Here is an 80894-nt window from a genome sequence, read left to right as displayed (position 1 = left end):
GATTTTTATTCCATTTTTTCATCCTTGACTTTTTCATAGATTTTTTGTGCAACGCTAGTGATATTTTATCGTTAATTTATGTGTGCCCATCTCCCTCTTAAATGATGAGTCAAAAAGAAAAAGCGGCAATCGCTTGTTCATTTTTCAAAATAATGGACAAGCGTTTCAACCGCCTTTTCTAATATAATTTCTTTCCCGTATTCCTGCAGTCTATGAATTGTCGTTAACGACGGATTCCCATACTCCGCGAGGATCGGAATGATTTGGTTTGCATCCGTGATCGAGCGTTCATCCATAAGTAAGTAATAATAATCATTAAAGGCGTATAAGCTTCCGCCGGTGATTTTCATGGCAGCAAGACGGCTTGCGAGCTGAATAACCACCTCTATACCCGCAAATTCAAAAAGAATATTGTCACTGTCTTCGGCCATGACTTGCATTTCAATAAAGCTGTCGCTAAGGGATTCTTCTTCCTCGCTTTGTTCCTCGACTGTTACAATCATGATCATTCCCTGGGCCTGTAGAGAAAAAATTTCTACTGCTACAGAGCCATGGAAATCAACTCCAAACTCTTCGCTTGCTTCCTCCAGCATATCATGAAAAAGCTGATGCCACTTCAAAGAGTCCAGCCAAATATCTTCCTTTGACAAACCTCGTTCAGTTAAATCGTCCGAGGTTAAAAATATTTTTATTTTGTTGCTTGTTAATCGTTCTAAGCGCATGACCATGCCCCCTGCTATGAACAAAGCTCTTAATTTTAGTTTATGAAATATTCAGAGGTTGGTGAGTTGTTTCTTATTGGCTCTTGCTGGATATGTTTCAACGTCATTCGCTTTTTAATGTTATTAGATGCGTTTCTGCTTTGGCACCAAGCCGGAGCGGTAAAGCAGTGGTTCCATATCCATTGCTGACAAATAACTTCGTCTGCGCCAAATCCCTGATTCCGCCTTTTTTATACGGACTGTAACCAAGGATGCGGATTTGGCCGCCATGAGTGTGCCCGCTAAGCACAAGGCGAATATTATGTTGAACGTCTATTTTCCTGCTAATGTTCGGGTTATGGCTTGCCAGAATTTTAAAGACATCCTTGCCTGCATCCTTGAGTGCAAGATCGAGACGGTCCCGTCCTATGCTTGGATCGTCGACGCCCAGCAACTGAATGGTTTCACCGTTTGCGGATTCAAACTGAACAGCTGTATTGTCTAAAATTTTTATGCCTGATTCAAGCAGCACAGCATCAAGCTGGTGATGATCCAGTTCGTAATCGTTATTTCCCCACACAAAGTAGACGGGCCCCAGCTTTTTTAATTTAGTCAGATTCTGCTTTATCCGGTCTATTGAAACGCCCTTTTCAGCAAGGTCGCCTCCAATAATGACAATATCAACGGATTCATCCACTTTCTCCATTAACGCATCTGTGATCAAACGGCGGTGGACATCCGATATAAAGAAGATTTTTACTGCACCAAAGCTTTTTGGAAAATCAACGAAAGATAATTCGTGTTTGATAACCCTGTCCGAAAAAGCTTCTTTCCACATATACAAAAGCAAGCCGACGCCGGCTGCGACAATGATCCAGATAAAATCCATAATTCCTCCTGAAATCCTGATCTTCCCTGAGTTTTATTTAAAATCATACCATAATAAGGCCTGCAAGCAGTAATCCATTTGATGATCCGATCAACAAAAATCCCTTCCATACTTTAGTATGAAAAGGGATTTTCTTTTGACACTGGAATTAAGCGACCTGGTCATTTGTTAGTCTTCGACAATATCTAAAATCCGGAATCCTGATGATTCCAGTTTTTTAACGAATTTGTCGATATTATCTTTCTTTTCCACTTTCATTACAATTCGACGGACAAGCTTATCGGTTTCATCAAAGGTCACCAGTGAAATGATATGTTCATGGAAATGATGGGCTATTTCAGCAAGCCGGGCAATCCTTCCTTCTGTTTCAACGGAAGTAAAGGCAATTCTCACGCCCGGTTTATGCATGCCAAATGCGCTTTGAAATTGTTCCATGACATCAAACCTCGTGACCGCTCCAAGAAATTCCCTCTTTTCATCGACCACAGCAAGAAGGGGAAAATTTTTTAATTGTAACAAAGTAGTTTCAAAAATTTCCTGGCCTTCTAAAAATTTTTCCTGGTGGGTTGCGATATCTTTCACAAATGTAGTTTCCAAAAAATCGTCTTTTGATTTTCCGGAAATAAAGAAATTTTGATAGATCGATGCTCTTGTGATAACCCCTGCGTAACTATCACCATTCAGGACAGGCAGGCCGTCAATTTGATGGGCTTCCAGCATATTCAGAGCATTTCTTACGCTTTCTTCGTGTTGAATCGAATAACATTTATACTTCGGAATCATGATGCTTTTTACAAACATGCTTATCACCTCTAATAATAAAATTCGACATAACTATATATTCTCTACGCGCAGAAAAATCCCTTTTTCTGTGCAGTTTATTTGTGACATGTTCAAGTTTTTTTACAAACTGTCCAAAAAAATGAGACATTGTTATTTGTTTTCGTGATACAAGTTAATATCATAATTTTTTTTCATCATTTCAAAAACAAGATGCCGCGATTTCCATTCTTGTTCTTTCTTCCATAAATCCTTGCTCTTATCGATAATTTCACATCTTAACGCATGGAATTCTTTTTCAGCCTTTTCACGCTTTTCTCTTAACAAATTCATTAACCCATATGTTCCGAACACAAACACTAAACAGTAAAAATTAACCGAGTTGCTGACAAACGCCGAAAACATTGAAGCAAACGAATATGAATACGGCTGGAGCACCGACTCATACAAATAGAGGAGATAAAGAAAAGCAAAACAAATGGTCAGCCACATGACAATTAAATGCCGAAATTTAAAGCGGTCGAATTTTCTTTTCCTTTTTACAACACTTTGAAGCATCTGCTTGGTAGTCTCATCTGTCTTGTCGTCGAGCATCTTGATCGGTGTTTCCAACACGTCCCCTCCTTTATGCCTTTTTATAAAAATGTATGAACTTGTCCAATAATATATGTTGCTTTGGACAACAAAAAATCCCGTCGAGATGACCGGAACTTCTCACTGTTCGATTGGAATTTTCAGCTTTTGACCCACTTGAATTTCGTTGTTTTTAATATTGTTTGCCTGCTTAATTTTATCAATGCCCGCTTGCGATTGGTAATACTTCATGGCAATTCTGTACATCGTTTCCCCGGGAGCGACCGTATGATAAATCACGGCCGCCTCATCTTCTTTCTGCGTAACAGCTGCACTGGATTCGGATTGGTTATCCTCAGCAGGGCTTGCAGCTTTTGCTTCTGCAACGGGTGCGGGTTTGGTACTCTCTTCTGGTGCAGTCTCACCGTCTTTATTGCCGCCAGTTGCAACCGTAGCTTCAGCTGAAGGGATAATGAGCGGCTGCTGGTTTGGATTTTCTTCTGCAACATGATCGTCCAAGTTGCTGGCAGGCTCTTTCTTGGTTGACGCGTCTTGCGACCTATCAATGTCGATCATGTCATAGCCGCTGCCTTTCTCGCTTGTATCTGTCCCTCCCGGCTTATCGTTTAAATACGAATAGACACTGAAAATACAGATTGGCAGCAAAATAAAAAAAAGAGCGAGAAGACGGATAATCGGGTATTTCAACTTCCAATTATTTTTCTTTTGCCTATCCCGGTGAATTTCGTTTCTTGGAGGCAATCCAGTGCTTGTATTATATTCTTCTCTATCGGGATGATTGATTTTTTTTCTCAAGCGTTCCGCCTGATCTCTATAAGGATTTTCTCTATTCATGAAACATCCCTTCCTGTCCAAGCTGGTTATCGTTTTTTCTATATTTGATCGTTAAACCCAGCAAAAAATCAATTAAAAAATGCATAAAAACTGTGACTAACAAGTTGTTTGTCCAATAAAAAACAAACCCGATCAAGAAGCTTAACAGCACAATATTGCTAAACAAAAACCAATTAAATAAATAACGGTAATGTACAAGAACAAAAATAATACTCGACACGATTATACCGAAGTTCGTTTGAATAACTCCCCGGAACAATATTTCCTCCCCTGTAGCCACCACCGCTGAAATGACGGCAATGTGGGCTATATTAACGTTACGGAAAATTTTTTCATTGAGTCCTCCATCGTCATAAAAAGAAGGAGGCAGGACTTTCATTAGCAGCATATCGACTAATACAACCCCAACCCCTGCGATTCCCCCTACAAAAAGGATATTAGGATCAGACCATTTAAATAAGTCGAAAAATGCTGAACGGCTGTCAAATAATATCATACCTAAAATCAGCGAAATCGTTAATAGTAAGATTTGCGTTCCATACAAATGAAACAGCAATTCTTTAGTCGATAACTGTTTTATTAGTTCTTTATACCTATTATTCATTTGCTTCCGCCCACTTTATTTTAATAACATTTCAGCCAAAAGCTTTCGCCATTCATCATTTCCACTTGTTTCTTTGTCTGGCTGAATGTCACTTTTAATGGTATTTTCAAAAAGATGCAAGTCGAAACCGCAGGCATCACAACAATTCGCTACAGATGAAGAGAGGGTTTCGGAAAAATAATCCAATATTGCTCTGCGGCGGCAGCTGTGCCCATCGACCCATTTTTTCATTTCTTCAATTTTCCTGCTTTTAAATCTAGCCCGGTCATTTGAAAAAGCGACGAGTCTGGCAATTGTCTCGTTCAGGGGCTGCCTGGCGTCAAAGCCTTCAAGCAGGTGTTTTCTGGTGATTCTCCATTGTATTTCACTAAATCCGCAGAAACTGATGATTTCTTCAGCGGCTAAATCGTACTCACGCACGGTCCTGTCGGTTTCAACTAGCCATGATTCCAGCCTGTGCAGCTGCGCCCCGGAAGGCAACTCCATTTCAGCCAACTGGGCGGAGAGCTGCTCATCTCCGGAAGAATATAATAAAATCGCGACACTTGGCTTTCCATCTCTTCCGGCCCGGCCTATTTCCTGCAAATATGATTCAAGCTGAATCGGCATGTGATAGTGAATAACAAAGCGGATATTATCTTTATTTATTCCCATCCCAAATGCACTTGTTGCACAAATGATATTAAGTTGTCCAAGCAGGAACTGCTGCTGGACAAGGATTCGATCCTCCTGTTCCATCCCACCATGGTACGGCATTACTTTGGCTATTCCTTTATCACGCAACAATTGAGCCATTTGCTCAGCCAGCCTTTTACTGGAAAAGTAGATAATTCCCGGCCCTCTTAAAAGGCTTGCATAATGAAACAGCCTCTCCTGCTTGGAGCGAAAGTCTTCTAGATGTTCAGCAACAAGTGTAATATTCGGTCTGTCAACCGAAAAGACGATTTCATTCATTTCCGCTAATTTCAGAGATTGAATGATGTCCGCTCTTACCTCTTTCGTTGCTGTAGCAGTGAGGGCCAATGTTAATGGTTCCCCAAGGCGGACGCGAATTTCACCAAGCCTTTGATAGTCGGGGCGGAAATCATATCCCCATTGCGAAATACAATGGGCCTCGTCAATGACAAAAAGGGAGACAGGTAAGCTGACTAGCCTTTTTATCACAAATTCGACCGTCAGCATCTCGGGTGAAATGAATATAAACTTGTAGCGATGAAGCCGATTTAAAACATGCCGCTTTTCTGCGGGCGATAAAAAAGAATTTAGAGCGACGGCTCTTTTTTCACCGCGCATCATCATTTGCTCAACTTGGTCCTGCATTAAAGAAAGGAGCGGCGACACAATTAATACAGCTCCTTCGGTTGCATAGCCGGCAAGCTGATAACACAACGATTTACCTGTTCCGGTCGGCAACATCGCCAGTGTATGCGTTCCTTGCAAAATCGATTCAACCGTTTCTTTTTGTCCCGGCCTAAATTCATCATGATCAAAAAATTGATTTAATAAAGCCTCTAAGTCCATATGTGGCCACCTAGTTTTGCCATTACTAAGCGAATTTCAAAATAATCCGCCGCAGAGGCATATTTCCTAATTTGTTTCAACTGTTTGGAAGATGTTAATTCCGCTGCTTTTTGAATCACCATTTGTTTATCGATATCAACGTATCGGGAAATATCAAATTCCTCTATATTTAATGCCATCTCGACAATATGGTCTTCTATCGTGCTTTGCTTTAACTTTCTGATTGCAGCAATTTCTAGAAGGGAACGGCCCTCATTGATCAATTCGAATGTTCGCGCAGTCGATTTCGTTAACGGCAGCTCTTTGTGGAGATCAGTAATTAACGGATATAGCAGCCTGTACTGGTCGGGTTCCCTTTTAATTAAATCTAATACATAATGAATGAAGCCAAGGAATTGCAGATGATAATAGCCCAAATCAGTCCCTAACTGCATCGCTGCCTGTACTCGTGTTAATCCGGCCCTGTTATGGCCTGAAAGGCGTAACACAATAACCGAGGGGTCGGACTCTTTGTTTAATTCAAGACAAGCTGTCAATTGAGCGTGAAGCTGCTCGGCCAGTTCCGCTCTGTTTTTTCCATAGGCAGATAAGTATCCCTTTAACCAAAACAGCGTTTCTTTCCTTTTTTGTACCGGTATGTACTTGGTTTCATGATGAAGCAGATTAGAACAAACTTGAATGAGAATCGACAACCGTTCCCAGAACAAATCTGTCAGGTGATGGTTTTTCCAGCCATTCAACGAGAGGGGTATCGGTTTTGCATCCAATTCTTGGGCCAGCCAATCTGAGCCTTTTTTCGTCAAAATATAGTGCTGAGAGACCGTCTCCTGGAGCATGCCCTGTTTCGCACAGTTCAGCACGGTCTGATCGAATTCTGTTCTGGTTATAAAAGAGAACGCCTGAAACAATACAGTTATATTAAAAAGGTAGGCATCCTGAATCGTCTGGGATGATTTTTTCCCTTTCAAGAGATGATAAACAGAGTAGATGGTTCTTTCGCCATTTATTTGCTTGAGACAATATAAAATGATCATTCCTAAATAGGCATTGAACATGTTTATCACCTGTTCCTTTTTCACTTGCTAAACAGTAGATCCGCAGGATATTGCGCAGTCAATAAAACTGGAGCCGTCCGGTCGAAGATAGTCTTCCCGGGCAGCTGCTTTTCCGAATCAAAAATAGCTAAAAATAAACTCATAATCATAGTAATAATATTGCGAGAAAATAATTGGAACCATATTCTCTACAGTCCATTTTAACATGAATCGACAATGCAATCCGTTTTAAATGGCGAAAGATAGGGAAAGTTTGTAGCAAACGTTGATATGATAAGCATTCTCATTACATTTTCTATTGAAATGTTGGTCATACAGTTTTACAATGGAATTAAGGAATCCGTTTTCTATTGTTTTTAAAGGAAAACGATCGAATAAAAACTGTTTATTTATTGGGAGGGTTTTTCATGGCAAAATATACTATCGTTGACAAAGACACATGCATTGCTTGCGGCGCATGTGGAGCGGCTGCACCAGACATTTACGATTATGACGATGAAGGCATCGCATTCGTGACACTTGATGATAATGAAGGGATTGTTGAAATTCCTGATGTTCTGATTGACGACATGATGGACGCGTTTGAAGGCTGCCCAACGGACTCGATTAAGGTTGCTGATGAGCCGTTTGATGGAGACGCGACTAAATTCGAATAATTATCACCAGATACAGTTTAAGCTACTCATCCCCTTTCTTTTTTAAGAGAGGGGATTTTTACATTTTTTCTAGCAAAAAAGCCGGACGATGCAGAACAATTCGTTCATTCCGCAAGATCCGGCTTTTCATTAATTTCAATTCATCAGGTTATATGCTTCGATAAGCGGTCTGTTTGCCAATCCATGTCTGCATCCTGGCAAACAGCAACATAAAGACAAGGGATATGAACAGACCCTTTACAATATTGAACGGCAGGATGGCGGTGACGATCAACTGCCGTGTCTCCACAGCAGACATTGCCGGTGCGTTCAAGAAAAAGGTGTAGGCAGGCAAGATAACAAAATAGTTAAGGACACTCATCAGAATCGCCATTACAACAGTTCCGTTAACAAGCGCGAAGGTCATGCCCTTTTTCGATTTTAATTTTTCATAAAAATAAACGGTCGGCAGTATAAAGGTAATTCCGGCAATAAAATTGGCAATATGACCAACAGGAACTCCGGTCGCGCTGCCTGTCAAAAAATAATCTAAAATATTTTTGAACAATTCTACCAGAATTCCGGCTGCCGGTCCAAAGATCAACGCAGCAATCAATGCAGGAATGTCGCTGAAGTCAATCATTAAAAAGCTCGGAAACGGTGGGATTGGAAAGTTCAGCAGCATTAAAACATAAGCGATGCTGCTTAGCATCCCAATCGATACTAACGCTTTAACCTTCAATTTTTTCATATTCCTCTCTCCTTTTTGAGACCCATCTCACATAGAAGAAAGGTTCAGCATTGGCATGCACTACGTAAAAAACCCCCAAACAATAGTTTGAGGGAGAAATTACAAAGGCACGCGTAATAAACATTTAAACCCTGCATGATTTAAATGTCTGCAGAACCTCCATCTTCTCCCATCCAGACTATACTGTCGGCTTTGGATTCACACCAAATCTGCCTAAATAACATTGTCGAGCTTTGGCTATTCACACAGGCGAACATTCATTTTCACTGGAGATTTCCCCCAGAGTTTGGATGACGTCAGCTTGTCGCGAATATGCGTCCGCTTTTCAATCAGGCTCGCGGGCTAAGAGCACTGGCTCCTCACCGCCGGTCGGGATTTTCACCCTGCCCCGAAGATAGATCGTATTTAGTTTTACGAGATAAGTATACTGAAAAAAAGCTAATTTGTGAAGAACTATGCATGCAAAAACTTTGAATATTGTCTTACGATTTTAATTGGTTATCGACATTATTAACTTTATCAAATTAAAGCGTTTACATTTTAAAGTGTAAAACAAAGCGCATTGACAGATAAAAGTTCGTCTTGTAAAATAATCAGAAAATTGTTTAATAATATTGGAAAAGCGGGTGGATATATGCACAAAATTTTAGTGGCAGATTCGATAAGTGAAGCCGGCCTTGAGCCGCTGCTCACAATGGAGAATGTCGAGATCATCCAGAAAAAAACGGATGATCCGGATGTAGTTCTTGATGAGGTGGATGCTCTGTTAGTAAGAAGTGCGACAACCGTTACTTCAGAACTGCTTGAGAAAATGCATTCATTAAAAATTATTGCTCGTGCTGGTGTAGGGGTTGACAATATTGACGTCGAAGCTGCAACCAAAAAAGGAATCGTCGTCGTTAATGCCCCTGATGGAAATACGATTTCCACTGCGGAACATACTTTTGCGATGATGGCTTCATTGATGCGAAACATTCCCCAGGCCCACGGTTCAATGAAAGATTACGAATGGAAACGCAATGCCTTTGTCGGTAAAGAGCTTTACGGGAAGACGCTCGGAATCATTGGAATGGGCAGAATCGGCTCCGAATTGGCAAAGCGGGCTAAAGCGTTCGGGATGGCGGTGCAGGTATACGATCCGTTTTTAACAAAAGAACGTGCTGTAAATCTCGGAGTTGAAGCGTGTTCGCTTGATGATGTGTTGACGAGAGCTGATATTATTACCGTTCATACCCCGCTTACAGCAGAAACGAAAGGCCTCATCAATGAACAAGCATTGGCAAAGACGAAACAAGGTGTTTTCTTTTTGAATTGTGCCCGCGGAGGGATTATTGATGAACAGGCTCTTGCTAAGTATATTGGAGCCGGACATGTGGCCGGGGCTGCCCTTGATGTATTTGAAACAGAGCCACCGGGAGAAAATCCGTTGTTGAAATTTGACAATGTTATCGCCACTCCCCACCTCGGTGCCTCGACAAAAGAAGCTCAATTAAATGTTGCCACCCAGGTTGCAGAAGAAGTCCGATTATTTCTAGAAGATAAGCCTGTTTCCAATTCTATCAATCTTCCTGCTATATCCAAGGAATTATACGAAAAGATCCGCCCCTATCATCACCTGGCCAAACAGATCGGAACCATTTTATCACAGTGCATAAAAGAAGGTGTCCAGGAAATATCGGTAACGTATTCCGGTTCTGTTGCTGATTTGGAAACATCATTTTTAACGAAGGCACTCCTATCAGGATTTTTCCGAAACAGAATCGACGTGAATGTGAACGAAGTAAATGCTTTACTGGCAGCAAAGGAACGCGGTATTACAGTTGGGGAAAAAATTTCAACCCATACATACGGTTATGCAAACAGCGTAACTGTGACAGCGAAAGGCGATGAAAGCCAGTTCACGATCCGCGGTACATATATCGACCATTACGGGCCGCGTATAGTCTTTTTAAACGACTTCAACATCGACTTCCTCCCTGAAGGAAATCTTTTATATATTCAGCATATGGATCGGCCGGGTGTCATCGGCCGGGTTGGAAAAATTCTTGGTGACCATTCCATCAACATTGCGACGATGCAAGTTGGGAGAAAGCAGGCAGGCGGAGAAGCAATCATGCTTTTATCGTTTGATAGACCCCTTCAGGAAGGAATGGTCGACCAATTACACGAATTGGACGACATCGTTTCGATTAACCCTATATTGTTATCTTAACAAAAACAGGACAGAGCTCGGCCTCTGTCCTGTTTTTGCGCATGATTGGCCGTGGCTGACCGGCCGGTTTTTTTATGTAACGTACGTGTGTGCAAACTCTGTTTTCTTTTACCCAAGCGGAAATTCTTTTCGTTCTCCTTTCGAGAAGGTCATGATCGACTGGTAGCCAACCTCCCGTGCCAGCTTCAGCGCCTGGTCAAAGTCAGCCCCGACATCTTCGGGGACATGGGCATCAGACGAGAGAACGATCGGAATTTTCTTGTTGCAGCACATTTCCAGCAGCCTTTTGTCCGGGTATAATTCGCCGACAGGCTTTCTTAAACCGGCTGTGCTTATTTCTACACATGTTTTTGACTCTGCAAGAGCGTTTACGGCCCGTTCGTATTGCGCCAATAAAAATTCTTCGTCCTTTGGTACATATTTGAAAATTTTCACAAGATCGAGATGCCCGACAATATCAAAAAGATTCGATTCAGCGAGGGTAACAACCTGATCAAAATAGGCAGTATACACTTCATGAATATCCCGTTTATCCCATTCATGTTTATATTCACTGAGATCGATGCCAAAATCACCGACCCAGTGGATTGAGCCAATCACATAATCAAAATCATATTGATTAATAAACTGGTCCATCTCTTTATGTTTTCCAGGCGTATAATCCATTTCGATCGACATCTTTACATCAATATTATGATCCCAGGCCGCGTGAAAAAGCTTTACATAATCCTTCATATCATAATATCTTCGTTCATTTACCCAATCGTTTTGCAAAATATTTGCAGTCTGATAGAAATGATAAGCATGTTCGGAAATCCCAAAATGGTCAATCCCTTTTTGGGCTGCCTGTTCAGTAAATTTCCGTAAATAGTCAAGTGTCAGCGTTCCCTTTTCCAGATGGTTATGATAATCCGTCAGCATATTCTCCGCCCTCTCCAATTTTTATCATTATACTTTTTAGAAAAGGACATCGGCAAGAAAAAAATCAATAATGGCATTCGGATTTATTCATCAATGCGAAGGGTCAGCAATTGCTGCGGCTGAATTAACGCTGATTCCAGATTATTTATTTCTATCAATTGTTTAACGGTCGTGTTTGCTGCGCGGGAAATACTTGTTAATGTATCGCCCGGTTGGACTATATACTGATTTTTACTGGACGATTTTATTGAAAGCTTTTGGTTTGGCTGAATCATCATATTTCCGTCAATTCCGTTTAAAGTTGTAATCGTGTTAATCGAGGTCTTGTAATGTTCAGCAATTGACCATAGGGTTTCGCCTGGCTGGACAGTGTGGATAATTTCCTGTTGGTGTTCTGGCTCTTTTTCAGACTTTACAGCTTCATTATCCAGGTCGTACGGGGGCTTGGCAGCAGCTTCAATTGCGGTATGACCAGGTTTATCATTTTTAAATACATGGACGGCTTCGCCCATTGCGATATTGCCTAACACGGCAACCGGGTTAACAGCATTTTTCTTTTCCGCTGTCCATTCTGCCTCATGAACTTCAAAGTGAAGATGTACTCCTGACGAATCGCCTGTATTGCCCATTCCCCCAATCAAATCACCCTGGCTGACCGTCTGGCCATCCTGTACATAGCGTTTATTTAAGTGCGCGTACACCGTCTCAAAATTATTTGGATGCCTTACAAACACGACATGTCCATACGAACCGGAGTAATATGATTTCACAACCGTTCCTCGATCGACAGCATAAATAGGCGCACCATTTTCCGCTGCGATATCTATTCCTTTGTGATGTCCATGTCTCGTGCCGTACAAATCTGTAATAACGCCATCAGCAGGCCAAATCCAATGGGCCGTTTGTTCGCTTATGTTCAGTGAGGCAGCCTGGGAGTGCTTTCCGCCAAGAAATAATAAACTAACACACAATGCCATAATACCGGCAATCAGAAATCTTTTTATGTAGTCTTTCATTCTTTTCCTCCTTAACTTGTACTCTCCCTTTCACCTTATGTATGTTTGTACTTTATTAGAACTTCATGTCAAAGTGTCAGCATATGAAAACAGTATTTGGTGTTTCCTGACATTTTATGCAAACTGATTTTTCTTAGGATTATTCGTTTCCTACGGCATACTCTTCTATATCTAGCCAACTTCATTCATTTTTCGGTTTAGCTTGTTACATTGTGAAATTGATTCAATTATTTAAAATTTTCAAATATAATAGAATCTTTTCTCATATTACTATAAAATGGAATCATCAGCCAATATTTTGCGTTCTTGAAGGAAGTGTGGGATCCGGTGAAAAAGAAAAAAGAAAAGCGCTATCTTCCGATCAGGTTAAACCTGTTATTTTTCGTTGTATTTATATTGTTTTCCTTATTGATATTAAGATTGGGAATCGTGCAAATTGTCTATGGAAATGATTTTAAACAGGAGGTCGACAGAACCGAAAACATTACTGTACAAAAACCCGTTCCGCGCGGAAAAATGTATGACCGGCATGGCAGAATCATCATCGATAATACGCCAATTAATGCGATAACGTATACTAAATTGCAGGGAACAACCCCGAAAGAAATGCTTGTGACGGCAGAAAATTTGGCTAAGCTGATCACCGTTGACACGGAAAAAATTCGGGAAAGGGATAAACAGGATTTCTGGATCCTGCGAAATCCGGAAAAAGCAGCCGGAAAAATTACAAAGGCTGAACTTCAGTTGTTTAAAAAGAAAAAATTGACCGATAAGCAGCTTTATCAGTTACAGCTTGATCGCATAACCGAAGAGGACTTAAAGGAGCTTTCGGAGGATGATTTAAAAGTTCTCGCGATTTACCGCGAACTAAATTCCGGCTACGCTTTGACACCGCAAATCGTGAAAAATGATCATGTCACAAAGGAAGAGTTTGCACTCGTCAGCGAAAATTTAAACGCGATGCCGGGAGTCGATACGACGGCTGACTGGCAAAGAAAATACTTATATGAACCTACATTGAAATCCGTGCTCGGAAACACTACTGAAACAGATGATGGCCTCCCTGAAGAGCGGATTGATTACTTTTTATCGCGAGGCTACAGCCGGAATGACCGGGTTGGCAAAAGTTATCTTGAGATGCAATATGAGGATGTATTACATGGCCATAAAGCAAAAATCAAAAACATCACCGATAAAGCCGGCAATGTCCTTGGCACTGAAGTCATTTCAGAAGGCCAGCGCGGCAAAGACCTTGTCTTAACGATCGATATGGACCTGCAGATTGCTGTTGAAAAAATCATTGAAGAACAGCTTTGGGCCACCAAGCAGCTACCACATACAAGCCTGCTTGACCGGGCATACGTCGTGTTAATCGAGCCTAAGACAGGAGAAATCTTAACGATGGCCGGAAAGAGAATCGTCAAAAACGAAGAGACCGGCCAGAACGAGATGATTGATGATGCACTTGGCAATATCACTACTACTTACAATGTCGGTTCCGCTGTTAAGGGGGCTACGGTTTTAACCGGTTTTAAAACGGGCGTGATCAAGCCTACTGACCGATTCGATGATACACCATTAAAATTTAAAGGCACTCCGCAGGAAAAAGGCTCGTACAAATATCTGGGCAAACCGGACGATGTTGAAGCTCTTAAACTGTCTTCCAATGTATATATGTTCCACACCGCAATCCGAATTGGAAAAGGGCACTACCGTCGAGACATGCCATTGCCTCTAGACATTCAGGGCTTCGGCACGATCAGGGATTCTTTTGCCCAGTTTGGATTAGGGGTAAGAACAGGAATCGACTTGCCAAATGAACAAAATGGCTTCAAAGGAATGAGTACCTTGCCAGGTCATATGCTTGATCTTGTCATCGGCCAGTATGACACGTACTCCACGATGCAGTTGGCCCAATACGTGTCAACGATCGCCAATGATGGATACCGGCTTAAACCGCATATTGTGAAAGAAATCCGCGAGCCCGCTTCCAATCAAAATGAGCTTGGTCCAGTTTTCAAGAAAATCCCGACTACGGTCTTAAATAAACTGGACGTTCAGGAGGAATGGCTTGATCGCGTCCAGCTCGGTTTTCAAAAGGTGATGCAGGAAAGCGGCGGAACGGGTTATCGGACCTTTGGTACTGCCACTTACCTGCCTGCCGGAAAAACAGGAACCGCCCAGGCATTCTACGACGGCCCACAGCGAAAAAAATCAGATGGGCCTCCTCCGGAAGTCATGAATCTGAGCTTAGTAGCATACGCTCCGTATAATAATCCGGAAGTAGCGATGGCCGTTATTGTTCCGTGGGTTTATCAGGCAGACAGCGGTCCCTCACCAAACATGGAGATTGGCCGGAAGGTCCTGGATACTTACTTCAGCTTAAAGCATCGCGCACAGCAATAGTAAAAAAGATCAGCCTTCTCTCGGCTGATCTTACTTTCTGATATTTTGCTTATTTGCTCCGAGCGGGACATTGATTACCTCGGCAACCGGAAAGCCGCCGATCGATTTCACCTCATCGTTTTTCAGGATGACAGCTTCGTAGCCGAAGTCTTTGGCTGTTAATAAAATCGCTTCGACCGTATAGACTAAATCCGCCGCATTTTCATTATTTTCAGAGCCCTTTAGCTCGACCGACAACAGCTTTGCATTTTTCTCGCCAGGTGTAATTTCGAAATGACTAGGTATCGATGGTATAAGGTTTCCCTCTGTTGATTGTTTCTGCATCGCGATAAACGCTTCATCGATCGTGTTATATTCCTTCGATGACGGAACTAAAAGCGGTTGTGCACGACCATCCTGGTTTAAGAAAAAGTAACCATGGTCACCGGTCGATTGAGCACTTGCCAAGTTGATCTCATTAAGCGGACCGTTATTCCCCAGCATCAACCCCGGTTCACCCGCTGTTTTCAGGATAACCGTATCAACTTTGCCGGCGAAATTTTGTTCCAGTACTTCTGGTATCGTGATCTCGCTGCGTGAGCCCTGGCCGTATTGCGAATCTGCCGCAAAATTAATGGTAAGTTCCCTCTTTGTTTCATCCATGCTTAACTCTGCCTTAAGAGGATAATACTCATCGAGACCCCAAGTCTCTTCCATAAGCTGGCCGGCTGTTTTCTTGTACAGGTCAAGCCATGGCTTTTTTTCCTCATTTGCAACAAGCACACTGATCGGGACAATATTGTTGCCACCATCTGCTGGCAAGGCGTATGTCAATAATTCCTGTCCGTTTAAATCGTCTTCATAAACGGCCGTCCTCTCAGGCAGCGGACTTAAAGCATCGGAGCCTTTTGCGGCAAATGTATTTTGGTTGTTTTCTTCCGGATTTGTCTGGATGTCCGCAGTTGATTCTTGCTGGCTATTCTTCTCCGCTTTGTCGGCACGACTATTGCTTTCCAGTGCGATCTTATTTTCTTGCCGCCCTTCATTTTGTCGCTCCGCCGATTCTAGATTCGTATCGCGAGCGGGGGAACTCCGCCAATCCAATAATTCGGGTGCCAAAATAAAGAAAAGGATTAAGGCGGCAGCCGTGGCCAAACCCGGCATGAGCCATGCCTGGCGCTTTCGTTTCCCGAGCTTTCCGGCAATATTTTGATGTATATCCTGAGGATTGCGATGATCTGTCAGCTTTGGCATTTGCCCGAGCAGCTTCTCAATGCGCTCATCGCTCCACTCTGATTTTTTCAATGCTCATACCCTCCTTTTCCATCGATTCTTCCATTCTCTTCTTTAACACCTTCAAGGCCCGGTGCTGGGTCGTTTTTACTTTACTTTCGGTCCAGTCCAGTGCTTGAGCCGTTTCGCTGATCGACAGCCCGTGGATATAACGCATAGTGACAACCATTCTTTGATCGACAGTACACTGTTTCAGACATCCGTACATCGCGCGAATTTCCTCATTCTGCATTGCTACCTCTTCCGGGATCGGCTGTTCATCCATGACTTGTTGGGTTGACCAGTCAAATCTGTCCAGCAGCCGCTGCTTCCATCCTTTTTGCTTGCGAAAGAAATCAATTGCAACATTCCTTGCAATCGAAAACAACCACGTTTTTTCGCTGCTCTTCCCCTCAAAACGCTCATAAGACTTCAGCACTCTAATATATACTTCCTGAACAAGATCCTCTGCCTGTTCTCTATTTCTCACCATATAAAATAAGAATTGAAATACATCCTGATGGTATTTTGTATACAATTCCTCAAAAACGGAGTCCATCGGTTCCCCTCCCCGTTCAAAATAATAGTCGTAATTTATGTATAAAAAGTTTCACCTTTGAGTCTCTCACATTGACATGGGCTTCTATTCGCTTTCCTTTTCCTAAATATAGACTCTTTCAAAGAAAAAAGGAAGGGCTTCAAGGAAATTCTTCCCTGTTCCTTCCTTCTTATATTTGCCTGCAAACAATGAATGTTTCCCGTGAATCAAGACTAATCGGCAAAACTGGCTAATTTATCCGATATTTCGAGGGACAAAAAACGAGAATATCGTGCCGAGGTTAAGCTTTGTTTGCACTGTAATATTTCCTTTATGGGCATCGATGATATTTTTGGCAATTGCAAGGCCAAGACCAGTACCGGAACGGCCCCGCGTTCTTGCCTTATCCGCTTTATAAAACCGTTCAAAAACAAACGGAATATCTTCTTCGGGAATTCCGGAGCCTGAGTCACTTACTTCCACAAACAAACCCCGTTCATTCGTTTTAATGATCACTTCAACCTTACCTGTATCCGGCGTATGCCTGATCGCATTATCAATTAAATTCGTTAGTACTTGTTCAATCCGGTCGGGATCAAATACGAAATATTCTTCATCACTTAAAATCGAAAAAGTGAGCTTGATTTCCTTGTCTTTTGCAAGCCCGTGAAACTTGCGGATAATCCTCTGGATATACGGACGAATTTCAACTGCTTCCGTATTTAGTTCGATATATCCCGCTTCCATCCGGGCCAGATCAAGGAGCTCGTTGACGAGGCGGCCCATCCGCAGCGATTCATCATAAATGACTTTAGCCATTTCCTGCTTTTCTTCAACCGTTCCGGCAATATCATCGACAATCGCCTCGCTATAGCCCTGCATCATCGAAATCGGCGTACGAAGCTCATGCGATACATTGGCAATAAAGTCTTTTCTGAGTTTATTCAGCTGGCGCTCCTCGGTCATATCCCGAATAACAGCGACAGCCCCGCGAATAAACTTGTTATTATATAAGGGACTGACAATGATCACCCAAAAACGGCCTTGAAAGGAGATCTCTCCTACCTGCTCCTTTTCGGTATCAACAGCAAGCTGGAATAATTCCATCACCTCGGAAGGAACTGCTTCCTGATTATTTGCTTCATGTTGTTCATAATACCAATTTTGCAGAAAACGTTCGGCCGGAGGGTTGGTGATCAAAATTGTCCCATCACGGTTAAACGTAATAACGCCATCGGCCATTCCGCTTAAAATGCTCGAAAGTTGCTCTTTCTCCTGGCTTAATGCGTTCATATTGAACTTCAATTGGCGGCCCATTTGGTTAAAAGCGGTAGCCAGTTCGCCTATTTCATCATTCGTTAAGATAGGAACCTTCGTGTCAAATTTTCCTCTCGCAACCTCAAAAGCAGCTTCGCGCATTTTCCGTAGCGGTGCCGTAATTCTCGTTGATAAGAAAAAAGCAAAAATCGTCGTTAAAATGATGGCAACTCCTGCGGCAAGCCAAATAAATTTGGTCGTCGAGCGGGTCGTTTCCTCCATCACTTCAAGTGATTGATAAATAAAAACAGCACCTGTTTCATTCAAAGGAACACCGACAATTAGTATTTGCGAATCACGGTTCATATTCGGGTTTTCTTCATTGACTGGAGAGATTTTTTTTACCGTATCCCTGTCGGTAAAAACCTTGGACAAATCTGGATCATCCCTTAATAAAGCAAGCGGTAAATCGTCGGTTCCCTGTGAATTTGGCGAAAGGTGATATTGGTTCTGGTCATCAAAGATTGCACCCTTCGTCACATCATCGAGCAATTCCCAGGATATCTCCAAACTTATTTGCAGATCGTTTTGCTCATGTTCCTCAATAATCCTGGCGATTTTACTTGCTGTTTTCGTTAATCCCTTTTCCGTTTCGTTTATATGGTAGTTTTCAAAAAATTCCATCATCATGATGGTGAGAATAAACAGCACGAACGAAACGAGAAAAAGAATCGTAATCCAAAGCTTACCGACTACACTTCGCCAAAACATCATTCGTTTCCAACTTCAAATTTATAGCCGACTCCCCATACAGTTACGATCATTTTCGCTGCCTGTTCCGAAACTTTATTCAGTTTCTCCCTGAGCCGCTTTACATGGGTATCTACGGTTCTTAGATCACCAAAAAATTCGTAATGCCAGACTTCCTTGAGCAGTTGTTCCCTATCAAACACCTTATCAGGTGAACGGGCAAGAAAATACAGCAATTCATATTCCTTCGGCGTCAAGCTCACTTCTTCGCCATCGGCCATGACACGGTGTGCATCATTATCGATTGTTAAATGCGGGAAAACAATCACATCTTTAGTCGTTGTCTCCGTTTGCAAATAAGTCGTTTTCGATGAGCGTCGCAACAGTGCTTTCACACGAAGCACCACTTCCCTTGGGCTGAAAGGCTTTACAATATAATCGTCTGTGCCGACCTCAAACCCCTGGACTCTGTTTACTTCTTCACCTTTCGCCGTCAACATTATGACCGGAGTTGCTTTTTTCTCACGGAGCTCACGGCAAACCTCTACTCCATCTTTGCCAGGCATCATCAAGTCGAGCAGAATCACATCATAGTCATTGGCCAGAGCCTTTGATAAAGCTTCGTTCCCATCCTCTGCTTCTTCAATTATGTAGCCTTCTCTTTCCAAATACATCCTCAACAAGCGGCGAATTCTTTCTTCATCATCTACTACTAACACTTTTACATCGTTTTCCACTGAACATTCCCCCTTGCAGATATTTTACAAAACAGCGGCCTTTAATGCCATATTTTTTCTAACATTGGGTTCTATGTATAATGTTGAGTTATACAAGATGTATTTAAAATAAAGCCTTCACTTTCTGATCAGTGAAGGCTCTATGAAAATGGACGGCGGTTAAGCGCCGGCATAAGAATGCAGGCCGGCAAGGACAAGATTTACGGCAATCAAGTTAAACATAATAATGATAAACCCGATTACAGCAAGCCAGGCCGATTTCTCACCATGCCATCCTTTAGACAAACGGAGATGAAGAAATGCAGCATAGAATAAAAACGTAATGAGTGCCCAAACTTCTTTCGGATCCCAACCCCAGAAACGTGTCCAGGCAATTTGCGCCCAGATCATCGCAAAAACGAGACCTCCGAGAGCGAATACGGGAAAACCAATCAAAACTGACCGATAGCTTATTTCATCGACAAGATCGAGTTTAATATTTTTCCCTAATGGTTGCAATGCTGCAGAAACACGCTTACGCAGAATTAAGCGCAGTAAACCGTATAGAATTAAACCAGCACCCATTGACCAGATAACTGTATTAAGTTTTTTTGCATTGATGAGAGCAGGCATTTCGACAAGAGGTTCCATTTTCCCTTTTGTCATCAGCTCACCTTCATGAGGTCCGGTAATCGCAGGTATAGTATAATCCTGGACTGCTTCCACGCCGTTTTTATCGATCCAGTTAAAAGACGCCTGATAGCCGCTTAAAGAAAATGCGCTCGCAACGATTACAAACCCTAACGTACTGATTAAGCCGTACATCACGACTTCGAGCCAAAAGGTCTTTTTGCTGCTTTTCGTCTGGTCTACAACCTTGACGAGATAAATCAATCCGGCAGCAAAGCTAACAGATAATATCGCTTCCCCGAGGGACACGGTGATGACATGAATGGTCAGCCAGTGACTCTGCAGGGCAGGGATCAATGGTGATATATCAGTCGGAAACATGCTTGCATAAGCAATGATCAATACAACAATTGGCAGGGTGAATAACCCTAACACAGGTGTTCGATACATAAAGAAGAACACAATAAAGGCACCGACCAGAGCCATACCGAAAAAGGTCGTGAATTCGAAGAGGTTGCTGACCGGCGTGTGTCCGGCCGCAATCCATCTAGTAATGAAATAACCGAGCTGGGCCGCAAAGCCGATAATCGTTAAAATGATTCCGATTTTCCCCCAGCCGTTAACTCCTGTTTTTTTCGAATCCTTCTCCTTTATCGCACCGCCGAAAAAAGCGATGGCAATTAAGTAAAGCAGAAAAGCTATATATAACAAGTTCGAGCTTAAAGCTGCCACTGTTTATCCCCCTTAAACTTCTTTTTCATTCTGCAGCTGATCTCCAGGTTCTTGAATACCGGTACCTTTTAACGCTGTTGTTATTTCTTTTTTCAAACCAAACCAGTTCTTATTCGTATGGGCAGCAACCCAAACCTTCCCATCCATTTGGCGAAACCAAATCCTGCGATGGTTCCAGTATGCCCCTTGAACGACACCAATCATAAAAATCGCGCCGCCAAGGCTGATAATCCAGAGCGTTAAATCCTTGCGAACCGTTAAAGCGGAAACATTTTTCGTTTCAACACCGTTAAAGGTCATTTTATATTGATTGTCATTTGAAGGCTCAATCGTTTTGCGAATCGCTACAAAACTGACTTCCCCCTCTGGCGTGTCAGGTGTGACCATTTTAAAGACGAAGGCCGGGTTGTTTGGTATCTTTGATTTTGTTATCGGCTCCCCATCGGAAATTTCATAATCTGGGTAATACTGGACAATTTCGACTGAGTAGCCGTTGCCCAAATCGTAGACATTTTCCGGATCATATAAATCGATCGTCAAATTCCCGAATGCTTCTTTCGATTCCTTGTTTTCAAGGATAAATGACATTTTATTCAGTTCATTGAGCTTATACTCTACCTGATACAAAGCAAAGTTTTCAAATTTCAGAGGGTCATTGACACGAATCTCGTAGTCTTTAACTTTTTTAAGCTCAGGTTCTTCACCGGCAACGGTGTCGCCTTGTTTTTTATAAAGGCTGACGTTCGATTGAAAGTTTTTCGCGACCATGCCGGAGCGTTCAATCGCTTCCTCAAATACTTCTTTATCTTTATCCTTATCATAGACTTCTAGAATAAATTGATCATTGGTTAAATAATATTGCCCGTCAGTTTCCGGGATTACCTTTGTCTCTCCCTCGCGGACCCAGAGGGTTTCATCGACGTACATGCCAGGCACGAATCTTAGCATCGCGCCAATTAAGAAGATGATCAAGCCGACATGGTTAACATACGGGCCCCACCTCGAAAAACGTCCCTTTTCAGCGAGGATATCGCCATTTTCTTCGCGAAGCTTGTACCTTCTCGCTTTAAGATTTTGTTTAATTCGATCAAAATCGTTTTCGCCTATCTCGTTGGTGTCGGTCATTCCAAAAATACGCTGCCTCTTCAGATAGCTTTCATGCCTTGAAACACGCTGTTTCTTTAAAGCGCGGTATAACGGGATAACCCGGTCAAGGCTGCAAATAACGAGCGACACACCAATTGATGCGATTAAAATTAGATACCACCATGAACTGTAGAGATTATGAAATCCAAGTTGATAATAGAGATTTCCCATCCATCCGTATTGGTCCTGATAATATTCAGACGCTGGCATGACCGGCGGGATATACATCTCCTGAGGAAAAATCGTCCCGAGCGAAGATGCTGATAAAGTAATGACAATCAGCCATACACCCACTTTTACGGACGAAAAAAAGTTCCAAATTTTATCAATTATCGTTTTATTGTAAGTTTGTGAACGCCTGGCACTGCCTTCATAGCGCATGTCAAGCAGCGCCTTGCCATTCTCCTGCTCCCCGAGCACCTTACCGCACGATTCACAAAGAACCGTTCCGTGCGGATTTACGTGCCCGCAATCACATTTTACATCATTCATATGAGAAAACTCCCTGTAACTTAAGGTTTGATCTGCTCCATAAAATTTTTAACCATGCTTTCAGTCAGCTCTCCGGTATGATATTTAATCACGGTGCCTTCTGCATCGATCAGAAACGTCGCAGGAAGAGGGTTGATTCCGTATGCTGATTGGACTTGCCCGTCCTCATCGATCACATTCGGAAAATCAAGGTTATATTTTTCAACAAATTTATTTACGGCCAGCTTTGACTCCCCAACATTTACTGCCAGCACTTGAACACCGTCATCTTTAAAATGATTGTATTGGTTGTTTATATATGGCATTTCTTTTTCACACGGTTTGCACCAAGTACCATAAAAATTTAAGAAAACTCCCTGTCCTTGATAATCTGAAAGGCGGTGTTTTTCCCCATTTATATCTGTTAACACAAAATCAGGCGCCTTTTCTCCTATTGCTACTTTCTGGATGTCGCCTTTTGTGAAGTTGGCGTATAAAGTATAGGCGACCGCTGTCCCTAGCAAAAGCAATATGACAGTCCTGATCATTAGGCGGTTTTTCTTCATAATCGCCCCTCCAAGCCTTTTTTTGCTAAAACAATTTGCTTTTTATTATACCATTTTTCAACATCTCGATATTGTTTATAAGAAGATCGATGTGTGAACGTTATATGAACTTTTTCATTTCTTGTTTTGTGCCAGTACTCTGAGCTGCTTTACCTCATGAGCCGTCAGCTCTCTTATTTCACCCGCCTTAAGCCCTTGTAACGTTAAAAATCCGTATCTTTCACGCTTAAGCTTTATGACTGGATGCCCGATTGCTTCAAACATTCTGCGCACCTGGCGATTGCGGCCTTCGTGAATGGAAATTTCAATGATGGCAGAATTTTTCCGTTTATCAAAAGACAGCAATTTCACTGTGGCAGGTGCTGTTTTGCCATCTTCGAGCCGGATCCCTCTTTCCAGGCTCCTCAGCTTTTCCTTTGCCGGCATCCCTTTGGTTTTCACTACATAGACTTTTTCTATTTCATTGCTTGGATGCATAAGCATGTTCGCAAATTCCCCGTCATTTGTCAGTAAAAGCAAACCTGAAGTGTCGTAGTCGAGCCTGCCGATTGGGTAAATTCTTTGTTCAATTCCTGAGAAATAATCAGTGACAACTTTTCTGTTTTTATCATCGCTTACGCTGGAAATAACACCGCGCGGCTTATAAAAAAGAAAATATACGGGTTCCTCTCGTTCAACCGGTATCCCATTTACTTCAACTTTATCATTGGGAGTAACTTTTACTCCTAATTCTTTGACGATTTTACCGTTTACTTTCACTTTGCCTTCGAGAATCAGTTCCTCCGCTTTGCGCCGCGATGCAAATCCGGCATGGGCAATAACCTTTTGGAGTCTTTCCATCTATGTCACCTCATCATTGATTGAATCGTTCTGCTCCAACTCCATTCGGGGTGAGATTCAGAAACCGACTTCACTTAATGAATTATGACATAAATCGTCCATTTTTCAAAGCTGCGCGGGTCTTGTTTCTTTTTTTGGAACATTGACTAAAAACTGCAATTAGGTAAAATAAGAAAAACCGCCGACTGGCGGGTGGCAAGTTGTATTGATATTAGTGATCTCCAATCATCAACCGGCTCCAAACAGGATGATTACTACAGCTATTGCCGCGATGATGCCGATTAAGTCGGCAAGCAGCCCCACTTTTACCGCGTCACCCATCTTTTTAATGCCGACGGCACCAAAATAAACTGTTAAAACATAGAAGGTTGTATCGGTGCTGCCCTGCAGGGTCGCAGCAAGCCGGCCGATGAACGAATCGGGGCCATAAACCGCAATTAAATCGCTCGTCATTCCAAGTGCAGCCGTTCCCGAAATCGGCCTGATAATCGCCAGGGGAACAATCTCGGCCGGGACACCGATCAAGGTTAACGCCGGCCTGATGATGTTCATGAAGTAGTCGAGTGCACCCGAAGCACGAAACACGGAAATCGCCACGAGCATCCCAACGAGAAAGGGAATGATTGACACGGCAATCTTGATGCCTTCCTTGCCTCCTTCTACGAAACTTTCATACGTCTCGACTCTTTTAAATGTTCCGTACAATAAAATGAATCCAATTAGAAACGGAATAAACCAGAGCGAAGCAACTGAAATGATCTCCATATCCATTCATCCTTTACGGCTTCTTCGGTAATAAAAGTAGCGGTCGATTAAGATTGCACCTATAGCAGAACATATGCTGGCGAGCAGAGTCGGGGCGACAATGTCCGTCGGGGACGCGGAATCATAGTTCATTCTTATCGCAATCACCGTCGTCGGGATCAACGTAATACTTGAAGTATTAATCGCAAGAAACGTAATCATCGACCGGCTTGCGGAATTTTTCCCTCCATTTAGTGCTTTCAACTGCTCCATCGCTTTTATTCCGAGTGGGGTAGCGGCATTTCCGAGCCCAAACATATTGGCCATCATGTTTGATAATATATAACCCATCGCTGGATGATCGGCAGGGATTTCGGGAAATAGCTTTTTCACAAACGGCCTGAACAAAAGGGACAATTTTGCTAGTAGTCCGGCGTCCTCGGCAATTTTCATCATGCCCAGCCAGAAGACAAGAATGCTGATCAGGCCAATACAGAGCGTGACCGCTTCCTTTGCTCCAATGAAAATCGCTTCGTTGACCTCATCCATCGTTCCATTGACCATCGCAAAAACAATTCCAATAATTGTCATAAACACCCAAATATAGTTAACCATGCTGCTTCAACCCAACTATCGCTTGAAATATATTTTTAAACAAATCAAAGAATCCTTTTTTCTTTTTCGTATTCTTTTCATAAAAGACAGGCTCGCTCCCGATGATTTTCCCATCTAAATAAATGACCGCTTTACCGACAATATCAGGTACTTCTTCATCATCCCAGTGTGGCTTTGCGATTTTATATTTCACTTTAAAAAGCTTTTTTTCCTCTTCTTTCACAGGATATTTAAAAGCGTGGTCGAGATAGGTTCTGCCCTTGTAAAAAGGCTCTGTTATTTGTTCGACATATCCTTCCGGTAAAATTTCAACGAGTGTATAGTCCGTAAATGCCATCTCAAATAATTGGATATGGTCATTCCAGTCATCCGAAGCATTCAAGGTGACCGCAATTAAATTCATGTCATTCTTTTCTGCCGTTGAGACAAGCGTTCGTTTAGCCCGCTTCGTGTAGCCTGTTTTGCCGCCGGTGCTATATTCGTACAATTGTGTCAGCATTCGGTTTTTATTTCGCCACACCCTGTCCCAGCGCTCATTCGGATTGGGTGCCCTGTAGACTTTGGTTGCGGAAATTTCTTTGTATGTATCATTCATCATTGCATATCGGGTCAGCAAGGCCATATCGTATGCAGTAGAATAGTGTTTTTCATGATCATCAAGCCCGTGCGGGTTTTCAAAATGAGTGTCGGTCATACCGATCTCTTTTGCTTTTTCGTTCATAAGGAATACAAACCCGTCAAGGCTCCCGCCTACATGCTCGGCAATCGCCACGGCTGCATCATTTCCTGACCTCAACATTAAACCATACACTAAATCTTCAAGTTTGATCTTTTCACCGGGCTGCAAATAAATAGCCGAGCCATCCGTGCGAACAGCTTTGTTGGAAACCTTCACTTTTTCATCCATTTTCCCGGATTCTATGGCGAGGATCGCCGTCATAATCTTTGTGATACTGGCAATTCTCCGAACGGTATGGGCATCCTTTTCATAAAGAACCCGCCCTGATTCCTGCTCGATTAAAATAGCGCTTCTTGCGCTAATAGAAACAGAAGCTTCAAGCTTCTGGGGTACGCTGAAAATCAATATTGAGATGATGATAGAAATGATCGTCAATTTCCCTTTCCTGTGCATTTTCGCGACCTCTTCTCCTTTGGTGATTTGTACAAGTTTATGCAGGACAAGGTCTGTTATGACTAGAAATGGGTAACTGGAGACGATTTAGAAGGGCTGTGTTATAGAAGACGACAAAAAAAAGAAAAACACGGGGTGTTTTCCGCAAATTTTAATAGGGGCGCCATTTCAGCTGGCTCGCTTTTTCGAATCGATCCTCCGCGTTCCGCCAGTTTACAATTTCCCACCAGTTATCAACATATTCAGCGCGGTTATTTTGATATTGTAAATAATAGGCGTGCTCCCAAACATCGAGAACGAGAATCGGAATCGTGTCCCATTGGGTTAACAGATTATGCCGCTCCGATTGAAGAATTTCAAGATGCCTTGAGCGGGGCGACCAGACAAGCAGCGCCCAGCCTACACCTTCGACCTGCTTGGCCGCCTCGCTAAAGTGTTTCTGAAAGGCTTCAAAGCTGCCAAAATATTTGTCTATCTCTTTAAGCAGTTTGCCTTGCGGGCGTCCGCCCCCGGCCGGGCTCATATTATTCCAAAAAATTGTATGAAGATAATGGCCCGAACCATGAAAGGCCAGTTCCCTTGACCAGTGTTTGACGAGAGAAAAATCACCTGACTCCCTTGCTTTTTTAAGCATGATTTCCGCTTTATTTAACCCGTCAACATAGGAGCGATGGTGCTTATCATGGTGAATCCGCATGATTTCTTCAGAAATAACCGGTTCGAGTGCATCATAACGATAAGGAAGCGGCGGTAATATATGTTTCCCCGCTTCTATGTCTGCCCCGGTCATCCATACTGTTCCAAGCTGCTGCCGCTCTGCAAAATAGGCTTCCATTTCCCGATGTAACAGATTGGTCTCTGTTTGCAGGTTTGCCAATTCCTCTGTAGAAAGAGTTTTTGCTGCCCCTTCAACAATTTCCGAGAACCGGTCTAGTTTGTTCCATATTTCTTCATGCTCCTGGACATTTTGTGATTTCAGGAAATCCTTTAGATCTTTATTCCAAACAAATACACTTTTTACATATTCCTCAAAACGACTCATACGCAACCCCGCTTTCACTGTATGTTCTTTCTTATCGTATGAGCCCATTTATTGAAAGTTTCACGTTTTTTTAACGATTAAGGTCCGCGCTAATTTTTGCAAAAAAAAAAGAATGCCGCAATCGTATCGGCATTCGCTTTATTAGTTTGATTGGATCATTTTGGTCCGGTAGTCTGTTTCATAATATTCAAGTTCTTCTCTGATCTTTTGAAAGTCTGCCTCGACACTCTTTAATAGCTGGTGAATGCTTTCTGGCACATCCAAACGGAATTTAATCGAATTCTTCCCCGTGTAGGCGGAACGGCTATCCTCAAACCAAGCATCATTTTTCGGTGAAAAGAATTCTTCGATGCATTGATGGTAAATGCGGTACAATACCTTTTCAGCTCCCCCTTTTGAAAATGGCTCGCTTTTTAAAATAACCGAACAAGCATCGAGGCCTTCCTCACAGTAAACCAGTAATTTCCTCATATTTGAAAGAATCGATCTATAATACATGCTGTCGCCTGCTAATTCCTGCTCAAGTGCGGTAAGCGTCGTTTCGTTTAAAAATCCTTCAAGAGTTGAAACCGTTTTTTCCAAAAAATTCTTTACTTCTTCTACCTGCAGCTTCACAATCGTATTTCCCAAAATCAAACACCTCCGATATTATTTGTGGTTAGTGCGGCTGAACGATGAACTCGAGCGGTGAACGAAGTTCGTATCCTTGCTTTCCGCCTATCGCCGCAAAGATCTCCGGCAATTTTTTGTAATCAAGATCTTGAAAATAAGCTGCAAACTCATTTCTATTATTTATGTATATTCTTTTGCGATGGCGAAAACCCGGATTTTTAAGCAAACAGGCTAGCGCAACGATATCCCGGAAATAAACGGGGCTGGAATCCGCTTGAAATATAGGATCCTGTTTGAACGGAGTAAATTCTTGCATCGATTCTTCAAAAAAACGAACATATAAGACGTGTACAGTTTTTTCGACGCCGCCCTCAATGAAAGTGATTTCACTTCTATTAAAATAGTCTTCAAAAGAATTGGATTGTTCTTTTTCCAACTCATACCCTTTGCACTGCTTGATAAGCAAAAATAACCCCTCCCATAATTGCTGCGGCACCATGTTTATAAATAATGGAGCTGTCAGAAAGTTAAATTTATTTTACCATACAATGATTGACCTTGTCAGGAATTGGCCTTCTCCTGGAATTTTTCAAAAAACAGATCCGCTTCGTCCTGAATGAATTCATCATCCGTGCTCTCCGGCAGAGGCGGAAGCTCCTCAATGCTTTTCAAACCAAAATAATCAAGAAACTCCTTTGTCGTCCCATATAAATACGCGCGGCCCGTTCCTTCCGCCCGGCCAACTTCTTTAATAAGGGCTTTAGCCGATAAAGTGTGCAGTGGCCGTTCGGTTTTAACACCGCGAATTTCTTCAATTTCAGCACGGGTGATCGGCTGTTTATAAGCAACAATCGCAAGCGTTTCAAGTGCTGCCTGGGAAAGATATGCGGCCCCGGGCGATTCGACAAGCTTTATTAAATAAGGGGCATTTTCTTTTTTGGTGACGAGCTGGTAAGTTCCAGCAAGCTGCACAATCATAATTCCCCGCCCCGCGTCTTGTTCATATTCCTGCTTTAAGTCTTGAATGGCCGCTTGTGCGGTATGTTCGTCGGTTTCCAAAGACTTAATGATTTGCTCCAGTGTAAGCCCTTCATCCCCTGCTGCAAACAAAAGGCTTTCCAGAATTCCTTTCCAATTAACGATCTCCAACAGATTGTGCTCCTTCCACTGCCGATAAATATATGTCTGCAAAATTGTGTTCTTGTTCGACACTGATTTCCTTTAGCTTCATTAGCTCAAGGATCGCTAAAAATGTAACGACGATATGCTCACGAACAGGGACGGAAAACAGCTCTGTAAAGCTTTTGCGGCCCTTAAAGTTTTTCAGTTCTGCGACGATCTCAGCCATTCGTTTTTCGATAGAAATTTCCTGTCGAGATATTTTTGTTGCCAGCGGTTTTTGCAGTTTTTTTCTTCTTAACAGTTTTTGAAAGGCACCCAGCATATCATACAATGATACATTCAGTTCGGCTGTTTTCGATTTCGTCTCGTCTGCATAGCCGGAAAGGTCAGCCGGTGCCTTTGTATACATGAGGCCCCGTTCCTGCTCCATAAACTTGAGATCATGGGCAGCTTCTTTGTATTTTCGATATTCAATCAACCGTTCAACAAGTTCATCTCTTGGATCTGCTTCAAAATCGACGGAGAATTCATCTTCGTCCAATTCCTCCTCATGTTTAGGAAGAAGCATCTTGCTTTTAATCGCCAGCAGCGTTGCCGCCATGACGAGATATTCACTGGCCACATCGAGCTGGAGCTCTTTCATTGCATGTATATATAATAAATATTGCTCTGTTATTTTTGAGACTGGAATATCGTATATGTCTATTTCAAGCCGATTAATGAGATGAAGCAGCAAATCGAGCGGCCCCTCAAATGCATCAATCTTAACGTTATATTGCATAGTACCCACCAATATTTTCTTTAAAATTGTTCGTTTGTTTTATTACTAGTATAGAGGATTCGCAATGGTTGTCCAATAGAAATTTAATCATCCCCATCTTTCACCCGAAAATATTGGATTCGCCCAAACCAAATAACCCAGACCCACATATGCTGTGATTGTTAACAGAAACGCATTTTATAGGAGGAATGTAACTATGTCCGATGGAAAAGGCTATGGATATGGAGCAGGCTTTGCGCTGATTGTTGTTTTGTTTATTTTACTCATCATCGTAGGCGCTTCTTGGCTTTGTTAAAACAGTAGCTCTGGCGAAAGCTGGATATTGGACTGTAACCGTACGATTCGCAATTAAACGAATCGTTTAGTGTGTTTGCCGGGGCATTGTCAGCTGAAAAGGGAGGCTGCTCCCATTTCAGCTGGCATTTTTCGCTTTTGACATTGTTCGGATTAAGGAATCAGAAGTCTTTTATGGTAAAATGTCTTTACATAATTGCGGGAGTGAACCTATGTATCCGAAAGCGTATATTTCATATCTTGCCCATTTTCATGGCGACCGTGACTATTTTGAATGCCATGAAATTTTAGAGGAATATTGGAAAAGCATTAATGGTGAAAAAGAGTCAGTATGGGTCGGCCTCATCTTAACAGCTGTATCTGCTTATCATCATCGGCGTGGAAATTTTTCGGGGGCGCACAAAACGTTAAAAAAAGCCATCTCGATATTTGAATCAAAACGCGGGGACCTTGCTGAACTCAGCTTGGATGAAGAGCTTCTGCTTGAAAACCTAAATGATTTATTGGCGGCGATCGAAAATAAAAAGCCTTATACAAGCTTTGCATTTCCGATCACTGATAAGATGCTTATTGCCTCTTGTATCCAGGAATGCGAGTTTACTGGTATGAATTGGGAAAGCCCAAGTGATTTAAATAATGAAAATCTGTTACACCGCCATTTGCTGCGTGATCGTACAGATGTTATCGAAGAACGGGAACAAGCAAGAAGGGAAAAAAATAGAGGCTGACCCGCTATTTCTGGATCAGCCTTCCTACTTATTTATAAAGGGGCCTCATCGGTCCTGTCATCATCCAAATCACATTTATTGATAAATGCGGCAGTGTATTCATTGGCGATAAATTGGTGTTCTGGATATAATTCCTTAAGCGATTTAACCATTGCTTTTCCGATCCCCTGCTGCCTGTGGGAAGGATTAACTGAAATATGCTGGATCTCGCCAGACCTATCCGCAAATTTCACACCAAGCAAGCCGATAATATCCTCTTCTTGCCTCCATAAGAACAATTTCTGGTCTTCTTCGGATTCATACTGCTTGATCGTTTGTTGGAGTTTTTTCAAATCCTTTTCGGTCGGCATAAATGATAAAAGGCCCATTGCGATTTTTTCAAATGATTTTTTATACCTGATTAACATATTTATCCCTCTTTAACGAATTAGACACGTTTTCGTATATTTTGCTTAGCAACCTATTTTTCCCTATTCGCGGAAACTTTAAACTTTTTTTATTATATGTATTAAAAATATGCCTGTTCGTGTAATCGTCCTGATCATACAAAATCTAGCTTTATTCAACAAGTAAATACTATTGTGTAGGTGGAAAGGCGAGCCAGTAGTAGACTCCCCAGCCCAACGATATAACGAGAATCAGAATAAACAAAATCCAATTGCTTTTTTTCATAATCGCATCCGCAACCTCCCGGGTTCTAAAGTAATCAGTGCGCTGTTTTCTGACTTCAGGCAACCTTTGCTGGATGGCTGACTTTTTATTCGATGCACTTTATTCTACACCAAACTTTTAATTTAAGCCAATTTCGCTCAGGATAGGATGCAGCTTCGTTTGCTTGAATAAGTTAAAGATGAAAAAAACTAAGCTGCGATAGCGGGCAGCTTAGTTTTTTACTTTTTCCGTTAAGGGTAAGTCAAAGCGGATTAAATCTGCAAACGTCTCCCGCTTTACGACGACTCTTGCTTCGCCATTTTCGACAAAGACTACCGGTGGCCTCGGGATGCGGTTGTAATTATTGGCCATCGAGTAACCATATGCTCCGGTACAAAAAACAGCAAGCAGATCACTCGTCTCAGCCTTAGGCAAAGGAAGATCCCAAATGAGCATGTCTCCAGATTCACAGCATTTTCCTGCAATCGAGACGGTTTCCTCCGCTTTTGCCAGTGGACGGCTTGCCAGCACCGCCTCATATTTTGCCTGATAGAGGGCAGGCCTGATATTGTCACTCATGCCACCATCAACCGCCAGATATTGGCGGACATTCGGAACTTCCTTTCGGGAGCCGACTTTATATAAAGTTGTCCCGGCATCACCGACAAGGGAACGGCCAGGTTCGATCCAGATTTCCGGCATCTTCATTAAAAAACGCCCGGCCTGGGTCTTCACTTCTTCAATAATTTCCTCAACATATTGGAATGCCGGAATCGGATCGTCTTCGCTTGTATAGCGAATCCCAAAACCGCCACCGAGGTTGAGGACCTGCGGTTCATAGGAAAAATTGTTTTTCCATTCATTTAGTTTCTCAAAAATCTTTCTAGCCGCTAACACAAATCCAGTTGTATCAAAGATTTGGGAACCAATATGACAGTGAATCCCGAGCAGATGAAGACTGTGTGAATCGAGAGCAGTCCGCAAAGCTGTTTCCGCCTGCCCGTTTTGCAGATCAAAGCCGAACTTTGAATCTTCCTGGCCTGTTAAGATGTAATCATGCGTATGGGCTTCAATTCCCGGCGTCACCCTGATGAGAATATTCGCCTGCATTCCTTTTTCAGCACAAATGGTGGAAAGAAGCTCAAGCTCATAAAAATTATCAACAACAATGCAGCCGATTTGGTGCTCCATGGCCATTTCCAATTCTTCTCTGCTTTTATTGTTGCCATGAAAATGAATCTTTTCGACGGGAAATTGAGCAGCCAATGCCGTATAAAGCTCCCCACCGGACACAACATCAAGGGAAAGCCCCTCCTCTTTTGCGAGCTGGAACATCGCAATCGATGAAAACGCCTTGCTCGCGTATGCGACTTGTGCGGTTATGCCCAATTTTTCAAATGTATTTTTAAAGCTTCTTGCCCGTTCACGGATTAAAGCAACATCATACACATATAAGGGTGTGCCAAACTTTTCAGCCAATTCTATCGTATCAAGGCCGCCGATTTCCAGATGGCCTTTATCGTTCACTTTTGTTGTTCCATGAAAATACATGTTTCTCCCTCATTCCCTATGAAAACAGTCCATTAGTATACTCAAAGAGTTTACGCCTTTTTTAATTAAAAACTACTGTATCATAATGAATGGCAATCCGCAATTGGATTGTCACCTTCCTTTATGCTATGCCAGGTTCACATTTATGAATTGGACGGCTGCTTATAACGGTTTTTAGTATGGACGATGCTGGGCCGGATTTTAGAACCGGGAACGGACTGGCGAATCAAAATCTGGATAAACGCCCTCGGGTTGAATGGCAGAAACGGCCATAGATATGGTGTATTCAATGAACGTATTGCGGTCAGAAATAAAATATACAGCGTGGTGCCGACCAATAATCCCGGCACGTTAAAAATGGCGACAACAAGCAATAATAGCAGCCTGGCAATTTTATTGGCAATACTCAGTTCATAGCTGGGTGTCGAATATGTACCGATCGCAGCGACCGCAACATATAAAATGACTTCGGGAACAAACAGCCCGACCTTGATCGCGATTTCCCCGATCAAAACAGCTGCGATTAACCCCATTGAAGTTGAAAGCGGTGTCGGTGTATGAATGGAGGCGATCCGTAAAAATTCAATGCCAATATCGGCAATAAATAATTGGACAATAATAGGAACATTCGATTTTTCAGTAGGACCGATAAAAGAAAGCGGATCTGGTAAAAGCGATGGGTCCTGTACAAATAGATACCAGAGCGGCAACAGAAACAGTGAAGCCAGCAGTCCGAGAAAACGGACCCACCTCACAAATGTACCCACTGTTGGCGATTGCCTGTACTCTTCTGCATGCTGTAAGTGATGGAAATACGTTGTTGGGGTGATGATTACACTAGGAGAAGTGTCAACATAAACAAGGACATGCCCTTCTAATAGATGGACGGCTGCAACGTCTGGACGCTCCGTATATCTCACAAGAGGATACGGATTATACCCTTGCTTCAACAAATATTCTTCGACCGTTTTATCTGCCATCGGTAACCCGTCGATTTCAATTCCTTTAATTTCTTTCTTAATAATATCAACGAGATCCTGATTGGCCACATCACTAATATATACGACAGCGATATCCGTTTTTGAGCGTTCACCCGCTTTAATCATTTCAAACCGCAACCGCTCGTCGCGAACTCTTCTTCTCGTTAAGGCTGTATTCACAACAATATTCTCAACAAATCCGTCACGGGATCCGCGAATAACCTTTTCCACATCAGGCTCTTCTGGCTGGCGGCCCGGATAATTGCGTACGTCAATCGCAATTCCCGAGCTTTCCCCTTGCATCGCGACGACAATTAAGCCGCAAAGGAGCTGGTCAACTAATTCATCCAGGTTTTCGATCACCTTCAACTGGTGGTGAACAATCCGATTTTCAATAATTTTGAAAAGGTTCGTCGACAGCTTTTCAAGATCATTAATACCAATAATTTGCCCAATAACCTGAACAACGACTTTCGTATCGCTGAGGCCATTAACATAATAGATATGGACATCCTTGCGGAGAATCTTCAGTTTTCTGACACCGAGATCAAAGCTGGTCTCAAGGCCGATCCGATTGTTGAGATATTGTTCAACGTCATCAACCGATTTGGGAATTGGTATATTATTCTCTGTGTTTGTTGTCATAGTAGCGGCTCCTTTCCAGAATAATTTCGACCGCTTTTTTGGTTATCGGTGCACCCCGTTTAAAATGGTCGCGGCGCGCCATTTTTCCGACATCCCCGATTCCGACAATAATTGGCACGTCCAGCTCATCAAGACAATAGACAGTATCCCCGCTCATTCTGCCAATTTCGAGCTCAGGTACACCAAATTTATCAACACCAAATGGAGTCAGCTCACCATCTCGATCAATACTGATATCCACTCTTGTCCATTCCGCCTGCCTTGTCTTTGAAGCAACCGCAATCACCCCGATTACTTCAATTTCTTTATGGGAGGCAACATATCTCATCGCCCGTTCACCCGCACCTTCCCCCATATAGCCGCTGTCATCAAACATAACAAGAACTGGATCATGGTGGGCTTTTTTGATCAGATTTACAAGCTCCGGACCGGTTAAAACGGAAGGATTCCCATGCGAATGTGAGATGCATCTTGCACCGATTTGAGTAGCCACACTTTCGATCGCCTTTCTTGCATATTCATCTCCATCAGTAACGAAAATGACCCTCTTCGGTTTATTCATTATCAGCTGAGTCCTTTCCTTGTATCTGTTAGTGGTCCACAAAGTAAAGCCAGTGGAATAATGATCCGAACACTTTGCCAAGCACAATCGCCATGAGTAAGCTTATGATCCTCTCCTCGAGGCCAACGCGTTTTGCCAAAATCGGAAAAACATTCAAAACTTCAGTTAATGCTGCTGCAAGCAACCCGATAAAAACCCCGCCCGCCAATCCAAGCGGAATTAAAAATAGCGGTGATAGGTGTAATACAGGATCCCTTATCGTCGCTAACGCGCCTGCCACCGCACCAAGCACAACGGCCCACTCGTAAGAGAAGATTTTTTTTATTGTCTTGGAGAGCTGGGTGAGGCGGGGGATGATCCCGAGAACGGTAAGAAAAGCAACAAAGCCTGCCCCAACTGTTAATCCCGCAGCAAAGCCGATAAATGAGACGGCAAGGACATGAATAATCATTCGAGATGCTTGACGCTTTCTTTGTTTTCGTGCATGATGACATACTGGTCCAGATCCTGCTGGTAATTAAACATTTCAACTTCCAGGGGGCTTGGCTCTTCGTTAATTCTTTTTCGGAAAACATGATTAAAAAATAAAACCATTCCGAGTCCCAATCCGAATGAATAAGGAATTTGAAACAGAAGCGGCTTCGCGACTACTTTGCCAGTGATGATCGTATAAATACGCTGCTGAACCTCCTGCATGCTTACATCTTCATGAAAGTTCATGATCGCAAGGGCAGCCCCGAAGAAAAGCAAAAGCCAAATCAGCAAAAAGAGCGGAACGGAGACCTCCTTCTTCTTGTCGACTACTTCAATAATCACCTGGGACGGGCCGATCGTCTGCACCTCGACATTTTCAAAAGCTTTGTTAATATAAAGGACCACTTTCATCACATCAATGACGACATAATTTCGATCTTCTCTCGATATTTTATAAATTCGCAAATTTTGTAAACGATTAAGCAGAGAATCGTCTGCGATAATCTGTGCAATGTCCTGCAGATAAACGGTATGTTCCGGCTTTACTTGAGCACGATGACGCATGCGAATGTAGATCGTTTTTTCCATCACATTCACTTCCCACACATTGATTTCCTCGTATAAATAGTATGAGTTCCTTCTCTAGGTTTCATGAACCCCAAAAAATGGCGGATGCGGGAATAATAAGGAATCCTATCCACAGGGGAATACCTTCCTGGATCTAAATGTGACCCTTGAAAAATTATTATAAAAAAAAGACCTCATGGATCATATGTCCATGCGGTCTTTCATTTGCTGGAGAATTTTTTTCTCGAGCCGTGAAACCTGAACTTGAGAGATGCCAAGCCGTGCAGCTACTTCCGATTGAGTCTGGTCCTTGTAATAACGCAAATACACGATCAGTTGCTCCCGTTCATCCAGTTCGCTTATTGCTTCTTTTAAGGCGATTTTATCAAACCATTTGCCCTCATCTCCATTGTCGATCTGGTCAAGCAGTGTGATGGGGTCGCCGTCGTTTTCATAAACGGTTTCATGGATCGAGGAAGGCGTCCGTCCTGCTTCCTGGGCAAGAATAATATCCTCGGCGGGGATCTGAAGAAATTCCGATAATTCGGAAACAGTTGGCACTCTGCCTAGATTTTTAGACAATTCATCCTTCGCTTTACGGATAGTGTTTCCCATTTCTTTCAATGACCGGCTGACTTTTATGGTTCCGTCATCACGGATAAACCTCTGGATTTCCCCGATGATCATCGGCACAGCATAGGTGGAAAATTTCACATCATAAGAAAGATCGAATTTATCGACAGACTTTAATAAACCGATACAGCCGATCTGAAATAAGTCATCCGGCTCATATCCCCTGTTTAAAAAGCGCTGGACGACAGACCAAACAAGCCTCATGTTTTTCTGGACGATTGTGTCTCGTGACGCCTGATCGCCATCCTGGCTTTTCTTAATTAATTCCTTAACTTCGTGGTCTTTTAGGTACGGTTGGCTTTTTTCTTTCTTAACCTCCACATCCATAGGCAGTCTCCTTAATTACACAGCATTTTGCTCGTTGATAAATGCTTCCTTAAGCGGATTTCTGTTCCTTTCCCTGGCTGCGACTGAATGTCTACTTCATCCATAAAATTTTCCATGATCGTGAATCCCATTCCGGACCTTTCCAATTCAGGCTTTGTCGTAAATAGAGGCTGGCGGGCTTCTTCCACATCGATAATTCCCTGCCCGTCATCCTTAATTTTCATATCAATAACTCCATCTTCAATTAAAACGGAAATATACACTTTTCCGTTTGGATCGTTCTCGTATCCATGTATAATCGCATTTGTAACCGCCTCGGAAACGACTGTTTTGATTTCGGTCAACTCATCCATCGTCGGATCAAGCTGGGCAATAAATGCGGCTACAGTTACCCTTGCAAACGACTCATTCTGGCTTAAGGCACTGAATTGAATCTTCATTTCATTTTTCATGGTTAAGCAACCCCCAATCTTTCTAGCGCAAATTGTTCGGACGGCTCCAATCGAATGATTTTAAATAAGCCCGACAAATCAAAAAGCCGCTGAACGGCAGGGGAAATTGCACAAACCACCATTTCGCCATCTACTTGTTTTATTTGCTTATACCTGCCTAAAATGACACCGAGTCCTGAGCTGTCCATAAACGAAAGCTGCTCAAGATTCAAAATGATATGGCGAATCTCAAATTCATTAATTGCCTTTGTTGCCTGTGTGCGAAGCTCATCTGCAGTATGGTGGTCGAGCTCTCCACTCAGCCGCATACATAAGACGTCGCGCTTCACTTCCATGTCAATATTAAGACTCACTATTTCTGGCCTCCTTCTCCCGGTATCCTGAAGAACTGCCGAAAAACCATTAATGGGTGGCAGCACTGGAATAGCCGATCGGTTTTAACTTGCACTAGCAAAGGATCGTTCCCCGCTAATGACAGTAACCTTTATAGTGAGTCAAATTCGCTCCTGTTTGTTCGTATTCCTTCTTAAAGACAAAACTAGTGAAGATTCGCTAAAAATATTTAGCGCTTGAGCATTTGCGACAATGACTATTCTCCAGCTTTCGTAAACATGCCGAATGCCCGTTTATATAGAGTCCACCAGCCTGCTTCTTTGACTGACTCTTTCGCAACAAGCGGGCTCTCTACAATCGTAGCTCCATCCTTAACCAGCTTTAAAGTCCCGATTTGATCGCCTTTTGTTATAGGTGCTTTTATATTGGAATTAAGGGAAACCTGCTTCTTGACATTTTCTATATTTTCCCCTTTTTTTGTCAGCAGTGAGATTGGCTCGCTTGTTAAAGCCTCCACTTTCTTCTTTTCGCCTTTACTGATTTTCGCATGCGCAAGCGAATCGTTTCTTTCATACATTGGATGTGTCTCATACTGGCTAAAAGCATAATCAAGCATTTTTGTTATCTGGGCATTCCGCTCTTTGGAGGTTGGCGCTCCAAAAACAACGGCGATGACCCGCATGCCATTCTTTTCTGCCGTAGCTGTTAAGCAATATTTTGCCTCACGCGTAAATCCTGTTTTGAGCCCATCTACTCCGGGATAAAAACGGACAAGCTTATTCGTATTGACGAGCCAGAATTTTTTGTCCGTATTTTCACGAAGATAGTCCTCGTAAGCACCGGTATATTTTGTAATTTCCTCATATTTTAAAAGTTCCTTTGCCATAATGGACATGTCATAAGCCGTACTGTAATGGTCCTCTTCAGGGAGACCTGTCGTATTTTGGAATTTCGTATTTTTGAGTCCAAGCTCCTTCGCTTTTTTGTTCATCGTGTTAACAAATGCTTCCTCCGACCCGGAAATCCGTTCGGCCATGGCTACCGAAGCATCGTTGCCGGAGCCGATCGCAATTCCTTTCAGCATTTGCTCTGTCGTCATTTCTTCGCCAGCCTCAAGAAAGATTTGCGAACCGCCCATCGATGCAGCGTACTCACTTGTGCGGATTTTTTCATCCCACTTCAGCTTTCCTTCATCGAGGGCTTCCATAATCAGCAGCATCGTCATAACCTTGGTCATGCTTGCCGGCGGAAGCTTTTCATTGCTGTTTGTTTCATATAAAACGGTCCCTGTATCCCGTTCAATCAGTATTGCTGATTTTACGTTTTCTACTATTTCAGTCTGGTTTTTTTCTTCAGCATTTACAATTGGTACCGCTAAGCAAGTAAAAAGAAATGTTATAAGCATCATAGAGCCAACTCGTTTCATTGCATAACCCTCCATTCTTTATACGTTCCATTTTTTCCAACCCCCGGACTTTTATACAGATATTGCCTTTGTTTTTTCTGAAAAAGAATGGATTTTGATTTGTGGATTTCAGTGCAGGCAAACATTAAAGTTGAGGGACAAAGAGTGAAAATGGCTGGTGAAGCTATTCGAAGTTGATGATATATCTGGAAAGTTGATGATATCTTATCCAGGGTTGATGATATAACCGGAAAGTTGACGATAAAATACCGAAGTTAACGATATATCTGCAAAGTTGACGATATCTTATCCGAAGTTGATGATATAACCGGAAAGTTGACGATAAAATACCGAAGTTAACGATATATCTGCAAAGTTGACGATATCTTATCCAGGGTTGATGATATAACCGGAAAGTTGACGATAAAATACCGAAGTTGACGATATATCTGCAAAGTTGACGATATCTTATCCAGGGTTGATGATATAACCGGAAAGTTGACGATAAAATACCGAAGTTGACGATATATCTGGAAAGTTGACGATATCTTATCCAGGGTTGATGATATAACCGGAAAGTTGACGATAAAATACCGAAGTTAACGATATATCTGCAAAGTTGACGATATCTTATCCAGGGTTGATGATATATCCGGAAAGTTGACGATATCTTACCCACAGTTGATGATAAAACAGGTGGCCGACCTTTCGAGAAAACAATAAATCCCGCCAGATATGCATCCTGGCGGGACTTAAGATCATTTCCTATTGAGTTATTTCCTCGTGGATAAGCGTTGGTGGTTCTATTTTTTGTGCAGAAATTCGAATATTTTCATAAAGCTTTTCCTTTACATCCGCTACATCTTCAAAGTTGCTGTAAAGGGTTACGAGCGATTCGCCTTTTTTGACCGCATCGCCAATTTTTTTGCGAAGCATGAGCCCGACAGCCAGATCAATTTCCGATTCCTTTGTTGCCCTGCCTGCACCTAGCAGCATCGCAGCGGTTCCAACTGCATCTGCGACAATTTCAGAAACATAGCCATCTTTTTTTGCCTCTAATTCAAACGTATATTTAGCCTGAGGCAATTTTCCGGGGTCGTCTACTACCGAAGCATCCCCGCCCTGTGCGCTCAAAAATACTTTCATCTTCTCTAGCGCAACACCTTCACGGATGATTTTTTCAAGCAGTGACCTTGCTTCAGAGAGCGTCTTTGCTTTTCCGGCAAGGACGACCATATGGCTTCCGAGCGTTAAACAAAGCTCGGTTAAATCTCCAGGTCCTTCTCCGCGCAGCGTATCGATCGCTTCTTTTACTTCGAGGGCATTGCCAATCGCAAAACCGAGTGGCTGACTCATATCAGAAATAACGGCCATTGTATTTCTGCCGACTTTGTTTCCGATTCCAACCATTGCTTCAGCAAGCTCTCTGGATTGTTCAAGAGTTTTCATAAACGCACCCGCGCCTGTTTTAACATCAAGGACGATCGCGTCTGCGCCAGCGGCTATTTTCTTGCTCATGATTGAGCTTGCAATTAACGGAATGCTGTTAACCGTTGCGGTCACATCCCTTAATGCATATAGTTTTTTATCGGCTGGTGTTAAATTGCCGCTCTGGCCGATTACCGCAACCTTATTTTTGTTGACAAGCTCAATGAATTCGGCTTTATCAATTTCGACATGGAAACCGGTAACTGCTTCAAGTTTGTCAATTGTACCGCCTGTGTGGCCAAGCCCCCGTCCTGACATTTTCGCAACCGGCACTCCTGCTGCAGCAACGAGGGGACCGAGCACAAGCGTTGTTGTATCACCAACTCCTCCGGTCGAGTGCTTATCGACCTTGATTCCTTCTATCTCTGAAAGGTCAATCTGATCTCCGGACTCAACCATTGCCATCGTTAAATCGGCACGTTCCTTTTCACTCATCCCCCTAAAAAAGATGGCCATTGTCAGTGCACTCATTTGGTAATCGGGAATCGCACCCTCTGTGTAACCATGAATAATAAATTGAATTTCTTCCTGCGTGAGCTCATATCCGTCGCGTTTTTTTTCAATTAGGTCAACCATTCTCATTTTTCATCACCGCTTTTTAGGATTTTTCGGCAAATTGTTTGACAATCTCTTTCACGTACAAAAGAAAATCGGCTTTCACTTTTTCAGTCGTTTCAATTACTTCACTGTGTGTCAGCGGCTGATCTAAAATCCCGGCTGCCATGTTGGAGATGCAGGAAATACCAAGGACTTTCATGCCGCCATGGCGCGCCACGATGACTTCAGGAACAGTTGACATTCCGACCGCATCGCCGCCAATTGTTCTAATCATCCGGACTTCTGCCGGAGTTTCGTATGTAGGACCGGTATTTCCAGTGTATATTCCTTCTTTCACACTGATACCGAGCCTTTCGGCAGTTTCTTTCGCAAGATGGCGAAGTTCCCGTGAGTACGCTTCGCTCATATCCAGGAATCGCACACCGAGGCGCGAATCGTTCGTGCCGATAAGTGGATTGACACCCATATTGTTAATATGATCTGTGATGAGCATCAAATCACCCGGTGAGAAGCTTGTGTTTACACCGCCGGCCGCGTTTGTGACAATTAAAATCTCAACACCGAGTTCCTTCATGACGCGAACCGGGAATGTTACTTGTTCCAAGGTGTAGCCTTCGTAATAATGGAATCGTCCTTGCATTGCGACAACCTCCACCCCGTGGATAGTGCCGAACACGAGTTGTCCGGCATGGCCCTCAACAGTTGATACAGGAAAGTCCGGAATTTTTTCGTAGGCCAATTTCGTCGGATTTTCAATTTCATCACCGAGAACTCCAAGTCCCGACCCGAGTATGAGACCAACCCGCGGCGCTCTTGGATAAGCATTTTTCAAAAAAGCGGCCGCATTTTGGATTTTGTCGTAGTTCATATTCATTTCCTCCGATTATTTGATCTCGTTTAAGAAACTTTTTCCATGTTTCGGCAATGCTACGTAAAAATTATCGGCAATCGTTGCCCCGATATCAGCGAACGTCTCACGGACCGGCAGTTCCTTGCCTGCAGAAAACCGTTTTGAATACGCTAACAGAGGCACATATTCACGCGTATGATCGGTGCCCGGGTGAACGGGATCATTTCCGTGATCAGCTGTGATGATCAGCAGGTCGTCCTCCTTCATTTTCGAAAATACTTCGGGAAGGAGGGCGTCATATTCCTCAAGAGCCTGGCCGTACCCGAGGGGATCACGGCGATGTCCGTATAAAGCATCAAAATCAACAAGATTTAAGAAGCTTAAGCCGGTAAAATCAATATCAAATGTTTGCAGAAGCTTATCCATCCCATCCATATTTGACACGGTTCTAAGTGACTTGGTTACCCCTTCGCCATCGTAAATATCGGAAATCTTGCCGATTGCGATCACATCGAATCCGCCGTCTTTTAAATCGTTCATCACCGTTCTGTCGAATGGTTTTAAGGCATAATCATGACGGTTGGCTGTTCTTTTAAAATTGCCGGGCTCCCCAAGAAACGGGCGGGCAATCACACGTCCGACCATGTACCGCTCATCAAGCGTCAGCTCGCGGGCTATCTCACAGATTTGGTACTGTTCCTCGATCGGGATAATCTCCTCATGTGCTGCGATTTGCAATACAGAGTCTGCAGAAGTATAGACGATTAACGCTCCCGTTTCCATGTGCTCAGCACCGAGCTCGTCAATAATTTCCGTACCGCTTGCCGGCTTGTTTCCAATCACTTTTCTGCCTGTGCGTGATTCCAGCTCAGAAATTAATTCCGGTGGAAAACCATCAGGGAAAACTTTAAATGGTGTGGCAATGTTGAGGCCCATGATTTCCCAGTGACCTGTCATCGTATCTTTTCCGTTCGATGCCTCCTTCATTTTTGTATAAAAAGCTAATGGCTTTTCCGCTCTGGCAATTCCGTTAATTTCCTTTATATTGCTGAGGCCGAGCCTTCCCATATGAGGCATATTAAGTCCATCCATTTCTTCGGCAATATGCCCGAGTGTATCGGAGCCTTTATCGCCAAACTTTTCGGCATCGGGCGCTTCGCCAATTCCAACTGAATCCATCACGATCAGGAATATTCTTTTGTATGTAAAATCTTTCATTTCTGTATTCCTCCTTCAAAGCTTGTAGACGGTTACATTTTCTTTACCCAAAAAGCAGCAAGTTTCAAAAGATTTGCAGATTTTCTTGTAAAGTGCATCTGTCGTGCAACAAAACGACTTTTTCAATTATGTTACCCTTTTTGCCATGGCTTAACCCATTTCATTGGTCGGAAGTCTGACATCTTTATTGTACTAAAAGCAAACTGAAAAAGACAGCCAAAAAAACCGCCTTTTTCAGCGGTTTTTTGACATTTCTATGAATCTATCAAGCCCGGGGATGGAATTGGCTGTATACATCCTTGAGGCGTGTTTTTGTCACATGTGTATATATTTGCGTTGTCGAAATATCGGCATGGCCAAGCATTTCCTGAACGGCCCGCAAATCAGCCCCATTTTCTAGTAGATGGGTCGCAAATGAGTGTCTGAGAGTATGCGGCGTTAATTCTTTTTCAATGCCTGTCTCATTTGTCAGGCGTTTCAGGATTTTCCAAAAGCCCTGGCGAGTCAGGCGCCGGCCATGATGGTTTAAAAATAGAGAATCATCTCTATGTTTTTTTGATAGAAAACGGGTCCTGCCGTGGTTTAAATACTCTTCAAGCGCCGCAGTAGCCGTTCTCCCGAGCGGAATGATCCGTTCCTTGTTTCCCTTGCCGATGCAGCGGACGAACCCCATAGTTAAATGAGCATCGCCTAAATTTAAACCAATCAGCTCGCTGACGCGAATTCCAGTCGCATAAAGCAATTCAAGCATTGCTTTATCACGCAGCCCATAATGGGTATCCGTTTTTGGCGCTTCCAACAGTGTTTCCACTTCTGCAAGACTGAGAACTTTAGGAAGAGACCTTTCCAATTGCGGCGACTCAATATGTACGGTTGGATCCTGATCAACTGCCTTTTCACGAAGCAGGAACTGGTGAAAAGCCCGGACTGACGCAACATGCCGGGCCAGCGTTTTTGAAGACTTGCCCTGCTCTTTTAAATGGCCGAGAAAGTGGACGATCTGTAATCGCTGAACGACATTAAGGTCTGTCACCGCTTCACTATTGCCTAAATATTTCAAGTAGCTTTTTAAATCGCGCTCATAGGAAATAATCGTGTTTTTGGCCAACCCTTTTTCTACGATTAAAAAATGGATAAAATCTTTCAGTCTATCTTCCATAGGTCACTACTCCCCATTTAAGTAAAACAGTTTTAACCGGTCCAGCCATGAAAACTCTTCTTTGCTTTCAGAAGCGGAAACTTTAATAGCAGCTCCATCCGGTTCATCATAGCGATGGTAGTTTTCATACTCTTCATTTAACCATATGATACCATAGTAGAAGAAAATTGTGCATCCTGTGAACAGGACGAATACCTTCAATGTTTGTAATCCAAGCTTAATCCAGGCCCTCATCATTCTTGCCGCCCTCCAAAATATATATTGAATAAATTTCATGTCTTTAATTGAAAAACGAACAATTATTTAAAATTATTCGTTTATACAGAATCCTCATGGTTCATTAAGACCATTTAATTCGTTTTTCGGTTTAGCTTAATGCATTGTGAAATTTACTCAGTTACTAAAAGATATGCCATTTTGGACAAGATTTATACCTGGATGCACGGAGAAGTTGGTGAAATTGACTATTAAAAAAACCTTTCCTGTTTAAGAAAAGGTTCATACATTAATGATCGTCTTTATTATCATCTTTTGCTTCTTTATCCTGGCAACGATAGCAAATGCCATGAAATGTCAGGCGGTGATCTTTAATTTTAAAATTCCAGTCTCTCTCGACGATCGCTTCTACATCCTCAAGGAGATCATCTTGAATTTCATCAACTGCCCCGCATTCGATGCAGACAAGGTGATGGTGGAAATGGGCAGCGCCCTCCTGGCGTAAATCGTAGCGGGATACCCCGTCGCCAAAATTGATTTTATCAACAATTTTCAATTCAGTCAGCAATTCCAAAGTTCGATATACAGTAGCCAGCCCGATTTCCGGAGATTTTTCTTTAACGAGGAGGTATACATCTTCCGCGCTTAAATGATCCTCTTCATGCTCCAGTAAAACGCGTACGGTCGCTTCCCGTTGAGGTGTTAGTTTATAGCTTGAGGAATGAAGCTGTTTCTTTATCCTCTCGATTCTGTTTTCCATACCGTAGTTCCTCCCTCGCACTGTCAAATTTCATTATAACAGATGAAGGAAAAGTTTCAAACTAAACTTATTCTTAATAAGACTGGATAACTTTTATTATTTAATAATTATTATAGATTGAATGGTTTGGATGACTGACTTCATTAATATCGGGGATAAAAATGCCTCGATTGCTGCTGCTGCTCCGACAAATACCATCACCATTATGAATGTCAGCAAATAGCGGCCGAGCATCGGCATAATCGGCTGGCTGATTTTTTTCAAGAATTGCCTGCGGATCATTTTTAATGAGAAAGCAACGGCTGAGGTGGCTGTCACGATGAATAACGGGATAATAACCAAATTTTGCGGCAAGATTGACACAAATGAGAGCAGGAATCCATCCCAGCCCATTTGGTTAACAAGAAAACCGACTGTAAAGCCAACGACCATCCCTTTGATGAACAAGAGGATCAGTATGATTGGAAGGCCGATGATCGAGATGCCCAGTATCCACATCAGCCCGATAAATTTACTGTTATGGAGAAAGCTCTGGATGAACATCTCATTCTCTTCAGCTACCTTGCCGTCAGCTATTTGCCCAAAAAATTGAAATAGATAATAGTATAAATCTTCTTTTTGTGTGAAGCTGAGGCTGTTAACGACCACCGCTCCAAAAATAACCCCCATTAAAAATAAGACGATTACAAATAAATAGATTGAGGAGTGCTCACGAAAATGATTGGCTACATTGTTCTGGTACGTTCGGTGCTTCATTGCCCTTCCTCCTAAAACTCAGTTATTAAATTGTATGCTTGTCTCTTCTATCTATGACTATGTTTTTTGGGAAAGGAGTTCAAATTGAGAGATTAAGAGATTATCGAAAAATGCATGAACTTGTAGAGAATCCCCAACGTTATTCGAGCGAAAATTAGCTGGATGGCGTTGGGGATGTTTTATTGATTTTATATAAAAAACTCTTGAATCATTACTGGCGATTCATAGTAATTAAGAGATACATGCATCTACACAAAAATCCATAAGAAAAAACCGACATTAGTAAATGCCGGTTTTTCGTTTAATCCGATACTTTGCCGTATTTTCCCCCGCCCCCTGCATGGAAACGCAGTTCCCCATTACGTGCTTGCACAATCAGCGCAGCCGTTTTCTCTGGGACCACTTCTTTTAACGCTTCAAACGGAACCTCATGAAGTACAGCCATTTCCGTTCCGAAATGATCCAGCAGCCTCCCCAATATTTTCGGGCCGAGTCCGGGGATGAATTCCAAGGGAACCTGATGAATATAAGGCGGACGATGGCTTGGCCCTGCAGTTACCGTTGCAAGCTCGCTGATCCGGTCGGCAACGCCTTTAATAAATTTTGTATGCCCGCTGACATGGCATTGTTGATCTCCTGCTTCGAAACGGGCAAAACAGTTTGCGCAAACGGTCTGGTGATACTTGCCAAGCAGCGGATCCAGGCCATAATTCGCAGCAATTCTCCGCTGTTCTTTTCCTTTTAACGCCTTCTCAAGTTCCTGAAAGGAAGCTTCCTTCATTTCGATAATTTGATATTCCCTGGCAATTTTTCCGAGCGAATGAGCATCAGAATTAGTAACAAAAGCATAGTTATGCAGTTCGCCAAGCTTGTCGGCCATATGAGAATCTGCGCTTAATCCGAGCTCGACGCCATCGATTAACTCCGGGTTAAATACTTCGGTCAGCGACGCAATGACGCCTTTTCCATACAAGCTTTTAAACGGGGTAAACACATGGGCGGGAATAAACAAACCGCCGAGGCTTTTCACCTTTTCCTGGAGGTTTTTTCCGTCGGCATAGATTCTTTGCGAGCTTAAGTTGATGTTTTTCAGATAGCCCGACAGCCACCCTGAAAACTCCTTGATCGTTTTCAGAGTGGGAAAGAAGCAAAGAACATGGATCGGCCCTTTGCAGTTATGATCATAAATCTCCAATTCGGAGCCGGGGATGACCGAAAGTCCCCCGTAGAGGAGACCGCCCTCACGGTGCTCTGTCAGCTGTCCGAGAGCAAGAAGTGTCTCCATCTCCTCGATTACTTCCGGTGAATGGCAATCGATAATGCCGACCATATTAAGCCCTTTTTCATCCCGGGCATGTTTGATGATGTTACTGAATGTTAATGCCTTGGCCCCAGTAATTTTGACAGCTTTTCCTGATTTCGTTCTGCCGATATGGATGTGCAAATCAGCGTAATATTTGTTCATCTACGAATTCAAAGCCTCTTGAAGCTGCAAATACTGAACAGCATACACTGTTTTTGCATCATATATTTTCTTGTCGTTTATGTATTCGACCGCTTCAGCAAGTGTCAGTTCAACAAGATTGACAAACTCGTCCTCGTCAAGGCCGGCTGGATTTTCTTTTAGCGACAATCCTCTTGCAATATATAAATGGATGAGCTCGTCAGCAAAGCCGGGAGATGTATAAAACGAAATGAGCCAATCGAGCTCTCTGCATTCATAGCCGGTTTCTTCTTCCAATTCCCTGCGTGCCGAGGCTGCCGGGTCTTCTCCTCTTTCCAGCTTTCCAGCCGGGATTTCGACAATCGTTCTTTCGAGCGCTTTGCGATATTGTTCAACCATCACAAGCTTATTTTCATCGGTAATCGCGATCACCGCAACGGCTCCGGGATGTTTGATAATTTCCCGTTTCGATGTTTTTCCGTTCGGCAGCTCGACATCGTCGACTTGCAGACTGATCACTTTTCCGGAAAATATTTGTTCGGTTTTCAGCGTTTTTTCTTCAAGACGATCCACTTTGACCACTCCTGTTCTAATCCATTAGCTTTTGTGCATACATTTTAACATACTTTGATTGGAGGAGTAGGGTTGAAGGTATATGTACATGAAAAAGGAATTGTCCTTGTCGGTAAAGCGTGGGAAATAAAAAGGAAGTTGCATGAATATGGCAAGCAATTTACGTTGCTCGAAGAATGGGTGACGAGCCGTCCCAAAAAAGATAAATGATAGACAGTTTGTTTGTGCTTCGCCTGATTATTTCGTTACAATAGTAAACAAGACTATTAATACTCAAAAAAAAGATAGAGTGATGAGGTGAAGCACATTGAAAAAAAGGCAGCTCGGGAAATCGAATTTATTCGTAAGCGAAATCGGGTTGGGCTGTATGTCACTAGGCACCGATGCAAAAGCAGCCAGAACCATTATTGACGCAGCACTTGAGGAAGGCATTAACTATTTTGATACCGCTGACTTATATGATGTTGGTAAAAATGAACAAATTGTCGGCAACTCTTTAAAGAATGTTCGCGAACAAGTGATTATTGCCACGAAAGCCGGCAATCGTTGGAATGAAGCGAAAGACGGGTGGAGCTGGGATCCTTCAAAAGCTTACATAAAAGAAGCGGTCAAAGCAAGCTTAAAACGGCTTGGCACCGATTACATTGACTTATACCAGTTGCACGGCGGTACGATGGAAGACCCGATTGATGAAACGATTGAAGCCTTTGAAGAATTAACAGAAGAAGGATACATTCGTTTCTATGGGATTTCCTCGATTCGTCCGGCTGTGATTCGCGAATATGCGGAGAAATCAAAGATTGTTTCCGTCATGATGCAGTTCAGCATGCTTGACCGCAGGCCGGAAGAAGAAGCACTGCCATTATTGGCGGAACAGCAAATCAGCGTTGTGACACGGGGCTCGCTCGCAAAAGGGCTTTTAAGTGACCAGATGCTTGAAAAAGCGTCCGCTTCCGTTAAAAAAGACGGTTATCTGGATTACAGCTATCACGAACTTACACAGGTCTTGCCTGCGCTTAAGGAGAAGCTCGCCAAAAACCGGTCTCTTGCTGAAATAGCTTTTCATTATAATCTCAGCTTTCCAGCGGTTGCTTCGATCGTCGCCGGCGCAAGCTCGGTACAGCAAGTCAAGGAAAATGTCAAAGCGATCAACAGCAGTCCGCTAACAGAGGAAGAAATATCTTTAATCCGGAGCCTTACAAAAGCCTCTCAATATTAAGAAAGTCCAGCCTTGAAGGCTGGACATTTTTTCTAGTCGGTGATATTACCCATTACTGGGAATTTACAAAGTCTTTGCGGCAGTGCGGTCATTTATACTTTTTCCAATCTAAATCGCTCTCCTGCAGGAGCTCGTCAAACGATTTATTTTTCTCTTTTAATCTTCTTTCTTCCCTTTTTCGTTCCGCTTCTTCTTCCTGCTTTCTTATTTCTTCTGATTTTAACTCTTTTTGTTTTGCTTTTAGCTTTTCCATTAAATCTTGATTAAGCATATCCCCCAATGTGACAGCTTTATCTTCTTTTTGTCTTGGTGCCTGTTTCACTGATTTCTTTCTCATTCAAATCCCTCGCTCTGAAAATGTTAGCTGTATTATATCATCTTAAAAGAAAGTTAAATAGAAGTTGGCTTTCTGCAACGATAATAAACGCCGGAGCAAGAGCTGCCGGCGTGGCCTATATTAAAATGCTTCCATTATCACTGTATCATCGATGATTAACTTAGGCTCTGTGCTACTTGTGACATCCTCAATGGTAAACCCTTTTGCAACTTCGATCAGCTTCAATCCGGAATCGGTGACATCGATAACAGCTCTATCGGTAATGATCCGGTCGACGACTCCCTTGCCTGTGAGCGGCAGACTGCACTGCTTCAATATTTTCGCCTCCCCGTTTTTGTTCGCATGGTCCATAATGACGATGATCTTTTGCGCGCCATGGACAAGATCCATTGCTCCGCCCATCCCTTTGATCATTTTTCCGGGAATCATCCAGTTGGCGAGATCACCATTTTCGGATACTTCCATTCCGCCAAGAATCGCAATGTTGATATGGCCGCCGCGGATCATCGCAAAGGATTCGGCACTGTCAAAATAGGCGGCTCCCGGTATCGCCGTTACCGTTTCTTTTCCGGCATTAATTAAGTCGGGATCCACTTCACTCTCGGCCGGATAAGGACCGATTCCAAGCAAGCCATTTTCCGATTGAAGGACGACCTGTTTATGATCTGAAATATAATTGGCTACCAAAGTCGGCATTCCGATCCCAAGGTTCACATAAAAACCGTCTTCAATTTCTTGTTCTGCCCTTCTGGCAATCTTTTCGCGAACAGCCGCTTTATCTTTGCTCATGGAAACCTCTCCTTCATCGGTTCTATTTTTTTACAGTCAGTCTCTCGATTCGCTTTTCCTGCTTCCCTTCAATCAATGTTTGGACGTACACGCTTGGTGTATGAATCGTATTCGGATCCAATTCACCGACGTCAACCAATGCTTCGACTTCTGCAATCGTCACTTTTCCTGCCGCTGCAATCATCGGATTAAAATTCCGGGCCGTTTTCTCGTACACGAGATTTCCGATCCGGTCACCTTTTGCGGCACGGACAAGGCTGAAGTCCGCCGTCAATGATTCTTCCAATAAATATTCTTTTCCACTAAAAACCTTCGTTTCCTTCCCATCCGCAATCGGCGTACCGACCCCGGCTGGCGTATAAAAAGCGGGGATGCCTGCTCCACCCGCGCGAATTTTTTCCGCCAGTGTCCCTTGTGGAATCAGTTCGACCTCGATTTCCCCGGACAATACTTGTCTTTCGAACTCTTTATTTTCACCAACATAGGATCCTATCATTTTCTTAATCTGTTTATTTTGCAAAAGCAGCCCAAGGCCCCAATCATCGACACCGCAATTATTGGAAATAACCGTTAAATCGTTAACACCTTTATCAACAAGGGCAAGGATCAGGTTTTCAGGAATTCCGCATAACCCGAAACCACCTACCATTAATGTTGCACCGTCATAAATATCGGCGATAGCTTCCTCAAAGGATTCAGATATTTTTTTCATCGTTACTCTCCTTTCATTTGAAACACCTTAGTTAAAAGTACGATGGCTATACTAATTCAACTACGGATGCGACGCCTTGTCCTCCACCAATACAAAGGGTGGCCAGACCTTTTCTTGCATTCCGTCTTTTCATTTCGTGAATAAGCGTAACAAGGATTCTTGCTCCACTTGCCCCAATTGGGTGCCCAAGTGCAATTGCCCCGCCATTTACGTTTAAAATATCCTTGTTAAAGTGCAGTTCCCTGCCCACCGCAAGTGACTGGGCGGCAAAAGCTTCATTTGCTTCAATCAGTTCAAGCTCTTCCATCGAAACAGCCGCTTTCTCAAGCGCTTTTTTCACGGCAGAAACCGGGCCAATTCCCATGATGCTTGGATCAACCCCTGCGCTTGCATTTCCCTTTAGGACAACAAGCGGCGTTAAGCCAAGTTCCTCCGCTTTGTTGCGGCTCATCACAACAAGAACCGCTGCACCGTCATTAATACCTGATGCGTTGCCTGCCGTGACACTGCCGTCCTTTTTAAAAGCGGGGCGAAGACCGGCAAGCTTCTCGGCTGTCGTACCTTTTTTTGGATATTCATCTGTATCGAAAACAATCGGATCGCCTTTTCGCTGCGGAATTTCAACCGGGATAATTTCATCTGCAAACCTTCCAGCCTCAATTGCTTTTGCTGCTTTCTCCTGGCTCCATGCGGCAAACTGATCCTGCTCAGCGCGCGTGAGCCCAAATTGCGCACAAAGGTTTTCAGCGGTCACGCCCATATGGTAGTCGTTGAAGGCGCACCATAAGCCATCGGAAATCATGCTGTCGACTAGCTTCTGGTCACCCATCTTGAACCCGTCCCGCGCATTCTTTAGCAAATATGGAGCCTGGCTCATATTTTCCATTCCGCCAGCGACGATAATGTCAGCATCACCTGCGATAATTGCCTGGGCGGCAAGATGGATAGCTTTCAACCCTGAACCGCACACTTTATTGATTGTAAGTGCCGACACAGTCTCAGGAAGACCTGCTTTTAAGGCCGACTGCCTTGCCGGATTTTGCCCAAGGCCGGCCTGAAGGACATTGCCCATAATCACCTCATCGACCTGGTTCGGGCTGACACCTGCTTTCTCAAGTGCCCCCTTTATCGCAATCGCACCAAGCTCTGGAGCTGACACATCTTTTAGGCTGCCATTAAAACTGCCAATCGCAGTTCTGACAGCGCTTACAATTACTGCTTCAGTTTTTGCCATTTTTATCGTCCTTTCCATCGGTATTCACTCTTTTATATTTCGAGTGAAATAAAAAAATTCCTTTTATTTTGTCAAAATTTCTATAATTCTTGCTTTTTAAAAAATAATCCCATTACAATTGAGTTGAATGAATTTCATTCGTTTTCGGTTTGGCTTATTACATTGTGAAATTTACTCAGTTGAATTTGCAATACAGTGTTCACCTGAGAAAATGTTGGAGGGAAAACATGGCTATTCTTTCACCTGAAAAAGTAACGATTATTGAGGTTGGTCCGAGAGATGGGCTTCAGAACGAAAAATCATTTGTACCAACCGAAATAAAAAAACATTTCATATCTGCTTTAAAACAGGCAGGCATCAGCGAAATGGAGATTACCTCTTTTGTTTCGCCGAAATGGGTACCGCAAATGAGCGATGCTGCTGAAATTGCAGCGGACTGTCTTGAAGGTGGGGAACGAAATATTGTGCTAACTCCAAATGCGAAGGGGGTGGAACGGGCCCGAATGGTGAACTGCCGTGCAGTGGCCGTTTTTGTTGGGGTCAGCAACACGTTCAACCAAAAAAATATTAACAAAACAACCGCGGACAGCATGGCCGAATTAACCCCGATCATCAAGCAGCTCAGAGCGGATGAATTTTTTGTACGCGCTTGCATTTCAACCGCGTTTTATTGCCCTTACGAAGGAAAAATTGCCGAAGAAGACACCGTCAATCTCTGCCGGCAATTTGCGCTTGCAGGCGTTGATGAGCTCAGTGTCGCCGACACGATTGGAATGGCGGCTCCACATGAATCATTTTCGCTGTTCTCGACGCTGAAAAACGAATTGCCGAACATTCTTTTAACAGCCCATTTTCACGACACACGGAAAATGGCGCTCACCAATATTTATGCCGCATTGCAGGCCGGCGTTGACCGGTTTGATACATCGGCCGGCGGGTTGGGCGGCTGCCCGTTTGCTCCCGGTGCCGCCGGAAATGCCGCAACCGAAGATGTTGTCTACATGCTTGAACGAATGGGAATTAACACAGGAGTCCAGTTGCCAGATTTAATTAAGGCAATCGATATTGTCCGTCCCCACCTATCCCGCCCAATTGACAGCACCTACTACCGGCTAAATGCACAAACGGTTTAAAAAAACGGATCCGACCATATACAAACGGGAGACAAGGCCGAGACCCGGTTTTGTCTTTTTTGTCTTACAGACGTTTTTTATGTTTTAAAATTCCGGCTGATGATAAAATAAAGAAGAAAAAAATTGTGAAGGGGATAGTCTTTTGAGAAGGTTGTTCCGTTTTTTGTTATCCTTTTTAGTGCTCCTGTCTTCTCTTGGAGTGTATTTTACGAACCGGCTTATGTACATGAAAAAGAAGGATGACGATTTTATTTTAAATCGTGAAAAAGAAGCGGGCCGCCTCAACCAGCTGGAATTCGAGCAACTGCCGAAACGGGAAGCAACGATCGATTCCCCTTTTGGCTATGTCTTGAAGACGGTTTTAGTGGAACCTTATCAGTCGAACCGCTATATCATTATTTGCCATGGAGTAACCGAGAATAAAACCAATTCAATTAAATACATGAACCTTTTTTTAAAACGCGGATTTAACGCAGTGATTTATGATCATCGCCGCCATGGGGAATCAGGCGGCAAGACAACAAGCTATGGCCATTATGAAAAATACGATTTGAAAGCAGTCGTCAACTGGCTGAAAAAAGAAAAAGGACCCGATCTTCAGCTTGGAATCCATGGAGAGTCAATGGGGGCGGCAACCATGCTTCTATACGCAGGCATGCTCGAGGATGGAGCTGATTTTTATATCGCCGACTGTCCTTTTTCTGACTTTAAGGACCAGCTTGCATACCAGTTAAAAGCGGAAATGAAACTGCCTGCAAAGCTGCTTTTGCCTGTAGCGGACCTGTTTTTACGTGTCCGGGACAAATACTCGATCCGCGATGTTTCCCCTATTTCCGTAATCGAAAATATTAAAAAGCCGGTTTTATTTATTCATAGCGCGAAGGACGATTTCATCCTGCCGACCATGACTGAAGCTTTGTTTGAACAGAAAAAAGGGCCGAAAAAGCTGTTTTTAGCTGTTAACGGCCGTCACGCACAGTCACTCAATGAAAACGCCGAAGAATATGAAAAAGCCATCGATGAATTTCTTGAAGACCATGTTCATTTCCGGCAGGCTGAACCAGGCCAGCCTGTTTCATTATAATAACTGTGCGCACACCCCGCTGGTCGTCGGCGGGGTTACGTATTTACCTGGTTTACTCATTTATATGATGCTATTAAAAAGCAAGTTTTGCTGTGGGGTTAGCTTATTCCCGAATTTGTCCCGATCCATAAATGAAAAATTTGCTTGATGTTAGCGCGTTTAATCCCATTGGCCCTCTTGCATGGAGCTTTTGGGTGCTGATACCGATTTCTGCACCATACCCAAACTCAAATCCGTCTGTAAAACGGGTTGACGCATTATGATAGACTGCTGCGGCATCGACCTTGTTCAAGAAGATGGAGGCATTCAGTTCATTATCGGTAATAATCGCTTCCGAGTGCAGTGATCCATACTTGTTTATATGTTCGATTGCTTCATCAAGGTGTTTCACAACCTTAATGCTCACCGATAAAGCCAGATATTCTGTATACCAATCCTCTTCTGTTGCAGTGTTTGCCGCTTTAAACGCACGGCAAATTGTTTCATCTCCGTAAATTTCAACTCCATTTTCATGAAGCACTTCGAGAAACTTTACTCCATAACGATCAAACCATTGTTCATGAATTAGTATTGTTTCAATGGCATTGCAAACTGACGGACGCTGCGTTTTTGCGTTTAAAACGATGCGTACGGCCATGTCCTCTTCAGCACTGTCATCAATAAACACATGGCAATTGCCGGCGCCGGTTTCCAAAATTGGCACAGTCGCCTCCCGTTTGACGGTTTCAATTAGATGCTTACCGCCTCGCGGGATCAATACATCCAAATATTGATCCAGGTGAAAGAGTGCTTGCGCTGTTTCCCTGCTTGTATCTTCGATAAGTTGGACTGCATCAAGCGGAATAGCGCTTTTTTCCAGTGCCCGATGGATCGACTGAACAATTGCCATATTTGAAAATTTTGCGGACGAACTTCCTCTTAAAATGACCGCATTCCCAGTCTTTAAGCAAAGTGTTGCCGCATCGATGGTCACATTCGGTCTGGCTTCATAAATCATGCCGATCACGCCAAGTGGAACACGGTTTTTTTTAATGAACAGGCCGTTTTCTTTTTGTATCGTTTCGATCGTCTCTCCGATCGGATCGTGAAGTGAAATCAACTGTCTGATTGCATGAGCCATATCGTCAATGCGTTTCTCATTGAGCATGATTCGATCAAGGATTGCCTCTGAAATCCCTTTTTGTTTGCCTTCCTGTAAATCCTTTTGATTCTCTGCGAGAATTTCCGCCTGATCCTTTAATAATTGCCCGGCAATCATCTCCAATGCCTCATTCTTTGCCATCGTTGAGATTCCTGCTAATGAATAGCTCGCTAATTTAGCCGCCTGACCTTTTTTCTGTACCTCGTTCACGGTAATCCCTCCAGTCTATGCTCTAACCCATTTGTTGCGATGAATGACCTCCACGGATGTTTTCAATGGTTGTTTTTTTCTTTCTTCGCTGCGTTTTCCGATTAATCGTTGGAGATCCTCTGAAGAACAAGTGACTTCCCCTTTGCCCAACAAACCATTTATTCCGAACACTTCAACGACATCTCCTTTTTGAAATCGTCCGTTTACTTCAAAAACGCCGGCTGGCAATAAGCTCCCACCGTTAAATAAGATTGCTTCCTCCGCCCCTTTATCGATGAAGATTCTTCCCGCGACTTCTGAGTGATAGGCAATCCATTGTCGTCTGGTATTTATCGATCCGAGGGCGCGGTTGAAAATATATGTCCCATCTCCATGACCTTCGAGAATTTCGAGCAATTTTTCAGTTCCTGTTCCCTTTCCAATAAACACGGGAACGCCAAGGGAAAGGGCTGTTTTGGCGGCAATCAGCTTAGACCTCATTCCGCCTGTTCCCACCTTTGACCCCGACGCTTGCGCAGCGGCTAACATTTCGTCTGTGATTTTGTCAATAATATCCATTTTCTTGGCGGACCGGTTCACTCTTGGATCAGAGTCGTATAGCCCATTGATATCTGTCAAAATGATGAGTTGATCAGCATGAACAAGGCCGCTAACCAGAGCCGAAAGCATATCATTATCACCAAAAGTTAATTCCTCTACAGACACGGTGTCATTTTCATTAATAATCGGTATAATCCTTCGCTCTAAAAGTTCCATGATCGTCGCATAAGCGTTTTTATAACGCTCCCGATTAGAAAAGTCATTTCTTGTCAAAAGAATCTGGGCAGGGATCATATTCAATTCCGTAAATTTTTCAATGTACGATTTGATGAGAAGACTTTGGCCAACGGCCGCGGCCGCTTGCTTTCCTTTTAACGTGATTGGTCTCGATGAATAGCCAAGTTTCACAAAGCCGGCCGCCACGGCTCCCGATGACACTAATAAAACTTCATGTCCGTCTTTTCGCAGAGATGCTACTGCGTGTATGTGATCAACTAATTTTTGTTGATCAATTTCGCCTTTTTCATTTGTTAAAGAACTGCTGCCGATTTTAACCACAACGCGTTTCTTTTTCATTTACAATTTCTCCTAAATCGTTATTCTCAGCTATGAGGGAGTGAGAGGCCGCCAGATCCTGGTAGTGAGCGGGCACCTGGACAATCCAACATAAAAAAGCCCATTCATCCTGTCTATAAGGACGAAAGGGCTTGCTCCCGTGGTACCACCTTTATTGGACATGTCAAACACGTCCCACTCTGCCTTTTAACGCAAGGATACGCCTCTGATTTAGCAGAGGACTGAGGAGGCAGGTTCTGCGGCTTTCCATGGCGAAATCTTCCAGCTTATAAATCTCGCTCTCTGGCACTTCAAGACACGCATACTAATCTTCCGTTAACGTTCAGTGATTTTTTTAAGAATTATGACAAGGAATAGGGAATTTGTCAAGCTGCAGTTACTATTTTCTCAGCTTCTTGTTTTGTCAAAAAAGCTCATTCTTCCATTTAAAATCTGGCCTGGACTTTTTAATTGAAAAGTATTGGACGCTTCGGAAAAATCGATTTTCATTTGCTCATCCAAAAAAACGGTCTTTGATTTTTCAACATAAACGCTGCCGTTGTTTGTTGCGATTTCCTGATCATCTTCATCAAGCTCGTTTACCAGCCAGAGGGCAGTGACACCGTTCATCACGCAGCCAGTTCCTTTTGTATCATACTTCAGCTTCAAATAGCCCGGCCTGTTCGCTGTCTTCTCAGAAATTTTGTTCGCTGCTGCTTCTGTTATCGTGATTTCCATCATAAGCTCCCCTCTCGTCTGAATACCCCTATTGTAGCACATATCTTTGATTATTTTGTTCGCCAGCACTTGCTTTCCTGCGCTTTCTGGTTATTATTAAAGATAGATTGGTAAAGGAGTGGGATGATGGAAAAAGTACAAATTAAGGTGCTGGACAACGGCTCTCTTCGGGTCACTGGTGACGTTGAGCTGATTGATATGGAAGGAAATAAGTTTCCGACAAAGCCGACCTTTTCATTATGCCGCTGCGGGCTGTCCGAAAATAAGCCTTTCTGTGACGGCTCCCATAAAGGCAAGTTTTCCTCCTCCGTTCGCGCCGAAAAAGTGCTGGATGATAACGAATAAGGTGGTGGGCGGCTCTCTGTCGGGGAACCGCCTATTTTTATTTTCCGCTGACAAACTGCCGGCTGCGGCTCAATCATCCGTAAATTGAACGTCGACAATATCGGCAAGCTGCAGGCGGTGAAATGTGTCAAAACGATCAACTATATGCAGCCTCCGCGTCATTTCATCCCAATAATGAATCGTTCCAATCACGAGCTCATGGTGGTGGTCCCGGTAATGCGTAATCGTGACCGTCTTCCGAAATTCCATCGCCTCGGCGATCGTTTCATTCATAAGCTCAAGCTGCTGTTCATCGGGCTCGCCCTTCTTCTCAAATGTATCTTGCTCTGCCCATCCGTGCAGCAGCTTGACGTGTTCAGGAAGCATCATGGACGTCCATTTTATTTTTCCACGGTCTCGAATCATCGTCTCTCCCCCCTGTCTCTCTATCCTTTATGACCGCCGACAAGCTGTGCGCGTTGCCTTGATGTGCCGCCAGCCGTATAGGAAACAGCCCGAAGCAGTGCCACTGGACCGTAACGGTTGCGAATTCTGTCAACAACATAGCCCAAATCACGCTTTTTCCCTTTGTCAGCATTAAATAAACTGAGCTGCAGATGATCGTCATCAACCATATTCCCAAGTGAGATCGAAATTTGCCGGACTGTTTTCCCTTCATAATGTTCATCGAAAAGCTCAAGGCAGACCCGGTAAAGTTGCATCGTCACATTTGTCGGCTCCTTCATCGTCCTCGAGCGGTAAAAGCCGCCGCCAAATTCATCCTCGCTGTAGCCGGCACCGAAACTGACCGTTCTCCCGGCCTTTTTTTCATCACGCGCTCGTTTTGCAACCTCCTCGCACATTTCTAATATCACACTTTTAATCTCATCCTCCTCTTTATAATCGCGGAGCAGAATCTGGCTTTTCCCATAGCTAAGCTGCCCTTCCATAATCGGGGCGCCAATATCGGAAAAATCGATTCCCCAGGCATGATAATAAAGCTGATTCCCGATAATCCCAAACTTTTTTTCAAGCTTTTTCAAATCATAGCGGGCCAGTTGCCCGACCGTAAAAATCCCCATCCCATTGAGATTTTTCTGCATCCGTCTGCCGATTCCCCACATTTTGCTTAATGGAGACACCGTCCAAAGCTTTTCCGGTACGTCATCATACGTCCACTCCGCAATTCCGTTTGTTTTCGCTTCAAGATCGAGGCAAAGCTTTGCCATCAACATGTTCGGTCCAATCCCAACCGCACAGGTAAGCTGAAATTCGCGTTCAATATCATCTCTTATTTTTCTGGCAATTGTCGTTGCATCGCCAAAGATGTTGGTCACTCCATCTACCTGGATAAAACTTTCATCGACACTGTACGTATGAATCGATTCTTTCGGAACGTAGCGGTGAAATACGCGGGTAATTTCGGTGGAAATGCGCATATATGTAGCCATCTGTGGTTCGACGAGAATAATGCGCGGATCATTCGGAATTTCAAACAGCCGCGAACCGGTTTTTACACCGAACTCCTTTTTTAAACGCGGTGAAGCAGCGAGCACGATACTGCCGGGGTTTTCCAAATGGCTGATGACCGCCAAATAACAATTAAGCGGATCAAGGCCTTGCATGACAGCAGAACAGCTTGCATAAAAGCTTTTCATGTCAATGCATAAAATCTGTTTGTGCGGCATCTCGTTGTAATTGACCATGAACGCTCCTCCATTTTCTATAATTACAGAACGTTTGTTCCATTTCATTGTACCCATTATATTAAGCGAATAGACGTTCTTATTCAATGGAAATTTTACGACGAATTTCTTGAAATCGACTTTCGTGCCAGCCTGATTCTTTTTTGGAAAAGCGTTATAATCAATTCGAGGTGTAACGACATGGATAAAAAATTTATTTTTAAAATGATTCAAAATTGCTTGCGGCAATACCAGCATGAGCTGCCGCTGAGTGAAGAAGATTACGATAATTTATATCAAAAAATTGTCGGGCAAAAACAGGAGGAAGCAGACGTAGATCTGCATGATATTGTGAATGATGTCGTTTATGAGTATTTAACCGGTTAAATTTCGCATGCCAAAACGGCATAAACGATAACTAAAAAAAGCCGATGCGCAATGCATCAGCCAGATTATTTTACATCGATCGCCTTGATTATTTTAGCGGGATTGCCACCTGCCACCGTGTTTTCCGGCACATCTTTTACCACAACAGCTCCGGCTGCAATAACAGCGTTGTCACCGATAGTCACCCCGGGAGCAATAACCGCCCGTCCGCCAATCCAGACATTGCTGCCATTGTAACAGGCTTTCCGTATTCAGTCCCGGCGATGCGCTCGTATGGATCGAGTGGATGGGTTGCCGTGTAAATATGGACGCCAGGCGCCATAAAACAATTTTCGCCGATCCGAACCTCGCACACATCCAATATGACGCAATCAAAATTGGCATAAAAATTTTCACCGACATGAATATTGTAGCCGTAATCACAGCGAAAAAATGGTTCAACGAAGAGATTTTCCCCAGTAGATCCAAACAGTTCCTTTAAGATCGACGTTCTCTTATCATACTCTGTTTCCAAAGTTTCGTTGTATAGACGGGTAAGCTTTCGGGCGTATTCGCGTTCTTTCACAAGCACAGGATCGGACGCAACATACAGCTCGCCGTTCAGCATTTTTTTCTTTTCAGAACTCATTTAAACCACCTACCTATGCTTTTTAGTTTCCCGCGACAGTTGTCGTGAACCGGAAAAACGATCGGCTATTTCTGGTTAAAAGCTCTCTTGCCAAGGCGCTCAAACAGCCTCGGGAACAACGCGTAAACAACACTGCCGGCATTCATCCAGCGCGGCAGGTTAATCTCACGGGTCGGCGTCAGCATTCTATTCACGATTTTCTCTGCGACGTCCTTCGGATCAAGCATGAAACGCCGAATATTTTTTACATATGTACCTTTTTGGTCAGCAATATTAAAAAAATTGGTTGCGATCGGTCCTGGATTAACCGCTGTAACATAGATATTTGAATCAGCCGCTTCCATCCTCAGGCTGTTTGTATAGCCGAGTACCGCATGCTTCGTAGCCGAATATATGCTGGACTTCGGTGTCGCTATTTTCCCCGCCTGTGAAGCAATGTTGATAATATGACCGGACGCTTGCGCGCGCATCACGGGCAGGACCATGCTCGTACACGCCATCAGCCCGACAACATTGACATTAAACATTCCTTTTATCTCGTCGATCGTTGCCTCATGCGCTTCACGAAAAACCCCGAAGCCGGCATTATTTACTAAAATATCGACACGGCCGAGCTGGCCGGTGACCTTTTGAAAAACGGTCTCGACCTCATCGGTTTTCGACACATCAAGCTGATATATGTAGATATCGATAGCGAAGCGGCCATCGAGTTCCGTCTTTAATGCTTCCAGCTTATCAAGGCTGCGAGCCATCAAAACAAGATTTGCGCCGCGTTCCGCACAGAGGCGGGCAATTTCCGCGCCAATCCCACCGGAAGCACCGGTTATAATAACATTTTTTCCTGTCAGCAAATCTGCCGCCAAATCGTTCACCTCATCATGCCTTGTAAAGATAGGCTTTGTTGTCTTTCATCATATCAATCTCTCCCAATGACCGTAAATAGTCAAGCTGGGCGACCGTTTCGGAAATGGTTAATGTCAATTCCCGCTCATAAACAGCAGGAAAAAGCCGCTGGCAAATTTCGAACACAGTCAACGGCGCAGCCTCCAGCCAGCTTTTCACCAGCATCGCCCGCTCATGCTGCTTGGCCAGCCTCTTTTCGACAAGCTCCGCTACGTTCCTAATCTCAGGGCCGTGTCCGGCGTACATGCACTGAATCGGGTAGTTGAGCAATTTTTTGATCGAAGCATTGTATTGAAGCTGAGGCGCCGGCCGTTCCGTTTCACCGGGCAGCGGTGGCTCAAGCAGTGGATTTGGTGAAATAGTTGCCAGCAGCAAATCACCGCCAATCGCAACACCATCTGTCTCACGCCAAAGAGCAATGTGGCTTTGGGCATGGCCAGGTGTGTTCAACACTTTCCAATCGTCCAATCCCGGCGGCGTGTCCCCTTCTGTTATGGTACCAGTCAAGGAACGATTACAAGAAAATTTCAGCGTCTTTTTCATTGCTTCAATGTATGGGAAAAATCTCTCCGGAATCGCAAACTCGACAAAAAGCCGATGGAAGAACTCTTTATGCTCCTCAAAAAAAGTGTCCGTACGGTTCAGCCATCTTTCATTCAACGGGTGGCCATATACCTCGAGTGACGGTGGAAAAAAATCGAGCAATCCGACATGATCGGGATGGTGGTGGGTCAAAATAACTTGTTCAATGTCTCGCGGAGTCAGTTTTAACTCCTTCAGCTGGCTTTTAAAGCTTTCCCAGGCCGCTTCTGTTTTCGGCCCGACATCAATGAGGGTCAACCTTTCCCCTTTAATTAAAAAAATGTTTACATCCCCTACCGGAAAAGGGGTAGGCAGTGTAAGCACGGCAATGCCATTGTTCCATTCAATCATCTTTCAAACTCCTCAGTTATGATATTCACATAAAAATCTGTCTTTGATATATGCAATAAAAAAAGAGCGCATACATGTTTGTTCGCCACATCTAGTTTAGCGCTCTTTTTGAAAATTGTCATTATTTTCGCATAATTTTTTAACTGAGCAATTTCACAGTGTAATAAGCTAAACCGAAAAACGAATGAAGTTTCCCCCCATAAACAAATACTCCAGATGCTCCGGCTTTTCACGAACTAAATCCGCCAATAATTTCATATTAACAAATATGAAGGGAACAATATACGAAAGATACAATGCTTTTTTCATGCGCAATCACGATCCTAAACAAACGCCATTTAAAATAAGTATTTTAACAAATCTGATATATGCCCCTTGACAAACAAGCTTGTTACGTTGCATAATCACTTATAAATTTTATTACTTAAACGAGCAATGATTAAGGCCAGTAAATGGAAAACGGCGAAAGAGAGTGAAGCTCAGCGGCTGAAAGGCTTCACCGCCCTCTTGACTATTGAAACCTACCTTATGAGCTGTTAGGGAAAACCTAGACGCATTCCGGCGTTAGCGGAATTGAGCTGCACCTTTTTTGAACGGATCATCGTTGTTGAAAAAGGTGAATGAAGGTGGTACCACGGAAGCTAGACCTTTCGTCCTTTTTGGATGAAGGGTCTTTTTTGTATTTATTTTAGTAAAAAGGAGGACGCCGAAAATGAAAAAGCTTGTATTCATTGGAGCAGGCTCGATGGCTGAGGCGATGATTTCCGGCATTGTTGAAAAAGGGTTGCTGGAAAAGGAAAAAATTCGGGTCACAAACAGAAGCGATCAAAAAAAGCTCGAGCAGCTGCAACAGCGATACGGCGTCAGCATATCCGGGAGCGGGGCGGAATTGTTTGCCGATGCCGATGCCGTAATTTTAGCGGTGAAACCAAAGGATGCGGCCAACGCCATTTCAGCGATCAGGCCATTTTTAACAGAAAAAACGCTGATCATTTCCGTGCTTGCCGGAGTTTCGATAGAAAGCATTGAAAAGCTGGCAGGAAAAGAGCTGGCCGTTGTCCGGGCGATGCCGAATACGTCTGCTGCGATCGGAAAATCAGCAACCGCTCTCGCTGTCAATAACCGGGTTTCCTTGAAGCAGAAGAAAATGGCCGAAACGATCTTCAATACAATCGGCTTAACCGCGGCTGTTGCCGAAAACCAGCTTGATGCCGTGACCGGCCTTTCCGGCAGTGGTCCTGCCTATATTTATTACCTCGTTGAAGCAATGGAAAAAAGCGCAGCTGAAATCGGCCTTGAGAAAGGCTTGGCGAAAGAGCTGATTATCCAGACCTTGCTCGGGGCAGCAGGAATGCTGGATAGCACCAACAAAGCGCCAAAGCAGCTCAGACAGGATGTCACGAGCCCGGGCGGAACAACCGAGGCCGGCATAAAAGTATTGGAAGCACACGGGGTTCAGGATGCTTTTATCTCATGCATTAAAGAGGCAACCGCGCAATCGAAAAAACTTGGCAGCATGCTTAGCAGCGAGATCAATTCTGTGAAGCAACACGTGTAAATGTATCAAGCCTTCACGAAATACCGGTTTAGCGTTTTGTGGCAAAACGCCTGAGCCGGTTTTTTTCATTTTTGAAAAACGGACTGGTATAATGTAGATATTTACATAAACGAAATAAGGGAGGGCTTTACATATGGAAAGAAAATTATTTTCTCCGTATACAGTTAAAGATGTTACCTTTAAAAATCGTATTGTGATGTCACCAATGTGCATGTATTCGTGTTTTGATGAAGATGGCCTGGTCACGAATTGGCATCGCACCCATTATACGAGCCGGGCCGTTGGACAAGTGGGTTTGATTATTTTAGAAGCGACCGCTGTGACGGCGCAAGGAAGGATTACCCCGCAGGATCTCGGGATATGGAATGACGACCATATTGCAGGGCTGACAGAATTAACCGGCCTTATCAAGGAACATGGCGCAAAGGCAGGGATCCAGATTGCCCATGCCGGACGGAAGGCAACGGTTGATGGTGAAATTATTGCCCCTTCAGCACTCCCGTTTAATGAGAAGTCAAAAACGCCAAAAGAAATGACGAAGGATGAAATCGCCAAGACTATTGAAGCATTCAGGTTGGGAGCTGAACGGGCTAAAACAGCGGGCTTTGATGTCATTGAAATTCATGGTGCCCACGGCTACTTAATCAATGAATTTTTGTCGCCGCTTTCCAATCAGCGCACTGATGAATATGGCGGAAGCGCTGAAAACCGTTACCGCTTCCTGCGCGAGGTCATTGATGCAGTAAAAACTGTCTGGGATGGCCCGTTGTTTGTGCGCGTTTCGGCCAGTGACTATCATCCAGAAGGGTTAAATGTTGAGGATTATGTAACTTTTAGCACATGGATGAAAGAACAGGGAATTGATCTTATTGACGTCAGCTCCGGTGCACTAGTGCCCGCCAAAATCAACGCATTCCCGGGGTATCAAGTACCATTTGCGGACAAAATTAAACATGAAGCGGATATTCCAACCGGTGCCGTAGGCCTGATCACGACCGGAATTCAGGCAGAAGAAATTTTGCAGAACAACCAGGCTGATCTGATCATCCTGGCCCGCGCGCTGCTCCGCGATCCTTATTGGCCGAGAACGGCAGCAAGAGAGCTTGGTGTTGACATCGAAGCACCGAAGCAATATGAACGCGGCTGGTCGTTATAGTTATCAATCAGTTTGCTTTTAATCAGCTGTTGGGTATAATAAAATTAGAAAACAACATATATTAAAAAAGACCGATGGTGCTGGTAACACCAAACGGTCTTGCAATAGACGGTTCCCCTTAAAGGGGTCGGCTGTTAAGCGGAGTAATCCACCCGAGCTAGCGACTCAAGGGTGGATTATTTTTTTTGGTCGTGTGACAGGATCGCGACGATCAAGCCTGCAAAAGTTAATGTAAACATCAACGCTTCGAATACCGTCACCAGCACCACCCCCTTTCTGTATGGGGATAAGTGCCGACCACCCTTGAGAAACCTATTCGATTGCTCTTTTATGATTGCATGTTCGATTTTGAATCTTCTTTATGATTTATCCAAGATACATCGTATCTATCTCTGTCTCAATGATTTTGCTGTTCAATTTTTTCACATTATACCCTTTTGCATTCGGTCTTGAACTGACAACCTGTTTCAGTTCCTCTCCTACAAAATGAAAAGCCACTCCATCATCGGCAGCAATTCCGTTCGAGATGACGCCGTCACGCAATACCCGATGGAATCCCGGCCGTCTCTGTTCTTCGCCGTCATAATGGGGACAACAGCTGCCTTTTAAAAACCCCAAACAATGAAGTTCAGATAGCCCGTCTCCGTAAGAATCGGTCACACCCTGCTCGAACCAGCAAATGGCGCCTGCACTAACGCCGGCAAGAATAATCCCTTGTTCCCAGGCTGTGCGCAAATAATGATCCAACCCCCATTCTTTCCATAGAACAAGCAAATTCTTTGTGTTGCCGCCGCCGACATAGATGATGTCTTTTTCAAGAATATAATTCTCCAAATCCCTGGTTGGTGGAGAAAATAACGATAGATGTGAAGGACGGCAATCCAAAGTTTCAAAAGCCTGATAAAATCGTGATATGTAGTTATCAGCATCTCCACTGGCCGTTGGCACGAAACAGACAGAAGGTGTTTGCTTCCCCGACTGCTTTAATACATATTCATCGAGCAGAAGATTTTCCGGTTCCATTGAAAAACCGCCGCCGCCCATTGCAATAATCTGTTTCATAGAAATCCCCCATTCGATTATCATTTTCAGCATAAAAATCCTATGTTATTGCAGGCAGCCTTCCAATTTCCTTCTTAATCAGCCTCATTAGTGAAGTAACACTTCACATAATATTATTCTCCAAGCAATTATACTTAAATTATGTTTCCCATATCCGAGTAACCACATTATTTCCACCTGAAATACACACTTCAAAGACATCCGGATTGGTCATTCCCAGCCAGTGCTCATACCCATAATTTTGGTCAAAGTACCGCAGCAATAATGTCGATAAATTGCCGTGACTGACTAAAACGATATTTTTCGCCTCTGAACCGATCGCTTCTCCCAAAATCGAAGCAGCCCGCTTGATTCCTGATGCCTGCGATTCTCCGCCTTCAAAAACAAGTTCAAAATCAGCGAAGCTTTGCTTCACCTTGTCGAACCAATCCGGATAATATTGTGAGCTTAATACTCGTTCACCAAGGCGGCAGTCCTCGACAATTTGCAGTCCTTTTAAATCGGCCAGTGGCCTAATAGTCGATATTGCCCTGGTAAATGGGCTTGAATAGATTAGATCAATCTGCTTATCTGCAAACAAGCGAGCCAGTGCAGCAGCCTGTCTGACTCCGATTTCGGTCAGGGGGGAATCGAACCGCTGTCCCGCAGCCTGCGCATGCCGAACAATATAGATCGTCTTCATCAAAAATGCCCTCGCGTCATCGGAATTGAAATTTCCATAAAATCCACAGCAATCTCGGTATCTTTAAACAGTTCCTGCGCTTCCTTTTCGAGCTCTTTCCATGCAGGACGGTCATATCTTGAGCTAATATGGGTGATGATCAGCTTGCTGGCATTTGCCTTTAAAGCAACCTGTGCAGCCTGATGGGTTGTCGAATGGAAGTAATCAAAGGCCATCTTCTCTTCGTCCTTTGATAAAGTTGCTTCATGCACAAGCAGGTCAGCTTCTCTGGCAAGCTCAACAGCGTTATTGCATACTCTTGTATCACCAAGGATCGTCACGATCCGGCCTTTCTTTGGCGGATCCAAAAACTCGGCCGCATGAATCACCGTTCCATCTTCAAGCACAACATCTTCACCGTTTTTTATTTTTTTATAAAGAGGACCAGGTTTTAATCCAGCTTCATCAAGCTTTTCGGCGAGCAGTGTGCCGGGCCGGTCCTTTTCAACAACGCGGTACCCGAAGGAAGGAATCCCATGGTCAAGCAGCCTCGCTTCAACAGTAAACTGGTCGTCCTCAAATACAATCCCCTCGTCGATTTCGACGATCTTTAGCGGGTATCTCAAATGCGAATGGCTGATTGACAAGCTCATCACGATATAATCTTTCAACCCTTTCGGCCCGTACAGAGTCACTTCCGATTCACCAGCCTGGAAAGACCTGCTGGACAGTAATCCGGGAAGCCCGTATATGTGGTCACCGTGAAGGTGGGTAATAAAAATTTTTTCAATTCGCCGCGGTTTAATGGAAGTATGTAGAATTTGATGCTGGGTTGCTTCACCACAATCAAACAGCCAGATCGCTCCCCGCTCTTCCAATAGCTTCAAAGCTATTGCCGTAACATTGCGCATCCTGGCCGGAACACCCGCGCCTGTGCCCAGAAAAAATACATCCATCAGATCACTCCTTTCTATACAAGCTGCATCCTGCAGCCCCGTGGTTACCAACGCCAATCATTTAATAGTACTTTCGCTCCTGCTATCCATAAATTTACTATACGCTATGCTTTCTGCTACATCAACATTCTTAATAGTTTCCGTTTATAAGTCAATTAAGTTAGGGCAACATAAACACTTTCATAAGCAGATTCGTTGAAAAAATAACGCCGTTCATAATACTCTAAAGCTAACGTTAATAATCTTTAACATATACAGCGTTTCGTGTGGATAGCATCACATTATTGGAATAGAATAACTATAGCGCTAATAATTTGCTAAATGGTATAGAAACCGATAAAATTTTATACTTGTATAGGTCAATGTTTCAAAAATGAATATGTACATAAATTTTTCAGGTAAAGAGAGGTCCTTAAATCGTGAAACAGAACGAAAAACCAACTGCGCTAATCATGTTATTTGGTGCGACAGGAGATTTAGCAAAACGGAAGTTATTCCCGTCTTTATATAATCTTTATAAAAAAGGTAAGCTTGAACGATTCGCCGTCATTGGCGTTGCACGACGTCCTCTTACGAATGAAGAATTTCAAAAAAGCGTTGCTGACTCGCTGCAGGTATCGAGCGACAGCAGCGAAAATCTTGACGACTTCACGTCCCGCTTTTACTACCATTCTCACGACGTGACCGATTCAAGCTCCTATCAAGTATTAAAAAACATGGCAGGAGAATTGGATCAGCATTATTCGCTGGAAGGAAATCGAATTTTTTATCTGGCAATGGCTCCTGAATTTTTCGGCACAATTGCCGAGCATTTAAAGCATGATGGGTTGACCGATGTTCCCGGCTTTAAACGGCTTGTCATTGAAAAGCCGTTTGGGCACGATCTTGAGTCCGCGAAAGAGCTGAACAGCCGGATTCGGACCGCTTTTAATGAGGACGAGGTTTACCGGATCGATCATTATCTCGGCAAGGAAATGGTGCAAAACATTGAAGTGATTCGCTTTGCGAACGCAATTTTCGAACCGCTTTGGAATAACCGCTTCATTTCCAACATTCAAGTCACTTCGAGTGAGACGCTCGGTGTCGAAGAACGGGGACGTTATTACGAAAAGAGCGGCGCACTGCGCGATATGGTGCAAAACCATATGCTGCAAATGGTTGCCTTGCTCGCGATGGAACCGCCGATCCGCTTAACGACAGATGAAATTCGCTCAGAGAAAGTCAAGGTGTTGCGGGCGCTACGTCCTTTAGAAGGGCAAGAGGTGAACAACGCGTTTGTCCGCGGCCAGTATGGCGCAGGCCAGATAAATAGCACACCAGTCCCTGCTTACCGGCAGGAGCAGATGGTCGACGAGAACTCAAATACAGAAACATTCGTGGCCGGAAAACTGTTGATCGATAATTTCCGCTGGGCCGGTGTTCCAATCTATATTCGGACAGGTAAACGGATGAAAGCAAAATCAACAAAGATTGTCATTCAATTCCAAGATGTGCCGATGAATTTATATTATCAAACGGAACAAACATTACATCCGAACCTGCTTGTTATTCACATTCAGCCTGAAGAAGGTATCACCCTGCATTTAAACGCGAAAAAGTCAGGGAAGAACACCGAGGCGACCCAGGTCAAATTAAATTTCGCCAATAAGGACATTGACGGGATCAACACACCTGAAGCCTACGAAAAACTTCTTTATGATTGCATGCGTGGAGATGCGACAAATTTTACGCATTGGGATGAGGTTGCCCTATCCTGGAATTTTGTTGATAAAATCTCTGACGTATGGGAAAGCACAAAGGAACAAAACTTCCCGAATTACGAATCTGGGTCGATGGGTCCCGATGCAGCAGATGAACTGCTTGCAAAAGATGGATTTTTCTGGTGGCCAGTTACAGATTTAGAAGTAGAAAATTGTTAAAAATACCCCCTGTCGATTTTTTGGCAGGGGGTATTTTATATCCCGATTCCTCTAAATTCTTATGAAAACAAGCCTTTAATGCTGTCGATCAATTCTTTAAAGAAATTTGAAACAGATTGGAGAAAGCCTTCATCACCAACAGCTTCATCAATCCTTTTCTGAATGTCACTCGTTAAATCCTCAAGCTGGTTTCGGACATTGTCAAAATTAATATTCAAAGCGCGCATTCTTTCAAACAGATCAATCAAAAGCTGCCTGTCTTCCGGACTTAAATTGATTTCAAGCGCCTTAAGCTTGTCATCAACAATTTGCTCGATTTCTTCTTTTGTCGCCGGATTTTGTTCAGCAATTTCCTTCTTGATCTCCGTCAGCAACTCACTCACCTTGTCTTGATCAAGCCCTTCCTTTTTTGCCAGATCGGTAGCCAGATTTAATTCATCATTGGCAACCTCCGTGCGCTCCTGATCCAGTGGAGCACCCTCTCCCTGATCGTAAGCTTTATAAATGCCGACTAAGGCAGAATGGCCGCTCACCTTCACCGGTGAAGCAACATCAACAACGGCGTCTTCAACACCTGCGGTTAACAAAGCATTTGAATACATTTCATCGGTTACTTCGGTAATGTTCTCCGGCGTCACCTGATTGATCACGAGGCCTTCGCCAGCATCTTTTCGTGTTATTTTAGCTGAGGAATACATATTTGAATGGGGATCACCTTTTATATAATGGACCAGATCCTCTCCGGTCACGGTGATTTCCTCCACTTTGCTCGGATCCGTCACTTCAAGTAACTCACGGACTTTATCTTTTTGTGCTTCTGATAAGGCTTCGCCGTAGACGACAATCGGCAGGCCGAATTTTTCGTTAATGCTCTCTTCTTCTTTCCCGCTGTCTGCAAAGGCGGTTCCGTTTATAGTAAACATCAATGATAATACCACAAACATCGCAAACCATTTTAAAGATCGTCTCAACATGGATTGTTCTCCTTTTCTTTTTAAAAGAATTCTATTGTTATTGACTGTTTTTATCGGGGAAAAGTTTCATTTTTAATCAAAATGATCATTTCAGACCTATTATCCTTTCGCAACATTTCACAATAACCGTATACCCTGCTCCCGGCAATTGAAACCGCTGCTTGGCATTGGGCTTGTGTCAATACGTTATTGGCTGTCAGGTTTCGCATAAAATTATTATGTCTGGTGCTGCGGGTAGAAAAAAACAGTGCTCCCCATATAGGTGCACTGTTTTTGTTTTATTCCATCCACTCAGTGTGAAAAATTCCTTCTTTGTCGATTCGTTGGTACGTATGGGCACCGAAGTAATCGCGTTGCGCTTGAAGCAGGTTCGCCGGGAGCGTCTCAGTGCGATAGCTGTCATAATAGGAAAGAGCAGCTGCGAATGACGGTACCGGAATTCCGTTTTGGACGGCCGACCCGATTATTTCACGCAATGCCTTTTGGTAGCTTTCAACAATCTCCTTAAAGTAAGGATCAAGCAGCAGGTTTTTCAGGCCTGGATCACGGTCATACGCTTCTTTGATTTTTTGCAGGAACTGGGCACGAATGATACATCCGCCTCGGAAAATCATCGCGATTTCACCGTACTGGAGGTCCCAACCGTATTCTTCGGAAGCAGCCCGCATTTGCGCAAAACCTTGGGCGTAAGAACAGATTTTGCTCATGTACAATGCCTTGCGAACTGATTCAATAAACGCTTGTCTGTCACCGCTAAAAGCTTGAACCTCTGGTCCGCTCAAAATTTTGCTTGCTTGTACACGTTCTTCCTTCATAGCTGAAATGAAACGGGCAAACACGGACTCAGTAATAATTGGCAGCGGCACGCCCAAATCGAGCGCGCTTTGGCTCGTCCATTTTCCTGTTCCCTTTTGTCCCGCTGTATCAAGAATCACATCAACGAGCGGTTTTCCTGTTTCTTCATCCACTTTTGTGAAGATGTCCGCGGTAATTTCGATTAAGTAGCTGTCAAGTTCACCCTTATTCCAGTCGGCAAACACTTCATGCAGTTCCCCTGCGCTTAAGCCAAGCACATTTTTTAACAGGAAGTACGATTCGGAAATTAGCTGCATATCGCCATATTCGATTCCGTTGTGAACCATTTTCACGTAATGGCCGGCACCATCGGGACCAATGTAAGTCGTACAAGGCTCACCGTTTACCTTAGCGGAAATGTCTTTAAATATAGGTGCAACGAGATCATAGGCTTCCTTCTGGCCGCCTGGCATGATGGAAGGACCCTTCAGCGCGCCTTCTTCACCGCCGGAGACACCAGTTCCGATAAAATGGATGCCGAGCTCGCTCAACTCCTTATTGCGGCGTTGTGTATCAACAAAGAATGTATTTCCGCCATCGATGACAATGTCGCCTTTGTCGAGGAGCGGCTTTAATTGCTCAATCGTAGCGTCTGTTGGTCCACCCGCTTTTACCATAAGTAAAATTTTGCGGGGAATCTCAAGAGATTGAACGAATTCTTCCATAGAGTATGTACCAATAATGTTTTTTCCCTGTGTTTCCTCAAGCATCTCGTCCGTTTTTTCACGGGAGCGGTTATAAACAGAGACTGTATAGCCCCTGCTCTCGATATTCATGGCGAGGTTTTTTCCCATTACCGCCAAACCGATGACGCCGATTTGTTGTTTTGTCATGTAAAAAACGTCCCTTCTACACCTAAAAATGTATTCAACCACATTAACTGCCAGTTTCTGCAGCAATGGATCATATAGAATAACCCACTTAACTTTAGCAAGTTTCAAATTGAGATGCAACTAAACAACCCTGTTATCCTTAATTTAAACGTTTACAGGCGAATTCATCCAGAGCGGCTGATGCTTTATTCATTTTTTTTATCTTGCTCACTCGGAAATGTATGCAAAAAATCTTTGTTGAAGCTTGTATCTGTGCCAATTTTCGGATTCTGTCCGTCCTTGTCCGCCAGTGACCCTGCATGTTCGATGATATGTTTGCCATATTTCTCCCTCAGCTTTTCAACCGTTTGCAGCAGGGGCTCCTTTTTAGCGTCTTCTTCAAACGAAAATAGATCAAGCTGTTTGATTGCCTGTCCTTTTTCCTGAAGATCTGTCCCGGTGACTCCCAACAGCCTGACCGGGTCACCGTTCCAATGCTTTAAAAAAAGCTGTCCGGCCGCAGAATGTATTTCCTCTTTGCGGCTGATCGGGTTGTCGAGCTTTCTGCTTCTCGTAATGGTTTTTCTGTCCTTATAGCGGATTGTCACTGCAATGTTTGCCGCGACAACCTGCTTTCTCTTCAGCCTGATTGCCACCTTTTCGGACAGGCCTTCAAGAACATGAAGAAGAGCCTGCTGATTGGCGACATCCTTTGGAAGGGTCGTCGAATTGCCGACGCTTTTAAAATCGGACACAGATTCAGGGTCAACGGGCCTGCGGTCTTCGCCGTTCGCGCGTTCTTTCAGCCTCGCTCCATTAATCCCGAGGTGCTTCTTCAAAGGAATCAGATCTGCGGCCGCGAGATCGCCAATTGTGTGAATTCCAATTGCAGCTAATTTTTCAGCCGTCTTTTTACCGATCCCATACATCTCCCCGACAGGCAGTGGCCAGAGAATTTTTGGTACATCGCGCTTTCTTAGGATTGTAATCCCCATTGGTTTTTTCATATCGGATGCCATTTTGGCAAGAAATTTATTCGGAGCAATCCCGATGCTGCAGGGCAGGTCAAGCTGCTCATAAATCCTGTTTTGGATCGTTTCGGCTATTAGAAGCGGTTCGCCAAGTTCATGGCTTTCCGTGATATCCATATACCCTTCATCGATTGAAACCGGCTCGACGAGGTCGGAAAATTGCCGCAGGATCTCGAACATTCCAATTGAAGCGGCCCGATATCTTTCAAAATTCGGCTTTTTGACAATCAGCTGTGGACAAAGCTTGCGGGCTTCCCATAAAGTCATCGTTGTTTTAACGCCGAATTTCCTTGCCTCATAGCTGCAGGTTACAATAATGCCGCGCCGTTCTTCAACATTGCCGGCAATCGCAAGCGGCTTCCCCTTCAAAGATGGATCATATGCCATCTCCACAGAAGCATAGAAACTGTTCATATCTACGTGCAAAATGACTCGGCCCTTTTTTGGATACATCTCTTTCATGCCGGCACTTCCCTGATTTTCGGATTCTGTCTTTATTTTACCAGAAATCATTCACAAACACACGTTCTTGACCAGCGCTTTTTAGGCCAATTAAAAAAAACAGCCCAATCGAAGAGCTGTTTCCTGTTTGAAAATTAATTTGTTTGTGCCTGACCCTGCATATGTTCTCGAATCTCTTTGATCCCTTCAAGCGACTGGACTAGAATGGATGGATCGATAATCGTGATAAGACGCTGATCCAGATTGGCTACACCGGTGAAGTAATTTGTCTTTTGATAGGCGATTAAGCCGATCTGCTTTAGATCATCGGACGGGATATCGAGAATTTCTTTCGCATCTTTCACAAGTACGCCAAGCGCCAGATCATCTGTTTGCAGGACGATTAATCTTGTTTGCTCAGTGATCTCCAAACTGCGCTTATATAAAATGTTTTCAAAGTCGATGACAGGTATTAATTCTCCTCTTACCTTAACAATCCCGTTTACATATTCCGGAAGGTGGGGAATCGGCGTTGCCCCCTCCATTTTTTCGATGGAAATAACATTTTCGATTGGGATCGCATAATCTTCACTTCCCACCTGAAAAACAACCACTTTTTTTATTTCACTCACGCTCATTCCCCCTATTATATAAACACACCAATATTTACCTACCTTTTATATTACAAATTACCTAGGTCATTTGTCTATAGTAAATAGGAATTTTTATATAAAAAAAGGGAACCACAATGGCTCCCTCATTGGTTAAGCTTCAGTTACTTCCGCGATAATGGCAATCACCATTTCTGCAAGTTTGTTTAACTCTTCAATCGGCATCCGCTCGTTAGTTGTATGAATTTCCTCATAACCGACAGCGAGATTGACCGTTGGGATGCCGAAACCGGCGATCACGTTGGCATCGCTGCCGCCCCCGCTTTTTTGGAGTTCGCAGCTGCGGCCGATTCTTGCGGCTGCTTTTTTGGCTATTTCAACAACATGGTCTCCGTCACCGTACTTGAAGCCGGGATACATAACCTGAATATCGACATCAGCTTTTCCGCCTCGTTCCTCTGCAGCTGCTTCAAAAGCTGCCTTCATCTTGCGGACCTGGGCTTCCATTTTTTCCGGGATCAGCGAACGCGCTTCCGCTAATATGTCAACCCTGTCACAAACTATATTCGTCTGTGTCCCGCCTTCAAAGCGGCCGATATTGGCAGTTGTTTCTTCATCAATTCTGCCAAGCGGCATTTTTGAGACCGCTTTGGCCGCAATCGTAATCGCAGAAACACCCTTCTCAGGAGCAACACCGGCATGGGCCGTTTTGCCGTGGATAATCGCTGCCACTTTGGCCTGGGTAGGAGCTGCAACAACGACGTTTCCAACCTTGCCATCGCTGTCCAGCGCAAAGCCGTATTTCGCTTTTAGCAAGGAAGGATCAAGCGCTTTGGCACCAATGAGGCCGGATTCTTCCCCCACGGTAATAATAAATTGAATCGTCCCATGGGGAAGATTTTCTTCCTTCAAGACGCGGACCGTTTCAAGCATGACCGCGAGCCCGGCTTTATCATCCGCCCCGAGAATCGTTGTTCCGTCGGTCACTACATATCCGTCTTTAATAGAAGGCTTTACTCCATTGGCAGGGACAACTGTGTCCATGTGGGATGTAAAATAAATCGTGTCTGCACCATCTTTAGTCCCGCCCAGGGTACAAATGAGATTCCCGGCACCATGACCGGTTTGCGCGGTTGTATCGTCTTCGTAAACTTCTAATCCTAAATCTCTGAATTTCTGTTTTAAAACTTTAGCAATTTCAGTTTCATGTTTCGTTTCCGAATCGATTTGCACTAACTCAAGAAACTCATTTAATAGACGTTCCTGATTGATCATTTTATTCCCCCCTGTTATATGCTCACTATGCTAGTATACCTTTTACGATATTCATCAAGCAATGAATGAGCACGTTTAAAGCGGGATGTTGCCATGCTTTTTAAGAGGGCGGGTTTCTTTCTTATTCCGCATCATTTCAAGTGCCTGGACCAATTTAATTCTCGTTTCTCGCGGGTCGATCACATCATCGACCATGCCTCTGCTAGCGGCCACATACGGATTGGCAAATTTCTCCCGGTATTCTTCGATCTTTTGCGCCCTTGTTGCTTCAGGTTTAGCACTGTTTTGGATTTCGCGCGCAAAGATGATATTCGCTGCCCCCTGCGGACCCATGACAGCAATTTCTGCATTCGGCCAGGCAAAGACGAGATCAGCACCGATCGATTTACTGTTTAACGCAACATACGCCCCTCCGTACGCTTTTCTTAAAATAACCGTCAATTTCGGAACCGTTGCTTCTGAATAAGCGTATAAAATTTTTGCCCCGTGGCGGATGATACCACCATGCTCCTGCTTAATCCCAGGGAAAAAGCCGGTTACGTCTTCAAAAGTGATGATCGGTATATTGAAGGAATCACAAAAACGGATAAACCTTGCCGCTTTATCTGAACTATCGATATCCAGGCCGCCTGCCATCACTTTTGGCTGGTTGCAAACAAGCCCGACAACTTCTCCTTTAATCCGTGCAAGCCCGACGACGATATTTTTTGCAAAGTCCTTATGTACTTCCAAAAAAGAGTCCTCATCAACGACTTGTTCAACAACAAGTCTGACATCGTACGGCCTAACCGCATCAAAAGGAATCACATCGGTTAAATCAGGGCGATAATCTTCTATTTCATCGGCTTCCTTATGAGGCGGTTTTTCTTGATTATTTTGCGGCAAATAGCTTAACAGCTCTCGAACTTGCTCAATCACCTCCTGCTCTGTCTTACCCCGAAAATGCGCATTACCGCTAATCGCATTATGTACTTTAGCGCCGCCAAGATCTTCAGAGGAAATCTTTTCTCCTGTAACGGTTTCAATTACTTTCGGGCCGGTAATAAACATTTGGCTCGTTTGCTCAACCATAAATACAAAGTCGGTAATCGCTGGAGAATAAACCGCCCCGCCGGCACATGGACCGAGGATCACCGATATTTGCGGAATGACGCCGGAGTAAATGGCATTTCGGTAAAATATCTGGCCATAGCCATCCAATGAGACAACGCCTTCCTGGATTCTTGCTCCGCCGGAATCATTTAAGCCGATAAAAGGCGCTCCATTTTTCGCCGCCAAATCCATCACGCTGGCAATTTTGTTCGCATGCATTTCCCCCAAGGCACCGCCAAAAACGGTAAAATCCTGGGAAAACAAATAAATCGGGCGGCCATTTACCTTACCGTAACCTGTGACCACCCCGTCTCCGGGGCCTTTTTGTTTATCAAGCCCAAAATCTGTCGAGCGGTGTTCAATAAATGGATTCAGTTCAACAAACGTACCGGGATCGACGAGCAATTCAATTCTCTCTCTCGCCGTCAGCTTCCCTTTCTCATGCTGCTTTTCAATTCGTTCGTCTCCCCCGCCCATTTCTACCTCGCGGCGGCGGTCATACAGTTCATTTATTTTCTCATAGATGTCCGCCATTCTGTTCCTTCAGTCCTTTCTTTTCACATAATTCAAAGAGGACACTGCCTGTTGATTTCGGATGCATAAAAGCAACAAGTGCCCCGCCAGCTCCAGTTTTCGGAATATCGTGAATCATCTTGATTCCTTTTGTCCTGATTTCTTCGATTCGCTCTTGAATCGATTCAACGCCAAAAGCAACATGATGGATTCCTTCCCCGCGTTTCTCAATAAATTTAGCCACCGCACTGTCGGCTGCGATTGGCTCCAATAGCTCAAGCTTTATATTTCCTGCATCTAAAAACGCCACTTTAAGCTTCTCGCTTGCTACCTCTTCCATACCTATTAATGGTAGGTTGAGAATTTCTGTATAGAAAGGCAGCGCTTCCAAAATTGATTTCACGGCGATGCCGATATGATCAACCTTTTTAATCATCATTTTCCCCTCCTTTAATGTATACAAATATGTCAGGCCAGACCTGCATGTCCTGGCATGGCAACATGCAAGTCTGGCAAGCAAGTAATAAATTTAATAGAATATACTTAATACTTTAAATTATTCGACGAAAATTCCAAAAATCCTTCATCGACCTGAGCGGTTGTTCATGATCGCTTTTCCTAGTAAAATAATAGATAGAGGTAGATCTAAGTTTAGGAGGAGATTTAATGTCAAATCGAAAGGCAAGAAAAATAGTAGTTTACTTAATGATTTTTATCATGCTCGCATCGACACTCATGATGGGACTAACGATGTTTTTATAGAAGACGGTAAAAGGACTGTTCAAAAGTTGAACAGTCCTTTTTATTCTAGCGCCCCATATTCGGCTCCTAATTCTTCAAAGCTTTTGCCCGTCGAAGTTACGAGAATGCGTGTGCCGACGGGTATATAATCGTACAGTGATTCGACTGCCTCGTTTTGCATGCGGATGCACCCTTGTGAAATATATTTTCCAATAGAGGAAGGATCATTTGTCCCGTGAATTCCATATATGCGTCCGTCCGTATCTGCGGCATCAAAGCCGATCCATCTTGATCCGAGCGGGTTGTCAGGATGCCCGCCTGGTATGTCTTTTTTGCGGTAATAAGGAGCCACCGCTTTAACAGTAACTGTAAAAAAGCCTTCAGGAGTAAGATCTTCGTTTTTCCCGGTTGCCGCACTAATCACTGTCTGGACCCGGTTATCATCGATTAACGCAACCTGGTTCGTTGTTTTGTTGACGATGACGAATGCATCACCGGGAAGCGGATTGGGGCCAAGCGGCCAGATTGGGGAAATCGACAGCAAAACAAGCAATGCAGATAGCAGCCTCAGCATTTCATCACCTGCCCATTTATTTCCCCTAGTTTGCTTCTCCTTCCGTCTTTTCATGCACCTCTCGCTTCGAATTTATTCCTTTGAATGAACTTTTTAAAATTAAATATCGTTCCATTTCTTTAAAAAAATGCCAGAGGGCAGCCCGTGCTTCGAACTCTTCCCTCGTCGTCGGCAGTTCCATCTGCTCAAATTCAACCCTCATCCGCAGCAGCTTTTCAATAAAAAAGACTGCCGTATTTCCCGGATGGATGTTCTCCGATAATTCTTCAATAAAGTCAGCAATCATTTTCCCCTGTTTCACAGGCAGCGAAATTGAAGTTACCGTCGGAAGAACCGTTTCGAGAATCTCAAATTGTTTTTCCCTCATTTTAAAATAATGATAGTAAAAGTTCTCATCCCGCAAAAAATGGTTTTCAACATCGCGAAAGGCGAGCGATTTTCCTTCATCAATCAATCTCGCCGTTTCCGTAATTTCACGTCCATCCCAATCACTTTCATTGGTGCGCAAATAACGGACAATTTCTTTAAAAATTGTTTTAAAATGAGCTTCGATTTGGCGCTGATAGTCTTCGAGCCTGCCTTCGACACTTGGCATATAAAGATTCATTATTAATGCAATGCCGATTCCGATAACGATGAGCCCTAATTCATTCAATAGTACCTCGCCCGTAACATTGCCTGATGAATAAATATGTAAAATTATCACGCTGCTTGTGACAATCCCGTCGCTTACCCGGAGCATCACTGCTGTCGGAATAAAAACAAGCAACAGTAAACCAATGACGAGCGGGTGGTAGCCAAGCCCCTCAAACAACAGCACCGAAAAAAGCATCGCCACCAAACATGCTAAAAATCGATCCCATGACGCCCTTAACGATTTTTTCTTCGTGACTTGAATGCATAAAATTGTTAATATTCCGGCGGAAGCAAAATTATGCAGCCCGACGTACTGTGCCAAAATAATAGCTAGAGCAGTTCCTAATGCGGTTTTGAGTGTGCGATAGCCAATTCTGAATTTCTTCATCAAAATTTCTCCTACATTTCTTATGAAAAAAAGATGATCAAAGCTGACCATCTTTTTATTAAGGATAAACCTTTTATAGCATTTTTTGCAAGAAATCCTGGGCACGCTGGCTTTTAGCCGCACTGAAAAATTCAGCCGGAGGCGCATCTTCAACAAGTATGCCGCCGTCGAGGAATAGAACGCGGTCGGCCACCTCCCGGGCAAAGCCCATTTCGTGGGTGACGATCGCCATTGTCATTCCTGTGTGGGCAAGCGACTTCATGACCTCCAATACTTCCTTTACCATCTCGGGATCGAGCGCTGACGTCGGCTCATCAAACAGCATCACTTCGGGATCCATGGCGAGAGCACGGGCAATGGCGACACGCTGTTTTTGTCCGCCTGATAATCTGTTTGGATATTCATGAGCTTTATCGGACAATCCGACTTTAGCGAGCAGTTCAAGCCCCTTCTGCTCTGCTTCCTGCTTCGATAATCCTTTTACCTTCATCGGCGCGTAAGTTAAGTTTTCCAGGGCTGTTTTATGAGGAAAAAGATGAAAATGCTGAAAGACCATCCCGACACTTTCACGCACTTTCATAATATTTGTTTTATCATCG

At 43.6% G+C, this 80894-nt stretch carries 86 protein-coding genes, 1 pseudogene and 1 riboswitch (1 of these 88 only partly in view); of the genes and pseudogenes, 15 read left to right on the top strand and 72 right to left on the bottom strand.

Annotated features, from left to right (window positions below):
- Positions 1–137 precede the first annotated feature (137 nt).
- The 8 genes from CVD23_RS11865 to CVD23_RS11830 form a co-directional block, all read right to left on the bottom strand.
- The gene (locus tag CVD23_RS11865) at positions 138–722 is read right to left on the bottom strand and encodes a genetic competence negative regulator (RefSeq protein WP_101575777.1); all 585 of its coding nucleotides are present in this window, start codon (positions 720–722) and stop codon (positions 138–140) included.
- 103 nt (positions 723–825) lie between these two features.
- On the bottom strand, positions 826–1590 hold the full coding sequence (locus tag CVD23_RS11860) for a metallophosphoesterase (protein ID WP_101575776.1): 765 nt from the start codon (positions 1588–1590) through the stop codon (positions 826–828).
- Positions 1591–1758: 168 nt separating this feature from the next.
- Positions 1759–2391, bottom strand: a complete 633-nt coding sequence (locus CVD23_RS11855; RefSeq protein ID WP_101575775.1) for a CBS domain-containing protein — start codon at positions 2389–2391, stop codon at positions 1759–1761.
- 132 nt (positions 2392–2523) lie between these two features.
- Complete coding sequence (locus CVD23_RS11850) at positions 2524–2982, bottom strand: YpbF family protein (protein WP_101575774.1); 459 nt, start codon at positions 2980–2982, stop codon at positions 2524–2526.
- Positions 2983–3084: 102 nt separating this feature from the next.
- Positions 3085–3798 (bottom strand): LysM peptidoglycan-binding domain-containing protein, encoded by a 714-nt coding sequence (locus CVD23_RS11845; protein ID WP_101575773.1) that lies wholly within the window; start codon positions 3796–3798, stop codon positions 3085–3087.
- Positions 3791–4402, bottom strand: a complete 612-nt coding sequence (locus CVD23_RS11840) for a CPBP family intramembrane glutamic endopeptidase (RefSeq protein ID WP_101666123.1) — start codon at positions 4400–4402, stop codon at positions 3791–3793. Before CVD23_RS11840 ends, CVD23_RS11845 begins: the two co-directional genes overlap by 8 nt.
- A 15-nt stretch (positions 4403–4417) precedes the next feature.
- The gene (locus CVD23_RS11835; RefSeq protein ID WP_101666122.1) at positions 4418–5923 is read right to left on the bottom strand and encodes a RecQ family ATP-dependent DNA helicase; all 1506 of its coding nucleotides are present in this window, start codon (positions 5921–5923) and stop codon (positions 4418–4420) included.
- Positions 5914–6978 (bottom strand): helix-turn-helix domain-containing protein, encoded by a 1065-nt coding sequence (locus CVD23_RS11830; protein WP_101666121.1) that lies wholly within the window; start codon positions 6976–6978, stop codon positions 5914–5916. The genes CVD23_RS11835 and CVD23_RS11830 overlap by 10 nt, the downstream gene beginning before the upstream one ends.
- A 407-nt stretch (positions 6979–7385) precedes the next feature.
- Here CVD23_RS11830 and CVD23_RS11825 point away from each other — a divergent pair, with 407 nt between their 5' ends.
- On the top strand, positions 7386–7634 hold the full coding sequence (locus CVD23_RS11825) for a ferredoxin (protein ID WP_101575769.1): 249 nt from the start codon (positions 7386–7388) through the stop codon (positions 7632–7634).
- A gap of 148 nt (positions 7635–7782) precedes the next feature.
- Here the strand turns inward: CVD23_RS11825 and CVD23_RS11820 are convergent, their stop codons facing one another.
- The gene (locus tag CVD23_RS11820) at positions 7783–8364 is read right to left on the bottom strand and encodes an ECF transporter S component (protein ID WP_101575768.1); all 582 of its coding nucleotides are present in this window, start codon (positions 8362–8364) and stop codon (positions 7783–7785) included.
- Between the two features lie 157 nt (positions 8365–8521).
- Positions 8522–8764: riboswitch (FMN riboswitch) on the bottom strand.
- A 234-nt stretch (positions 8765–8998) separates the two neighbouring features.
- On the opposite strand from CVD23_RS11820, the gene serA reads away from it, so the two are divergent.
- Positions 8999–10576, top strand: a complete 1578-nt coding sequence (gene serA, locus CVD23_RS11815) for a phosphoglycerate dehydrogenase (RefSeq protein ID WP_101575767.1) — start codon at positions 8999–9001, stop codon at positions 10574–10576.
- Between the two features lie 108 nt (positions 10577–10684).
- Here serA and CVD23_RS11810 read toward each other — a convergent pair whose 3' ends face one another.
- Together CVD23_RS11810 and CVD23_RS11805 are read right to left on the bottom strand one after the other, a co-directional pair.
- A complete protein-coding gene (locus CVD23_RS11810) occupies positions 10685–11497 on the bottom strand; it encodes a histidinol-phosphatase (protein WP_101575766.1) in 813 nt (270 codons plus the stop codon).
- Positions 11498–11580: 83 nt separating this feature from the next.
- On the bottom strand, positions 11581–12513 hold the full coding sequence (locus CVD23_RS11805; protein ID WP_101575765.1) for a M23 family metallopeptidase: 933 nt from the start codon (positions 12511–12513) through the stop codon (positions 11581–11583).
- A 327-nt stretch (positions 12514–12840) separates the two neighbouring features.
- Between CVD23_RS11805 and CVD23_RS11800 the strand changes: the two genes are divergently transcribed.
- Positions 12841–14919, top strand: coding sequence for a peptidoglycan D,D-transpeptidase FtsI family protein (locus tag CVD23_RS11800; RefSeq protein ID WP_101666120.1), 2079 nt, complete (start codon positions 12841–12843; stop codon positions 14917–14919).
- A 30-nt stretch (positions 14920–14949) separates the two neighbouring features.
- Here the strand turns inward: CVD23_RS11800 and CVD23_RS11795 are convergent, their stop codons facing one another.
- The 16 genes from CVD23_RS11795 to CVD23_RS11720 form a co-directional block, all read right to left on the bottom strand.
- A complete protein-coding gene (locus tag CVD23_RS11795) occupies positions 14950–16203 on the bottom strand; it encodes a negative regulator of sigma-X activity (protein WP_101575763.1) in 1254 nt (417 codons plus the stop codon).
- The gene (gene sigX / locus CVD23_RS11790; RefSeq protein WP_101575762.1) at positions 16178–16729 is read right to left on the bottom strand and encodes an RNA polymerase sigma factor SigX; all 552 of its coding nucleotides are present in this window, start codon (positions 16727–16729) and stop codon (positions 16178–16180) included. The genes CVD23_RS11795 and sigX overlap by 26 nt, the downstream gene beginning before the upstream one ends.
- Before the next feature lie 234 nt (positions 16730–16963).
- Positions 16964–18739, bottom strand: coding sequence for an ATP-binding protein (locus tag CVD23_RS11785; RefSeq protein WP_101666119.1), 1776 nt, complete (start codon positions 18737–18739; stop codon positions 16964–16966).
- Positions 18736–19452 carry a response regulator transcription factor gene (locus CVD23_RS11780; protein WP_101575760.1) on the bottom strand — a complete coding sequence of 239 codons (717 nt, stop codon included), beginning with the start codon at positions 19450–19452 and terminating at the stop codon, positions 18736–18738. The genes CVD23_RS11785 and CVD23_RS11780 overlap by 4 nt, the downstream gene beginning before the upstream one ends.
- 159 nt (positions 19453–19611) lie before the next feature.
- Positions 19612–20793 (bottom strand): c-type cytochrome biogenesis protein CcsB, encoded by a 1182-nt coding sequence (gene ccsB, locus CVD23_RS11775; protein ID WP_101575759.1) that lies wholly within the window; start codon positions 20791–20793, stop codon positions 19612–19614.
- Between the two features lie 12 nt (positions 20794–20805).
- Complete coding sequence (locus tag CVD23_RS11770) at positions 20806–22431, bottom strand: cytochrome c biogenesis protein ResB (protein ID WP_101575758.1); 1626 nt, start codon at positions 22429–22431, stop codon at positions 20806–20808.
- 20 nt (positions 22432–22451) lie between these two features.
- On the bottom strand, positions 22452–22976 hold the full coding sequence (gene resA, locus CVD23_RS11765; protein WP_101575757.1) for a thiol-disulfide oxidoreductase ResA: 525 nt from the start codon (positions 22974–22976) through the stop codon (positions 22452–22454).
- 114 nt (positions 22977–23090) lie between these two features.
- Positions 23091–23816: a 23S rRNA pseudouridine(2605) synthase RluB gene (gene rluB / locus CVD23_RS11760; protein WP_101575756.1), complete on the bottom strand. Its 726-nt coding sequence runs from the start codon at positions 23814–23816 to the stop codon at positions 23091–23093.
- Between the two features lie 228 nt (positions 23817–24044).
- Entirely contained in the window at positions 24045–24581 is a 537-nt protein-coding gene (locus CVD23_RS11755; RefSeq protein ID WP_101575755.1) for a spore maturation protein, read from the bottom strand.
- Between the two features lie 6 nt (positions 24582–24587).
- Complete coding sequence (locus tag CVD23_RS11750) at positions 24588–25175, bottom strand: nucleoside recognition domain-containing protein (protein ID WP_101575754.1); 588 nt, start codon at positions 25173–25175, stop codon at positions 24588–24590.
- Positions 25168–26307: a D-alanyl-D-alanine carboxypeptidase family protein gene (locus tag CVD23_RS11745; protein WP_101666118.1), complete on the bottom strand. Its 1140-nt coding sequence runs from the start codon at positions 26305–26307 to the stop codon at positions 25168–25170. The genes CVD23_RS11750 and CVD23_RS11745 overlap by 8 nt, the downstream gene beginning before the upstream one ends.
- Positions 26308–26458: 151 nt before the next feature.
- On the bottom strand, positions 26459–27349 hold the full coding sequence (locus tag CVD23_RS11740) for a superoxide dismutase (RefSeq protein ID WP_101575752.1): 891 nt from the start codon (positions 27347–27349) through the stop codon (positions 26459–26461).
- A 141-nt stretch (positions 27350–27490) separates the two neighbouring features.
- Positions 27491–27979: a YpuI family protein gene (locus CVD23_RS11735; protein ID WP_101575751.1), complete on the bottom strand. Its 489-nt coding sequence runs from the start codon at positions 27977–27979 to the stop codon at positions 27491–27493.
- A 28-nt stretch (positions 27980–28007) separates the two neighbouring features.
- Positions 28008–28427: a hypothetical protein gene (locus CVD23_RS11730; RefSeq protein ID WP_101575750.1), complete on the bottom strand. Its 420-nt coding sequence runs from the start codon at positions 28425–28427 to the stop codon at positions 28008–28010.
- Between the two features lie 95 nt (positions 28428–28522).
- Positions 28523–29110, bottom strand: a complete 588-nt coding sequence (gene scpB, locus CVD23_RS11725) for an SMC-Scp complex subunit ScpB (protein WP_101575749.1) — start codon at positions 29108–29110, stop codon at positions 28523–28525.
- On the bottom strand, positions 29097–29864 hold the full coding sequence (locus CVD23_RS11720) for a segregation/condensation protein A (RefSeq protein WP_101575748.1): 768 nt from the start codon (positions 29862–29864) through the stop codon (positions 29097–29099). The genes scpB and CVD23_RS11720 overlap by 14 nt, the downstream gene beginning before the upstream one ends.
- A gap of 196 nt (positions 29865–30060) precedes the next feature.
- On the opposite strand from CVD23_RS11720, the gene CVD23_RS11715 reads away from it, so the two are divergent.
- Positions 30061–30159 carry a YjcZ family sporulation protein gene (locus CVD23_RS11715; RefSeq protein WP_101575747.1) on the top strand — a complete coding sequence of 33 codons (99 nt, stop codon included), beginning with the start codon at positions 30061–30063 and terminating at the stop codon, positions 30157–30159.
- Positions 30160–30370: 211 nt separating this feature from the next.
- On the top strand, positions 30371–30886 hold the full coding sequence (locus CVD23_RS11710) for a DUF309 domain-containing protein (RefSeq protein WP_101575746.1): 516 nt from the start codon (positions 30371–30373) through the stop codon (positions 30884–30886).
- A gap of 32 nt (positions 30887–30918) precedes the next feature.
- Here CVD23_RS11710 and CVD23_RS11705 read toward each other — a convergent pair whose 3' ends face one another.
- From CVD23_RS11705 to CVD23_RS11615, 19 genes are all read right to left on the bottom strand, one after another.
- Positions 30919–31293: a GNAT family N-acetyltransferase gene (locus CVD23_RS11705; RefSeq protein WP_101575745.1), complete on the bottom strand. Its 375-nt coding sequence runs from the start codon at positions 31291–31293 to the stop codon at positions 30919–30921.
- Positions 31294–31768: 475 nt separating this feature from the next.
- Entirely contained in the window at positions 31769–33088 is a 1320-nt protein-coding gene (gene lysA, locus CVD23_RS11700; protein WP_101575744.1) for a diaminopimelate decarboxylase, read from the bottom strand.
- Positions 33089–33231: 143 nt separating this feature from the next.
- On the bottom strand, positions 33232–34713 hold the full coding sequence (locus CVD23_RS11695; protein ID WP_101575743.1) for a spore germination protein: 1482 nt from the start codon (positions 34711–34713) through the stop codon (positions 33232–33234).
- Complete coding sequence (locus CVD23_RS11690) at positions 34691–35275, bottom strand: stage V sporulation protein AE (protein ID WP_101666117.1); 585 nt, start codon at positions 35273–35275, stop codon at positions 34691–34693. Before CVD23_RS11690 ends, CVD23_RS11695 begins: the two co-directional genes overlap by 23 nt.
- A gap of 28 nt (positions 35276–35303) precedes the next feature.
- Complete coding sequence (locus tag CVD23_RS11685) at positions 35304–35726, bottom strand: stage V sporulation protein AB (RefSeq protein WP_101575741.1); 423 nt, start codon at positions 35724–35726, stop codon at positions 35304–35306.
- Positions 35723–36337, bottom strand: coding sequence for a stage V sporulation protein AA (locus tag CVD23_RS11680; protein WP_101575829.1), 615 nt, complete (start codon positions 36335–36337; stop codon positions 35723–35725). Before CVD23_RS11680 ends, CVD23_RS11685 begins: the two co-directional genes overlap by 4 nt.
- A 180-nt stretch (positions 36338–36517) precedes the next feature.
- Positions 36518–37276 carry an RNA polymerase sporulation sigma factor SigF gene (gene sigF / locus CVD23_RS11675; RefSeq protein WP_101666116.1) on the bottom strand — a complete coding sequence of 253 codons (759 nt, stop codon included), beginning with the start codon at positions 37274–37276 and terminating at the stop codon, positions 36518–36520.
- Positions 37277–37287: 11 nt separating this feature from the next.
- Positions 37288–37728, bottom strand: a complete 441-nt coding sequence (gene spoIIAB, locus CVD23_RS11670) for an anti-sigma F factor (protein WP_101575739.1) — start codon at positions 37726–37728, stop codon at positions 37288–37290.
- A gap of 2 nt (positions 37729–37730) precedes the next feature.
- Positions 37731–38081, bottom strand: a complete 351-nt coding sequence (gene spoIIAA / locus CVD23_RS11665; protein WP_101575738.1) for an anti-sigma F factor antagonist — start codon at positions 38079–38081, stop codon at positions 37731–37733.
- Positions 38082–38317: 236 nt separating this feature from the next.
- Complete coding sequence (locus tag CVD23_RS11660) at positions 38318–39487, bottom strand: D-alanyl-D-alanine carboxypeptidase family protein (RefSeq protein ID WP_101575737.1); 1170 nt, start codon at positions 39485–39487, stop codon at positions 38318–38320.
- 744 nt (positions 39488–40231) lie between these two features.
- Complete coding sequence (locus CVD23_RS11655; RefSeq protein ID WP_101575736.1) at positions 40232–41536, bottom strand: pyrimidine-nucleoside phosphorylase; 1305 nt, start codon at positions 41534–41536, stop codon at positions 40232–40234.
- A 16-nt stretch (positions 41537–41552) separates the two neighbouring features.
- Positions 41553–42380 (bottom strand): purine-nucleoside phosphorylase, encoded by an 828-nt coding sequence (locus tag CVD23_RS11650; RefSeq protein WP_101666115.1) that lies wholly within the window; start codon positions 42378–42380, stop codon positions 41553–41555.
- 15 nt (positions 42381–42395) lie between these two features.
- On the bottom strand, positions 42396–43580 hold the full coding sequence (gene deoB / locus CVD23_RS11645; protein WP_101666114.1) for a phosphopentomutase: 1185 nt from the start codon (positions 43578–43580) through the stop codon (positions 42396–42398).
- A gap of 265 nt (positions 43581–43845) precedes the next feature.
- Positions 43846–44739 (bottom strand): site-specific tyrosine recombinase XerD, encoded by an 894-nt coding sequence (xerD, locus tag CVD23_RS11640; RefSeq protein WP_101575733.1) that lies wholly within the window; start codon positions 44737–44739, stop codon positions 43846–43848.
- Between the two features lie 6 nt (positions 44740–44745).
- A complete protein-coding gene (locus CVD23_RS11635) occupies positions 44746–44973 on the bottom strand; it encodes a YqzK family protein (RefSeq protein WP_101666128.1) in 228 nt (75 codons plus the stop codon).
- A 271-nt stretch (positions 44974–45244) separates the two neighbouring features.
- Complete coding sequence (gene fur / locus CVD23_RS11630; RefSeq protein ID WP_101575732.1) at positions 45245–45715, bottom strand: ferric iron uptake transcriptional regulator; 471 nt, start codon at positions 45713–45715, stop codon at positions 45245–45247.
- Positions 45716–45811: 96 nt separating this feature from the next.
- The gene (spoIIM, locus tag CVD23_RS11625; protein ID WP_101575731.1) at positions 45812–46471 is read right to left on the bottom strand and encodes a stage II sporulation protein M; all 660 of its coding nucleotides are present in this window, start codon (positions 46469–46471) and stop codon (positions 45812–45814) included.
- Between the two features lie 301 nt (positions 46472–46772).
- Positions 46773–47936, bottom strand: coding sequence for an endonuclease Q family protein (locus tag CVD23_RS11620; protein ID WP_101666113.1), 1164 nt, complete (start codon positions 47934–47936; stop codon positions 46773–46775).
- Positions 47937–48488: an NUDIX domain-containing protein gene (locus CVD23_RS11615; protein WP_101666112.1), complete on the bottom strand. Its 552-nt coding sequence runs from the start codon at positions 48486–48488 to the stop codon at positions 47937–47939. It abuts the gene before it with no gap.
- 72 nt (positions 48489–48560) lie between these two features.
- Between CVD23_RS11615 and mciZ the strand changes: the two genes are divergently transcribed.
- Positions 48561–48698 carry a Z-ring formation inhibitor MciZ gene (mciZ, locus tag CVD23_RS11610; RefSeq protein WP_101666111.1) on the top strand — a complete coding sequence of 46 codons (138 nt, stop codon included), beginning with the start codon at positions 48561–48563 and terminating at the stop codon, positions 48696–48698.
- 97 nt (positions 48699–48795) lie between these two features.
- Positions 48796–49707: an aldo/keto reductase gene (locus CVD23_RS11605; RefSeq protein ID WP_101666110.1), complete on the top strand. Its 912-nt coding sequence runs from the start codon at positions 48796–48798 to the stop codon at positions 49705–49707.
- 88 nt (positions 49708–49795) lie between these two features.
- Here the strand turns inward: CVD23_RS11605 and CVD23_RS11600 are convergent, their stop codons facing one another.
- The 4 genes from CVD23_RS11600 to CVD23_RS11585 form a co-directional block, all read right to left on the bottom strand.
- Positions 49796–50044, bottom strand: a complete 249-nt coding sequence (locus CVD23_RS11600) for a YqkE family protein (RefSeq protein WP_101666109.1) — start codon at positions 50042–50044, stop codon at positions 49796–49798.
- A 120-nt stretch (positions 50045–50164) separates the two neighbouring features.
- Entirely contained in the window at positions 50165–50833 is a 669-nt protein-coding gene (locus CVD23_RS11595) for a CoA transferase subunit B (protein WP_101666108.1), read from the bottom strand.
- Positions 50834–50855: 22 nt separating this feature from the next.
- Complete coding sequence (locus CVD23_RS11590) at positions 50856–51545, bottom strand: CoA transferase subunit A (protein ID WP_101575724.1); 690 nt, start codon at positions 51543–51545, stop codon at positions 50856–50858.
- A 46-nt stretch (positions 51546–51591) separates the two neighbouring features.
- On the bottom strand, positions 51592–52779 hold the full coding sequence (locus CVD23_RS11585) for an acetyl-CoA C-acetyltransferase (RefSeq protein WP_101666127.1): 1188 nt from the start codon (positions 52777–52779) through the stop codon (positions 51592–51594).
- Between the two features lie 227 nt (positions 52780–53006).
- Here CVD23_RS11585 and CVD23_RS11580 point away from each other — a divergent pair, with 227 nt between their 5' ends.
- Positions 53007–53912, top strand: coding sequence for a hydroxymethylglutaryl-CoA lyase (locus tag CVD23_RS11580; RefSeq protein ID WP_101666107.1), 906 nt, complete (start codon positions 53007–53009; stop codon positions 53910–53912).
- Between the two features lie 142 nt (positions 53913–54054).
- Positions 54055–54996, top strand: coding sequence for an alpha/beta hydrolase (locus CVD23_RS11575; protein ID WP_101666106.1), 942 nt, complete (start codon positions 54055–54057; stop codon positions 54994–54996).
- Between the two features lie 103 nt (positions 54997–55099).
- Here CVD23_RS11575 and CVD23_RS11570 read toward each other — a convergent pair whose 3' ends face one another.
- The 3 genes from CVD23_RS11570 to CVD23_RS11560 form a co-directional block, all read right to left on the bottom strand.
- A complete protein-coding gene (locus CVD23_RS11570; RefSeq protein ID WP_101666105.1) occupies positions 55100–56347 on the bottom strand; it encodes a glutamate-5-semialdehyde dehydrogenase in 1248 nt (415 codons plus the stop codon).
- Positions 56348–56362: 15 nt separating this feature from the next.
- The gene (gene proB / locus CVD23_RS11565; RefSeq protein ID WP_101666104.1) at positions 56363–57463 is read right to left on the bottom strand and encodes a glutamate 5-kinase; all 1101 of its coding nucleotides are present in this window, start codon (positions 57461–57463) and stop codon (positions 56363–56365) included.
- A 387-nt stretch (positions 57464–57850) separates the two neighbouring features.
- The gene (locus tag CVD23_RS11560; RefSeq protein WP_101575719.1) at positions 57851–58180 is read right to left on the bottom strand and encodes an iron-sulfur cluster biosynthesis family protein; all 330 of its coding nucleotides are present in this window, start codon (positions 58178–58180) and stop codon (positions 57851–57853) included.
- A gap of 126 nt (positions 58181–58306) precedes the next feature.
- Here CVD23_RS11560 and CVD23_RS11555 point away from each other — a divergent pair, with 126 nt between their 5' ends.
- Complete coding sequence (locus CVD23_RS11555) at positions 58307–58525, top strand: CDGSH iron-sulfur domain-containing protein (protein WP_101575718.1); 219 nt, start codon at positions 58307–58309, stop codon at positions 58523–58525.
- Positions 58526–58594: 69 nt separating this feature from the next.
- Here the strand turns inward: CVD23_RS11555 and CVD23_RS11550 are convergent, their stop codons facing one another.
- Together CVD23_RS11550 and CVD23_RS11545 are read right to left on the bottom strand one after the other, a co-directional pair.
- Complete coding sequence (locus CVD23_RS11550) at positions 58595–58930, bottom strand: YolD-like family protein (protein WP_101666103.1); 336 nt, start codon at positions 58928–58930, stop codon at positions 58595–58597.
- A gap of 20 nt (positions 58931–58950) precedes the next feature.
- The gene (locus tag CVD23_RS11545; RefSeq protein WP_101666102.1) at positions 58951–60210 is read right to left on the bottom strand and encodes a Y-family DNA polymerase; all 1260 of its coding nucleotides are present in this window, start codon (positions 60208–60210) and stop codon (positions 58951–58953) included.
- 180 nt (positions 60211–60390) lie between these two features.
- Between CVD23_RS11545 and CVD23_RS11540 the strand changes: the two genes are divergently transcribed.
- Positions 60391–60576: a YqzH family protein gene (locus CVD23_RS11540; RefSeq protein ID WP_101575715.1), complete on the top strand. Its 186-nt coding sequence runs from the start codon at positions 60391–60393 to the stop codon at positions 60574–60576.
- Positions 60577–60641: 65 nt separating this feature from the next.
- On the opposite strand, the pseudogene CVD23_RS11535 reads toward CVD23_RS11540, so the two are convergent.
- From CVD23_RS11535 to CVD23_RS11525, 3 genes and pseudogenes are all read right to left on the bottom strand, one after another.
- Positions 60642–61204, bottom strand: a pseudogene (locus CVD23_RS11535) (maltose acetyltransferase domain-containing protein).
- 65 nt (positions 61205–61269) lie between these two features.
- Positions 61270–62067: an SDR family NAD(P)-dependent oxidoreductase gene (locus tag CVD23_RS11530; protein ID WP_101666101.1), complete on the bottom strand. Its 798-nt coding sequence runs from the start codon at positions 62065–62067 to the stop codon at positions 61270–61272.
- A 13-nt stretch (positions 62068–62080) separates the two neighbouring features.
- Positions 62081–63040: an MBL fold metallo-hydrolase gene (locus CVD23_RS11525; protein ID WP_101666100.1), complete on the bottom strand. Its 960-nt coding sequence runs from the start codon at positions 63038–63040 to the stop codon at positions 62081–62083.
- 712 nt (positions 63041–63752) lie between these two features.
- Here CVD23_RS11525 and proC point away from each other — a divergent pair.
- Both proC and namA read left to right on the top strand, forming a co-directional pair.
- Positions 63753–64598, top strand: coding sequence for a pyrroline-5-carboxylate reductase (gene proC / locus CVD23_RS11515; RefSeq protein WP_101666099.1), 846 nt, complete (start codon positions 63753–63755; stop codon positions 64596–64598).
- A gap of 133 nt (positions 64599–64731) precedes the next feature.
- Entirely contained in the window at positions 64732–65754 is a 1023-nt protein-coding gene (namA, locus tag CVD23_RS11510; protein WP_101666098.1) for an NADPH dehydrogenase NamA, read from the top strand.
- Positions 65755–65930: 176 nt separating this feature from the next.
- Here the strand turns inward: namA and CVD23_RS22190 are convergent, their stop codons facing one another.
- The 4 genes from CVD23_RS22190 to rnz form a co-directional block, all read right to left on the bottom strand.
- Entirely contained in the window at positions 65931–66020 is a 90-nt protein-coding gene (locus tag CVD23_RS22190; protein WP_219619921.1) for a putative holin-like toxin, read from the bottom strand.
- 100 nt (positions 66021–66120) lie between these two features.
- On the bottom strand, positions 66121–66816 hold the full coding sequence (locus tag CVD23_RS11505; RefSeq protein WP_101666097.1) for a peptidase E: 696 nt from the start codon (positions 66814–66816) through the stop codon (positions 66121–66123).
- 139 nt (positions 66817–66955) lie between these two features.
- Entirely contained in the window at positions 66956–67498 is a 543-nt protein-coding gene (locus tag CVD23_RS11500) for a histidine phosphatase family protein (RefSeq protein ID WP_101666096.1), read from the bottom strand.
- Positions 67498–68433, bottom strand: a complete 936-nt coding sequence (rnz, locus tag CVD23_RS11495; RefSeq protein WP_101575706.1) for a ribonuclease Z — start codon at positions 68431–68433, stop codon at positions 67498–67500. Before rnz ends, CVD23_RS11500 begins: the two co-directional genes overlap by 1 nt.
- Positions 68434–68852: 419 nt before the next feature.
- On the opposite strand from rnz, the gene zwf reads away from it, so the two are divergent.
- Positions 68853–70352, top strand: coding sequence for a glucose-6-phosphate dehydrogenase (gene zwf / locus CVD23_RS11490; protein WP_101666095.1), 1500 nt, complete (start codon positions 68853–68855; stop codon positions 70350–70352).
- Positions 70353–70411: 59 nt separating this feature from the next.
- Here zwf and CVD23_RS11485 read toward each other — a convergent pair whose 3' ends face one another.
- From CVD23_RS11485 to mce, 7 genes are all read right to left on the bottom strand, one after another.
- Positions 70412–71326 (bottom strand): DUF1002 domain-containing protein, encoded by a 915-nt coding sequence (locus CVD23_RS11485; RefSeq protein ID WP_101666094.1) that lies wholly within the window; start codon positions 71324–71326, stop codon positions 70412–70414.
- 278 nt (positions 71327–71604) lie between these two features.
- Positions 71605–73014: an NADP-dependent phosphogluconate dehydrogenase gene (gene gndA, locus CVD23_RS11480; protein ID WP_101666093.1), complete on the bottom strand. Its 1410-nt coding sequence runs from the start codon at positions 73012–73014 to the stop codon at positions 71605–71607.
- 185 nt (positions 73015–73199) lie between these two features.
- On the bottom strand, positions 73200–74486 hold the full coding sequence (locus CVD23_RS11475; RefSeq protein WP_101575826.1) for a DNA polymerase IV: 1287 nt from the start codon (positions 74484–74486) through the stop codon (positions 73200–73202).
- A 134-nt stretch (positions 74487–74620) separates the two neighbouring features.
- Entirely contained in the window at positions 74621–75097 is a 477-nt protein-coding gene (locus tag CVD23_RS11470; RefSeq protein ID WP_101666092.1) for a chemotaxis protein CheW, read from the bottom strand.
- Between the two features lie 132 nt (positions 75098–75229).
- Positions 75230–76351 carry a M20/M25/M40 family metallo-hydrolase gene (locus tag CVD23_RS11465; protein WP_101575701.1) on the bottom strand — a complete coding sequence of 374 codons (1122 nt, stop codon included), beginning with the start codon at positions 76349–76351 and terminating at the stop codon, positions 75230–75232.
- A 75-nt stretch (positions 76352–76426) separates the two neighbouring features.
- A complete protein-coding gene (locus CVD23_RS11460; RefSeq protein ID WP_101575700.1) occupies positions 76427–77977 on the bottom strand; it encodes an acyl-CoA carboxylase subunit beta in 1551 nt (516 codons plus the stop codon).
- The gene (gene mce, locus CVD23_RS11455) at positions 77961–78395 is read right to left on the bottom strand and encodes a methylmalonyl-CoA epimerase (protein ID WP_101666091.1); all 435 of its coding nucleotides are present in this window, start codon (positions 78393–78395) and stop codon (positions 77961–77963) included. The genes CVD23_RS11460 and mce overlap by 17 nt, the downstream gene beginning before the upstream one ends.
- A gap of 227 nt (positions 78396–78622) precedes the next feature.
- On the opposite strand from mce, the gene prli42 reads away from it, so the two are divergent.
- Positions 78623–78718 carry a stressosome-associated protein Prli42 gene (prli42, locus tag CVD23_RS21970; protein ID WP_180954994.1) on the top strand — a complete coding sequence of 32 codons (96 nt, stop codon included), beginning with the start codon at positions 78623–78625 and terminating at the stop codon, positions 78716–78718.
- Between the two features lie 40 nt (positions 78719–78758).
- On the opposite strand, the gene CVD23_RS11450 is transcribed toward prli42, so the two are convergent.
- The 3 genes from CVD23_RS11450 to CVD23_RS11440 all read right to left on the bottom strand — a co-directional run.
- Positions 78759–79271, bottom strand: coding sequence for a L,D-transpeptidase (locus tag CVD23_RS11450; protein ID WP_101575825.1), 513 nt, complete (start codon positions 79269–79271; stop codon positions 78759–78761).
- Between the two features lie 25 nt (positions 79272–79296).
- The gene (locus CVD23_RS11445) at positions 79297–80295 is read right to left on the bottom strand and encodes an aromatic acid exporter family protein (protein ID WP_101666090.1); all 999 of its coding nucleotides are present in this window, start codon (positions 80293–80295) and stop codon (positions 79297–79299) included.
- A gap of 73 nt (positions 80296–80368) precedes the next feature.
- Positions 80369–80894 carry the 3' portion of an amino acid ABC transporter ATP-binding protein gene (locus CVD23_RS11440; protein ID WP_101575697.1) on the bottom strand. Its footprint extends 197 nt past the window's final position, so only the last 526 of its 723 coding nucleotides appear in the window; its start codon lies beyond the right edge, outside the window — the gene reads right to left on this strand; the stop codon is at positions 80369–80371.

The sequence above is a fragment of the Bacillus sp. V33-4 genome, assembly GCF_002860225.1.
GTDB classification, from domain to species: Bacteria; Bacillota; Bacilli; order Bacillales; family Cytobacillaceae; genus Bacillus_BJ; species Bacillus_BJ canaveralius.
Note: the sequence above shows the minus strand (reverse complement) of the source record. Positions and strands in the feature narration are given on the sequence as shown.

Excerpts from the sequence above, each read along its gene's own strand:
- CVD23_RS11705 (WP_101575745.1), bottom strand. The coding sequence starts at position 31,293 with ATGTTAATCAGGTATAAAAAATCATTTGAAAAAATCGCAATGGGCCTT.
- CVD23_RS11600 (WP_101666109.1), bottom strand. The coding sequence starts at position 50,044 with ATGAGAAAGAAATCAGTGAAACAGGCACCAAGACAAAAAGAAGATAAA.
- CVD23_RS11865 (WP_101575777.1), bottom strand. The coding sequence starts at position 722 with ATGCGCTTAGAACGATTAACAAGCAACAAAATAAAAATATTTTTAACC.
- gndA (WP_101666093.1), bottom strand. The coding sequence starts at position 73,014 with ATGACAAAACAACAAATCGGCGTCATCGGTTTGGCGGTAATGGGAAAA.
- spoIIAB (WP_101575739.1), bottom strand. The coding sequence starts at position 37,728 with ATGAAAAATGAAATGAAGATTCAATTCAGTGCCTTAAGCCAGAATGAG.
- CVD23_RS11545 (WP_101666102.1), bottom strand. The coding sequence starts at position 60,210 with ATGGTCAATTACAACGAGATGCCGCACAAACAGATTTTATGCATTGAC.
- CVD23_RS11785 (WP_101666119.1), bottom strand. The coding sequence starts at position 18,739 with ATGATGTTTTGGCGAAGTGTAGTCGGTAAGCTTTGGATTACGATTCTT.
- CVD23_RS11845 (WP_101575773.1), bottom strand. The coding sequence starts at position 3,798 with ATGAATAGAGAAAATCCTTATAGAGATCAGGCGGAACGCTTGAGAAAA.
- CVD23_RS11805 (WP_101575765.1), bottom strand. The coding sequence starts at position 12,513 with ATGAAAGACTACATAAAAAGATTTCTGATTGCCGGTATTATGGCATTG.
- CVD23_RS11595 (WP_101666108.1), bottom strand. The coding sequence starts at position 50,833 with ATGAGCAAAGATAAAGCGGCTGTTCGCGAAAAGATTGCCAGAAGGGCA.
- CVD23_RS11745 (WP_101666118.1), bottom strand. The coding sequence starts at position 26,307 with ATGCACAGGAAAGGGAAATTGACGATCATTTCTATCATCATCTCAATA.
- CVD23_RS11770 (WP_101575758.1), bottom strand. The coding sequence starts at position 22,431 with ATGAATGATGTAAAATGTGATTGCGGGCACGTAAATCCGCACGGAACG.
- CVD23_RS11650 (WP_101666115.1), bottom strand. The coding sequence starts at position 42,380 with ATGAACTACGACAAAATCCAAAATGCGGCCGCTTTTTTGAAAAATGCT.
- CVD23_RS11635 (WP_101666128.1), bottom strand. The coding sequence starts at position 44,973 with ATGAGGGCCTGGATTAAGCTTGGATTACAAACATTGAAGGTATTCGTC.
- deoB (WP_101666114.1), bottom strand. The coding sequence starts at position 43,580 with ATGAAAGATTTTACATACAAAAGAATATTCCTGATCGTGATGGATTCA.
- CVD23_RS11680 (WP_101575829.1), bottom strand. The coding sequence starts at position 36,337 with ATGGAAAAAACGATCTACATTCGCATGCGTCATCGTGCTCAAGTAAAG.
- CVD23_RS11660 (WP_101575737.1), bottom strand. The coding sequence starts at position 39,487 with ATGAAACGAGTTGGCTCTATGATGCTTATAACATTTCTTTTTACTTGC.
- CVD23_RS11505 (WP_101666097.1), bottom strand. The coding sequence starts at position 66,816 with ATGAAACAGATTATTGCAATGGGCGGCGGCGGTTTTTCAATGGAACCG.
- proC (WP_101666099.1), top strand. The coding sequence starts at position 63,753 with ATGAAAAAGCTTGTATTCATTGGAGCAGGCTCGATGGCTGAGGCGATG.
- CVD23_RS11830 (WP_101666121.1), bottom strand. The coding sequence starts at position 6,978 with ATGTTCAATGCCTATTTAGGAATGATCATTTTATATTGTCTCAAGCAA.
- sigX (WP_101575762.1), bottom strand. The coding sequence starts at position 16,729 with ATGGACTCCGTTTTTGAGGAATTGTATACAAAATACCATCAGGATGTA.
- mce (WP_101666091.1), bottom strand. The coding sequence starts at position 78,395 with ATGATGATTAAAAAGGTTGATCATATCGGCATCGCCGTGAAATCAATT.
- CVD23_RS11590 (WP_101575724.1), bottom strand. The coding sequence starts at position 51,545 with ATGAAAAAAATATCTGAATCCTTTGAGGAAGCTATCGCCGATATTTAT.
- CVD23_RS11475 (WP_101575826.1), bottom strand. The coding sequence starts at position 74,486 with ATGAAAGAGATGTATCCAAAAAAGGGCCGAGTCATTTTGCACGTAGAT.
- CVD23_RS11750 (WP_101575754.1), bottom strand. The coding sequence starts at position 25,175 with ATGGTTAACTATATTTGGGTGTTTATGACAATTATTGGAATTGTTTTT.
- CVD23_RS11560 (WP_101575719.1), bottom strand. The coding sequence starts at position 58,180 with ATGGAAATCACGATAACAGAAGCAGCAGCGAACAAAATTTCTGAGAAG.
- CVD23_RS11585 (WP_101666127.1), bottom strand. The coding sequence starts at position 52,779 with ATGGCAAAAACTGAAGCAGTAATTGTAAGCGCTGTCAGAACTGCGATT.
- CVD23_RS11525 (WP_101666100.1), bottom strand. The coding sequence starts at position 63,040 with ATGATTGAATGGAACAATGGCATTGCCGTGCTTACACTGCCTACCCCT.
- resA (WP_101575757.1), bottom strand. The coding sequence starts at position 22,976 with ATGAAGAAAAACCGCCTAATGATCAGGACTGTCATATTGCTTTTGCTA.
- CVD23_RS11690 (WP_101666117.1), bottom strand. The coding sequence starts at position 35,275 with ATGAATAAACCGAAGAGGGTCATTTTCGTTACTGATGGAGATGAATAT.
- CVD23_RS11710 (WP_101575746.1), top strand. The coding sequence starts at position 30,371 with ATGTATCCGAAAGCGTATATTTCATATCTTGCCCATTTTCATGGCGAC.
- CVD23_RS11755 (WP_101575755.1), bottom strand. The coding sequence starts at position 24,581 with ATGGAGATCATTTCAGTTGCTTCGCTCTGGTTTATTCCGTTTCTAATT.
- CVD23_RS11620 (WP_101666113.1), bottom strand. The coding sequence starts at position 47,936 with ATGAACAAATATTACGCTGATTTGCACATCCATATCGGCAGAACGAAA.
- CVD23_RS11820 (WP_101575768.1), bottom strand. The coding sequence starts at position 8,364 with ATGAAAAAATTGAAGGTTAAAGCGTTAGTATCGATTGGGATGCTAAGC.
- CVD23_RS11810 (WP_101575766.1), bottom strand. The coding sequence starts at position 11,497 with ATGCTGACGGATTATCATAACCATCTGGAAAAGGGAACGCTGACACTT.
- CVD23_RS11835 (WP_101666122.1), bottom strand. The coding sequence starts at position 5,923 with ATGGACTTAGAGGCTTTATTAAATCAATTTTTTGATCATGATGAATTT.
- sigF (WP_101666116.1), bottom strand. The coding sequence starts at position 37,276 with ATGGATGTGGAGGTTAAGAAAGAAAAAAGCCAACCGTACCTAAAAGAC.
- spoIIM (WP_101575731.1), bottom strand. The coding sequence starts at position 46,471 with ATGAAGCACCGAACGTACCAGAACAATGTAGCCAATCATTTTCGTGAG.
- fur (WP_101575732.1), bottom strand. The coding sequence starts at position 45,715 with ATGGAAAACAGAATCGAGAGGATAAAGAAACAGCTTCATTCCTCAAGC.
- CVD23_RS11655 (WP_101575736.1), bottom strand. The coding sequence starts at position 41,536 with ATGAGAATGGTTGACCTAATTGAAAAAAAACGCGACGGATATGAGCTC.
- CVD23_RS11855 (WP_101575775.1), bottom strand. The coding sequence starts at position 2,391 with ATGTTTGTAAAAAGCATCATGATTCCGAAGTATAAATGTTATTCGATT.
- CVD23_RS11450 (WP_101575825.1), bottom strand. The coding sequence starts at position 79,271 with ATGCTGAGGCTGCTATCTGCATTGCTTGTTTTGCTGTCGATTTCCCCA.
- CVD23_RS11860 (WP_101575776.1), bottom strand. The coding sequence starts at position 1,590 with ATGGATTTTATCTGGATCATTGTCGCAGCCGGCGTCGGCTTGCTTTTG.
- CVD23_RS11715 (WP_101575747.1), top strand. The coding sequence starts at position 30,061 with ATGTCCGATGGAAAAGGCTATGGATATGGAGCAGGCTTTGCGCTGATT.
- prli42 (WP_180954994.1), top strand. The coding sequence starts at position 78,623 with ATGTCAAATCGAAAGGCAAGAAAAATAGTAGTTTACTTAATGATTTTT.
- CVD23_RS11740 (WP_101575752.1), bottom strand. The coding sequence starts at position 27,349 with ATGAGTCGTTTTGAGGAATATGTAAAAAGTGTATTTGTTTGGAATAAA.
- CVD23_RS11555 (WP_101575718.1), top strand. The coding sequence starts at position 58,307 with ATGGAAAAAGTACAAATTAAGGTGCTGGACAACGGCTCTCTTCGGGTC.
- xerD (WP_101575733.1), bottom strand. The coding sequence starts at position 44,739 with ATGGAAGATAGACTGAAAGATTTTATCCATTTTTTAATCGTAGAAAAA.
- CVD23_RS11500 (WP_101666096.1), bottom strand. The coding sequence starts at position 67,498 with ATGAAGACGATCTATATTGTTCGGCATGCGCAGGCTGCGGGACAGCGG.
- CVD23_RS11465 (WP_101575701.1), bottom strand. The coding sequence starts at position 76,351 with ATGATCAATCAGGAACGTCTATTAAATGAGTTTCTTGAGTTAGTGCAA.
- CVD23_RS11540 (WP_101575715.1), top strand. The coding sequence starts at position 60,391 with ATGGATAAAAAATTTATTTTTAAAATGATTCAAAATTGCTTGCGGCAA.
- lysA (WP_101575744.1), bottom strand. The coding sequence starts at position 33,088 with ATGTATTTTCATGGAACAACAAAAGTGAACGATAAAGGCCATCTGGAA.
- rluB (WP_101575756.1), bottom strand. The coding sequence starts at position 23,816 with ATGGAAAGACTCCAAAAGGTTATTGCCCATGCCGGATTTGCATCGCGG.
- proB (WP_101666104.1), bottom strand. The coding sequence starts at position 57,463 with ATGAAAAAGAAACGCGTTGTGGTTAAAATCGGCAGCAGTTCTTTAACA.
- CVD23_RS11550 (WP_101666103.1), bottom strand. The coding sequence starts at position 58,930 with ATGATTCGAGACCGTGGAAAAATAAAATGGACGTCCATGATGCTTCCT.
- serA (WP_101575767.1), top strand. The coding sequence starts at position 8,999 with ATGCACAAAATTTTAGTGGCAGATTCGATAAGTGAAGCCGGCCTTGAG.
- rnz (WP_101575706.1), bottom strand. The coding sequence starts at position 68,433 with ATGGATGTATTTTTTCTGGGCACAGGCGCGGGTGTTCCGGCCAGGATG.
- CVD23_RS11840 (WP_101666123.1), bottom strand. The coding sequence starts at position 4,402 with ATGAATAATAGGTATAAAGAACTAATAAAACAGTTATCGACTAAAGAA.
- CVD23_RS11695 (WP_101575743.1), bottom strand. The coding sequence starts at position 34,713 with ATGACAACAAACACAGAGAATAATATACCAATTCCCAAATCGGTTGAT.
- CVD23_RS11580 (WP_101666107.1), top strand. The coding sequence starts at position 53,007 with ATGGCTATTCTTTCACCTGAAAAAGTAACGATTATTGAGGTTGGTCCG.
- CVD23_RS11485 (WP_101666094.1), bottom strand. The coding sequence starts at position 71,326 with ATGTTGAGACGATCTTTAAAATGGTTTGCGATGTTTGTGGTATTATCA.
- CVD23_RS11720 (WP_101575748.1), bottom strand. The coding sequence starts at position 29,864 with ATGCAATATAACGTTAAGATTGATGCATTTGAGGGGCCGCTCGATTTG.
- CVD23_RS11460 (WP_101575700.1), bottom strand. The coding sequence starts at position 77,977 with ATGGCGGACATCTATGAGAAAATAAATGAACTGTATGACCGCCGCCGC.
- CVD23_RS11825 (WP_101575769.1), top strand. The coding sequence starts at position 7,386 with ATGGCAAAATATACTATCGTTGACAAAGACACATGCATTGCTTGCGGC.
- CVD23_RS11445 (WP_101666090.1), bottom strand. The coding sequence starts at position 80,295 with ATGAAGAAATTCAGAATTGGCTATCGCACACTCAAAACCGCATTAGGA.
- namA (WP_101666098.1), top strand. The coding sequence starts at position 64,732 with ATGGAAAGAAAATTATTTTCTCCGTATACAGTTAAAGATGTTACCTTT.
- CVD23_RS11685 (WP_101575741.1), bottom strand. The coding sequence starts at position 35,726 with ATGATTATTCATGTCCTTGCCGTCTCATTTATCGGCTTTGCTGCGGGA.